Genomic DNA, 115,343 nt, shown 5'->3' with positions numbered 1-115,343 from the left:
ATCTGTAACGTGCTGCGCTGCTTCGTCATAGTGCTCTGAAGAAAACTGTGGAAGCGAGCCTGCTCGCGAATGCGGTGTGTCAGCCAACAATGCAGTTGCCTGACACACCGCATTCGCGAGCAGGCTCGCTTCCACAGGAATAACTGATGAGGTGGCAGGCATGTATCAATACGATGATTACGACCGGGCGCTGGTGTTCGAGCGCGTTGCGCAGTTTCGCGATCAGGTCGAGCGCTTCATGGCCGGGGAATTGAGTGAAGAGGAGTTCCTGCCGCTGCGCCTGCAAAACGGCCTGTACCTGCAGAAGCACGCCTACATGCTGCGCGTGGCGATTCCCTACGGCACGTTGAGCGCCGAGCAGATGCGCACGCTGGCGAGCATCGCCAGCGACTACGATCGCGGTTACGGCCACTTCACCACGCGGCAGAACATGCAGTTCAACTGGATCGAACTGAGCGACGTGCCGGATATTCTCGAACGTCTGGCGCAGGTCAACATGCATGCGATCCAGACGTCCGGCAACTGCGTGCGCAACATCACCACCGAGGCGTTCGCCGGGGTCGCGGCGGACGAGTTGATCGACCCGCGCCCGTTGGCCGAAATCCTGCGGCAGTGGTCGACGATCAACCCGGAATTCCTGTTTTTGCCGCGCAAATTCAAGATCGCCATCTGCTCGGCCAAACAGGATCGCGCCGCAATCATGATGCACGACATCGGTCTGTACCTTTACCCCGGTCGCGACGGGCAGATGCTCCTGCGAGTGATCGTCGGCGGTGGCCTGGGCCGCACGCCGATTCTCGGTTTGCAGATCCGCGAAGGCTTGCCGTGGCAGCATTTGCTGTCCTACGTCGAAGCTGTGCTGCGGGTGTACAACCGCCACGGCCGGCGCGACAACAAGTACAAGGCGCGGATCAAGATTCTGGTCAAGGCGCTGGGCATCGAGGCGTTCGCCAAGGAAGTCGAAGAGGAATGGCAACACCTCAAGGACGGCCCGGCGCAACTGACCGAGGCCGAATACCAACGGGTCGCCAGCGCCTTCGTGCCGCCGGTTTATCACACCTTGGCCGACACCGATCTGGACTTCGGCACGCGCCTGGCCGAAAGCCCGGCGTTCGCTCGTTGGGTCGCGCGCAATGTGCAGCCGCACAAAGTGCCGGGTTACACCAGCGTGGTGCTGTCGACCAAACCGGGCATGGCCTCGCCGCCGGGGGATGTCACCGGCGTGCAGATGCTCGCAGTCGCTGACTGGTCGCAGCGTTTCGGTTTCGGCGAGATTCGTATTGCCCACGAGCAGAACATCGTCCTGCCCGATGTACCGAAAACCGATCTCTATGCGCTTTGGCAACTGGCGTGCAAACACGATCTGGGCAGCGCCAACGTCGGCCTGCTGACCGACATTATTGCCTGCCCCGGCGGCGATTTCTGTGCCTTGGCCAACGCCAAATCGATCCCGATTGCCCAGGCGATTCAGGCACGCTTCGACAACCTCGATTACCTGCATGATCTGGGCGATATCAGCCTGAACATCTCCGGCTGCATGAACGCCTGCGGCCATCACCACATCGGCAATATCGGCATCCTCGGCGTCGATAAGAACGGCAGCGAGTGGTATCAGATCACCCTCGGCGGCGCGCAAGGCAAAAACAGCGCATTGGGCAAAGTCATCGGCCCGTCGTTCAGCGCCGCTGAAGTGCCGCAGGTGATCGAGCGGATCATTGGCACCTTTGTGCGCTATCGCGAGCACGAGGAATTGTTTGTCGACACCGTGGCAAGGATTGGCCTGGAGCCGTTCAAGGAGCGGGTCTATCCGAAAACGCTGGAGGCCGCGGTATGAACAATCTGTTGCGGCTGGAGCAGGGCGTGGCGCGAATAGTCACGGATGACCCATGGACGCTGGTGCGTGAGCCATCGACGCCAAGGCCGGCAGGTTTGCTGATGTTGCCGCTGGCGCACTGGCTGGAGTCGCCGTCGACTCACGCGGTGTGGCTCGGCCCGGACGATGAGGTCGAAAGCCTGGTGCCGTGGCTGGGTTCGTTGCCGCTGATCGCGCTGGATTTCCCGAGCTTTCGCGATGGGCGTGCTTACAGTCAGGCGTATCTGCTGCGCAGCCGGTTCGGTTGGGCAGGGGAGTTGCGCGCGATTGGCGATGTGTTGCGTGATCAGCTCAGCCATATGCGCCAGTGTGGTTTTGACAGTTTTGCGGTGCGTCAGGACAAATCGGCTGAGGATGCGCTGAAAGGATTGGTTGGCATGAGCGTGTTGTATGGGCGCTCAGTCATCGAACCGCGTCCGCTCTTTCGTCGGCGTTGACGGTTAAAAAAGATCGCAGCCTTCGGCAGCTCCTACATGAGGTCACTGTAGGAGCTGCCGAAGGCTGCGATCTTTTGATCTTGCTTCTGCCACCGGGGAAACCCCTACAACCCTCACTCGTTGGGCATTTTTCCTTGGGTCGATGGTGGCCTTTTGGTAGAGTCGCCGTCGCCAGCGGGTTTTCGGCTGGACGATGGAACCGAAGAAGGGAGTCTGATCAGTGAGTCCGGGCAAAAAAATCCTCGGCCTCACAGCGTTGCTTTTGATGGTGACGCTGTGGGCCAGTTACTTTTACGTATTCAAGGAAAACCGCAGCGGCCAGCTCGGCGGCGTCGGCGAAAGCACCGCGTGGTGCGGCACGCCACCGTCCACCGAAGCGGCGTTGCTGGGCAAGGACCAACTGACCTTGCGCGTCACCAACAACCTGCGCGGCGAGTTCATGCTCAGTGGCTCCCTTGTGGTTTCGGAACGCACCTTCAACCGTTACGACCTCAGCCGCAACGAACTGCGTTTGCGTCTGGAACCGTTGCAGTGGTCCTACGGCGTCACGCCGATCTTCCTTGAACAGGTCAAGGTGCAGCCGCTGAGCCGCAACCTGTCGGCCACCAACAAAAGCGCCTACGCCGAACTTGAACCACGGCCGATCGGTGTGCAGGGTCAGGTCACTGAATTCCCCTTCGACACTTATCGCTACGGCTACAAACCGGTGCTTTATTACCTCAAGGGCAGCGAACGCATCGACCTGCGCTTCAAGAACATCACCACGCTGATGGAGATGTCCAACACCTTCACACCGATTCAGAAATACAACCGCGTCGACTACATCAACGAGAACAACTCGATGATCCGCGACGACGATTACAAGGCGTACGGCCCGCACGAGTGTGCGTTCAGTGTCGAGCGCAAAGGTTCGTTCAAGGTTGTCGTGCTGTTGCTGCTGTTGGTGCTGTGCCTGCCGTTGCTGCTGGTGTTCTACCGTAACGAGCCGGGGATCGACTTCCTCGCCACGCTGTTGGGCGCTGCGATCGTGCGGGTGTTGCTGATCGGGCCGGTGCAGGACTTCCAGCTCTACAACATCGACTTCCTGTTGGGCGCGGCGATTTTGCTGGTGGGCACGGTGTCGTTGATCAAGGCGATGCACATCAACAGCCGGCGCGAGATGGCGTTGCGCAGTGGTGAGACTTCATCCTGGTAAATCGGTTGAACCTTGAAAAGCCCCTCACCCTAGCCCTCTCCCGGAGGGAGAGGGGACTGACCGAGTTGTCTGGCGAGCGACACCGACGTGACAGACCGAGTCGATTATGGATTCAAAGCGAATCGGTCACGTCGGTGCATCTCTTGAATCTCCCCCATTCGGTCCCCTTTCCCAGAGGGAGGGGGACTGACCGAGTCGATTATGGATTCAAAGCCAATCGCTCAAGTCGGCGGAATTCTTGAATCTCCCCCGGTCGGTCCCCTCTCCCTCAGGGAGAGGGCTAGGGTGAGGGAAGCCAATCTCCAGCCAATCACTTAAGCGCCGGATCCCCCATATTCATCTTCTTCCACCCCTGCAACAGCACCTGCGCCTTCGGCTCCTGCCCGCTGTCGAGATACCATTGAATCAGCGACAACCGCGCGTTGCGGTTCGCCGGTTGTACCTTGAGCAAACCTTCCAGCACCGCGCACGCCTCATCGACCTTGCCGCTTTCATGCAGCGCCACCGCCAGCACATAACCGTACTGAGCGTTCTGCGGCTCCAGTTGCGCAGCTTTTTTCAGTGGTGACATGGCTTCGGTGGTCTTGCCGGCGCGGATCAGCGACAAGCCACGGGTGTGCTGCAACAGTGCGGCGTCCGGATGCTGCTTGAGGCTGTCATCCAACAGCGTCTGCGCCTCCTGGCCACGACCATTGGCTTCCAGCCATTGCACCAGCGTCACCAGTGCCGGGTAGAAATCCGGATCGCGTTTGAGTGCCGAGCGCAGCAGACCTTCAACTTCCGAACCACGGCCATTGGCCTGATACAGCATCGCCAGATTCAGATTGGCCTCGGCACGTTCCAGCAGGCTTTTCTGCACCGCTTCGTACTCGGCAATCGCAGCCTCCCAATTGGCTTGCGCAGCACCAAGACCATTGTTGCGCGCAACACTCAACAGATCCCGCGCAGCCACAATGCGCACGGCTTTCACTGGATCACCCAGAAGCGGCGACAACAATGGCGCACGCTCCGGTGGCGGCAGGAATGCACTGATCGCTCGCGCAGCGCTTTCACGTACTTGCGGCGCCGGATTCTTCAAGTCCTGGGTGGCCAGTTTCAGTGCCTGTTCGCTCGGGTACAGCGGCAATTCAGCGAGCAACGTCGCCCGTTGAATCGCTGGCAAATTGCTGCGCTGCAACTGCTCATATAGCGCATCCGCGGCGCCCGGCTGGCCGTTGCGGATCAACCACAGGCTTTCGTCATAACGCGGTGCCAGCGGCGCGGTAGAGGCGCTCCACAACTTGAACTGCGCGGTGACCTTGTCGCCAGCCTTGCCTTGATGGCAGGTCAGGCAGGCGTCCGGGGTGCCGAGCTTCTGCGCCCGTTCCGGGTTGGGAATGCTGAAGCTGTGGTCATGCCTGAAGTCATTGCCCATGTAGAACTTGCCGGGCATGTGACAATCGACGCACTGCGAACCGGGCTGGCCCATGGTGTGGCGCGTATGCTCGATGGAATCGTAGTTCTTCGCTTGCAGGCCTTTGCCGTCGACACCTTCGATTGAAGTCTTGCCAGCGGTGTTATGGCATTGCAGGCACACCGCGTTGCCCGGTGCCTTCAGCTCGTTGCTGTGCGGGTTGTGGCAGTTGCTGCAACGCACACCCTTATCGAACATTTTGCTTTGCAGGAACGAGCCATGTTCGAACACCTCATCCTTGATCTTGCCGTCCAGCGCATACAGTTCGCGGGTGAGGGTGCTCGGCAGGTAGTCGTCCATCAGCCGCTTGCCGACGGTGTAGCCATCGCCCAACGGCGCTCGACGTGCATGGCAGCGGGCGCAGGTTTCGATCTCGACGGTGGCGTTCTTGTCCTTGAGGTCGACGTCAAACCCCTGATGAATCAGGTCGGTTTTTTTCTGCGTCCACTCCAGGTGATTCGAGGCCGGGCCGTGGCAAGCCTGGCAACCGACACCGAGGCTGTTCCACTGACTGTTGAAGGTGTTGCTGGCCGCATCAAAATTGCGCTTGAAACCGGTGGTGTGGCACTCGACGCACATGAAGTTGGCATTCTGGCTCGGCTTGCTCCAGTGCAGCGGATTCTTGAAGTTGACGCCTTGGCCGGGATAGAGGTGAAACCAGCGGTTTTTCTCGGTATCCCAGGCCACGCCGAGCGCCTGCAAACGACCTTCACCGACTTCGATCAGGTATTGCTGCAGCGGCGCGATGCCGAAGGTGTAGGCGACTTTGAAGTCGGCGTTCTTGCCGTCGATGCCGGGCGTATTGACCCAGAATTCATCGCCATTGCGCGAGAAACGCGTGGTCTCGTTTTCGCCTTTGAAGGTGACGTTGTTGAAGTCGCCGAGCAGGGTTTCAGCGTTCGCCGGCTGCATCGCCAATTGGTGATGCGAGCCTTGCCAGTCTTTGACCTGTTCGCTGTGGCAGCCCTGGCATTGTTGTTCATCGACCATCGTCGCCGGTTTGCTCGCCACAACTGGTTGTGGCTTGGCAGCCGGGGCGACGGGGGCGCTGATCGGCGCGGGTTTCAACGGCGCCGGAGCAGGGCTGAACAGAAACCAGCCGATGCCCGCGACGGCGGCGAGCAGCACACCGATGGTGATCGGGAACACGTATTTGGAAATTGCAGATCGAGGCGAATCAGGGTCAGGTTGTGCGGTTTTATTTTTATGCTTGGGCATTGCGACTTCCGTAGTCCAGGTGCATTTGCCGTCTGGCGTGCGTTCAAGCTCGATGCAGCTTTGCCGGATCATCGGCGTCTGTCAAATGACCCTTGTGATCCGTCGCGCAGGTTTGTGTGAGTTTTGTGCATTGCAATCGCAATTACTGAGGTTTTAGCTATACCTGTAACTCCCCCAGGCAAAGTTTTTGGCCTTCTGACAGGAGTTACAGCATGAAGCTAGCAGTGATGATGGGCACTCTGTGTTTTGCCACTCTCGCAGTGGTGGGTTGTTCCAGCAAAACCGTCGACCCGAAAGAGTACTCCGGCTTCCTCAAAGACTACAGCCAGCTCAAGGAGGCCAAATCGCCGTCCGGTGCCGAGGTCATGCGCTGGATCGATCCGAAGGTCGACATCAAGAAATTCACCAGTGTGTATATCGAGCCGACCCAGCTGTACCCGAAACCGCAACCGACCGCGAAGATCTCCCAGCAGACCCTCAATGGCATCACTTCCTACTACGATCAGGCGCTCAAGCGTGAGATCGGCAAAGACCTGCCGTTGGCCACCGGCCCAGGCCCGGGCGTGATTGTGGTGCGTGCGGCGATCACCGCCGTGAGCAGCAAGACTGAAGGCCTGCACGCCTATGAGGTGATTCCGATTGCTCTGGTCGCCGCTGCGGTCAGCACCGCCAGCGGTATTCGCGATCAGGAAACTACCCTGGCCACCGAAGCGGTGTTCCTCGATGGCGCGAATAACAAGGTCGTCGCGCAAGTGGTGCGCAAAGGCACCGGCAAGCCGTTGGAAAATGACTCGCAGGCGATGACGGCGAATGACGTCAAACCGGTGATCGATGGCTGGGCCGCGGACATGCGTCAGTCGTATCTGAAGCTCAAGGCTGTCAAATAAGTGCGCCCGGCCGGATTGTCCACGAGGACGGTCCGGCCGGTGCAACTCCTCAGAAGTTGGCGCGTGCCCGGCGGTTGTAGTGGCTGAGCAAGGCGTCGTAACCACGGGTGACGGCGTAGTAGTCGTCGCTCAAACGTTGCGGTTCGGCGTGGTTTTGCCAGTCCTTGTGCAGGGTGTTCAGTGCGTCGAGGTAATGCTGCGCGGGCTCGCTGATGTATTCCCACAGTTCCTTTGCGTCATCATCCTTGGTGCGGAATCCGCGCTCGCCGGTGCGCATGAAAGGCTCGCGGCGAGACCATGCCTGTTGCAGGCTGGCGGTGGTGTCCGCCACGGTTTGCGGTGTCAGCGTTTGGTGCTTCATCCCGTCTTCCAACTGCTCCAGCGTATTTCGGGCCTGAATCATGTAGGCCAGCAGCGACCAGTGGATCTCCTTGCCCATGCGCGCATCCAGCCGTTTCAGTTGTTCGCTGCGCTGGGCCATATCCAGCGCAACAAGGTCTTTTCTCAAGGCCGCCGACGTTTGGAGGTAATCAGCGATGGCGCTCAGGTACCGCTCCCGGTAGCCCCCTGACGGATTCGGGAACACGGAAACGAAGCTGGCACTTCTATCGAATCGTGAGGGCATCGATACTGTTGCCACGCCCTGCAGCGCTTTCGCATAGTCACGGGCGCGTTGCGAGAGTCCCGGCTGATAGCCCAGAAGATCGAGCTTCAGGTTCATGTTGGAAAGACAGACACCCTTCTGGATGTCCTGCACGATGCGCGCATCGCTGTCTTCGAAGTCTCGTGGCTCGGGCACCCAATTGGCGGCGGAATAATCCTTTGGCGGTTTCGGGTGTTTGTATTGCTCGTAGGCCACCTGCCAATGCACGTCGACACGGTTGACGCAGGTGATGATCGGGCTTAGCGCGTTGGCCTGAGCAGTGACGGGCGCGTCGCGATTGTCCAGCCACAGGTCGAGTTGCAGGAACGGCGTGGTTGCCCCCGACAACCCCATCACCAGCAGTGCGATCAGTAGACCACTGACAAACATCATTCTCGAACTCATGGTTTTGCCTCCGCGCCATACCATTGCTCACGGGTAGCGGGTGCACCGCAGCCAGTCGCCGTGGCGGGCAGACGACTGCACAAACGCTCGGCCCAGGGTTGCAGTCCCTGATTGCGGGTCACCGTGTCTTTGCTGGCGATCACATTGAGCACGCCGAGTAAGATCACCAGGGCGACAACGCCGAGTACCGCCAGGCAAATCTTCAGCAGTGGATTGCGTTGTTCCCAGGACACGTGCGGTTCGATCTGACGCCGCCGGACCAGGCCGACCACCGCCAGCGTCGTTGCATAGACCACCCCGCCGACAGGACCGAATAGCCAAGTGAGTCCGGCGACCATCAGCGCACAGGGAATCAGGTCGCGAAGTACCCCGAATGGCGCCACGATCCCCGGACACAGCCGCGCGCTGAGCCAGTCATCCAGCAGCCAATAACGGTGCGCCAGATCGTGGGCCAGCCAATTGAGGCCGGCGGCAATTACGCCAAACACCACGATCGACACCATGAAAATATTGAACAGTCCGGTGACGCGCAGCCCCAGCGGGATGAAATGGCTAAACGCACCGATCAGACAGGCCAGCACCACGCCTACGTAGGTCGGCCATTCACCGCGTTTCAGTTCCCAGTCGCGCCAGAAGAACGCGGTGCCACCGGGCAACGCTGCGCAGACCTTCGGATGATTGGCGTACAGCGCCGAACTCAAATGTCGGCAATGCTCCCAATCTTTCTCACGCAGGCGCCGGGCCAGTGCGCGCCGCTGGCTGAACGGGGCGCTGTCGAGCAACAGGCGGGCGGCGCGGTGTTCGGCGGTGGCGGGCGGCTCTTCGGCGAGTTGACGTTGCTGCGCGATAAACCGCGGTGCCTCGTAGCGAGCGGTCAGCCGCTTCCATTCATCTTTCGGGCAAAGGTTGGCCGGGCCGGAGTGCCAGCCCTGGCCAACGCACACCTGTTCGAAAATAGCGGAGGACCAGTATTCGCTGTCCAGCAGCAATCGACTCAGGTACAGGTTGAACCACTGCCGGTGCACTTCAGCGTCGAGCCAAAGGTATTGCGCGCACTGTGCGTAGGCCTGCAAAAAGGCTTCGCCGTCTTCGCGTTCGAGGGCATCACGCAGCGGTCGAGTCATGCGATCACGCTGCTGATCGAGCAACAGTTCGATCGACTCTTCATCCAGTTCCAGCCGTTGCCAGGCACTGAACCAGTGATAGGTCTGCACCGCCCAATCGACCATCGGCGCCGACGTGTCAGGGTGCTCGATGCAATGCTGCAGCAGGGTTTCTTCGAGAATATGCGCACAACCCTGTTCAACGGCGAGGGCATGGCGCTGTTGCAACTGCGCAAGGCTGGTGCCGTGCAGCGAGCGCGTCGCCTGTTGCAAGGCATCGACTTCGACCACGGTCAGGCCGGTCAAATCCCAGCTGTCGTCCGGCGCTTCGTTGTCTTCGTGGACCTGCGCCCATTCCTTGTAATTCAGGGCTTGTTCATAGGCGTCACGCAGGCGCTGAAAGCCCTCGGCGTCTTCGTCCGGGCGGGTCTGTTTGAGCAGGGCGGCGTATTGGCGTTTGATACTGCGCGTATCGGCGTCGGCGGTAAGGCCAAGGACGGTCCAGCAACTCATTGCGTGTACAACTCCATGAAAACCTTCGACGCGGTCCAGTGGTGGCACTTTGATTGTGCGCACCCTACCTGTTTCGCGTCGAAAAGTCCTCAGCCTCCATTCATTTGCCGACGAACCAGCGGAAATACGGGTTGCCGCCATCGCCGCGCATCACCTCGCCGATATCCCGTGCCCAGGCATCGCGGTCGCCGTCATAGGCATGCAGGCTGGCGCGATAGAACTGCATCAAGCGCTGGCGATGGCTTTCCATGCGTTCATTGAATCCGGCATCGGCATTCACCAGTGGCGGCGCCTGATACAGGTCCAACAGTGCCGGCAACACGCGCGTGATTTCTTTGCTGCGCACCCACGGCGCGTACTCGATGCGCGGTTGATCGTCGGTCACCGCAGGTGCATCGGCGGCAAAGCGTTCAAGCCCGGCGCGATCGGTGACCCAGGTCGAGAGCAGGGCAGCAGCCGAGCCGATACCGACATCCTGCAAGGTGCTACGCACGCTGTCCTGCTGGAAACGCGCGGTAATTTTTGCGACGTCCATTTCCATCGGCTGCAGCGAACCGACCAGCAGCATCTCGTGGAATTCGCTGGTCCAGAGCGAGGCATACGGGAACACATCAAGGAAGCTGCGCACCAGCGAACGCGAGTCGTCGATGTTCTGCGTCGGCAACGGCAGCCACTGCGCGACGATGCCTTTGTCCTCCAGGCGACTCGCCGCCAACTGATAGAAATCCCGCGAATACAGATTGACCACACCGGCCGCAGAGGGCGGTGGCGGTTCGAGGGTGATCAGGTCGTAGGTTTGTGCGCTGCGTAGCAGTTCCTGGCGCCCGTCGCGCAGACGCACATCGACGCCGGGATCGCTGGCGGCGTTGAAGTTGCCCTTGAACAACGGCGCGGCTTTGACCACTGACGGCAGCAACTCGGCAACCACCCGATGTTCCAGCCCCGGGTAGCGCAGCAGGGCGCCAGCGGTGATGCCGGTGCCGAAACCGATCACCAGTGTCGAGCGTGGCTCACCGTTGTGAATCAACAGCGGCAGCAAGGCTTGCACGCGCATGTAGCGCAGTGAAGGCATGGCGTCACCAGTGTTCGACACGCCTTGAATATACAAGCGATGGAAGGTGTTATCGCCGCGACCTTGAGCAACCACGGCAACGGTGCCACCGCGGCCTTCTTCGTAGAACGACAGAGTGCCATTGCGCGCACCGGGTAACAGGCTGGCGAGTTTGTCGACCGGGGTAAACACGGCAAACGCAACCGAGACCAGACCGAGGGCGACCACGGCCTGACGCCGGCCTTTCTTCACGTGATGACCTTTGCGCACAGCAAAGTAGCCGATGCCGGCGGCGATAATCGCCAGCAGGCCCAAGGTCCGCACCAGCCCCAGCAGCGGGATCAACAGGAAGCCGCAGAGCATCACCCCGACGATTCCGCCGAGGGTATTGAAAGCGACCACGGCACCCACATCCCGACCTACGCGTTCATGGCCGACACTCAAACGCAGTGCCAGCGGAAACGCCGCGCCAAGCAGCAGCGTCGGTACAAAGACAATGCTCAACGCTGCCACCGCGAAGCGTGCACTCATGCCGGCCAGCTCACTGGCACCCAGGCTCAACAACCACATTTCCGCCTGACTTTGCGCGATCACCAGCCAGCGCCCGAGCACGGCGATTTCCAGCAGCGCGACCAGCCCGGCGCCGGCAATCAGCAAACCGAACACGCCCCACGGATCACGGATCCGTTCGACCCGCCGGGCGAGCAGGGCGCTGCCGATAAACAGCCCGGTCAGATAGGTCGCCAGCACCACGGCAAACGCGTAGGTGCGAGTGCTCATGAACTGCACGATCGATTGCGACCAGACCACTTCATAACCGAGCGCCACGCCACCGGCGATGGAGTACAGCCACAGCGCGGTTCTATTCGGGGCTTTTTCCGCGTGGTGTTTGACGGTGGTGGTCAGGGGCGCCGGATGCTGCCGGGCCAGCCATAACGCACCGATGGCTGCCAGCAGATTGAGCATCGCCGCGAACAACGCGCTACCACGCACACCGAGGCTGGCGATCAACACGAACGCGGCGAGCAGGGTGCCGACAATCGCCCCCAAGGTATTCGCCGCATACAACTGACCGCCGGCCTTGCCCGGATCGGCGGCGAGCGAACGCACCAGCACCGGCAGGGTGCCGCCCATCAACACCGCCGGCAGGCCGACCAATGCGAACGGCAATATCCACGCGATCAGGCCGACATGCTCTTGCAGCCAGGCAAACGGACTGGCCGCCAGGCTCATGGCCACGGTCGCGCCGACGCCGAGAATCGCCACCAGCACTTCCAGCCCGGCATACAGCAACACCGGCTGCTGCAAGCGATCGGCCCAGCGCCCGAACAGCCAGCCACCGATAGCCAAGCCTGCAAAAAACGCACTGATACCGGTGGTGATCGCATACACCTCGACGCCGACCACCAGCGACAGTTGCTTGATCCACAGCACCTGATAGACCAGCGCCGCCGCGCCGGAGATGCACAGCAGCAGGGCGGGGAACAGCAGCGCGGGAGCGGCGGTATGCGAGGCGGGTATGGCCGACGGCTTGCTGGCGATACGTGAGGACATGCGGAGGCCTTAATTCAAAAGTGATTGTGACGGTGCCGGCCCCTTCGCGAGCAGGCTCCCACACTGGACCTGTGGCCACCACAAATCCCCTGTGGGAGCGAGCCTGCTCGCGAAGCAGCCGACACAGTCCCAAGTCAAAAAAAGGGCCGCCCGCCGGTGACGGCGAGCGGCAGTCGAGCGGTGTTACTGTGCAGCTTTCTGCTTCTCGGCGATCTTGGCATCAACTGCCTGCCGGATCTGGTCAATGCTGAAGCTTGCAGGGCGCTGACTTGGTGGATATTCGATGAAGGTCTGCAGGAACTCGGCTGCCTTCATCACGGCCACTTCGGTCAGGAAGACGTTTTTCGTCGCCCAGTCATAGTATTGATCGGAAACGATGTCCGCACGTTCGTAAGGGTCCATGCGCAGGTTGAAGATCTTCGGTACACGCAGGCACACGAAAGGTTCGCTCCAGACCTTGAACCCACCCGGCGCTCGCTGTTCGCAGAACACTGCCTTCAGGTTGTCGTAGCGCATGGAAACCAGCACGCCGTCATCGTTGAAGTAGTAGAACTCTTTACGCTCGCCCTTGGGTTGTTGGCCGGTGAGGTAGGGCAACTGGTTATAACCGTCCAGATGCACCTTGAAGCTGGTGCCGCCGGAAACCGGTGACCAGCCCTTGAGCAGCTTGTCTTTGACGCCCGTGTCGCCAGCAGCGGCCAGCAGGGTCGGGAACCAGTCCAGGCCGGAGAACATCTCGTTGGAGACCTCGCCTGCCTTGATCTTGCCCGGCCAACGGACGATTGCCGGAACCCGATACGCGCCTTCCCAGTTGGAGTTCTTCTCGTTACGGAACGGCGTCGTAGCCGCGTCCGGCCAGGAGAACTGGTTCGGGCCGTTGTCGGTGGTATAGACGACGATGGTGTTGTCGGTGATTTTCAGGTCATCGAGGGTTTTCAACAGTTTGCCGACGTCACCGTCATGTTCAATCATGCCGTCCGCATACTCATTGCCGGCCATGCCGCTTTGGCCGCGCATCGATTCACGCACGTGGGTGAACAAGTGCATGCGCGTGGTGTTCATCCAGACGAAGAACGGTTTGTCCGCCTTGGCCTGTTTCTCAATGAACGCTTGTGCAGCCGCCGTGGTTTCGTCGTCGATGGTTTCCATGCGCTTGGTCGTCAAGGCGCCGGTGTCTTCGATCTTGCCATCAGCGAAGCTGTGAATCACACCGCGCGGAGTGAAGGCCTTGGTGAACTCCTGATTGTCCTTGGGCCAGTTGGGACGCTCTGGCTCTTCCTCTGCGTTGAGGTGATACAGGTTGCCGAAAAACTCGTCGAAACCGTGGTTGGTCGGCAAGTATTCGTCGCGGTCACCGAGGTGGTTCTTGCCGAACTGGCCGGTGGCGTAACCCTGCGATTTCAGCGCCTGGGCGATGGTAATGTCGCGCTTTTGCAGGCCGACCGTGGCACCGGGAAGGCCGACTTTCGACAAGCCAGTACGCAGCGGTGTCTGCCCTGTGATGAACGAGGATCGACCGGCGGTGCAGCTGTTCTCCGCATAGTAGTCGGTGAACATCATGCCTTCTTTGGCGATGCGGTCGATGTTCGGGGTCTTGTAGCCCACCACCCCCATCGAGTAGGCGCTGATGTTGGTCTGGCCGATGTCATCGCCGAAGATTACGAGAATGTTGGGTTTCTCAGCCGCTGTGGCAGTTGCCGACAGCGCCATGACCGAAGTCGCCACCAGGGCGAGTTTCGGTAGCCACTTGCGTATGCGAGTCATATGACTAGCTCCTTTTCGCGGGGGTCGTTTATTGCGACTAACGTTTATTGCAGTCCTGCATCACGCTTTCTTATTGCACCTGCCCGGTGACCGCAGGCTCGAACGGGTAGATCCGGCGCCACTCCGACGCCATGTCAACCACGGTCCAGCCACGGGAATTCGCTTCATCGAGGGCTTTGTCGAGCCGGCCGATATCGGATTGACGGTCATAGGCCCATTCGCGCTTGGCGTCGGTGTGGTGCACCAGGCCCATGAAGCGTTTACCGGAACCGGCGGCCGTCCACTGCAGCATCTGCAGGTCGCCGTCGGAGTTGCCGAAGGCGAGGATCGGCCGTTTGCCGATCACCGCGTCGATGCTTTCCGGTTTGCCGGGGCCGTCGTCGTTGTGCGCCAGTTTCGCTGTGCGCACGATCGAGGCCTTGCCGTCCTTGTACTGAAATGACGTGATGAAGGTGGTGCCGATCACCTGTTCCGGCGGGATGCCGTAGACCTTCTCGGCGAAGGCGCGCATGAACCCGGTGTCGCCGCCGGAGACGATGTAGGTCTTGAAGTCCTGTTTGCGCAGGTAGTCGAGCATTTCCAGCATCGGCTGGAAGATCATCTCGGTGTACGGCTTGCCGGTTTTTGGATGGCGCGCCTGACTGAGCCAGGTTTTGGCGTAGTCATCGAAGGCTTCGGTGGTCATGCCGGTGTGGGTCGCCCCGACGATCTTCAGCAGGCCCTCCATGCCGGAAGCGGCCAGCGCCTTGTGATCGTTTTCCAGCACGGCTTTGAACGGCTGGGTAGTCTTCCACTCCGGATGCTGCGCGGCGTTGCGCTTGACCTCATCGAAGGCAAACAGCAATTCGAAATAGGCCGGTTGTTCGCTCCATAACGTACCGTCGTTGTCGAACACGGCGATGCGGTCGCCCGGTTTGACGAAGTCCTTGCTGGTCTGGTCGGTCACCGCCTGCACGAATTCGATAATGTTCTTCTTCGCCGGGCCGTCATTCCACGACGGCAGCGGCTCGCTGGCCTGAGCCAGCAATGGCAGGGCGAGGCCAAACAACAGGGCGAGTCCGAAACGTTGGCGTTGCCGTAGCGCAGTCGTCATGGGAAATCCTTCTCGTGAACGGGGTTGAGCGGGCGCAGGGCCGAGGCCGGTTTTGCCTGCTGCTGTTCGGCCTGACTGTGAAGCGTAGTCAATGATTCGCGCAGTTGAACGAGTGTTTGCTCGGTGCTTGGCTGACGACCATAAAGCCCGCGTAACAGCCCTTGCAGGCGCGGGCCCGCGTCGACCAGTTTCAGCCCCAGCCGACTGCGGCGCAGCCACAGGTACAGCGCGCTCAATTGCGCAGGTCGCGCTTGCAGTTGTGCGTTGACTTGCTGCCAGGCGAAGTCAGGGGATTGCTGCCATGCCCGTTGTTGCGCCTGGCGGCGTACTTGCCACTGTTGCCGGGCGCGGTTAAACGCTGGACGCAACAGATAAGCGGCACCGACGACCGCCACGATCAGGGTCAGCCACCACAGCCAGCGTGTAGAGAAGTGCAGGCGATTCTGGCCGAGTTGCTTGAGGTCTTCGCTGATCGAAAAGACCGCTTTGTAAGGCGTGCCGGCTGCTGCTTCGAACGTCACCGCCGGCACTTGCGCGGTGCGCGATTGGCGAGTGCCGGCGTCCCACCATTTCACCTCGATGGCCGGCAACGTGTGCGAGCCGGCCTTGTCGATGCGGTAGCTGACGCTGTCGATGCGCTGACCGCCGAGGATGTCACCGCGACCGTCGTCCAGAGCGGTGACTTGCGGGGTTTTCGCATAGCGGCTCAGACCGGGAACATCACCGAGCATTGGAATCGGCAGGGCCATGGCCAGTGCGCCGTCCGCTTGCAGGGTCAGTTGGCGGGTGATGCTGTCGCCGACTTTCAACGGCGTCGCCGAGTGGGTGATGCTCTGAGTGAAACGCAAACCGTTGGCCACCAGCGGTGTTTCCCCGGGTTTGAAGCCGGGCGGCTGGGCCGCGCTGAACTGCACCGGTTGGCTCTGCGCACTGATTTCTGTCGTGGCCTGACCGGGTGTGGCGCGCACGGTCAGCGCCGGAATGTCGAAGCTGCGCGCGACGTTCGGGGTAATCAGGTAGCTGTAGCGCAAACCGCTGAAGGCCTGACCGTCGATGGTTTGATTGAGATGCTGCGCCTGACCGTCCGGCGGCATGACCAGGGCGCCATCGAGCTTCAGGTCGGGCAGGGTGGCGGCGCTGGTGAACCAAGTGTCGGTGAGGACGTCGATTTGCAGCTCGACCAGACCGCCAACCATGGCGCCTTCGGCGGGTTGCAGGTGGGCCTGGACTTTGAGTTGGGGTTCGGCGGCGAAAGCATTGAGGCTGAGCAGACTGGCCAGGAACCAGAAGCTGATTCTTGCGATGATCAATCTGGCCCCATCGCTGGCAAGCCAGCTCCCACAGGGTTTTATGGTGTTCACAAAATCGGTGATAACACCGGAGTTCCCTGTGGGAGCTGGCTTGCCAGCGATGGCGGTAGTAGGGGTTAGGCGCTTCATGGCCTGGCTCCCTGCTGATCCTGCAAGCTGAACTTCTGCTTGAGAAACTTCGCCGGCGAGGTGGTCAGGTTCTGCAGCCACAAAGCATCGGACGCAGCCTGCTCGGTCTCGACCTTTTTGCTCTGACCCTTACCCGGCGCCTTGTCGAATTTCACCTCATCGGGCTTGGTCTCCGGGGCGTTTTTCTCGGCGCTTTCGGTGTCCTTGAGCAGCGCTTGCGCCAGCGCCAGATTGGCCGTGGCTTCGGGGAACTGCGGTTGCAGCTTCAAGGCCTGGGTATACGCGGCGATGGCCTCATCGAACTTGAAGCGGCGCACGTAAATATTGCCCAGATAGAAATACGCCTGCGGTGTGTCGAGTCGCGCGAAGGTCGCCAGCGCCAAGTCGTAGTCGGCCGCGTGATACGCCGCGACACCTTTCCAGTACGGGTCGACAAACAGCGCGGCAGCCTGCGGCAAATGCTCATGTTCGAACGCCCAGCGACCTTGCTGGTCGCGGGTGAAAAACGCATCGGTCAGGGCGTTGGCCTGCGCCGGTGCTGCTGGCCAGCTCAAGCCAATCGCCAGTGCCAGCGCGGGCATCCAGTTGACGCTCCAGCCCTTGCGCACATTGCACAGCGCCAACAGCAACAACGGCCAGCACAGCCAGTAACCGGCGTCTTTCCAGTGCAATTCGCGCTGCTCGGCGCTGGCACTCTGAAAATGCTGCTGCGCGTGCAACTCGATCCAGTCCAGATCATCGTCATTGACGCTCAGGCTGCCCAGTGGCGCATCGAGGGCGGAGGCCAGTTGCTTGATTGCTGCCGGATCGAAACGGCCCAGTGCCGGGCGCTCGTTGGCATCGGTGCGCGGCTGGCCGTTGGCATCATGGATGATGCCGCCGTCCTCACTGCCAACGGCCAATACCAGCACTTGCAATGGACTGTCGCCCACACGCTTGTCGAGGCCGTCGAGTTCTGCGGTGTCAGCGCCGTCAGTGATCAGCAGCAGGCTGCCGGGTGTTTTTTCGGCATTGAGCAAGCGTTTCGCCTGATCGATCACCGCGCCGACGTCTTTGCCCGGTTTGTCGATCAATCCGCTGCCCAAGGCTTGAATGAAGGTGTCGAGCAGCGCCGGATCATCGGTCGGCGGCAACACCAGATGGGCGCTGCCGGCGTAAGCGATCAGTGCGGTACGGGCGCCGGCGCGGCGCTGTATCAGATCGTGCAGTTTGTGTTTCGCCGCTTCCAGTCGGCTCGGCTGCACATCGCTGGCGTCCATCGATGGCGACAGATCCACGGCGACAATCAGCGGCGCACGATTTTCAAGGAAGTCCGGTCGATCCTGTTCCCAGGTCGGTCCGGCGGCGGCGACGGCGCCGAGGATCAACAGTGCGCACAGCAGGTGCACCGGGCGCAGGCGCTGATGGTCCTGCGGAGTCACCAGCAGATGCGGCAACAAGTGCTCGGCGATATTGCCGCGCAGCCGTCGTTGCAGGTCGCGACCACGCCGCCAGAGCAGCGGCAGCACGGCACCGAACAGTGCGAGCAGCAGCCATAGGGGGCGGAGGAAATGGAAGTCGCTGAGGTTGATCTCCATCTCAGGCCTCCTGCCGCTGACGGGCAAACGCCAGACGCACACGCAGCAGCGCGCCAAGGTGATACAGCCCCGACAGCGCAACCGCCGCGCCCAGCGGCCAGTAGAACAACTCGCGTTGTGGTTGATGGCTGAGGGTTTTCACCTGGTGTGGCGTGAGGCGATCGAGGGTGCTGTAGACCTGATCCAGCGCGTTGCGGTCTTCGGCGCGGAAGAACTGGCCGCCAGTGGTTTTGGCGATCTGTTCCAGCGCCGACAAGTTGACCTTGGCCTCACCGGACGCGCTCGGGTCACCGATGCCGATGGTGTGAATGATCACGCCTTTGTTGGCGGCCATTTCAGCGGCGTGATCCGGGGTGATCGCGCTGCTGGTGTCGTTGCCGTCGGTAAGCAGGATCAGCACTTTTTCCTGCTCGTGGGCCTTGTCCAGCAGCTTCAGGCTCAAACCGATCGCGTCACCGATCGCGGTGTTGGGGCCGGCCATGCCGATACCTGTGTCGGCCAGCAGCAGCGAGAGGCTGGCGTGATCGAGGGTCAGCGGCGCCTGCGGGTAGGCGCCGGTGCCAAACACGATCAGACCGAGGCGGTCGTCCTTGCGCTTGTCGATAAAGCCTTGCACCACCGCTTTGACGGCGGCGAGGCGATTGATCTTTTCACCGCTGGCGTTGGTGAAGTCTTCGGTTTCCATTGACTGCGAGAGGTCGATGGCGAGCATCAGGTCGCGTACCGGTTGTTGCCGTTCGATGGGCTTTTCCACGAAAACCGGGCGTGCGGCGGCCAACAAAATCAAGGTCCAGACCAGAACATTCAGCAGCAGTTGCCAGTGATTGCGGCGGTTGCCGACGATGCCCGGGGCCTCACCGACCGCGCGGCTCATGGCTGCGAAAAACGGCACACGCACGGCGCTGCGGGCCTCGTTGTAGGCGGACAGATAGCGGTAAGCCAGCCAAGGTAATGGCAGCAGAAGCAACAGCCAGGGGTAATCAAGCTGCCACATGGTGATGCTCCATCCAGTATTGGCAGGTGTCGAACAGCGCCAGGCGTTGCGGCGCGGGGAGGGCGCGCAAGGTGTCGTCGGGGGCGTAGGCGAGTTGCGCGAGTTGTTCGCTGAAATCGGCCGGTAGCGGCTTTTTGCAGTGGCGCTGCAAGAAAAATTGCCAATCCTCCCTCCCCAGCGCCGCAGGACCCTGTGGGAGCTGGCTTGCCAGCGATGGCGTTCTGTCAGTCGATACAGATGTTGGATGTGATGGCCCCATCGCTGGCAAGCCAGCTCCCACAGGGTTTGCATTCCAGCGAGTAGGCTTGTGCATCGGCATCGAGAGCGCCACACGTTTGAGCAGTTCCGGCAATTCGCGCAAGGCATTCAAGTCATCACTGCGGCTGCGCAACTGCGCCAGACGCGCCAGGCCTTCGCGCCGATAAGCGTCTCTGCGCCATTGCACATAGCGCCGAATGCCGATCAACAACGCGGCCAATATGAGCAGGGCGAGCAACACCCACCAACCCCACGTCTGCGGCGCATAACTGACCGGCTCGGGCAGGCCCAGCTCTTTAAGCTGTTCAATGCTCGGGATATTCGGGTTCATCGCCGTGCCCCGGCACTTTTGCCCAGCTCGGCGCGCAGTTGTGCGTGCGCCTCTTCGGCGGTGCTGAACATCATCAGCGGCACCTGACTGCGGCGCAGCAAAGTGGCGACGTCTTTCAGCCGGCCGCTGAGAAAATCCCCCAGCGGTTGGTGCACGTTGCGTTTTTCCACCGCCAGTTCCACTTGCAATTCGCCTTGGGTAACCAGCAGGCGACCATTGCTCGGCAGCTTCATCGCCAGCGGGTCGTAGACCTGCAGCGCAATCACATCGTTGTGCGCCGACAATTGCCGCATCAGTTGCAGGGTCCGATCGCCGGCCCCGGCGAAGTCGCTGACGATGCAGATCAAATGGTCGTGCCCGGCCAGGGCGAGGCAGCGTTGCAAGACCTTGTCCAACTGGTCTTCGTCTTCGGCGTCGGGATTAGCCGCGCTCAGTGCCTGATTCTGTTCGGCGATGCGACTGAGCAAGGCTTCCACACGTTTACGGCTGCGCAACGGTGCGATGCTGTCGATACGCTGATCGTTGAACACCAGTCCGCCAACCCGGTCGCCGGCGTTGAACACCATCCACGCCGCCAATGCCGCGAGTTCGGCGCCGAGGGCCGATTTGAAGCTGCGCTGCGAGCCGAAGAACATCGACATGCGCTGATCGACGACGATCAATGCCGGACGGTCGCGCTCTTCGGTGAAGGTACGCACCACCGGTTTGCCGGTGCGCAGCGAGGCGCGCCAGTCGAGGTGACGCAAATCATCGCCCGGCTGATAGCGACGCAGCTCATCGAAACTCAAGCCACGCCCGCGCAGGCGCGAAGCATGGTTGCCGGCGAGGATGCTGCCCCGCGGCTGTCGTGCGAGAAAACTCAGGTCACGGGCCTTGAACTCCAGCGCCATCAATTGCGCGAGAGAGACGTAGACCAGACCTTCGTCGTTCATGCCGGAATCGCCACTTTGTCGAGGATCCGGTCGAGCACCTGATCGGCACTCACGCCGTCGGCCACCGCGTCGTAGCTCAATTGCAGACGATGGCGCAGCACCGGATGCACCACGGCGCGCACGTTGTCCGGCGAGACAAAGTCCTGACCTTGCAGCCACGCATCGGCGCGGGCGCAACGGTCCAGGCCAATGCCACCGCGCGGACTGGCACCGATGGCAATCCAGCGCGCGAGGTCTTCGTCGTAATCGGCGGGGTGGCGGGTGGCGTTGATCAGGTCGATCAGGTAGCTATCAATGGCCGGGGACACGTGCACGGCGCTGACTTCCTTGCGCGCAGCGAAGATCACCTCCTGCGGCAGGCTGAAACCCTTGATCGGTGTGGTGCTGGCGCCTTGGGCGAACTCTTCGTTGCGCAGCAGACGCAGTACCTGACTTTCGTTTTCCGCGCTCGGGTAGTCGAGCAGGACTTTCATCAGAAACCGGTCCATCTGCGCTTCCGGCAGCGGATAGGTGCCTTCCTGTTCGATCGGGTTTTGCGTTGCCACCACAATAAACAGGTCGGGCAGGGCATGGCTGTTGCCGGCCACCGTAATCTGGCGCTCTTCCATAGCCTCAAGCAACGCCGCTTGCACTTTGGCGGGGGCGCGGTTGATCTCGTCGGCGAGGATCAGGTTGCCGAACAGCGGCCCCGGCTGAAAGCGGATTTCGTTTTTGCCTTCGACCTGATGCAGCACCTCGGCCCCGGTGATGTCCGAGGGCAGTAGATCCGGGGTGAACTGGATGCGGCTCATCTTCGCGTCGAGGTGTTTGGCCAGTGCTTTGACCGTGCGGGTCTTGGCCAGCCCCGGCAGACTTTCCAGCAGCAAGTGACCGTTGGCCAACAGGCCGAGGAGGATCTGGCGGATCACCTGATCCTGACCGAGTACGGCTTCGGCGATACTGGCTTGCAGGGCGTTGAGGTCGGTAAGCGCAGTCATGGGGGCAGTCCTTTGTGTCCGGTCTAGAAAAAGGCCAGGGTCAGGTTGACGCTGAAGCCGTTGCCTTCAGGGCGGTTCTTGGTGTCGAACTCCGGTACCCAGCGCGCACTGATATTGGCTTGGGCGTCGGCGAATTTACCGGTCCAGCCCACGACCGGGCCGGCGCCTACAGAGCGTCCGCGATAACCATTGAAGGTGTCGGCGGTCTGGCCTTTGTCATCGGTGAGTTGCTGGATGTAGCCGGCCGCAATACCCGCGCTCCAGCCATCGCCAAAACCATGGGTCCACAGTGCGTCGAGGGTGAAGATGTTGCCGTTGCGATAGTCGGTGGCGTCGTTCTCGGTATAGAACTCAAGACCGCTGGACAGCGTGAGTTCGCCGCCCTTGCCATCCAGATGCGTGAACGCCACCGTTGGCATGAAGGTGTAGTTGTTCTGTCCCGGGTTGGCCAGACGATCCTTGTTGTAGGCGCCGGTTGGCACGTAGATCGGCAGCGAAAACGAGATGTGGTTCAGCTCATCGAAGTGATAGCCGGCGGCAATCGGCGTGATCAAGGCGTCGGCGAATTGCGTACCTGAGTCACTGTCACCCAACGTCCGTCCGCGCGGGCCGGTGATGCTGGCTTTGATGTCGGTGTATTGCACCGGCACACCGATTGCCGAGGCGTAGTTCCATGGACCTTTGCCGGTGTCCCAGACGTGGGTGAAGTTGCCCATGGTGTAGGAGACTTTCATGTCGATCCCGCCGCTGACTGCGCCGGAAATCGGTGCACCGTTACTGCCCTTGAGCGAGCCGTCGTACCAGATGCTGGTGAGCGACATGACCCAACCCGGCTCGGGCGGGACGATCCCGGCGTTGGAGAACACCTGCTGGCCGGTGATCGGGCGGCCGACACCGCCCTCTGCTGCGTAAAGCAGAGGACTGCCGATCATGCACAGCGCCAACAGCGGGCGCACAACGTTGGGCTTGATCATTGATGACTCCGCTTATTGGTTTGAATTGATCGTATTGAGCAACGGCATTTTCCATTCACCACTGGCGACTTCCGGTTTCGGTATATCAAGGCGAACAATCCCCTGTGCCGAGCCGTTTGGTGTCGGCGGGCAGTTGGGCTGCTGGGCGCCGACGCCACAGCTGACAAACATGGTCATCAGGCCGTATCCGGTGGCTTTGAAAACAGCGTGCATGGCGTTTTCCTTATTTGCCGAATGTCACATTGATACCCGTGTACACAACGAACTGCGGCAGCCCGTCGCCCTTGCGGTTGACCGTCCACTGCGGCTCGACGAAAGCGTTGAGGATGTTGCTGCCGGACTTCCAGGCTTTGCCAACACCCAGACCGAGCGGGATGTAGTGGGTGTCGTTTTTCAGGTCGAAAGTCCAGGTGCCGGTGGAGCGCAGGTACCAGCCTTTTTCCAGGTTATGGATGATGAACGGCTGCATGGTTGCGCTCTCGACGTGAGGGCGATCGTTGTCACCGGCAAACGAACTCTGGTACTGCACCAGCGCGCCGAGCAGTCCGCGCGGCGAGGCGTCGATGGCCACGGCGGCGAGGCCACCTTGCCATTTGCCGGTACCGAGTTCGTCCTGTTCGGCGGTCGGCGCAGTGATCAACGGGCCAATGCCCAATTGCACGCCTTCGGTTTTCAGAATGAAGATATCGAACAGGTTCAGATCGCCGATGCCGGTGCTGTAACCGTTGTGCGGATCGGGGCGGGTGCTGATCGGTAGCGTGGCGCGGACCAGTTGCGGCACGCCGATGAAATCGTTGGGCGCAATCGGCAGGGTGCCGCGCAGCAACACGTCATTGCTGTGCGCATTGCTGTCGTAGAGTTTCGGAGTGTAGTAGTCCTGCAGATTGGCGCCGGGCGCCACGTTCAACGGGTTGTTGCTTTTGTTCGAGTCCTCGGCGTTATCCGCCTGCACGCCACACGCAGCCGCCAGCGCACTGGCCAGAAAAAGAGTCTTCCCCACTCGATTGAACATCATCCCCGATTCCCTGGTGGCTTCTGGATACTCGGCACTTCTCGGCCGTTACGGCGTAATCCCTTTCTTATCAAGCCTGTAGGACACGTCTGAATGACGCTAGCAGCTAATCGGGAGTTAGCCAGCCGAATGGATTAATTCTTTGGTTTTGTGTACGGGTTCACAGGTGATTGTGTACCAACTATTCCATTGCTTACGGTGTAGGAGCTGTCGAGTGAAACGAGGCTGCGATCTTTTGATCTTGGTTTTGTGGATCAAAATCAGAGAATCGTCCGGTCGCGGTTTGAGCTCTCGGCAACTCCTACCCATACGTATTTCAATTCGGGATGTTTAAAGGTTGTTTTGATTTTGCGGAACGTTCCCACAAGGTTTTCAGGTTGTCCGTCGGACGTCGGGTCTCTAGCCTGTGTTCGTCGCTGCCAAATCAGCGACCGGGACTGGAAACCCCGACGGGTATTAGTGGCGCGTACACGCCTTTCATAACGTATCCTTGCGCACTTCAAATGTGTGCACTCCGTTATGGCGGCTGTGCGCGGGAGACCTTCGGGTCGACCGGGTCGCCGCTGCCCGGGTTTCCAACCTGCGTACAGCTGCCACCTCTTCGTCCGGAAACCGAATGGGACAGCTCCAACTTTCAGCGGAGTTACACCATGAAAAAACCAACACCCAACCCCCCAGAAGCAGAAGCCGACACTACATCCCCCTACGCCTCGGTCGACAGTAAAAAGCTCCACGAAGCCGCCGACCGCGCCCTCGATTTCTACCTCAACCCCTCCGCCCACATCATGTCCAGCGCCAACGAGCCGGAACCCATGTACCTCGCCAATCCCAGGTACAACACCGAATCCCTGCTTGCCAACGCCAGCGAAACCCTCGGCTCGGCCAGCGAAATGCTGATCAACTTCGCCGCCTCGCTGGAAACCTCGCAGCGCAAGACCGCATTGGGCATCGCACAGGTCGTCATGCTGGGTGAACTGGCCGTCAACCAAGCCCTCGATCACGTCGAACTCAAAAACTGATCGCTCTTGAATGATCATTCCCACGCTCTGCGTGGGAATGCCGCCCTTGACGCTCTGCGTCAAATTCGCAAGCTGGAACGCAGAGCGTCCCTTGAGGCATTCCCACGCAGAGCGTGGGAACGATCAAATGAAATAACCAAGGATGATCTGGCCGAGATCATCCGCTCTATGCCCGACTGATCGATTGTGTAGCAGCCTCGTTTCGCTCGACAGCTCCTGTACGCGACTGGATGTATTTACACCCTGTCAGATTTGACAGTTGTCGGGACTAGAGGAAGGGCGTTTGATGGTTGAGTGACGCGCAGAAGTCTGGCATGCGCGAAGTAAATGAAAGGAAGATGAATATGGAGACGGGAACAGTGAGGTGGTTCAGCGATGAAAAGGGGTTCGGCTTTATTACATCAGATGGAGGGGGCGAGGATCTGTTTGCGCACTTCTCTGCGATTAGTTCCAGTGGAGTTAAAACGCTAAAAGAAGGTCAGAGGGTTTCGTTCGAGGTTACGCAGGGGCCCAAAGGTCCGCAAGCTGCAAATATCCAACCGATCTGAACAGCACTGCTTTTGCAGGCGCTGCCGAAGGTTGGGATCTTTTAATGTTGATCTGGAGAAACAAGATCAAAAGATCGCAGCCTTCGGCAGCTCCTACAGCTGCGAGTAGGTTCAGCCGTTTTTCTTGGCCTGTTCGCGGATGCGCTCTTCCTGTTCTCGCGCTTCGGGGGTGAATTCGGCGCCAAAGTCTTCGGCAGAAAATATCTGACGGATTTCAATATCGGACTCGCCCGGCATTGGGTTAGGGCAGCGCTTGACCCATTCGATGGCTTCTTCTTTCGATTTCACTTCCCAGATCCAGTAACCCGCCACCAATTCTTTGGTCTCGATGAACGGCCCGTCGATGACCGTGCGTTTGTCACCGGAGAAATGCACGCGAGCGCCTTTGCTGCTCGGATGCAGGCCATCGCAATCGATCAGGATGCCGGCCTTGACCAGTTCTTCGTTGAAGTTGCCCATGGCGGTGATCAGTTCTTCGCTGGGCATGATGCCGGCTTCCGAGTCGGCGTTGGCTTTTACAAGGATCATGAATCGCATGGCGTTTACTCCGTGGATTGTGGGGATTCGTTGTTTAGTCGAACGAGCCACACTTGAATCGACAGGGTCTCTGGTAAAAGTGCGGAGAAATTTTCACACCGCAGATCTCATTGTAGGAGTGAGCCTGCTCGCGATGGCGGTGGATCATATACGCAGATGTTGACTGACAGACCGCTATCGCGAGCAGGCTCACTCCTACAGGGGAATGGTTGTGGTTTTGTATACAATTTTTCGCGCAGGCACCCAACAATTTGAAAACAGGGCATAGGTCGTCGGACAATTTCGTGGTTAACTTCGGCCTCTTGCATGCTTTCCAATCAAAACATCAGAAGGACTCAAGTCATGGCTCAAGTCACCCTTAAAGGCAACCCGGTTCAAGTCAACGGCCAGTTGCCACAAGCCGGTTCCAAGGCGCCAGCCTTTTCTCTGGTTGCCGGCAATCTGTCCGACGTCACCCTGAAAGACTTTGCCGGCAAGCGCAAAGTGCTGAACATCTTCCCAAGCGTTGACACCCCGACCTGCGCCACCTCGGTGCGCAAGTTCAACGCTCAGGCCAACGACATCGCCAACACCGTGGTGCTGTGCATCTCCGCTGACCTGCCGTTCGCCCAGGCACGTTTCTGCGGCGCCGAAGGCCTGGAAAACGTACAGAACCTGTCGACCCTGCGCGGTGCCGAGTTCATCGAGAACTACGGCGTGGCCATTGCTGACGGCCCGCTGAAAGGCCTGACCGCTCGCGCCGTTGTGGTTCTGGACGAAAACGACAACGTCCTGCACAGCGAACTGGTCAAGGAAATCGCTGAAGAGCCTAACTACGAAGCGGCCCTGTCCGTTCTCAAGTAAGCGCTTTTACAATTGTTAACGGCCTGGCCCTGTCCAGGCCGTTTTCATTTGTGTATCAGTGTTTTGCCTCACACCTTGAAACGTAAGGTGTAAGTAAATTGCCGGTAAAGCTGCTTTGCTAATTCCCCATCAGTGCTTATCGTTCAGCCTCCCGTAAAAGAAGCCCACGCGCCCAATGGTTAATCACTCCATGCAATCGTCCCCCCGTAACTCCCGTCGCTGGCTGATCAGCCTGCTTGTCTTGTTGGTGATCGCCGTCCTGTGCTGGAAATTCTGGCCCGCCGGTTCAGCCCACAAGGAGGGCGCTGACAAGGCAGCCGCCGGGCACACCGGGCGTTCGGGGATGATGCGGCCTGGCTTCGGTGGTGGTAGCGGGCCAATCCCGGTACGCGTGGCGCCAGCAGTCACCGGCGACTTCCCGCTGTACTACAAGGCGCTGGGCACGGTGACCGCTCTCAACACCATCAATGTGCGTAGCCGGGTGGGCGGCGAATTGGTCAAGATCAATTTCGAAGAAGGGCAGATGGTCAAGGCTGGAGACCTGCTGGCCGAGATCGACCCGCGCCCGTACCAGAACGCCTTGCTGCAGGCCGAAGGCACCTTGCTGCAGAATCAGGCGCAACTGAAAAACGCTCAGGTCGATGTCGAGCGTTATCGCGGTCTGTACAAAGAGGACAGCATCGCCAAACAGACGCTGGACACCGCCGAAGCGCTGGTCGGTCAGTATCTGGGCACGGTCAAGACCAATCAGGCCGCGGTCAACGACGCCAAGCTCAATCTCGAATTCACCAAGATCCGCGCACCGATTGCCGGGCGTGTCGGTCTGCGTCAGGTTGACGTCGGTAACCTCGTCACCGCCAACGACACCACGTTCCTCGCCGTGATCACCCAGACCCAACCGATCAGCGTCGCCTTCACCTTGCCGGAAAACAGCCTCGAAACCGTGCTCGCCCGTTATCGCAGCGGCGCCAAGCTGCCGGCTGAAGCGTGGGATCGCGGCGACACCAAACTGCAAGCCACCGGCGTTCTGCAAAGCCTCGACAACCAGATCGACGTCGCCACCGGCACCCTGAAGTTCAAGGCCCGCTACGAAAACCGCGATCAGGCGTTGTTCCCCAACCAGTTCGTCAACGTTCACTTGCTGGCTGACACACTGAAAGGCGTGGTGCTGGCACCGTCAGCGGCTATCCAGTTCGGTACCAACGGCACGTTCGTCTATGCGCTGGACGGCGACAAGAAAGTCACCATCCGCCAATTGAAGATTGGCGCCAGTGATGGCGAAAACACCGTGGTCACCGAAGGCCTGGCTGCCGGTGATCGCGTGGTGCTGGAAGGCACCGACCGCCTCAAGGAAGGCAGCGAAGTGGAAGTGGTCAACGACAGCAATCAAGTGCCGACCACGCCGACCGAACACCTGCAAGGCAAATCTGCCGCCACCCCGACTGACGCTGCTGTTTCCGACAAGGCCAAGAAGGGCGCATGAACATTTCGCGGCTGTTCATCCTCCGACCGGTAGCCACCACCCTGAGCATGCTGGCCATTGTGCTGGCCGGCCTGATTGCTTATCGCTTGCTGCCAGTTTCTGCACTGCCACAAGTCGATTACCCGACGATCCGCGTCATGACCCTGTATCCCGGCGCCAGCCCGGATGTGATGACCAGCGCCGTGACGGCGCCGCTCGAACGCCAGTTCGGGCAGATGCCGGGCCTGACGCAAATGGCCTCGACCAGCTCCGGCGGTGCGTCGGTGCTGACGTTGCGTTTCAGCCTCGACATCAACATGGACGTTGCCGAGCAGCAGGTGCAAGCCGCGATCAACGCCGCGACCAATCTGCTGCCAACCGATTTGCCGGCGCCACCGGTGTACAACAAGGTCAACCCGGCGGACACCCCGGTGCTGACCTTGGCGATTACCTCGAAAACCATGCTGTTACCCAAGCTCAATGACCTGGTCGATACGCGCATGGCGCAGAAAATCGCCCAGATCAGCGGCGTCGGCATGGTCAGCATTGCCGGCGGTCAGCGTCAGGCCGTGCGCGTCAAGGTCAATCCCGAGGCTCTCGCGGCCAACAGCCTGAACCTGTCCGACGTGCGCACCTTGATCAGCGCTTCCAACGTCAACCAGCCGAAGGGCAACTTCGACGGCCCGACCCGCGTGTCAATGCTCGACGCCAACGACCAACTGACCTCGCCCGAGGACTACGCCAATCTGATTCTCGCCTACAAGAACGGCGCGCCGTTACGGCTCAAGGACGTGGCGGAAATTGTCGATGGCGCCGAGAACGAGCGTCTCGCGGCGTGGGCCAACAAGAATCAGGCCGTGCTGCTGAACATCCAGCGTCAGCCGGGTGCCAACGTCATTGAGGTGGTCGACCGCATCAAGGCGTTGCTGCCGAGCATCACCGACAACCTGCCGGCCGGCCTTGATGTCACCGTGCTGACCGACCGTACGCAAACCATTCGCGCCTCGGTCACTGATGTGCAACACGAATTGCTCATCGCCATCGCCCTGGTGGTGATGGTGACGTTCCTGTTCCTGCGCCGCGCCAGTGCGACGATCATTCCGTCGGTGGCCGTACCGCTGTCGCTGATCGGCACCTTTGGCGTGATGTATCTGGCCGGGTTCTCGGTGAACAACCTGACCCTGATGGCCCTGACCATTGCCACCGGTTTTGTGGTCGACGACGCCATCGTCATGCTCGAGAACATCGCGCGCTTCATCGAAGAGGGCGACAGCCCGATGCAGGCCGCACTGAAGGGCGCCAAGCAGATTGGCTTTACCCTGATTTCCCTGACCCTGTCGCTGATCGCGGTACTGATTCCGCTGCTGTTCATGGCCGACGTGGTGGGGCGCTTGTTCCGCGAATTCGCCATCACTCTGGCTGTGGCAATCCTGATTTCACTGGTGGTCTCGCTGACCCTGACGCCGATGATGTGCGCGCGCTTGCTCAAGCGTGAGCCAGAAGCACATGAGCAGGGCCGTTTCTACCGCGCCAGCGGTGCAGTCATCGATTGGATGATCGCCGAGTATGGTCGGATGCTGCGCTGGGTGCTCAAGCATCAGCCGCTGACCTTGCTGGTGGCTATCGGCACGCTGGCGTTGACCGTGTTTCTGTACATGGTGGTGCCGAAGGGCTTCTTTCCGGTGCAGGACACCGGGGTGATTCAGGGTATTTCCGAGGCCCCGCAGTCGATTTCCTTCGCGGCGATGGGCGAGCGTCAACAAGAGCTGGCGAAGATCATTCTCGAAGATCCGGCCGTACAGAGCCTGTCGTCCTACATCGGTGTCGACGGCGATAACGCCACGCTCAACAGCGGCCGCTTGCTGATCAACCTCAAGCCTCACAGTGAGCGCGATCTGAGCGCCACAGAAGTGATTGCGCGCCTGCAACCGCAGCTGGACAAACTGGTTGGCATCCGTCTGTTCATGCAGCCGGTGCAGGATCTGACCATCGAGGACCGCGTCAGCCGCACGCAATACCAGTTCAGCATGTCTTCGCCGGATTCCGAACTGCTCAGCCAGTGGAGCGGCCGCCTGGTCGAAGCGCTGGCCCAGCGTCCGGAACTGACGGACGTCGCCAGTGATTTGCAGGACAAGGGTTTGCAGGTCTATCTGGTGATCGACCGCGATGCCGCCTCACGCCTGGGCGTTTCGGTGGCGAACATCACCGATGCGCTGTACGACGCTTTCGGCCAACGCCAGATCTCGACGATTTACACCCAGGCCAGCCAGTACCGCGTGGTGCTGCAAGCCCAGGCCGGGGAGAAGATCGGCCCGCAGGCGCTGGACCAGATTCACGTCAAGACCACCGATGGCGCACAGGTGCGCCTGTCGAGTCTCGCCCACGTGGAAGAGCGTCAGGCGCAACTGGCGATCACCCATATCGGCCAGTTCCCGGCAGTGATGATGTCGTTCAACCTCGCACCCGGCGTGGCGTTGGGGCATGCGGTCGACATCATCGAGCAGGTACAGAAAGACATCGGCATGCCCGTCGGCGTGCAGACCCAGTTCCAGGGAGCGGCCGAAGCTTTCCAGGCGTCGTTGTCGAGCACTTTGCTGCTGATTCTGGCGGCAGTGGTGACCATGTACATCGTGCTGGGCGTGCTGTACGAGAGCTACATTCACCCGGTCACCATTCTTTCGACCTTGCCGTCGGCGGCGGTCGGTGCGTTGCTGGCGTTGCTGCTCAGCGGCAATGACCTGGGCATGATCGCGATCATCGGTATCATTCTGCTGATCGGTATCGTGAAAAAGAACGCGATCATGATGATCGACTTCGCCCTCGATGCTGAACGCACCCAAGGCATGGCGCCGGAACAGGCGATTTATCAGGCGGCGCTGCTGCGCTTCCGGCCAATCCTCATGACCACGCTGGCGGCGCTGTTCGGTGCGGTGCCGTTGATGCTCGCCACCGGCTCCGGGGCTGAATTGCGTCAGCCGTTGGGTCTGGTAATGGTTGGCGGTCTGCTGGTGAGCCAGGTGCTGACGCTGTTCACCACGCCGGTGATCTACCTGTACTTCGACCGCCTCGGTCGACGCTTTGGCAAGACTAATGCTGACACTGAAGAGGTGTCGGTATGACTGTCCGAACACATAACCCCTGTAGGCCTTCGCCTGCTCGCGATGAGGCCGGCACCTGCGACATCAATGTAAACAGACACACCGCTATCGCGAGCAGGCTCACTCCTACAGGGGATTGGTGTGACGTTGGGGATCGCGTTCGATGAACCTCTCCGGTCCTTTCATCAAGCGTCCGGTGGCGACGATGCTGCTCAGCCTGGCAATCATGCTGCTCGGCGGCGTCAGCTTCGGCCTGCTGCCAGTGGCGCCGCTGCCGCAAATGGACTTCCCGGTGATCGTCGTGCAGGCCAGCCTGCCCGGTGCCAGCCCGGAGGTCATGGCATCCACCGTGGCGACGCCGCTGGAGCGCTCATTCGGTGCGATTGCCGGCGTCAACACCATGAGCAGCCGTTCCAGTCAGGGTTCGACCCGGGTCATTCTGCAGTTTGACCTCGACCGCGACATCAACGGTGCCGCGCGGGAAGTGCAGGCGGCGATCAACGCCTCGCGTAACCTGTTGCCGAGCGGTATGCGCAGCATGCCGACCTACAAGAAGGTCAACCCGTCGCAGGCGCCGATCATGGTGCTGTCGCTGACCTCGGACGTGCTGGAAAAAGGCCAGCTCTACGACTTGGCTTCGACCATTTTGTCCCAGAGCCTTTCACAGGTGCAGGGCGTCGGCGAAGTACAGATCGGTGGCAGTTCGCTGCCAGCGGTACGCATCGAACTCGAACCGCAGGCACTGAACCAGTACGGTGTAGCGCTCGACGATGTGCGCAAGACCATCGCCGATGCCAACGTGCGCCGGCCGAAGGGTTCGGTCGAAGACGGCCAGCGCTTGTGGCAGATCCAGGCCAATGACCAACTGGAGAAAGCCAAGGATTACGAATCACTGATCATCCACTATGCCGACGGCGCCGCGTTGCGCCTCAAGGACGTGGCCAAGGTCAGTGATGGCGTCGAAGACCGCTACAACAGTGGTTTCTTCAACGATGACGCGGCCGTGCTGCTGGTGATCAACCGTCAGGCCGGCGCCAACATCATCGAGACGGTCAACGAGATCAAGGCACAGTTGCCGGCGCTGCAAGCGGTGTTGCCGGCCAGCGTGAAGCTGAATCTGGCCATGGACCGCTCGCCGGTGATCAAGGCAACGTTGCATGAAGCCGAAATGACGCTGCTGATTGCCGTGGCGCTGGTGATTCTGGTGGTGTTCCTGTTTCTCGGTAACTTCCGCGCCTCGCTGATTCCGACATTGGCCGTACCGGTGTCGCTGGTCGGCACCTTTGCGGTGATGTACCTCTACGGTTTCTCGCTGAACAACCTTTCGCTGATGGCGTTGATCCTCGCCACAGGATTGGTGGTGGATGACGCCATCGTGGTGCTGGAGAACATTTCCCGGCACATCGACGAGGGCGTCAAACCGATGCAGGCCGCGTACCTCGGGGCCAAGGAAGTCGGTTTTACCTTGCTGTCGATGAACGTCTCGCTGGTCGCGGTGTTCTTGTCGATTCTGTTCATGGGCGGGATTGTCGAGAGCCTGTTCCGCGAGTTTTCCATCACCCTGGCGGCGGCCATCGTCGTGTCGCTGGTGGTTTCGCTGACGCTGACACCGATGCTCTGCGCCCGTTGGCTGAAGCCGCACACACCCGGCCAGGAAAACCGCCTGCAACGCTGGAGCCGTCGCACCAACGACTGGATGGTCGGCAAATACGCCAGCAGCCTCGACTGGGTGCTGCGTCACCGGCGTCTGACCTTGCTCAGCTTGCTGATCACCGTCGGCGTCAACGTTGCGCTGTACGTGGTGGTGCCGAAAACCTTCATGCCGCAGCAGGACACCGGCCAGTTGATCGGTTTCGTGCGCGGTGACGACGGCCTGTCGTTCAGCGTGATGCAGCCGAAAATGGAAATTTTCCGCCGCGCCGTGCTCAAGGACGAAGCGGTGGAAAGTGTCGCCGGGTTCATTGGCGGCAGCAACGGCACCAATAACGCCTTCATGCTGGTGCGTCTGAAGCCAATCAAGGAGCGTCAGCTCAACGCGCAGAAAGTCATCGAGCGCCTGCGCAAGGAAATGCCCAAGGTCCCCGGTGCGCAACTGATGCTGATGGCGGATCAGGATCTGCAATTTGGCGGCGGCCGCGAACAGACCACGTCGCAGTACAGCTACATCCTGCAAAGTGGTGATCTGGGCGAGTTGCGCAAGTGGTATCCAAAAGTGGTTACCGCGTTAAGGGCCTTGCCGGAACTGACGGCGATTGACGCCCGAGAGGGAGCGGGTGCCCAGCAAGTGACGTTGATCGTCGACCGCGATCAGGCCAAGCGCCTGGGGATCGACATGGACATGGTTACCTCGGTATTGAACAACGCCTACAGCCAGCGGCAGATTTCGACGATCTACGACAGCCTCAATCAGTATCAGGTGGTCATGGAGGTCAATCCGAAATACGCCCAGGACCCGGTGACGCTCAAGCAGGTGCAGGTGATCACCGCTGACGGTGCGCGGGTGCCGCTGTCGACGTTCGCTCATTACGAAAACAGCCTGGAAGATGACCGCGTCAGCCACGAAGGCCAGTTCGCCTCCGAAGACATTTCCTTCGACATGGCCGAAGGCGTGACGGTGGAGCAGGGCAGTGCAGCGATCGAGCGGGCGATTGCCAAACTGGGCCTGCCGGAAGACGTCATCGCAAAAATGGCCGGCACCGCCGACGCCTTCGCCGCGACGCAAAAGAGCCAGCCGTTCATGATTCTCGGGGCGTTGCTGGCGGTGTATCTGGTGTTGGGTGTGCTGTATGAAAGCTACATTCATCCGCTGACGATTCTGTCGACCCTGCCGTCGGCCGGTGTCGGCGCGTTGCTGTCGATCTATGCGCTGGGCGGCGAGTTCAGCCTGATTTCGTTGCTCGGGTTGTTCCTGCTGATTGGTGTGGTGAAGAAAAACGCCATTCTGATGATCGACCTCGCGCTGCAACTGGAACGGCATCAGGGCCTGTCGCCGCTGGAATCGATCCGCAGTGCTTGCCTGCAACGTCTGCGCCCGATTCTGATGACCACCCTGGCGGCGATTCTCGGTGCCTTGCCGTTGCTGCTCGGCCGGGCCGAAGGCGCGGAAATGCGCCAGCCGCTGGGCCTGACCATCATCGGCGGGCTGATTTTCAGCCAGGTGCTGACGCTTTACACCACCCCGGTGGTTTACCTCTATCTTGACAAGCTGCGCCATCGTTTCAACAAATGGCGTGGCGTGCGCACTGACGCCGCTCTGGAAACTCCGCTATGACTGACCGTTCGCTTTTCAATCTGGCCACTGTTCGCGGCTCGCGTTTGCTGAGCCTGTCGCTGTGCGTGGCGATGCTCAGTGCCTGCGCCGTAGGCCCGGACTACCAACGGCCGCAAACTGCGGAAATCGCCCAGTACAAGGAGGCCGAGGGCTGGACCCAGGCCAACCCGAGCGATTCGCTAGCCCGTGGTGCCTGGTGGGAGTTGTATGGCGATCAGCAGCTCAACGGCTTGATCGAGAAACTCAACAATTCCAACCAGACCGTCGCGCAGTCGGAAGCCCAGTACCGTCAGGCTCAGGCGTTGGTGCGCAGTGCCCGTGGCGCGTTTTATCCGAAAGTAGACTTGAGCCTCGGCAAGACCCGCTCCAGTCAGGGCACTGGCAGCAGCAGTTCGAGTCTGAGCAGTTCTTCCAGCGGTATCCGCGACACCTATAACGCCGAACTTGGCGTCAGTTGGGAAGCGGACGTGTGGGGCAAGCTGCGCCGTGGACTGGAAGCCGATGAGGCCAGCGCCCAGGCCAGTTTTGCCGATCTGGCGGCGATGCGCCTGAGCCAGCAATCAGAGCTGGTGCAGAACTACCTGCAACTGCGCGTGATCGATCAGCAGAAACGCCTGCTCGAAGCCACGGTCGCCGCCTACGAACGCTCGTTGAAGATGACCCAGAACCAGTACCGCGCCGGGGTTTCCGGGCGCGATGCGGTGGCGCAGGCACAGACACAACTGAAAAGCACCCAGGCCGATCTGGTTGACCTGATCTGGCAGCGCGCGCAATTCGAAAATGCGATTGCTGTGCTGACCGGACAGGCCCCGGCGGATTTCAACATTGCCGAAGTGCAGACCATTCCAAAGCTGCCGCAAGTGCCGTTGAGCCTGCCCTCGCAGTTGCTGGAGCGGCGCCCGGACATCGCTTCGGCGGAGCGTTCGGTGATCGCTGCCAACGCCAACATCGGCGTGGCCAAAGCGGCGTATTACCCGGATCTGAGCTTGAGTCTGAGCGGCGGCTACAGCAGCAGTACTTCGCAGAACCTGGTCAGCCTGCCCAACCGTTTCTGGTCGGTGGGGCCGAAACTGGCGCTGCCGCTGTTTGACGGTGGCATTCGTTCGGCGGAAGTCGACCGCACCGAGGCGGTGTATGACCAGACCGTGGCCAAGTACCGTCAGACCGTGCTCGACGGTTTCCGCGAAGTGGAAAACTATCTGGTGCAGCTCAAGGTGTATGAAGACGAAGCGGCGGTGCGCCAGGAGGCGCTCGATGCGGCGCGCGACTCCCTGCGCCTGACGGAAAACCAGTACAAGGCCGGGCTGATTGCTTACATCGACGTCGTGGTGGTGCAAGCCACGGCGCTGAGCAATGAGCGCAGCGTGCTGAACATTCTGCAAAGCCGCTTGATTGCTAGCGTGCAATTGATTGCGGCGCTGGGCGGTGGTTGGGACGGGCAGCTGGATGTGAGCGATAACACCCGCTGAAGGTTGGCTTCACTGATCGTTCCCACGCTCCGCGTGGGAATGCCTCAACGGACGCTCCGCGTTCGACTTTGAAGGGACGCGGAGCGTCCCAGGCTGCATTCCCACGCGGAGCGTGGGAACGATCAAAAGCTGTGACGCCGCGCCAGAGCCTTGTCGGACGATCGAACAAGCGTTTCATCGGCTTGATGGCCAATTGCTCACTTTGTCAGTGCGTTCTTCTGTGCAATCAGTACAATCGCCGCCTTTGCCCGACCGAGAACGGACGCAATCCGCGTTGGGTGGCCACGAGAATTCCCATGCTCATCGGTAGTTATTCCTCCACGCTGGTTTTCATTTCGTTGTGTGTGGCGATTCTCGCTTCCTACACCGCGCTCGACCTTACCGGTCGCATTGCCACGGCCAAGGGCCGGGCGGTGCATTTCTGGACCGCCGGCGGTGCGTTTGCCATGGGCATCGGCGTCTGGTCGATGCATTTCATTGGCATGCTGGCCTTCAAACTGCCGATCGACCTGGGCTATGACATCGCCCTGACCGCGCTGTCGCTGCTCATCGCCGTGTTGTCCTGTGGATTCGCCTTATGGTTGGTCAGTCAGCCGAAACTGCCGATTCTGCAACTGGCGTTCGGCGCGCTGATCATGGGCAGCGGGATCAGTGCCATGCACTACACCGGCATGGCGGCGATGCGCATGACGCCGGGGATCGATTACGATCCGACGTTGTTTGGCGCTTCGCTGCTGATTGCCGTCGGCGCCTCGGCGGCGGCACTGTGGATCGCTTTCCGCCTGCGTCAGCATTCGCCTTATGTGCGACTGATTCGGGGCGGGGCGGCGATCATCATGGGCATCGCCATTGTCGGCATGCATTACACCGGCATGGCCGCCGCGCAGTTTCCTGATGGCAGTTTCTGTGGTGCCACCGTCAATGGCTTGAAGGGCAACGGCCTCGACAGTCTGGTGTTGATCACCACGTTGGCAGTGCTGTCGATTGCCTTGCTCACATCGATTCTCGACGCACGCCTGGAAGCGCGCACCGCTGATCTGGCGCACTCATTGACCGTGGCCAACCGCGAACTCACACAACTGGCCCTGCACGACACCCTGACCGGCCTGCCGAACCGCATGCTGCTGGATGACCGGATCAATCAGGCGATGAAAAAGGTCCATGAGCAGGGCGGCTGTTTTGCTTTGATGTTCATCGATCTGGACGGCTTCAAACCGGTCAACGATGCGTTCGGTCACCATATGGGCGACCAGTTATTGCGGGAAGTGGGCTTGCGTCTGCGTGAAGACTTGCGCGGTCCGGACACACTGGCGCGAATCGGCGGCGATGAATTCGTGCTGCTGGTGCGTCTGACCGAACCCGATGACGCACTGGGACTGGCGGCACGTCAGGTCGGCCTGATCGCGCAATCATTCCGCGTCGCCGAACATGATTTGCAGATATCCGCCAGCGTCGGCATCGCCCTGTACCCGGGGAATGGCCAGACCGCGCAGGAACTGCTGATGAACGCCGACGCGGCGATGTACCACGCCAAGGGCGGCGGCAAGAACGGTTACAGCTTTTTCGACGCGTCGATGAACAACAACGCGCGCAAGCAGTTGCAGTTGTTGCAGGACCTGCGCGCAGCGCTGGAGCACAGCCAGTTCAGTTTGCATTACCAGCCGAAGTTCGACGCCGCCAACGGCCGTCCGGTCGGGGCTGAGGCGTTGCTGCGTTGGCAGCATCCGATTCACGGCATGCTGATGCCGGACAAGTTCATCGAACTGGCGGAGAAATCCGGGCTGATCATTCCGATCGGTGAATGGGTGCTCAATGAAGCCTGTCGGCAAATGCGCGAGTGGTACGTGCTCGGTTACACCGATTGGCGTATCGCGGTGAACCTGTCGGCGCTGCAGTTCTGCCACGCCGGACTGGTGCGCAGCGTGGCCAAGGCGTTGGCCACGCATCACTTGCCGGCGAACAGCCTGACGCTGGAAATCACCGAGACCACGGCCATGAGCGATGCCGATGCGAGCATGACGGTGTTGCAGGAGTTGTCGGACATGGGCGTCGATCTGTCGATCGATGACTTCGGCACGGGTTATTCCAGCCTGATGTACCTCAAGCGTTTGCCGGCCAACGAGCTGAAGATCGATCGTGGCTTTGTGCGCGATCTGGAGCATGACAGTGACGATGCCGCGATTGTTTCGGCGATTGTCGCATTGGGCCAGGCGCTCGGTTTGCGCATTGTCGCTGAAGGTGTTGAAACCGGTGTGCAGCAGGCGTTTCTGACTGAGCTGGGATGTGATTCGTTGCAGGGTTATCTGTTGGGGCATCCGATGCCGGCGGACAGATTCATGCAGGATATTGCGCGCGGCAAGCCGGTGGCGGCGGTCTGATCGACCGCGCTATCGTTCTTCGCGAGCAGGCTCGCTCCCACAGGGACGGCGTGGTGCACGAATGCAGTCTGGGAGCGAGCCTGCTCGCGAAGGCGTCCGGCCAGACACAACAGACCTCATGCAAAACCCGCCAATGGCGGTTATTCTTCCCCCCGACTGTTACGTGTGCATTGGGGGAGAAAGGCCAGCATGGATAAAGTCATTGTGATCACCGGTGGCGGGCGCGGGATTGGCGCCGCCACGGCGCTGTTGGCTGCCGAGCAAGGCTATCGGATCTGCATCAACTATGAGCAAGACGAGCAGGCTGCGCAAAGCGTGCTGGAGCAAGTCCGTGCATTGGGCGCACACGCCATCGCCGTGCGCGCTGACGTCAGCATCGAAGACGAAGTGATCGCGCTGTTCCAACGGGTCGACAGCGAATTGGGCCGTGTCACTGCGCTGGTGAACAACGCCGGCACCGTCGGACACAAATCGCGGGTCGATGAAATGTCCGAATTCCGCATTCTGAAAATCATGAAAACCAACGTTCTGGCGCCGATCCTCTGCGCCAAGCACGCGATTCTGCGCATGTCGCCCAAGCACGGCGGGCAGGGCGGCAGTATCGTCAACGTGTCGTCAGTGGCTTCACGCCTTGGTTCGCCCAACGAGTACGTCGATTACGCGGCCTCAAAAGGTGCGCTCGACACCTTCACCATCGGCTTGTCCAAGGAAGTCGCGGGCGAGGGGATTCGGGTCAACGCGGTGCGCCCGGGTTACATCTACACCGATTTCCACGCGCTTAGCGGCGACCCGGATCGGGTCAGCAAGCTGGAGTCGGCGATTCCGATGGCCCGTGGCGGACGGCCGGATGAGGTGGCGGAGGCGATTGTCTGGTTGTTGTCGGATAAGGCTTCGTATGCGACCGGGACGTTTGTTGATTTGGGTGGCGGGCGCTGATCGTTGGGATTTGTGTTGCCTGATCCGGCCCCATCGCTGGCAAGCCAGCTCCCACAGGTTTCTGTGTCGTACACAACATACGCGGTGACATAGAACACTGTGGGAGCTGGCTTGCCAGCGATGGGGCCAGTGCAGTCAGCAACAATCTGTCAGAACGACCGCACAATCCGCCCCAACGTCTCCATGGCCTTTTCCGAATCCTCGGTCCACGGGCTGCCATAGTTCAACCGAATACAATTCCTGAACCGCTGCGTCGGCGAGAAAATCGGCCCCGGCGCAATGCTGATGCCTTGCGCCAGTGCCATCTGAAACAACTTCAACGAATCCATCTGCGGCGGCAATTCCAGCCACAAAAAGTAGCCGCCCGCCGGTTGGCTGACCCGCGTCTGCGCCGGGAAATAGCGGGCGATCGCCGCAAGCATCGCGCTCTGCTGTTCTTCCAGCGCATAACGCAATTTGCGCAAATGCCGGTCGTAGCCGCCGTGTTGCAGATAGTCGGCAATCGCCGCTTGCGCGGGCATTGAGGCGCACAGTGAAGTCATCAGTTTCAACCGTTCGATTTTCTGCGCGTAGCGCCCGGCGGCGACCCAGCCGATGCGGTAACCCGGGGCCAGGCTTTTGGCGAACGAACCGCAGTGCATCACCAGGCCCTCAGTATCGAAGGCCTTGGCTGGTTTCGGTGCCTGCTGGCCGTAATAGAGTTCGGCGTAGACATCATCTTCGATCAGCGGCACCTGATGGCGGCGCAGCAGTTCGACCAATTCCTGTTTCTTCGCCTCGGGCATGGTCGCGCCCATCGGGTTCTGGAAGCTGGTCATGCACCAGCAGGCCTTGATCGGGTGGCGTTCCAGGGTTTGCGCGAGCACGCCGAGGTCGATGCCATCGCGCGGGTGCACGGGGATTTCCACAGCTTTGAGTTTCAACCGCTCGAGGACTTGCAGGCTGGCGTAGAACGCCGGCGCTTCGATGGCGACCAGATCGCCCGGTTCGGTGACGGCTTGCAGGCACAGGTTCAGCGCTTCGAGCGCGCCGTTGGTGATCAGCAACTCTTCCATCGGCAGCATCAGGCCGCCGACCATGTAGCGCAGGGCGATCTGCCGGCGCAGTTGCGGGTTGCCCGGCGACATGTCGGTGACGACCATGCGCGGGTCCATCTCGCGGGCGGCACTGGCCAGCGAGCGCGACAGGCGTTGCAGCGGGAACAGCGTCGGGCTGGGGAACGCTGAGCCGAAGGGCACGGTGCTCGGGTCCTTGATCGAATCGAGTACCGAGAACACCAGTTCACTGACGTCGACTTCGGTGGAGTCGTTGACGTGGCTACTGATCACCGGCTCTGAGAACGGGCTCGGCGCGTGAGTGTTGACGAAGTAGCCGGAGCGCGGTCGGGCGCGGATCAAGCCACGGCGTTCAAGCAGGTAATAGGCCTGGAATACCGTGGACGGGCTGACGCCGTAGGTCTGGCTGGCGTAACGCACCGAAGGCACGCGCTGGCCGGGGCCGAGGACGCCGGAGCGGATCAGTTCAGCGATGTCGTCGGCGAATTTTTCGTAGCGTTTCATCGAGGAGCCTTGGTGCTGGTTGATGATGAGGTGTGTCAGGGGAACTGCCCCTCACCCTAGCCCTCTCCCAGAGGGAGAGGGGACTGATCGGGGGATGCTTGTGAACTACACCGACCTGAAAGTGCTTCGCTGAATCCATAATCGACTCGACCTGAAAGTGCTTCGCTGAATCCATAATCGACTCGGCCTGAAAGTGCTTTGCTGAATCCCAATCGACTCGGTCTGAAAGCGTTTTGCTGAATCCCAATCGACTCGGTCTGAAAGCGTTTTGCTGAATCCATAATCGACTCGGTCTGTCAGGTCGATGTATAGCGACAGACACCTCGGTCGGCCCCCTCTCCCCCTGGGAGAGGGCTGGGGTGAGGGAGCGGATTCTAACGGCTCAGCGATTCATCGGCGCAACAAACCTGCTCTTCGCCACGCTATAAACCTCAGGCTCATCACTGTCGGCAATCTTGAAACTCAAGGTCTGCGAGCTGCTGGCCGGGCGCTCCGTGGTCATCGCCACCGACACCGGCACATCGACAATTTCCCCCGGTGCCAGGCTCAGTTGAGTCTTGCCTTGCAACTGGAAGCCGTCGCCGTCGACCAGGCTGAGGTTGTAGTCCTGACGTTGCTGGGTCTTGTTGATGACTTTGAGGCTATAGATGTTTTCGATCTGGCCCTGACCGTTTTCACGGAACAAGCCGCGATCCTTGGTCACGTCCAGCGAGACCATCGGCCGTTCGACCAGCGCCAATGCCAATGCGCCGATCATCGCCACCAGCACCACGGTGTAACCGATCAAACGCGGACGCAGCAGGTGAGTCTTGCCACCTTGCAATTCGCGCTCGGAACTGTAGCGGATCAAACCACGCGGGTAGTTCATCTTGTCCATGATCGAGTCACAGGCGTCTATGCACGCCGCGCAACCGATGCATTCCATCTGCAGGCCATCGCGGATGTCGATGCCGGTCGGGCAGACCTGCACGCACAATTGGCAGTCGATGCAATCACCCAGGCCGGCTTCAAGCGGTTTCACGTCGCGTTTACGCGGGCCACGGTTTTCGCCACGGGCCACGTCGTAGGAAATCGCCAGGGTGTCTTTGTCGAACATCACGCTCTGGAACCGCGCATACGGACACATGTGCATGCACACCGCCTCGCGCAGCCAACCGGCGTTGATGTAGGTGGCAGCGGTGAAGAACAGCACCCAGAACAGGCTGACGCCGCCGATTTGCAGGGTCAGCAACTCTTCGGCCAGTGGCCGGATCGGCGTGAAGTAACCGACGAAGGTCAGTCCGGTGAGCACGCTGATCGCCAGCCACAAGGTGTGTTTGGCGGCGCGCCGCGCCAGTTTGTTCAGGCTCCACGGCGCAGCTTGCAGTTTGATCCGCTGGTTGCGCTCGCCTTCGGTGATCTTCTCGCACCACATGAAGATCCATGTCCACGAACTCTGCGGGCAGGTGTAGCCGCACCAGACCCGGCCGGCAAACACGGTAATGGCGAACAAACCGAAGGCGGCGATGATCAACAGCGCCGAGAGCAGGATGAAATCCTGCGGCCAGAACGTCGCGCCGAAGATGTGGAATTTGCTTTCGGAAAGATCCCAGAGCACCGCCTGACGTCCGCCCCAGTTCAGCCACACAGTGCCGAAAAACAGCACGAACAGAAATCCCGCGCCGCTCATGCGCAGGGTGCGGAACAGGCCGGTGAAGCTACGGGTGTGGATCTGGTTGTCGCTGGACTTGGCCGTCGCCTTCATTGGGCGTGCGGGCACCTTCTTTATAGTCGGGGATGCTTCTACGGTTCGGACGGGGATTTGTTCGCTCATGATTATTCGCTCATCAGCCTCCATCAGGCCAGCGCACTATGAGCGTCGATCTGTTTGCATAACAGACTCAGGTATTTCAATAAAAAGCGGATCAGATGAGATTTTGGGTAGCGTCTGCGACAACTTGAAGCAGCGCGCAGGCAAAGGCGCAAACGCCTATCGCAGACGTTTGCGCGGGGTGTTGATCGAAGTCAGTCAAATCACCGAATCACTCTCGTCGGCTTTCAGGTGTTTGCGGCCGTCTTTGGCGCCTGCGACGGTCAAGGCGTCAGCCTCTGCTTCTGTGATGTAAACGCGCCGGCCTTCTATTTCCACGAATGACATGGATTTTTCGCTATCTGTCATGACTTCCAGGGTGTCGCAAATGCGAATTTCCTCGCCGTGTTCGACGGCGAAAAAACACACTTTTTGTTCGGGGTTGGATTCATCGACTCGAAGAGGCATGGGAGCAGTCCTTTTTTCAGGGAGGTCTGCAAGGTTAGGGCGCGCGCGTTACCGATCGTTCTGCGCAACTGATTAATGGTCGCCGCTGTCCATCGTTTACCGACTAATAACAAGGACTACACGATGAACGCGTGGTGGCATGAAGTGTGGGAAACCCTGCAAGCGGAATTCGCCGACGTTGGTGATGCTTCGCAATTGACGCGGATTACCGTTCGCCTGCTGATGGCGGCGGTGCTGGGCGGGATTCTGGGGTTTGAGCGCGAGCACAAGGGCAAGGCTGCCGGGGTGCGCACGCATATGCTGGTAGCGCTTGGGGCCGCGCTGTTTGTGCTGGTGCCGCAAACGTCAGGGGCGGAGTCGGATGCGATGAGCCGAGTGGTGCAGGGGGTGATCGCCGGGATCGGCTTTCTCGGTGCCGGGACTATCCTGAAAAACAAGGAAGGCGATGAAGGCCATGTCAAAGGCCTGACCACGGCTGCCGGGCTGTGGATGACCGCGGCCATTGGTGTCGCGGCCGGGTTGGGCAGGGAGGCAACGGCGCTGCTCAGTACCTTTCTGGCGCTGGGGATTTTCAGCGTGATGCCGCGCATCGTGAAGCTCTTCGAAAAGGACGAGGAAAAAACTGATGACCACTGATCATTCCTGCGCCGGATGATCGTTGCCACGCTCTGCGTGGAAACGCCTCAATGGACGCTATGCGTCCGCTTTGGGACTTGGAGCGTCCGGGGCTTCATTCCCACGCGGAGCGTGGGAACGATCAGTTAACGATCAATCAGACGATGACGGGTGGCATCGTCGTCGGTGGTTCTTCTTTGGGCGGCGGTGTGGTTCCCGGTGGTTCCTGCTCGGGAATCGGCTGCGGCTCGGTCTCGGGAAGAGTGGGTTTGTCGATGTTCGGATCAGGCGTTTCGGCCGGGATCGGGATGTTCATCTGATGACCTCCGTGTGGCACATGGCGTGAGAAGTGCTTAAGTGGATTGACCACCTCGTGGCGAATTCGATCCGCTTTTCTGACACGGCAATTTCATCTGAACTTTTCCCGGCGCCGGTCGCTCGGAACCTAAGTGAGTTCATTGCGGGGCAGGCGCAGCGTTGCGAACACTGACCCGGCACAAGAGCGTCCTTGGGGCGTTAAGGAGAGATGCTCAATGACGGCTGAAAAACCTTCTGAATTAAGCTACAACCCGCACATGCCGCTGTCGCAGGCCTTGCTGCTGCCGCGAATTGCCATTGAAAACACCATGCCGACCCTCGATGGCGGGCAGTTCGCCGTGAAGTCGATTGCCGGCCGTGAAATTGTGGTCACCAGCAAAGTGTTTGCCGACGGTCACGACAAACTCGCCGTGCGCATTCGCTGGCGCGAGGAAGGCGAGGAGACCTGGCAGACCGAGGTCATGGCTGATCAGGGCAACAATGGCTGGCAAGGCCAGTTCCGCCCTGAGCACCAAGGGCGTTTCCTCTACTGTATCGAAGCGTGGATCGACCATTTCGCCAGTTTCCAATATGAACTGGAGAAGAAACACAACGCCGCCGTACCCGTTTCGCTCGAGTTGCAAGAAGGCCGCACGATGGTGCAACAGGCCGCTGAACGCAGCGAAGGCCAACTGAGCGAACAGCTTGCCGCGTTGCACCACGAGTTGTCCGGGCTGCTCGAAACCGAGCAGGTCGCGTTGTTCCTGCACTCGCGCAGTGCGCAATTGATGGCTGAGGCCGATCATCGCGCCTATCTGAGCGTCAGTCCGGAATTCCCGGTGGACGTCGAACGCGAACTGGCCGAATTTGCCAGTTGGTATGAACTGTTTCCGCGCTCGATCACCGACGATCCCCACCGTCACGGCACCTTCAATGACGTGCACGCGCGTTTGCCGATGATTCAGGACATGGGTTTCGACGTGCTGTATTTCACGCCGATCCATCCGATTGGCCGCGCCCATCGCAAGGGCCGCAACAACGCCCTGAGCGCCGGCCCCGATGATCCCGGCAGTCCTTATGCCATCGGCAGTGAGGAGGGCGGCCACGAGGCCATTCACTCGCAACTCGGCACCCGCGAAGACTTCCGCCGACTGGTGGCCGCTGCTGCCGATCATGGTCTGGAAATCGCCCTCGATTTTGCCATTCAGTGTTCCCAGGATCACCCGTGGCTCAAACAGCATCCGGGCTGGTTCAACTGGCGTCCCGACGGCACGATCAAATACGCGGAAAACCCGCCGAAGAAATATCAGGACATCGTCAACGTCGACTTCTATGCGCCGGACGCGATTCCGAGCCTGTGGGTCGAGTTGCGCGATATCGTCATCGGTTGGGTCGAGGAGGGCGTGAAGATCTTTCGCGTCGACAATCCGCACACCAAACCGCTGCCGTTCTGGCAATGGCTGATCGCTGATGTGCGGGCGCTGTACCCGGAAGTGATCTTCCTCGCCGAAGCCTTCACCACGCCAGCGATGATGGCGCGGCTGGGCAAGGTCGGTTACACCCAGAGCTACACCTACTTCACTTGGCGCAACAGCAAGGCTGAGCTGGCGACCTATTTCACTGAGCTGAATGAATCGCCGTGGCGCGAATGCTACCGGCCGAACTTCTTCGTCAACACGCCAGACATCAACCCGGCGTTCCTCCACGAATCCGGGCGTCCGGGATTTTTGATTCGTGCGGCGCTGGCAACCATGGGCTCGGGCTTGTGGGGGATGTATTCGGGGTTCGAACTGTGCGAATCGGCTCCGGTGCCGGGCAAAGAAGAATACCTCGACTCGGAGAAGTACGAGATCCGCGTCCGCGACTTCACAGCGCCCGGCAACATCATTGCCGAGATCGCCCAACTCAACCGTATCCGCCGGCAGAACCCGGCGCTGCACACGCATCTGGGCCTGAAGGTCTACAACGCCTGGAACGACAACATTCTGTATTTCGGCAAGCGCAGCTTCGACGGCAGCAATTTCATTCTGGTCGCGGTCAGCCTCGATCCGCACAACGTGCAGGAGGCGAATTTCGAACTGCCGCTGTGGGAAATGGGCTTGCCCGATGACGCAACGACACACGGCGAAGACTTGATGAACGGGCATCGCTGGGACTGGCATGGCAAATACCAGTTCATGCGGATTGACCCGGCGTATCAGCCGTTTGGCATCTGGCGAATCACCGCTACGTAATGATCGTTCCCACGTCGAGGCGTCGAACCGTCTGCGTGGGAACGCATCCCGGGACGCTCCGCGTCCCAGAAACTGACGCAGAGCGTCCATGGCGGCATTCCCACGCGGAGCGGGGGAACGATCATCGTGGGACGCTTTTAAAGCATTCAGCAGGAGTTTCACATGGCGAAGAAACCCAAGGCAGCCACCTTTATCAAAGACCCGCTCTGGTACAAGGACGCGGTGATCTATCAAGTTCACGTCAAATCGTTTTTCGACTCCAACAATGACGGGATCGGCGACTTTCCCGGCCTGATCGCCAAACTCGATTACATCGCCGACCTCGGCGTCAACACTATCTGGCTATTGCCGTTCTACCCGTCACCACGTCGCGACGACGGCTACGACATCGCCGAATACCGCGGCGTGCACAGCGATTACGGGACCATGGCCGATGCCAAGCGTTTTATCGCCGAAGCGCACAAGCGCGGCTTGCGGGTGATTACCGAGCTGGTCATCAACCACACCTCGGACCAGCACCCGTGGTTCCAGCGTGCGCGCAAGGCCAAGCCCGGCTCGGCGGCGCGGGATTTCTATGTGTGGTCGGATGACGATCAGAAATACGACGGCACGCGGATCATTTTCCTCGACACGGAAAAATCCAACTGGACCTGGGACCCGGTTGCCGGCCAGTACTTCTGGCACCGTTTCTATTCGCACCAGCCGGATCTGAATTTCGACAACCCGCAAGTGATGAAAGCCGTGCTCTCGGTGATGCGTTACTGGCTGGACATGGGCATCGACGGCCTGCGCCTCGACGCGATCCCGTACCTGATCGAGCGCGACGGCACCAACAACGAAAACCTGCCCGAAACCCACGACGTCCTCAAGCAGATCCGCGCCGAGATCGACGCCAATTACCCCGACCGCATGTTGCTCGCCGAGGCCAATCAATGGCCGGAAGACACGCAGCTGTACTTCGGCGACACCGATGCCGCAGGCCTCAACGGTGACGAATGCCACATGGCGTTTCACTTCCCGTTGATGCCGCGCATGTACATGGCGCTGGCCCAGGAAGATCGCTTCCCGATCACCGATATTCTGCGCCAGACCCCGGAAATTCCCGCCAATTGCCAATGGGCGATCTTCCTGCGCAACCACGATGAACTGACGCTGGAAATGGTCACCGATAAAGAACGCGACTATCTGTGGAATTACTACGCGGCTGACCGTCGCGCGCGGATCAACCTCGGCATCCGCCGTCGTTTGGCACCATTGATGGAGCGTGATCGCCGCCGCATCGAATTGCTCAACAGCCTGCTGCTGTCGATGCCGGGCACGCCGACCCTGTATTACGGTGACGAGATCGGCATGGGCGACAACATCTACCTCGGCGACCGCGACGGTGTGCGTACGCCGATGCAGTGGTCGATCGACCGCAATGGCGGTTTCTCCCGCGCCGACCCAGCGAGTCTGGTGCTGCCGCCGATCATGGACCCGCAATATGGCTATCTGTCGGTCAACGTCGAAACCCAGTCTGGCGATCCGCATTCGCTGCTGAACTGGACCCGCCGTCTGCTCGCGGTGCGCAAGCAGTCCAAGGCGTTCGGCCGTGGCTCGTTGAAAATGCTCTCACCGAACAACCGCCGTGTACTGGCCTACACCCGCGAATTCACCGATGCCGATGGCAAGCACGAAATTATTCTGTGCGTGGCCAACGTTTCGCGCAGTGCGCAAGCGGTGGAGCTGGACCTGTCGGCCTACGTCGGCATGGTGCCGGTGGAGATGCTCGGCGGTAACGCGTTCCCGCCGATTGGCCAGTTGAATTTCCTCCTGACCCTGGCGCCGTACGGTTTCTACTGGTTCGCCCTGGCGGCAGAAAACCAGATGCCGAGTTGGCACGTGGAACCGGCGCAAAGCCTGCCGGACTTCACCACGCTGGTGTTGAAAAAACGCATGGAAGAACTGCTCGAAGCGCCGTCGCGTACGACGCTGGAGCAAAGCATTCTGCCGAGCTGGCTGCAGAACCGCCGCTGGTTCGCCGGCAAGGACGCCGCCATCGAAAAAGTACATCTGGCTTATGGCGTGCGTTTCGGCGATGCGCAGCATCCGGTGCTGCTCAGCGAAATTGAAGTCACCAGCGGTGGGCAGACCAGTCGTTATCAACTGCCGTTCGGTTTCATTTCCGAGGATCAGGTCGGCCCGGCGTTGCCGCAGCAATTGGCCTTGTCCCGTGTACGCCGTGTACGACAGGTTGGTCTGATCACCGACGCGTTCAGCCTTGAAGCATTTGTTCGTGCAGTGCTGCAAGGTATGCAGAACAACACTGTGCTGGAGTCGAGCGAGGGCGAAATCCGCTTTGCGCCGACGCCGCATCTGGAAAAACTCGGCCTCGGTGCCGAATCGGAAGTGCGTTATCTGTCCGCCGAGCAATCGAACAGTTCGGTGGTGATCGGCAACAGCCTGGTGCTCAAGCTGATACGTAAAGTCGCTTCTGGCGTACACCCCGAACTGGAAATGAGCGCTTACCTGACCGAGGCCGGATTTGCCAATATCTCTCCGCTGCTCGGCTCGGTGATTCGCCGCGACGCCCAGGGCGAAGACAACCTGTTGATGATCGCCCAAGGCTACCTGAGCAATCAGGGCGATGCCTGGGAGTGGACGCAGAACAACCTCGAACGGGCGCTGCGTGATGAGCTGGCCGATGCCATGTCCGAGCAGGAACAGCATTACAACGCCCTCGGCGAGTTGAAGGATTTTGCCGGCATGCTCGGTCAGCGTCTGGGCGAAATGCATCAAATGCTTGCCGCGCCTACCGACAATCCCGACTTCGCCCCGCAGGTGTCGACGGTCAAGGATATGCAGGCGACGGGCAAGGATGTCGTGGCGCAGGTCGAGCACGCCTTGAAGCTGCTCAAGCAGCATCAGGGCGAACTCAATGCGGCGGATCAGAAACTGGTCAAACGTCTCATCGACGAGAAGAAAACCATCCTCGCGCATGTGCAGGATCTGGCGAAAAAAGCCGTCGGCGGTTTACGCATTCGCGTCCACGGTGATCTGCATTTGGGCCAGGTGCTGGTGATCAAGGGCGATGCCTACCTGATCGACTTCGAGGGTGAACCGGCGCGGCCATTGAGCGAGCGTCGTGGCAAACACAGTCCGTACAAGGATGTCAGCGGCGTGCTGCGCTCGTTCGATTATGCGGCGGCGATGACCATCAACGTGCACAACGTTGACCACAGCGCTGAGTCTGAAACCGCGCGGCGTCTGGTCGCCGAGCGTTATCTGCATGAGGCCCGTGAGGCATTTGTTCAGGCATATCGCCGTGCGGCAGCTAGTCTTGATCATGCTTGGCAAGATCCTGAAGGTGCCGACGCCGCGCTGGCGTTGTTCGGCCTGGAGAAGGCGGCCTATGAAGTGGCCTATGAAGCCGAAAATCGCCCCACGTGGCTGCCCGTGCCGTTGCACGGTTTGTATGGGTTATTGACGGGGCTTAAACCCTTTTCCGATCTTGGTGGAGAGTAGTCATGAGTTTCTCGAACAAGGAACAGGGTGCGGTCAAAGAAACATTGCTGCCCTCGGCGAAAGATATCGACGCCTTGGTGCGCGCTGAACATCACGACCCTTTTTCCATTCTTGGCCCGCACGGCGATGGCGCTGGCGGGCAGTTCATTCGCGCTTATCTACCGGGTGCGTTGAGTGTCGTGGTGCTGGACAAGGACAGCGGTGAAGAACGCGGTCCGTTGGAACAGACCGAAACGCCGGGGTTGTTTGTCGGCCATTTCGATCAGGCGCGGCCGTATCAGCTGCGCACACGTTGGGCGGGCGGCGAGCAGGTCGCCGAGGATCCGTACAGCTTCGGCCAGTTACTCGGTGAAATGGATTTGTACCTGTTTGCCGAGGGTAATCACCGTGACCTCAGTGCGTGCCTCGGCGCGCAACTGAAAACCGTTGATGGCGTCGACGGTGTGCGTTTCGCCGTGTGGGCGCCGAATGCCCGACGCGTGTCGGTGGTTGGCGATTTCAACGTCTGGGACGGCCGTCGGCATCCAATGCGCCTGCGTCATCCGTCCGGAGTCTGGGAGTTGTTCATCCCGCGCCTGCAAGCGGGCGAGTTGTACAAATACGAGATTCTCGGTGCCCACGGCATTCTGCCGCTCAAGGCCGACCCGATGGCGCTGGCCACCAGCCTGCCGCCGGACACCGCTTCGAAAGTCGCCGAGCCGCTGCAAATCGACTGGCAGGATCAGGACTGGATGAGCAGCCGTCGTGACCGCCAGAAACACTCGGCGCCGCTGTCGATCTATGAACTGCACGCCGGTTCCTGGCAATGTGAGCTGGATGATTTGGGCGAAGTGGCCCGTCAGTACACCTGGCCGGAACTGGCCGAACGGCTGATTCCGTATGTCAAAGAACTGGGTTTCACTCATATCGAGCTGATGCCAATCATGGAGCACCCGTTTGGTGGTTCCTGGGGTTATCAGTTGCTCTCGCAATTTGCACCGAGCGCGCGTTATGGCACGCCGGCGCAGTTTGCCGAATTCGTCGACGCCTGCCACCGGGCCGAGATCGGTGTGATTCTCGACTGGGTACCGGCGCATTTCCCTACCGATACCCACGGTCTGGCGCAGTTCGACGGCACCGCACTGTACGAGTACGGCAACCCGCTGGAAGGCTTCCATCAGGACTGGGACACGCTGATCTACAACCTCGGGCGCACCGAGGTGCACGGCTACATGCTGGCCTCGGGGCTGCACTGGTTGAAGCATTTCCATATCGACGGCTTGCGTGTCGATGCGGTGGCGTCGATGTTGTACCGCGACTATTCGCGCAAGGCGGGCGAATGGGTACCCAACCGCCATGGCGGCCGGGAAAATCTGGAGGCCATCGACTTCCTCCGGCATTTGAACGATGTGGTCGAACTGGAAGCGCCGGGCGCGCTGGTGATCGCCGAAGAGTCCACCGCGTGGCCCGGTGTCAGTCAAAGCACGCAGCAGGGCGGTTTGGGTTTCGCCTACAAATGGAACATGGGCTGGATGCACGATTCGCTGCATTACATTCAGCAGGATCCGGTCTACCGCGCCCATCATCACAACGAGTTGAGTTTTGGTCTGGTCTACGCCTGGTCCGAGCGTTTCATCCTGCCGATCTCCCACGACGAAGTGGTGCACGGCAAGCATTCGCTGATCGACAAGATGCCCGGTGACCGCTGGCAGAAATTCGCCAACCTGCGTGCCTATCTGAGCTTCATGTGGACCCACCCGGGCAAGAAGCTGTTGTTCATGGGCTGCGAGTTTGGCCAGTGGCGCGAGTGGAATCACGATCAGCAACTGGACTGGTATCTGCTGCAGTACTCCGAACACAAAGGCGTGCAGAAACTGGTTGGCGATCTCAATCGACTGTATCGCGAAGAACCGGCACTGCACGATCAGGACGACGCGCCGCAGGGCTTTCAGTGGTTGATCGGTGATGATGCGATCAACAGCGTGTATGCGTGGTTGCGCTGGAGCAAGGACGGTAAACCGGTGCTGGTGGTGGCCAACTTCACGCCGGTGCCACGTCAGGCTTATCGCGTCGGCGTGCCGTTTGCCGGGCGCTGGGCAGAATTGCTCAATAGCGATGCCGACACCTATGCCGGTTCCAATTACGGCAATGGCGGCGGGGCGTTTACCGAGGAAGTGCCGAGCCATGGCCAGTCGTTGTCGCTGGAACTGAATCTGCCGCCGCTGGCGGTGTTGATCCTCAAGCCAGAGGGCTGATCCGAGACCGCGTCGCTGCCTTCGCGAGCAGGCTCACTCCTACACTTGGAATGCGTTCCCTTGTAGGAGTGAGCCTGCTCGCGATGGCGTCAGCACAAACACTATCGCCGCCAGGCCAAACGCTACCAACGCATCCGCACCCCAAGGCTGCCAATGATCCCGTTCAAATCATTGTCATCGACATCACTGCTGTAATCCGCACTCACGTACAGACTCACCGCCGGCGTCACCCGTGCCACCAGACCTAATCCCAGTTCGACGGTGGATGACTTGCGGCTGCTGCTGATCTTGTCGACCTGATCCAGCGTCACCGTGCTGCCGGTGTAGACGGTGTGCCACAGGTTGGTGCGCACGTAAGGTTCGACCGGCAAGCCATTCAAATCGTAACTGCCTTTCAAACGTGCACCGACGCGACCGCTCCATGCTGTCAGATCGGTGGAAGAAGCATTGCCCGAGCCTGCGTACGGCGTGTCGAGGGTGATGCGTTGATTGATCAATTGCGCCTGCGGTTCGACCACCCAGTTGTCACTCAGCCCTATCGGAAAACCGCCTTCCACCGAGAAGGTCATTGCGCTGCCTTCGGTAGCTTGCCTGGCGCCTTGGCCGTTGCGACTGAAACCACTGACCCGGCCACCGCTGGCCGACAGATCAACGTGCCAGCCTTGCGCACCGGTGAGGCTGTAATAAGCACCGAGGCTCTGGCCTTGCAGATTGAGGGTGTCACTGTTCGGATCGGCCAACGCGCGACTGGTGAGCACGCCGTTGCCATTGGCTTGAATCTGGTTGACGCCGCCGATCAGGCCGATGGTCTGGGTATGGCTGCTCCCTTTCACGGTCAATACGGCTGGCCCTTTGAAGTCGCCGCTGCCGGGCATCGCGTAGCCTGATGACAGCACATCGGTTTGCGCCTGCCGGGCGCTTCTGCCGTACAACTCATCCCAGGCGGACGGTGCGAGGTCTTCGGTAATCAAGCGTGTGCCCTGCAGATCGGGCCGTGGGCTGAAGCGTTGCGGTCCGGGGGTGATGACGGTGGCAGGCAAGGTCATTACGGGCACATCCGCGCGATACCACGGGGTGGTTTCATCCGCCGCAGGACCGGCCTGCGCCTCCATGGATGAGCACAGCAAGATAGAACTCGACACTGTGCAGAAAGTGATTTTGATCTCGTGTGGGCTGATTGAAGTTCTCATGGAGGTCTACCTTGCAGGCGCATGCATTCTCTCTGTGTGGCGTCTCTCCTACCCCGAACGAGGGGCGACCGAATGGAGCGGGGCGAGCCCTGACCGCTCGATTTTGCGAGTGTCCGAAGGCTCGTCCCGGGTAGTGATTCCGGGGGTAGTAAGGTAGAGATAAGAAGAGTCGAGCGCGCCCGTCAAGAAATTGAACGATGAGCGGTAGTGGTAAAACGGGCTTTGCAAGCGTTTGTTTTTCTGCACATAACTAAGTGGTTGTTTGCATGGATAAACGCAGTATAAGCCTCGCGTCAGGGGCATTCAGTTACCGACAGAAGGTCTGTCGGTAACTTTCAACCAACGAACGAGCTGCCTTATTGTGTCCTGCATTACTGTCACTATTGCGGCTACAGGTGCACTTCGACGGCCAGCGGCAGATGATCGGACAGATGCGTCCACGGCTTGTTACCGAGGATCTGTGGGTCATGACTGCTGGCATTGCGCAGGTAGATCCGGTCCAGCCGCAACAGCGGAAAGCGTGCCGGATAGGTCTTGGCCGGGCGCCCGTGATGGCGCTCGAACGCTTCGTGCAGATAGTCGCGACGGGCGAGGGCGACATTGCCCTGAAGCTGCCAGTCGTTGAAATCGCCGGCAATGATCACCGGAGCGTCATCGGGCAGGGATTCGAGCAACTGGCAGAGCAGTTGCAACTGCAATTGCCGATGGCTTTCGAGCAGACTCAAATGCACGCAGATCGCGTGGACCTCAGCGTGCCCCGGTACGTCGAGCACACAATGCAGCAGGCCACGGCGTTCGGGCCCGGTGATCGACACATCAAGGTTGCGGTACTCACGGATCGGGTATTTCGACAGCAGCGCATTACCATGATGGCCGTCGGGGTAGACGGCGTTGCGCCCGTAGGCGAAATCGCTCCACATGCTGTCGGCGAGAAACTCGTATTGCGAAGTTTGCGGCCATTCGTTGTAACGGCTCGAATGCCGCTCGTGCTCACCCACCACTTCCTGCAGAAACACCAGGTCGGCCGAGGTGCTACGCACCGCTTCGCGCAGTTCCGGCAGGATGAAGCGCCGGTTGAGCGCCGTGAAGCCCTTGTGCGTGTTGACCGTCAGCACTCTGAGACGATGGATGACGGGCGCGTCGACTACATGACGCTCGGGATCGCTGGACACGGTGACTCCTGTGAATGCTGAGTGCCTGTTCATGCGACTGACAGCTGGGGCCGGCAGTTCCTTGCGAATCAATAATCTTGCCTGCGTTCTCTAGGCTGCGGGAGTCGCAGAAACGCCGTCCCTTCAAAATCAAAAGAGTGCTGCTTTTGGTCGTTCGATCTCGGTATCAAGGTTCAGATCGCTCCCCGGAGTTGTACTGCAAGGGATACCTTACGAGCGGTCAAATACTCGGCACAAGATGAAACCTGATAAGCGCCGCGTCCCTTTGGTTCGCGGCATTTATCTTGATGGTCAGGGCTTACCGGACCCGTTCAGATGTCAGTGTTTGAATCATTCCCGTTAGCTTGGCGAGAATGGTCGGTTGTGTGACTCAAATGAGCACGATTTCAATGTCATCAATCTCATAGTCGTTGCCAATACCTGTTGCGACGTTGCTGTAGACGTCAACCGTGATGGAGCTGGTTGTTGGGGTAAAAGTGCCTGAGAGGGTGATCCAGTTGGTTAGAGAACTGATTTGGGTAGGGCCGGCAACGAGGCTGCCAGCGGCTCGGATCGAGAGTGATGGCGTCGCGGATGCGCCTTCATACCGGATAGCCTTAATACTGAAACGATACTGGTAACGCGGCTGCAGATTGGAGAGTGTCTTTTGAATAATCACCCCGTTCGACTTACCTGTGTAGGTGTAGTTATGGAATCTCCAGTTGCCACCCACATTTCGTAACTGCAAGTCCCGCGGATCTACACCAGGTCCACCGACCCAGCCGTTCCAGTTCTGATTGGCAAAATCGGTGAAATCTCTTTTCAAACCTGAGGTGGCGGTAAAGGCCCGCACCGCCGATTCCGGTTGTGCACCGTAGAGTGCTTTGGCCTTGATAGGGTGAGCGACCGGGCTTAGTCCACTGATCACTCTGCTCCAGTTGCCATCGGCGTCGACCGGCACGTCCGGCGTCAGCGCGGTGTTGCCGTCGTAAAGCCTGACAGTCTGACGTGGACTCGCCGTGCCGGTGACGGTGACGCTGGTATCAAAGGTAATCCCGCCGGGCGCGATTGTGCCTTTGGAGTCGGTGATGTTGCTGATGGCGGGGGTCACGGTTTGCGCGACGGTAAAGCTGCGCACTGCTGACTCCGGTTGTGCACCGTAGAGTGCTTTGGCCTTGATAGGGTGCGCGACTGGACTCAGTCCGCTGATCACTCTGCTCCAGTTGCCATCGGCGTCGACCGGCACGTCCGGCGTCAGCGCGGTGTTGCCGTCGTAAAGCCTGACAGTCTGACGTGGACTGGCCGTGCCGGTGACGGTGACGCTGGTATCAAAGGTAATCCCGCCGGGCGCGATTGTGCCTTTGGAGTCGGTGATGTTGCTGATGGCGGGGGTCACGGTTTGCGCGACGGTAAAGCTGCGCACCGCCGACTCCGGTTGTGCACCGTAGAGTGCTTTGGCCTTGATAGGGTGCGCGACTGGACTCAGTCCGCTGATCAATCTGCTCCAGTTGCCATCGGCGTCGACCGGCACGTCCGGCGTCAGCGCGGTGTTGCCGTCGTAAAGCCTGACAGGCTGACGTGGACTGGCCTTGCCGGTGACGGTGACGCTGGTATCAAAGGTAATCCCGCCGGGCGCGATTGTGCCTTTGGAGTCGGTGATGTTGCTGATGGCGGGGGTTACGGTTTGCGCGACGGTAAAGCTGCGCACTGCTGACTCCGGTTGTGCACCGTAGAGCGCTTTGGCCTTGATAGGGTGCGCGACCGGGCTCAATCCGCTGATCACTCTGCTCCAGTTGCCATCGGCGTCGACCGGCACGTCCGGCGTCAGCGCGGTGTTGCCGTCGTAGAGCTGCACGGTCTGGCCTTGACTGGCCGTGCCGGTGACGGTGACGCTGGTATCAAAGGTAATCCCGCCGGGCGCGATTGTGCCTTTGGAGTCGGTGATGTTGCTGATGACGGGGGTCACGGTTTGCGCGACGGTAAAGCTGCGCACCGCCGACTCCGGTTGTGCACCGTAGAGTGCTTTGGCCTTGATAGGGTGCGCGACCGGGCTTAGTCCACTGATCACTCTGCTCCAGTTGCCATCGGCGTCGACCGGCACGTCCGGTGTCAGCGCGGTGTTGCCGTCGTAGAGCTGCACGGTCTGGCCTTGACTGGCGGTGCCGGTGACGGTGACGCTGGTATCAAAGGTAATCCCGCCGGGCGCGATTGTGCCTTTGGAGTCGGTGATGTCGGTGAGGGTGGGCGATATCCACCCAGCCACCCGTAAATCTAATGCTGCAGAGTATTCATTCCGCTGCGTGGCGGCCCGCCACAATGTATAGAGCACCCTAACGCTATTTCCGATGTTGGCCGTCACGAATTTTACGTCCACCGGAAAACGCACAGGTTGACCTTCCGTCACGGTGGTAATGGGCAACCAGTCACTGGTGCTGGCGAATGGGTTGGGACTGCGCCAGTAAAAGGTAAGAACATCCCCCTTCAGGGTCTTCGCCTCGCTGATCCACACATGCACTCTCTCGAACACCTTGGACGGATCCAGCACATCCCCCGGCGGATCGGCCTCTTCCACTTCGGGGGCCGGCAGTGTCGCGCGGATCTTCCCGACCTTGGCCAGCAACCGCTCGGACTCTCTGATGTCGAGGAGGCCAGGTGCATCGTTCGCGACCACGTAAGAAAGGTCGAGCGTGCCGTTATCAAGCACACTGATGTGCTCGGCGTTGATGTCGAACGTGACCAGGCCTTCCTTGGCTTCGTTGTCGCTGACTATATGGGAAACCTCATGCAGATAGGCGTCGCCGTTGGACTTGATGCCGGTCCATCTCAGGCAGATCAGGTCGCCATTTTTCATCGCGTAGCGCACGTCGACCGTGGCGTAAGGCTGGTCCGGTTCGAGGGTATCGCCGAGCAGTTCGCGGATGCTCGGCTCGGGGAGCATGTTGACGTCGCCTTCTACCCTGGCAAGAGCGCGCCGGGAAGAGATCGGGTCGCCCCCGTCCTTTTTGTAGAGAATATAAGACGCATCGGCACGCCCTTGGGCGATGGCCCTGATCAACTCATAGGGCACTTCGATTTCCAGCACTGAAGGGACGTTATCGATGTCGCGGGTTTCGCTGCAGATGAGCGGTTCCGCGTTATACGGCGGCGTGCCGATAAAGGTCATTTTCACGCTGTCGCCCACGCCGAAGTACTGGCTGCTGACATGGATCTGAATCGTCACCGGCTGCTTGTTCAAATCCCTGATAGTAATCACGCCGTTGAGGGCTTCCCTGATGATCGGTGCCTCCAGTCGCCAGCCGCCCGCGTCCACGTCGATGTAGGTGCGTTGAGAGTGGCGGTCGGCCCAATTCCCGACTTCGTCAATGATGTCGTATTTGACTACCAGTCTGAGACCGTCGCCGGCGCCGAGAATGGCGTCCTGATCAATCAGGATTTCGATCGGCTGCTGGCCTTCGGCTTGCTCCGGCGTGATGCGGTGCGCAGGAATCAGGTATTCGCCCAGCTGTAAACGGACCTTGTCGTTGCGTGTGCAATACACATAATGAGGGATGGTGGCCAGTACCCCTTTTTTGGCCCATTCGGCGTCTATCACGCCTTGTTCGACCAGTTCGGGTGGCAGTTGCACGATGTTCAGTTCTGAATGGCCGTCCTCGTCATTCGGATGCCTGTCAAAGTTACCCGGCTTGTATAGCTTGACCCATATCCGCAAGGCCACCGAGGGCGGATCGGCTTCGGTCTCGCCTTTGCGTGTCAGCACATAGTGGCAGTTTTCAAGCCACCCCGACTCGACAGGCGTCGGCAGATAAAAGAACACCCGCTGGTTGACTTCGTCGGCCTCCACGAATCGTTCGCGCACTCTCGTGCCGTTGCAATAAATCTCGAGTTTGTCACCCTCGCTCATGGGAGGCAGATAAGGATTGATGACGCACAGCACGCCGTCGGGGTCATCGGTGGCGATCTGGATGTTGATCCCGCCATCGCCATCTTGCACCGGCTCGACCATCCCCGGAATCAGCAGGGGACGCAGCACCGTCAGTGGATTGTTGCCTTCCGTCAGGGGAGGGAAGCGGAAACGCTTGTGAGAAGGCATCAGGCAAGTCCTCTTGAAGAGCATTCAGGCGCTTTTTGATGACGACCGGTGCGGACAAACTCAGTGCGAGTCGAGGTGGATTCAGGCTTGGGGTCGTTGACAAACACGGCAATGCACTCCGGTCGGGTGATGGAGTGATTGAACCTGTATTGATGGGTTAGCGCACCTGTCAGATCTGACAGGTGCGCACTGAAAATCGACGAACGGCTTAAGAGGGGTGGCACGAATTTCTGGCGGTGAATTGCGAGAAAATGCACCCGCGCCAGCAGGATGTCAGTCGGCCTTCACGCTGAAGGTTCTGGCGCTTTCATCAACAAGCCCATAGGTATTGCGAGATGTACTCCGTGAACTCGTTGAGTTCAGACAAACACGATTTCATACGGCAAGCGCATCCGCTCCAGGATCACCGGCGGCAGCATCGGCGCAATGCCGATCGCCGGTTCGCCGTTGAGCTGGCTGGCGTAGGCGTGGGTGGCGTGGCTCTTGCGCGCGACGGTCCAGGTGTCGAGGCGCAGTTTGCGCGCGCGCTCCCAAGGGATCAGTTGCTGGTCGCGTTCGGGCCAGTGCCAGGCCCAGACCGGTACATCATGGAAGATCGCACCGGCCTGTTCAGCCGCTTGCGCACTGGCCCGGCCCACCGCTTCGTGGTCGTCGTTGCCATCGCCGCGCCAGGTGCTGAACACCACGTCGCCGGGGCGCAGGTAGCGGCCGATGAACTCGGTCACTTGCGCCTGCTGGTCGCACAGGGCGTTATCGGTGAAGCCGCCACGCACCCATTTCAGGCTGTGCATTGGCAGGCCGAGGCGGCGCAGGGCTTCGACGCTTTCCTGTGGGCGAAATACGCTCAGGCGTTTTTCCGACCACTGCCGCGAGCCGGGGTGGCTGGCACTGCCGTCAGTGATCGAGAGCAGTTGCAGCGGATGACCGAGGCTGGACAGTAATTGCAGCAGTCCGCCGCAGGTGACCACTTCATCGCCGGGATGCGGCGCGATGACCACGGCGCGGGCACCATCGGGCACCAGGCTGCGAGTATTGATGACGGGAATGTTGTCCAGTTGTGCGGCGCTGTTCCATATTTGCGCCGGCAGGCTGCTGTCGCTGAGGGATAACGTTTTCATGGTCTGACGTCCTTGTGTTGTCTCGCCCTCAGTCGTTTGCGTGGCAGTGATTGCCAGACGCCACCGACCCGTGAAGGCTGGTTGAATGCCGTGCGACGCTCCGAACCCTGGATTGCCGCGCAGCAGAGTATTGCTCATGAAGCCAGATCCGTCGCGTCACAGATCAATCTGATCCGCTTTTTTTTGCTCCATCTGTGCCAGATTTCGCAGATAGTCACCAAAGCCACCACGAGCACGGCTGTCGAACCGCGCGCTGGTGAGCACTTGCGGGCGATGACTCCAGGCGATGTTGGCACCGTCCCGTTCCAGCTCCCGTACCAACTGCACATCTTCATCGCAGGCCAACGGTTTAAAGCCTCCGGCCCAGCGATAGGCGTCGGCGCTGATGCCCAGATTGGCACCGTGGATATGCCGGTGACCATCGCAGGCCCGGTAATGCCGGTGGTAGCGGATTTGCGCCGCGGCATCGAACGACTCGTGCCAGCGTTCGACGGTGACGGTACCGCATACCGCGTCGGCCCCCAACCCCAGCTGGGCGACCAGCCAGTCGTCGGCGACCCGACTGTCGGCGTCCGAGCAGGAGATCCAGCGAGCGCCGCGTTCCAGCAACAGCTGTGCGCCGGCCGCCCGGGCCTGGCCGACATTGCGTGCATCGATGTGCAGGCTCAGCACCGGATAGCGGCTGACAATCTGCGCCGAGCGGTCAGTGCAGCTGTCGAGCACCACCAACACTTCAACCTTTTCGCCAGCCAATAAACCGTGGCGGCTGGCGCGCATCGCCGCGCCCAGGCATTCGTCGAGCAAGTCTTCCTCGTTGTGCGCCGGGATCAGAATGCCGATCATCGCAATCCCTCCAGTGCCGCCACCGAGCGCGGCTCGCGGCTCCACACCTCAAGGAGGAAATCCGCTTCCTGATGCAGCGCCACTCGCGGCAGATGCAATTTTTCGTGGATCAGGTCATGAACCTGCCGCGCGTTCAGCGGGCAGCCATCGATGGGCGGACGCCAGTGACAGGCGAGGAACTGGCCGTCGGCAGTCAGGCAATCACTGGCCCGACGGATCACTTCTGTCAGATCTTCGCCATCGAGGTAGTAGCCGATCTCGCTAAATACGATCAGGTCGAATTTTTCCTCCGGCCAGTCGCCGGGAAGACGGTTTTGCCGCACTTCGGCATGATCGAACAGACTCAAACGCGTGCGCGCCAAGGTCACCGCCGCACTGGCGGTGTCGCAGCACAGCAGGCGATCACAGCGGCTGGCCAGTTCGGCACTCAACTCGCCGTTGGCGCAGCCCGGTTCGAAGATTGCCCGGTAGTGCGGACGCGGCAGGGCAGCGAGAGTGATCGCGCGTTTGCGCTGCTCGTACCAGCGCTCACGGAACGCCCACGGGTCGTCGTTGCCGGCAAACAGGCCATCGAAGTAGCGATCTTCGACACTCATAGAAACACCACTTCGAAGGGCTGTAGGAGGCGATCGAGCACATACGGCGCGAGCACCGGACCGAGTCCGGCGTCAGGATCGCCCTCCAGTTGACTGGCGAAGGCATGTACCGCGTGGCGCTTGCGCGCAACTTGCGCCGGCGTCAGGAGAATCTTGCGTGCGCGTTGCCACGGGACAAAGGCGTCTTCCGGGGTTGCCCAGTGCCAGGTCCACACCGGCAATTCATGGCAACTCGCACCGACGCGGCGGGCAGCTTCGGCACTGGCGCGGCCGACGGCTTCGTGGTCGCAATGACCGTCTTCACTCCACGTGGTGAACAGCACGTCATCGGGGCGCAGATGACGCTCGATGAAATTGACCAACTCTGCTTCCTGAGCGGCCACCTGGGTGTCGCTGAAGCCACCGCGCAGCCACTTCACGCGATGCATCGGCAAACCGAGGCGGCGTAACGCTTCGGCAGACTCCTGCGGGCGCACCACGCTCAGACGTTCGACCGGCCAACGACTGGAACCGGGGTGACTGGCGCTGCCGTCGGTGACTGAAATCAACTGCAGAGGCCGGCCGGCTTCGGCGAGCAATTGCAGCAAACCGCCACAACCCAGCACTTCGTCGTCCGGGTGCGGCGCGATAATCACCGCCCGTGCGCCGGGTGGCACCAGACTAAGGATGTCGATGCTGTCCAGTTCCGCCAGATGCCGCGAAGCCTGCCATTGATGCAGGCTCGTACCCTGACCGACAATCGGATTGGTTTTCATAGCGCCCATGCCTCCGCGGATTGCCCGGCAACCATTTTCCCGAGCGCAGCCAGATCACGTTCGGCGTGACTCTGACGCAGGAACACCGGCAGGTCGGCGCTGAGCCGGGCAAAGTGCCGATCCTTGCAAAACGGCCCGGCGCCGAGGGCGCGACCGACCTCTCGCTGCACCTGTTCCGCCGACTGCTCGACCACCGCGCGGGCACGACGGGCGAGCAGTTCGGCGTTGTCCTCGGGGTGTGCATCGATGTGCAGGGCGCTGAAACGCAGGACATCGGCGGCCGCCTGCAAGGCACTGTCGACCGCGCCGAGATGGGCGAGGGCGTGCGGCTCCGGGCGTTGCTCACACTGTGCGCGCAACGCTTCGGCAATTTGCCTTGCGGCGCCGTACCAGCACGCCGCAATACCGATCCCGCCTTGCCAGAAACCCGGTCGTTGCAGATAGTCGCCGGGATTGCCGATGGCCTGTGCTTCGGCGCCGTCGAACAGCACCTCCACGCTGCCAGTGGCGGCCATGCCCACGGCTTGCCAGCCTTGCTCGGTGACGGTCACGCCCGGTTGGTCGAGGGCGACGGCGACCAGTTGTTGCTGATCATCGGCATCCCACGCGGTGAGCAAGGCGTGGCTGAGCACGGCGGCCCCGGAGCACCACGCCTTGCGCCCGTGCAGCGCGACCATGTGCCCGGCCGGGCTGACCTTGACCCGCGCCTGCGGCGGTTCCGCCGCCCACATGCCCCACGTACTGCCCGGTGTCGGCGAACCGCCCAATTGCTCGATGATCGCCAGTGCGTCGGTATGGCCTTCGAACAGTTTGCACAAACCGAGGTCATGCCCAGCGACCTCCGCCAGACACTGAAAACGTTCCAGCGTGCGGCCACTGCCCGGCAACGGCAAACGATCCAGCCCGGCCTCGACCAGCGCCCGCAGACAATTGCCGAGCGCTACGGTGTGCGGATAATCCGCCGGACGCCGGGCGAGATAACGGTGCAGGTCCATATCAGTCTTCTTCATCACGTTGCAGTTCGAACAGCAGCAGCGAGCGACCGGTGACCGAGTATTCGTGGCCGAAATCGAAGCGTTCCTGACCACGAATCGACGGCTGATTGGTGTCGATCATGCAAGTCCAGAAGCTGCCTTCCGGCACTTCCGGCAAGGTGAAATTGACGATGTCGTGGTGGGCGTTGACCACCAGCAGCAGCGTCGCATCCGCACCCTTGCGGCGAATCCCGGTTTCCTGCGCGCGGCCGTCGAGCAACATGCCCAGGCAGCGGTTGTGCGCATCGTGCCAATGCTCGGTGGTCATCTCGGTGGCGTCGGGTGCCAGCCAGGTGACGTCCTTGACGCCGATGTCCTCGTTGTACTCGCCAACCAGGAAGCGGCCGCGACGCAGGATCGGATAAGCCAGACGCAACTTGATCAGGCGCTTGACGAATTTCAGCAACGCCTTGCCGTCCTCGCTCAGGTCCCAGTTGACCCAACCGATCTCGCTGTCCTGGCAATAAGCGTTGTTGTTGCCATCCTGGGTACGGGCGAATTCATCACCGGCGACGATCATCGGCGTGCCTTGGGCGAGCAGCAGGGTAGCGAAGAAATTGCGCATCTGCCGATGGCGCAGGGCATTGATTTCGGGATCGTCGGTCGGGCCTTCGACACCGTGGTTCCACGACAGGTTGTTGTTGCTGCCGTCCTGATTGTTTTCGTCGTTGGCTTCGTTGTGCTTGTCGTTGTACGACACCAGATCGTTGAGGGTGAAGCCGTCGTGGGCGGTGATGAAATTCACCGACGAGTACGGCCGCCGTCCGCGCTGGTTGAACATCTCGCCGGAGGCGGTCATGCGACTGGCGAAGTCGGCAACCTGGCCGTCGTCACCTTTCCAGAACGCGCGCACGGTGTCGCGGAACTTGTCGTTCCATTCGACCCAGCCCGGCGGGAAGTTGCCCACCTGATAGCCGCCGGGGCCGCAGTCCCACGGCTCGGCGATCATTTTCACCTGACGCAGCACCGGGTCCTGACGGCAAGCGACGAGGAAGCTGTGACGCTCGTCGAAACCATCGTGATAGCGGCCGAGAATAGTCGCCAGGTCGAAACGGAAACCGTCGACGTGCATCTCGCTGGCCCAGTAACGCAGCGAGTCGGTGACCATTTGCAGCACGCACGGATGGCTCAGGTCCAGCGTGTTGCCGGTGCCGGAATCGTTGATATAGAAGCGCTTGTCGTCCGGCATCAAACGGTAGTACGAGGCGTTGTCGATGCCGCGCATCGACAGGGTCGGACCTTGCTCGTTGCCCTCGGCGGTGTGGTTGTAGACCACGTCGAGAATCACTTCGAGATTGGCTTCGTGCAGGTGCGCAACCATCTCCTTGAACTCGGCGATCTTGCCGCTGGCCAGATAACGCGGGTCCGGAGCGAAGAAGGCGATGCTGTTGTAGCCCCAGTAGTTGGTCATGCCTTTGTGCAGTAGATGCTGGTCATTGACGAAGGCGTGAATCGGCAGCAACTCGACGGTGGACACGCCGAGCTTGCGAATATGTTCGAGCACATCGTCGACCATCAGCCCGGCGAAGGTGCCGCGTACGTTCTCCGGCACCGAAGGGTGACGCATGCTGATGCCGCGCACGTGGGTTTCGTAAATGATGGTTTTGTCCCACGGCACGCTGACGCGATGGTCGTTGCCCCAGGTGTGCGCCGGGTCGATGACTTTGCACTTGGGCACGAACGGCGCGCTGTCGCGCTCATCGAAACTGAGGTCGGCGTCAGGGTGGCCGATGGTGTAGCCGAACAGCGCTTCCGACCATTTCAGTTCGCCGACCAATTGCTTGGCGTACGGGTCGATGAGCAGTTTGTTGTGGTTGAAACGATGACCGTTGGCCGGGTCGTAAGGGCCGTAGACACGGTAGCCGTAGATCAGTCCCGGGTGCGCATCGGGCAGGTAACCGTGATAGATCTCGTCGGTGTATTCCGGCAGTTCGATGCGTTCGAGTTCGACTTCGCCGGCATCGTCGAAGATGCACAGTTCGACCTTGGTGGCGTTGGCGGAAAACAGAGCAAAGTTCACCCCCAGACCATCCCAGGTCGCACCGAGCGGGAAGGGCAGGCCTTCACGGATTCTCGACGGCTCGGCGTGCGCGGTGGGTTCGGCATTCTTTGGACGGGTCATGATTGCTCCTGCAAAACGGGTAATTTCTGGGCTTACACATCCCCCTGTAGGAGTGAGCCTGCTCGCCATAGCGGTCTATCAGGCGACATCGATGTTGAATGTCAGATCGCTATCGCGAGCAGGCTCACTCCTACAGGGGATTGGTGGGTTTCTTGAGGACGAGCGCGTCCTCGGTGGCGAGCGAACCCGCCACACGGTCATTCAGTTCAATCGTCGTTAAAGCGTCAGATCGCCGAAGGCTTCTTCGGCGCCCGAGGCTTTTTCTCAGCGGGCTTTTCACCCGGGGGAATCACTTTTGCAGCGCTGGCTGGTTTGGCTTTGGCCGCAGGTTTTGGCTTGGCGGCTGGGGCCTTGGCCTCACTAGTCTTGCCCGCGGCTTTGCTGCCAGCGGCTTTTGGCGGTTTCTTCGGCGCCAGCGCTTCGGCTTCAGCGAGTTTGCGCGCCATTTCCCAATGGCGCTCCTCGTGCCCTTCAGGCTTGCCTTCCGATTCCCAGATTTGATAGGCGAATTCGCGAATGCGTTTATCGTCGGTACTCATCGCAATGCTCCTGAACTGAACTCATGCTTGTGTTAAGTGTTGGATAAAGAGATTGACCGGGACATCCCCCAGCGCGTCGCTGATATTCAGCTCCCTGTTTTTTGTGACTGCGCTGCTTGAAAAAAGTCCCTTCAGGTTTGTTTCAGAGGCGGCGAACGGTAGAACCACCCGCGTGTCGCCCCAGCGCAGCGCATCGACTTGAGGTACAGCACCGTTTTCCAGCAGCTTTGCGCAACGGATCGGCACGATCACGATGGCCTGCTTGCCCTCGTACTCACGGGCAAACGCGAGCACGTTGTGCGCCTGACTGCCGAGCACTTCCAGGGCCTGGTAGCGGCCACGGCGGAACAGCTCGGCATGCTCGACACGCAGGTTCAACACCTGGGCGATCAAGGCTTGCTTGATGCGCCCGTCACGCCAGTTCGCCAACAACTCCACAGGTGGCAATGGCTCCTGCAAGGCGTGTTCACGAGCGGCATAATCCACCGGCCGGCGATTGTCCGGATCGACCAGGCTGAAGTCCCAGAACTCATTACCCTGATACAAATCCGGCACCCCCGGCACGGTCATGCGCAGCAAGGTTTGCGCCAAGCCATTGAGGGCGCCGGCAGCGGCGATGCTGTTGACGGTCTTGCTTAGTGCGGCGCGCAGCAGCTCGCCTTCTTCACCGGTGAGGAGTTTTTCGGTGAATGCCTGCGCGGCGTTTTCATAGGCTTCGTTAGGCGCACTCCAACTGCTTTGCAACTTGGCTTCACGCAGGGCTTTCTGTTGCCATTGCCAGATGCGTTTGGCGTAATCGGCGAACCCGGCCTGATCGTCATCGCGCAGTTGCAGCGGCCAACTGCCCAGTAACGCTTGATAGAGGATCAGTTCATCACCGCTCGACGGCATCTGCTCGTCAACCCGGACGGGCCGGGCGAGGGCGCGCCACAGTTCGATCTGCTCGGCGTACCAGTGGCTGCGCTCACTGAGCACGGCCAGACGCGCGCGGGTGTCTTCGCCGCGTTTGTGATCGTGGGTCGCGGTGGCCAGCAAGTTGTCGGGGAACTCGTCCAGCCGTTGCTGATTGACCGCATGAAAGTCGCTGACCGGGGCACTGAACTGCTCGGTGTTGTAGCCGACGTCATTGCGTGACAGCAGCACCGCCGAGCGATACAGCGCGGTGTCCTCAACGGCTTTGGCCGCCGCCGGTGAGGTCAGTTGCTGAAAACGCACACAGGCATGTTTGAGGATCTTGCGTGAACGCCCGCGCGGTTTGCGCCGCCATGGCGTGCCACCTAGCCAAGCGGCAACGCAGTCGAGCACCGGCCAATCGGCTTCGCTCAGCGTTTGCCGGGCCCCGTCCATGGCCTGCTGGAAAAACACCTCGTCCTGCTCGGAGCGACCCATCGCACTGATGTAAGTGCGATAGACCGGGAAGTGCACGATCAGCGCTTGCAACACCCGGCGGATCGCACCGAGGGTCAAGTCGCGAGTCATCAGGTCATCGCGGGCGACCTGCAGCAGGGCCTGGGCGACGCTTTCGCAATCACTGGCCAGCGAGCCGTTGAGTATCTGCTGACGCGCCAGTTGTGCCTCTTCGATGAACGCGGCGGGGCGCTCGGTGCGCCGTTGCCAGAGGTCACCGAGCACGTGTTCGCCGTCCGGGTCATGTTGCAGCAATGACAGCTGATTCATGAACTCGTAACCGGTGGTGCCGTCCACCGCCCAGTCGCGGTGCAGGGTTTCGCCGGCGCCAAGGATCTTCTCGACGTAGATCGGCAAATGCCTGCCCGGTGCCAGCAGATCAACCCGGCGGCGCAGTTTGCGACAGTAACCACGCGGATCGGCGAGGCCGTCGATGTGGTCGATGCGCAAACCGTCGACCAAGCCTTCGGCGATCAACTGAAAGATTTTACCGTGGGTGGCTTCGAATACCGCCGGACGTTCGACGCGCAAACCGCCGAGTTCGTTGATATCGAAAAAGCGCCGCCAGTTGATGTCATCCGCCGCCGTGCGCCAGCTCGCCAAGCGATAGCTTTGGCGTTCCAGCAACTGATGCAGTTTGTCGAAGCCTTCTTCGCTGCTCGAATCGTAATGCTTCAGGTTGTTCTGGATCGCTTCGAGGATCTGCGGATCAATCGCCAACTGGCGCAATTCTTCTTTCAGCGGAATCGCCAGCGAATGGGCATCGGTCTGATAGCTGAGGGAACTGAAGCGATCGGCCAGCGCCTTCAACGTTTCCTCGGACCTGAGCAATTCACCGTAATCGTTCGGGCAGATCGGGAAGTGATGGTCGTAATGCTCGACATGGAAACTGCCTGTCTGCGCATTGAACTGCAGTTTCAGCGTGCCTTCCTGCAAGGCCACACCGTAATCGCTGCCAAGAAACGGTAGCAGCAATTGGCCTTCCATCAACGGGTCCGGCGAGTGCCATTGAATGTCGAAGAACTCGCCGTAAGGGCTCAGTCGCCCCCATTCCAGCAAGTCGAGCCACCACGGGTTGTCGTTGCCACCGACGGCCATGTGATTGGAGACGATGTCGAGGATCAGGCCCATGTTGTGTTCACGCAGGGCGCTGACCAAGCGCCGTAACGCCGCTTCGCCACCGAGTTCCGGGTTGACCTGGGTCGGGTCGACCACGTCGTAGCCGTGCATGGAACCGGCCCGCGCCGCGAGCAACGGTGAGGCGTAAATATGGCTGATGCCGAGCCGGGCGAAGTACGGCACCAGTGGCACGGCTTGTTCAAGGGTAAAACCCTTATGAAATTGCAGGCGCAGTGTTGCGCGCAGGGGCTGGATAAGCGCTTGATTCATTGGTCACGCTCGGCAGCCTGAAGACGCGCGCACGCGAGTAGTTCCAGACGTCGCGCCGCATCCGCGCCATCGAGCAGCGCCTCACTGGTGCCGGGCAAGCGCCGTGACCAGTTTGGATGGGTGTCGATGGTGCCCGGCAGATTCGCTTGTTCGTTGATGCCTAGCGCATCTTCCAGCGGCAACAGCACCAGAGGGGCACGGGTGTGTCCGAGGAAACGCACCGCGGCATCGACCACTTGATCGGCCTCGTGGGATTCCTCGCGAAAATTCTGCGGGTCCTGACTCAAGGCGCTGCGCAAACCTTCGCGTTCGCGCTGGCGGTGCTGGCGCCATTCGATTTCACCGTTGGCATCGACAAACCCCAAGCGCGCATTCCAGTCGATATCGCGGCCATGCCACCAGCCGTTGAGCGTCGGCAGGTCGTGGGTGCTGGTGGTCGCCAGTGCGTTGTCCGGCCAGTCGAGAATTGGCTTGAAATAAGTGTTGTCCTGTTCGAACAGCAACACGCGCATGCCGAGCATCGAGCGGGCGATAAGCTTTTCACGCAGGCCATCGGGCACGGTGCCGAGGTCTTCACCCAGGACAATCGCTTGATGGCGATGGGATTCAAGGGTCAGTAATCGCAGCAAGTCGTCGACCGGGTAATACAGATAGGCGCCATCGGCAGGTACTGCGCCGTTGGGAATCACCCACAAGCGTTGCAGGCCCATGACATGGTCAATGCGCAGGCCGCCGGCGTGGGCGAAGTTGGCGCGCAGCATGTCGATGAAGGCGCGAAAGCCGTTGCGGATCAGACCTTCCGGCGAGAACGCGGAAATGCCCCAACCCTGGCCCGAGCGATTGAGAATGTCCGGCGGTGCGCCCACCGTCAGCGAGGCGAGCAGTTCATCCTGAAAACTCCAGGCCTGACTGCCAGCACCGTCGGCGCCCACCGCCAGATCGGCGATCAGGCCAATGCCCATGCCGGCGCTGCGGGCGGCGGTTTGCGCACGTTCCAGGCAACGGTGGATCAGCCATTGGCAAAAAGCGAAATAGCCAATGCGTTCGGCGTATTCTTCGGCAAACGCTTCGAGCGCTGCACCGCGTGGGTCGTGCCAGTGTTCTGGCCATTGCCGCCAGTCGAGGTTTTCGCCACGGGCGGCGCGCATTTCCTGAATAGCTTCGAAACGGCAGTGATTTTCCAGTGCTTCGCCACCGGCGTGGCGGAAACTGGCGAAGTCCGGGTGCAGCGGATGCTCACCGGCGATGAAACCTTCGTACAACGCTTGCAAGAGTTTTTGCTTGGCGTCGGCGGCGCTCGGCCAGTCGATCAGTGTCAGGTCTTCCAGTTGCGCGAACTGCTCGGCCAGGCCGGCCGCGTCGATCGCATCACGCAAGGCGCGCTCACCAAGAATGGCCCCGGGTGCCGCGTACAGAGAATTGAGGAACAACCGACTGGATGGCGAATAAGGGCTGTAGCGCCCGGTATCGGCGCTGAACATGGCGTGCAGCGGGCTGATCGCCAGGGCATCGGCGCCGCGCTCACCGGCCACGCGGACCAGATCTTCCAGTGCTTGGGTATCGCCGAAACCGCCGTCGCCGGCGCGGCGCAAGGCATACAACTGCGCACTCAGGCCCCAGACGCGGGGAATCGGATTATCCACCGCATCGCCGACGCTGAAGCAGCGCTCCGGGGCCACGGCCAGGGTGAAATACTGATCGCTGATGTGCACCTGTTGATAGCCGACCGGGATCAGTCCCGGCAGTATCGCTTCAGAGTCGAGTTTCAGGTTCAGCCGCGAGCCGTCTTCAAGGTGGATTTCACACGGCGTCTCCGGCGCGAAGTACCGCGCCAGATCCACGCCGACCCCGACATCGGCGGTCAACAGCGGCGGCAGGTGGCGGTCTTGTTGAACGGCTTGCAGTTCCAACAGGCTGGCGTCGATTTCCTGCGCCGTGCTGGCGGGGTGGCCGAGGCCGATCAGGACATTGCGCAGCACCGCCGGAGCGACTTTTTGCGGGCGGCCGTTGGCGTCGATCCAGTCGACGGCAAGGCCGGCTCGGCTGGCAAGAATTTCCAGTTGCGCATCGCTCATAGGCGCTCTCCATCCAGAGGTTGCAAAGGGGTTGCGGCCGTGAGGCTGACAAGCGCGCAATACGCGGGCAGTTCGCCCGATTCCGACAGATCGGCGGTGGATGGCTGCTGAAACAACCACACGGCCTCGGTCTGTGGAGGGTTGACCACTGGCGTGTCGCTGAGGTTCAGGTCAATTCGCAGCTCGCTGCCATTGCCCAGACGCCAGCGCGCACTGACCGCGCCATAACCGAGCATATGGGCGCCGAGGGCCTGAGTGCCGGACAGATGGGGAATGATGTATTGATGGCGAAATTGCAGGAGCTTTTGGTACAGCTCCAGGGTTTCCTGCTGTTTTGCGCTGCCATGGCCGACCAACCTCGGCTGTGAGGCGTGGAAGGTTTTTTCGGCATTCGGGTCGGGAATCTGCTCGCGCTTATGCGGATCGGTGAAGGCACTGAATGCGGCAAATTCATTGCGCCGGCCCTCACGCACCAACTCGGCCAGTTCGCCGTGGTGACTGGTGAAAAACAGGAATGGCTGCTCGGCGGCAAACTCATCGCCCATGAACATCAGCGGAATCATCGGCGACAGCAGCAACAACACGGTCGCTGCCTGTACGGCGCGCGGATCGGCCAGATGATGCAGGCGTTCGCCGAACGCGCGGTTGCCGATCTGGTCGTGGTTTTGCAGGAACAGCACAAACGCCGTGGACGGCAGGTGTTCGCTGGGCTCGCCACGCGGTTCGCCATGGCGGGTGATGTGTCCCTGGAAGACAAACCCCTGACTCAGGCAGCGCACCAATTGTTCGGTGGGTTGCGCGGCGTAATCGGCGTAATAGGCGTCGGTTTCGCCGGTGAGCAGAACGTGCAATGCGTTATGACCGTCGTCATTCCACTGCGCGTCGTAGTCGTATTCGAGCAGGCTCGACTGGTTGAGTTCGTTTTCCACGGTCAGCCAGACATGCCGGCTCGGGTCGATCTGCGCGCGGATACGCTGGGCCATCTCGGTGAGGAAATTCGGATCTTCGATGGCATGCACCGCGTCCAGGCGCAGACCGTCGAAGCGGTATTCGAGCAACCACATCAAGGCGTTTTCGATGAAAAACTCGCGCACTTCGTCGCGGCGAAAATCGATCGCTGCACCCCATGGCGTGTGTTTGTCTTCGCGGAAAAAGCCTTTGGCGTAACGATGCAGGTAATTGCCGTCAGGGCCGAAGTGGTTGTAGACCACATCGAGAATCACCGCCAGACCATGACCGTGGGCGCTGTCGATCAGGTGTTTGAGTTGTTCCGGCGTGCCGTAGGAGGCTTGCGGGGCGTAGGGCAAAACACCGTCGTAGCCCCAATTGCGTTCGCCGGGGAATTGCGCCAGCGGCATCAGTTCGATGGCGGTGATGCCCAGGCCGGCGAGGCGCGCCAGATGTTGTTCGACTTCAGCGAAACCCCCGAGCGCACCGACGTGCAACTCGTAGATCACCGCTTCGCTCCATGGCCGACCGTGCCAGGCCGTGTGTCGCCATTGATAGGCCAGCGGATCGACCACCACACTGTGGCGGTCAAGGTCGCCGTCCTGTGCCCTGGAAGCCGGGTCGGGCACCTCCAGTTCGCCGTCGATGTTATAGCGGTAGCGGGTGCCCGCCGGACAGCGGGCCTTGATCACAAACCAGCCGTCTACCTGAGGCAGCATCGGCAGCGACTGGCCGCTTTCAAGTTCGACACTCACGTAAAACGCATCCGGCGCCCATAGCGCAAATTGCGTGTGTTCGGCGTCCAGCATGATCGCGCCGTGGGGCCAGGTTTCAGTAGACCGTAACGGCATCGTGGTGAACCTCCCTGGTTATTTGTGGTGAGCTTTACCCAGCGCCTTGGCGACCAGTTGTTCGTAGAGTTCGGCGTACGGTTCGACCGCTTTGCACCAGTTGAACGGCGCAGCCATCGCCCGGCAACGCATGGCATTGAGCAGTTCGGGGAAGGCGAACACCTTGAACGCGCGGCTCAGGGCTTCCTGATAGCTTTCAGCGGTGGATTCGTCGAAGAGAAAACCGGTGACGCCGTTTTCAATGGTGTCGGCCAACCCGCCGGTATTGCGTGCGACCGGCAGCGAGCCGAAACGCTGGGCGTACATCTGGCTCAAGCCGCAAGGCTCGTAACGCGAAGGCATCAGCAGGAAATCGCTGCCGGCAAACATGCGTCGGGCGTCGGTTTCGTTGAAGCCGATGCGCACACCAATCTGGCCTGGGAAGCGCAGGGCCAGTTCGCGCATGGCTTGTTCTTCTTCAGGTTCGCCGCGACCGATAATGGCGATCTGGCCACCGTTTTTTACGATGTACTCGGATACCGCGATCGTCAGGTCCAGACCTTTTTGATAGACCAGTCGCGACACCACGGCGAACAGCGGGCCTTCTGAGTCATTCAATTCAAATAATTCACGCACATGCGCAGCGTTGACCGCTTTACCTTCCCAGTCACCAATGGCAAACGGCGCGAACAGGTGCGGATCGGTGGCGGCGTCCCAGCTCTCGTCGATGCCGTTGGGGATGCCGCTGAGTAAACCTTGCTGGGTCTTGGCGGCGAGAAAGCCGTCGAGGCCGCAGCCGAAATCCGGGGTGGTGATTTCCTGCGCGTAAGTGGCGCTGACCGTGGTGATATGGCTCGAATACGCCATGCCGGCCTTGAGGAACGACATCTTGCCGTAGAATTCCATGCCTTCCTGTTGCAGGGCATGGGTGGGAATACCCAGCTCGGGGCAGGAGCCGAGGCTGGTCACGCCTTGATAGGCGAGGTTGTGAATGGTGAACAGGGTCGGCGTGCGCTGCCCGCGCCAGTGCATATAGGCCGGGGCGAGACCGGCCGGCCAGTCATGGGCATGCACCAGATCCGGGCACCAGTGAATTTGTGCAAGGTTGGCGGCGATGTCGGCAGCAGCCAGACCCAAACGGGCGAAACGAATGTGGTTGTCTGGCCAGTCGCGGCCGTTGTTGGCGCCGTAGGGCGAGCCTTCGCGCTCGTACAATTCGGGGCAGATCAACACGTAGATCACCAGACCGTCCGGCATGTCCATGCGGCCGATCTTGCACGGTGGTAGCGCGGCATGGCCGCCAAGTTCGCCGATGATGTGGATCGGGTTCTCGCTGTGCATCACTTGCGGGTAGCCGGGGATCAACACCCGCACATCGTGCAGATGAGCCATGGCCCGGGGCAGGGCGGCAGACACGTCACCCAGGCCGCCGGTCTTGACCAGATCGGCAATTTCCGAGGTAACAAACAACACTTTTTTCTTGTTGGGGTTCTGGCTCGCTACTGGAGTCAGCGTTTTGGTGCCGGGGACGTTGATCTGTCGGCTGCCGGGAACACTGACGGTGCTCGATTCACCAACCGCCTGCTGAGCACGCTCTCCCTGAATATCCAATGCCGCACTGATCATATGAATCTCCCGTCTCGTTGATCTGATTCTTGTCTTGAACAAGCGATGTCCATGGCCAAGTCCTGTGGCCGGGCGCAAACGCGCCACGCATCGGTGAGCAAACGCTACCCAACACGCGCAAGCAGAATGGGTGATTGGGCCGTTGCAAGGATTGCACCAGTCGCTTTGGCCCTGTCTTTCTGATGACCTGTCGCCGCGCGCAAAAGTTTCGACTTTTTTTCGGCAATGTGACTGGTCGGTTTTACCCCGCGAAAGTCAGTCTAGGCCAGATCCTAGAGCGGGCCAGAGCAAATGGGTAAATTGTTCGACAATCGGTTGGCTGTCAGCACCAACCTTGCTTTTGAGGAGCAAACGCACCGACGAAGTGCAGGTTTTTCTGCGAGGGAGGGCCAAAACGGTGACTGGACGGTCACGATTTTGTGCTAGCGGGAAGGGCGGTTGCACTGTTGTGGTGCGGGCAGTTTGTTGATCGGCTGACACAGACAACACCTGTAGGAGCTGCCGAAGGCTGCGATCTTTTGATTTTGCGTTTAAAAGCGAAGATCAAAAGATCGCAGCCTTCGGCAGCTCCTACAGTGGGGGTTAATTTAACGCGCGAATTGGATTACCAGCCGCCCATCCCTGAATATCCTCGATCATCTGCGAAAAGAACTGTTCATAGTTCTGCCGACTGACATACCCCACATGCGGAGTCGCCAAGACATTGTCGAGTGTGCGAAACGGGTGCATGTCCGGCAACGGCTCGTGTTCGAACACATCCAGCGCTGCCCCGGCGATGTGCTGTTTCTGCAAGGCCTTGATCAGCGCCGCTTCATCGACAATCGGCCCGCGCGCGGTGTTGACCAGCAGCGCCGTCGGCTTCATCCAGCCCAGCGCCTGCGCATCGACCAGCCCGCGACTGCGCTCGCTGAGCACCAGATGCACCGACAACACATCGGCCTGCTCGAACAGTTCCTGCTTGTTCACGTAGGTCACGCCAACCTGCTGCGCCCGTTCGGCTGTGAGGTTTTCGCTCCAGGCGATGACCCGCATGCCGAACACCTGACCGAACTGCGCAACGCGCTGGCCAATACTGCCGAGACCGAGAATGCCGAGGGTCTTGCCATGCAGATCGCCGCCCAGTCCTTGCTGCCAATGACCGGCGCGCAGGGCATTCGCCTCATTCACCAGATTGCGCGTGGCCGCCATGATCAGCGCCCAGGTCAACTCCGGGGCGGCGTGCTTGTAACTGTCGGTGCCGCAGACCTTGATCCCCAGCCTGGCGGCCGCTTGCATATCCAGCGCTGCGTTGCGCATGCCGCCGGTGACCAGCAACTTGAGATTGGGCAAACGCTTGAGCAAGTCTTCGTCGAACCGCGTGCGCTCGCGCATCACGCAAATTACTTGGTAGCGGCCCAGCCGTTCGGCCAGTGTGGCGTTGTCGGCCGGGTAATCGTGTTCAAAGGTCACTTCACCGAGGCTATCGAGCACTGACCAGTCGACCACGTCGCGGGCCACGTCCTGCCAGTCATCGATCACTGCAATCTGCACCGCCATCAGCCTTACCTCATCAACGCACGGGATTGGATGTATTCAGCCAGTCGAGCAGGGCCTTGTGGAACTGCGCCGGTTCTTCCATTTGTGGCGCGTGGCCCATGCCGGGAAACTCCACCAGCGTCGACTGCGGGATCAGCTTGGCAACCTGTTTGCCAAGCACCTCATAGTGGCCGATTTTCGCCTTCACCTCAGGCGGTGCGAGGTCCTTGCCGATGGCTGTGGTGTCTGAGGTGCCGATCAGCAGCAGGGTCGGCATCTTCAAGTCCTTGAACTCGTAGTACACCGGCTGGGTGAAAATCATGTCGTAAATCAGCGCCGAGTTCCACGCCACTTGCGTCTTGCCCGGGCCTTTGCTCAGGCCGGCGAGCATGTCCACCCAGCGGTCGAATTCCGGTTTCCAGCGGCCGTCGTAATAGGTGGTGCGCTCATAGTCGCGAATGCCCTGGGCGCTGACTTTCAGCTCGCGCTGATACCACTGATCCACGGTGCGATAGGGCACGCCGAGGGCCTTCCAGTCTTCCAGACCGATCGGGTTGACCAGTGCCAGTTGCTCGACCTGCTCGGGAAACAGCAAGGCGTAACGGGTGGCGAGCATGCCGCCGGTGGAGTGGCCGAGCAGGGTGGCTTTTTGAATGCCCAGCGCTTTGAGCAACTGCTGAGTGTTGGTCGCCAGTTGCTGGAAGCTGTACTGATAATTGTCGGGTTTGCTCGAGGTGCAGAAGCCGATCTGATCCGGCGCGATCACCCGGTAACCGGACTCGCTCAAGGCCTTGATCGAACTGTCCCAGGTGGCTGCGCAAAAATTCTTGCCATGCATCAGCACCACGGTGCGGCCATTGGCCTTGCCGTGAGCGGCGACGTCCATGTAACCCATCTGCAGGGATTTACCCTGGGACTGAAAGGCAAAGTGTTTAAGCGTGTAAGGGTATTCGAAGCCTTGCAGCTCCGGGCCATAGGCCGGGCCTTCCGGCGCGGCTTCGCTTGGCGTTGCGGCCTGTGCCGACAGGGGCAGGGCGGCGCAAAGAAACAGGCCGGGTAGCCAACGGGAAAACATGACAGACATAAGGTCAAACTCCGTTTGAAATCGGCCGATGCTGGAATGACTGGATTATGCCGACGTTAAACACAGGCAATCACCGCGCCTGATCGTTCAACCCAGCCAGCCCAGCGTCAGCAAGGCCAGCACACCATAGCGTGCAGCTTTGGCCAGGGTAACGATCAATAAAAACCGCCCGAGCGGTTCACGCATGACGCCGGCAATCAGTGTCAGCGGATCGCCAACGATCGGCAACCAGCTCAGCAGCAACGACCAGTGGCCGTAACGCTCATAGTGTTTGCGCGCCCGGGCCATGTGCGCGGGGCTGACCGGAAACCAGCGCCGATCCTGAAAGCGCTCGATGCCACGGCCCAGCCACCAGTTGACCAGCGAACCGAGTACGTTGCCCAGCGTCGCCACGGCGAGCAGACCCCACAGCCAGTAGCGTTCGCTGACGATCAAACCGACCAGCAATGCCTCGGACTGCAGCGGCAACAGGGTCGCTGCACCGAACGCGGCAAAGAACAGCCCGAAGTAGGCGGCGCCGATCAATGGGCCGGGTAGTCCGCCACGACGACGTCAGCGCCATTCTTCTTCAGGCCGATAACCTGATAAGCATCGCTCATGCCGTCCATTTCCATGCCCGGCGAACCCATCGGCATACCCGGTGCGGCGACGCCGAGCAGGTCGTCACGCTTGCTCAGGGCCAGCACTTGTTCTGCCGGCACATGACCCTCGACGAATTTGCCGTTGATGATTGCGGTGTGGCACGACGCCAGGCGCGGCGGTACGCCATGTTGTTGCTTGAAGCTGCTCATGTCGCTTTCGACGTGGTCTTCGACCTTGAAACCGTTGGCTTCGAGGTGGCTGATCCATTTTTTGCAGCAGCCGCAATTGGCGTCACGATGGACTTCGATGGGGATCAGATCGGCGGCTTGCGCCAGGGAGGAAATGAACAGGGCGCTCAGGGCGACCAGACGCAGGTGGGTACGCATAGCGGATTCTCGGCTCGGGTGACGATCAGAAAAGAACGCATTTTGACCGGTTTTTGCCGCCAGGCATCAACGCAATGTTTCCAGTTGTTGCGAGACGGGCTGGCAGGATGATCGTAGATCAAGGCTGACAGGTTGCTGAGCGCGAGATGACAAAGTTGTCAGGTGGCAATTGTGTGAACACCGTCGAACCTTGTGGGAGCGAGCCTGCTCACGAAGGCAGTGTGTCAGGCACTGGATGCAGTGACTGAAAGGACGCTTTCGCGAGCAGGCTCGCTCCCACAGGGGTTATCTGGTTTGCAGAAATTCCTGCATGAATCAGCGGACTTTGAAGCGCCCCATGATCGCGCTCACCCGGCTGTTGGCTTCGAGTAACTGATGGGTATTCAGTTCGCTGGCTTTGCCGCTCTGCACCAGCTCATCGACCATGTGACGGATCTGCACCATGCTGCGGTTGATCTCTTCGGTCACGGCGCTTTGCTGCTCGGCGGCAGTGGCGATCTGCGTGCTGAGGCTGTTGATGTGGCTGACCGAACCGGCCATTTCATCCAAACCGGAATTGACCCTTGCAGTGGCGTCGGCAGCCGACTGGCAACTGGCCTGGGTGTTTTCCATGGCACTGACCGACGAGCTCACGCCTTGCGTCAGGCGCGTCAACATCTCGTTGATTTCCGAGGTGCTGGCCTGCGTGCGCGCGGCGAGGGCGCGGACTTCATCGGCAACCACGGCAAACCCGCGGCCCTGTTCACCGGCGCGCGCTGCTTCGATTGCGGCGTTGAGCGCCAACAGGTTGGTCTGCCCGGCAATCGCACCGATCACCCCGAGGATTTCAGTGATGCGCTGAGCGTCCTGCTGCATGTTTTCAACTTTGTGTGTGGCACTGGCCACTTCATCGATCAGCGCCACCACGCTGTTGGTCGCTTCGCCCACGACCACGCGGGAACGGTCGGCGTTTTCGTTGGCGCGCTGGGTGAACGCGGCAGTTTCGGCGGCATTCTGCGCAACGCTTTCTGCTGTCGAACTCATCTCGGTGATGGCGGTAACGGTCTGATCGGTTTCCGAGGCATGACGCAGCAGGATCTGGCTGGTGCGCGCCGAGGTGCGTTGCAGGTTGTCGAGGCTCGATGCCATGGCGCCGGTGGCTTGGGTAACTTCGCCGATCATGTTTTGCAGGTAGGCAATAAAGGTGTTGACCGAGTGACCGATGGCGCCGAGTTCATCTTCAGCGCGAATGGTAATGCGCCGGGTCAGGTCGGCATCGCCGCTGGAGAGCAAATCGATGTTGGCTTTCAACGCTTTCATGCGCTGCACCAATTGGCGAATCGCGTAGACCTGCAGCAGCACCAGCAGAATCACCAGCGGAATCTGCAACAGGCTCAGGGTGCTGAGGACGTCATCACGCTGGGCCGTGAGCATTTTCGTTGGCAGGGCGGTGGCGAGGAACCACGGCGTGCCTTCAATCGGGCGCATGAAGAAGGTGCTGGCTTCGCCGTTGTTATCGAACTCGATGCGCTGCGCTTGATCGCGGTTCTGCAACGCGGCTTTGACCTGGCTGGCGAAGGTCGACGTGCCGGCCAGTTCGCTGATGTTCTTCAGCACGATCTGGCCACTGATGCGCGAGCTGTTACTGATGATCTTGCCGTCGGCTTCGATGATCAGCATTTCGGCGTTGAGGTCTTTTTCCTTGCGCGCCACTAGATCGTTGAAGAAGCCGAGGGTGACGTCAATGGTCGACACGCCCCACGCGCTACCGTTTTTCTGGATGGCCATGGCGCAGTTGGTGCGCGGCTCGGCGCTGGCATCATCCTTGTAAGCCGCCGCCCAGGCGCATTGGCCACGCGGTGTGGCCATGCCGCCCTTGTACCAGCTCTGGTCGTAATAGTTGGGGGCTGCGTCACTGTTCCAGAATGTATTCACCGCCAGTTTGCCCGAGGCATCGCGGTGCCAGAACGTGCTGAATTTGTTGCGCCCGGCTTCACGTTGCCCCGGCAAAGGCCAGATCCCGCCGCCGAATACTTTCAGCTCTGCGTACTGATCGACCAGACCTGGCAGCACTGTGTCGATGGCGGCGCTGTCGAGCAGCGGGATGGTCTGGGTGATGCTGCGCTGTTGCGCCTGCACTTTGTTCAACTCGCCCTGAATCTGCTCGGCGACTTCGGCAATGCGGTTGAGGACGACTTGTTCTTCTGTATGACGCAGCTTGGGGGCGACGAGTTGGCTGATGCCGACCACGGTCAACACCGACAACAGCAGGATGAACAGAACCAGAAACAGCGTGTAGCGAGCCTGAATAGTGCGGAATGCGGGCATGGAGACCGGTCCTTGAGCAGCGTTTCTTATTAGGGGCAGGGATAAAACAGTGCGGGTATTCACAGCGTATCGTCGTTGCGACGGGAAGCTTTAGGTACTTGCGTCCTAAAAAAACTGGGCGCCGATGACTGGTCGGTATCGGGTTCGATACACAAGCGCTGGTCATCGCCTGCGACTGGTTGAAAAAGCCATTTTCATTTCATTGTGATGACAGCTCTGGGTCAGGGTTTGCGGGGCGTTGCGCTTTTGTATCGAGAATGTACGAGAATTGTAAAAAAGTGCAGAAAGAGGTTGGTGCCATCAGTTCGCCCGCCGATACTCGCGCCCATTAATGCCGTTCAACACGGATATTTTTCATGTTCATTTCACAGGGAGTCTTCTCATGACGATCGGTATTGTCGGCGGCTGGGAGAGCAAAGCAGGCGTTATGGTTCGTAACACCGGCGCGAAAAAACAAGTGGCCCAGAGCATCAAAGTGCAGCAGATGCTGACCAAGGTCGGCACCAATCCCACCGCGCTGAATACCGCTGAAATGGACAAGCAGGGCATGCGCAAGGCCATCAAGGGCTTTGATCCTGCGAATGTTTCGGTAAAACAATTGGGAAATCTGAGCGAGATGCTGCGCAGCCGCGGGCTGATCTCAGAGATCACTTCGTTTACCTTGAAGAACGCCGGTGACAAGTTCGACCGTTTTGGCGTGACCAAAGATATCGATGCCAAATTCAACGCCCTGGAGTATTTCGCGACCCAGCTCGACGCCATTCAGAACAATGGCCTCAATGGCAACGCTTACGGCCAGAGTCTGATTCCAGAGTTCAAGAAAGCGATCTATGTTCTGCAGAACCTCAAGACCTACGGTGAAGGCAACGCCGCGAAACCGGTCGATGAAGGTGTCAAAGCCAAAGCTTGAGGCTGACCGTTTAGCCCGCTCAGCGCTTGAACGGGCTGGTTGATGTGCAAGAACCCGGCAACGCCTCGCTTCAGCGTGCTGCGACGTGTTGTTGAGCCTGATTATGCAGTCGTTGCAGGTGTGGGCAGCGCAGCTCCAGCGATCGGGCGCAATAGCCCCGATGAAACAACGCCAACCATCCAGCGCCCCGTTCATTCGGGGCAATCCCGGTAAAGACGAAGCCCATTGCCGAGAGGCTGTCCACGGCGCTGGCGAAACCGGTTGCCAGCCTGAGTCTGATCGAGACCATCCAGTGTTCAGGCAGTCGTCGTAGCTGTTGAAGCAAGCCGGCGTCGAGTTTCTTCAGCACCACGTCATAACGCCCGAAAGCGTGTTCGATCTGCATCGGCGGCCCCACCCAGGGTGCTTCTTTTTCCTGCACCCCGTGTACCTCGCACAAATGCTCCATGAATTCGCGACAGCTTTGTGGCCACGGCAATGCCGGGAGCGGGCGGCGGTAGCCATCGATAGGGGTGTAGCCGATGACAATCGACTCCGGCAGTGCTTCGCCAAACGGCGAGGGCACATAGTCGAGCAATAACCCACTGCTGCAAAAGCCGAGCCGGTCAGCCATGCGTTGGGTATAGGCGTGCTGCGTCACCTGTTTGATGGTTACACCATGGCAACCCAGCGCCTGCGCATGGATCAACAATCGAATGCCCAACTGGGTGGCGATGTTCTGCCCGCGGGTCGACGGATGGACCACGCTCAACGCCAGTTCTGCCGTATGCGATCCCGCGTTTCTGCACAACGTGGCGTGGCCGAGGATTTTTTTTCCGGATTCCGCCACCAGTGAATGCCATCTCCCATCGCCATGGTTCTGGTTGATCATCAACGGCAAATACACGTGTGGCTGTACGTAATGGTCGCCATAGATTTCCCGGAACAAACGGCTGACGGCTCCGGCATCGGAGCGGCGATAGCTGCGCAGCGTCACGTTGTCCATGGGCGTTGCTCCGGACGTGGGGCGGCGTAGTCGCGAAGGTCGACGACGCGTTGGCGTTTGCCGGAGCGCGGATGACGAGCGAGCTCATCGGCTGTGCAATAGGCGACCTGCAGCTCAAGCTGGCCATCAGCGCAGAGTTGTGCGATCAGCGGATAACGCTCGATCAAGGCGTTGTGCAAGGCTGTGCTGGCCTGAGTCGTTTCGGGTTTCAACATCTCGGGCACCCATTTCAGACACACGATATCGACGTTTGCCGATTGGCTGATCACCAGTTGCCAGTCGTCGCTGACCGTGTTGCGCTGAATGATTGTGTCGATGTCGTCGATCAGCAGGGTCAGGCTGCTGACCCGTACGCGCTGACTGCTCATGCTGCGACCCATCAAGGCAAACTTGCGCATGCTCGCCGTGGCCGGCTCTCGCCAGCAGGCGAGATCACCCACGGGATAGCGGATCAATGGCATAAGCCGGCGGGTGAGGTTGGTGATCAGCAGGCGTCCGGTGCGATCGCATTCTTCAATCACTTCACCGGTGTGTTCATCGATAATTTCCAGCACGCTGTGGCTGGCGAGCATGCGGTGTTCGCCCAAGGCACAATCGCGGCTTGTGGCGCCGATGAACCCCGCGTCGACACTGGCGTAGCCGATGGAAGCGATCCGTGCGTTGGGGAACACTCTGTGCAACATCTGCAATTGCCCGGCGAACAGGCTCTCGCCGCCGTAAAGCACGCTTTCGACCTCGGCCAGAGTTTGCCCCTGGCGCTCCAGCACGCTGGCGAACGTCAGTAATTGCGCAGGCACGCCGGCCAGCACATTGATTCGGTGCTGGCGGATAGAGTCAGTCAGCAGTGTAAAGTCGACGTCGCCGGTGAAGGGGTATTCGGTAATACCTGACGTTTCGTGTGCCAACGCGTCGTGGATAAAGATGAAACTGGCATACAGCTCGCCGACAAAAAACAGATTTGCAACCCGGTCTCCCGGATTGAGTTGGCTCGCCAGATGGCGACCGAAGTCGCGCACAAGTGTCTGCCACTCCTCACGGGTGAATACCGAAAGTTTACCCGCGCTGGTGGTTCCACCGGTCTTGAACACGAGTGCGCGTTCAACCGCTGAAGTCAGTACTGGCCATTGATCGAGGTTATTGCTGCTGGCCCAGTATTGTTGCGGATCAATCGGCGGAAGTTGATCCAGTGTGCTGATCTGCGGCGCAAGGTCTTGCCAATGTCTGGCGTAATACGTTGAGTGTTCGCGGGCGAAGGCGAGCAACTTGCTCAGTTCAAGTGTTGTGTTCATGGGGGGCTCTTTAATTGTTCTGGTCATGGACGAAGTTGGACTTTCAGCGGCGAGCGTCGACCACTGCCGGTATCTTTCCGCTATGCCTGTTTCTGTCGAACTGTTGCGTCTCGCAGGTTTGCGTTTGCACCGTGAGCAGCCCGGCTCGCACAAGGTTCGTCAGCGTCGCGTAGCCTTCCAGTCGGAGGAGGATGTCGGCGGGGGCAGCGGGGCTGCGAACCAGCAGGCGTTCGAGGCCGTCAGGGGCGTGATCGAGGTGCAACTGAAACGGTGCTTGCAGGTGTCTGCCGAGTTCGTTCAGGCAGATGAAATCGCTACCGATACGCAGCAGCCTGCCGTGCCGTTGCAGCAGCTCGAACCGCGGGGAACTCAGCCCGCACGCGCAATCGCCGGGCAACCAGCGCCCTGTGTCGCCGACCTCATAACGCTGTACCTGCTGACCTTCGCGGGCTTTGGAAGTGAACAGTAAACGGCCGATTTCATTGCCAACGACAGGCACGTCCTCCTCCAGCGCGACGATTTCCAGATGCTGGATCGCGTCCATCAGATGAAACACGCCATCACCGGTCGCGGCGCAGGCATGTCCGCAGGGGCCGGCATCGACACTGCCGTACACCGCCGAGCGGATGCTGGCAACGCCACAGCGCTGCAACAGTTCGCGGCACTGCTCACTGATGTGTTCACCGCCGAGAAAGACTTTTTCGATGGCGCCATAACGGCTCAGACGCTGCTGTTCGTTGAGGAACAAGCGATGCAGGGAGCTGGGCATGCCGATCAGTACGGTGACCTGTTGTTCGATGATGACTTGTGCAATATCGCCGTAGTCATCGTCGGCGGGAGCACCCATTGGCAGGTGGCTGGCCCCCAATGTTTCCAGCACTTTGGCAAAACTGAAGAAGCCGCCGTACAAACCGCCACTGAAGAACAGGTTCATCACCTTGTCGCGGCTCGGATCGAGACCCGCCGCAAACAACCCGTCGGCCGTTGCGCGTATTTGCCGTTGAAAATCGCGGTAGCTGTATCCCGCCAGCGCCGGTGTGCCGCTGCTGCCGCCAGAGCGGAAAAACAGTTGCGCCGCTGCTGTCGTCGGCCGCGCGATAAACGCTGCTTTGTCGGTGATCGCCAGGCCCGCCAGCGTCGGCTTGCAAGCTGGACGGTCGAGGGTCATGTGGGTGGGCAACTGCGTCGGTGCGACGCTGACCGACACCCGCCGGCTCAGACGTTGCAGTGCATAGACGCCGTCATGGGGTTCGCCATCGTAGCCATCATGGATTGCATCAATGGGCGCAATTCGGCTGACGCCGGCGGCAATCAATGTTCGCGACAATGCACCGATCTGCGCTTCGTCGCACATCAGTGCGCAGCTCTGTAAAACGTTGCGCCAAGGCAGCAGGTTTTGCGTCAGTCGCGCACGCGGCAGGGGTTTGAGCAGCACCGTGCGAAACAGCGGCGAGGGCGCAAGCAACTGATCATGGCTCCAGATCACTCGCCATCCCGGTGTGCTCCAGACCTGCGCCGTCACTGCGGAAAAACTCTGGCTCAGACGTGTCATCAGGGTGCGGGTGGTGATTTCGCTGGCTTCTTGAACCGTCGGGATCAGTGCCGGCCATTGTCCGGCGCGGCGCTCGAACGCCTTGGCCAATTCGTTGCCGATTGCTTGTAGAACAGCGGGGTCATCGCTATCGACCAACAACCATTGCGGGCTGGAGCAGGCTTGCTGATCCAGACGGCAGACCTCATCGACCAGCGCGTCCAGTGCCTGTGGCGAGGCCGCTTGCGGCGTCAGGTAGGCAAAACTGATGCGGTGCCCCCAGTCGATCCAGCGACATCCGGGCGGCAACTGTTGGCGGATCGCCTGCAGCGCCGCTTCGCCACCCCACGCCGAAACGCCGTTGGCCATTTTGCACAAACGGCCGATCTGCAGGGTCGCCACCGGTAACACCGCGACGTAATGGCGCAACTCACCGCTGGGGTCGCATTGCACCAGCGTGTGCAACAGGCGCGCCGTCAGGCCTTGGTCACTGCTGCTGGGCCGTAGCCAGTTGATGTTGCCGGCCAAGAGACTTTCAATCAGCGCGCAGCACGCCAGCAGCGGCGCGTTGGCTGGCGTGACGTGGACCACCAGTCCCAGCGGACTCCAGCGCTCAAAGCGCGAATGCTGATAATCGACACGTCGCAGCGATTCAGCCTGATCGCCCAGTTCACGTTCAAGCTTGTGTTGCAGGGCGTGCGGCTGACAGAAGTCGATCAGCACCTGGCGTTGTTCATCGTCCAGCGGCAGATCGGGGTTGTGCAATTGCCCTGCAAAATGTGCGGCGGCAGTCAGTACGGTGGCGCTGTCCAGCGGCGTACTCAGGTGTTGCGGCAAGGTCTGCTGCAGCAGCGCCAGTGCGTTATCGAGGTCGACATCTGCGTGCAGTTCTCCGTTGATCAGGTACATGTCAGTGCCCCCCCAGCAATTCGGACGCGGCCATCGCACAGCTTCTACCGGCCGTGGTGCCTGCGCGACCCTGCAGTTCGAACCAGTCACTGGCGAGGCCGCAATCACAACTCGACCCGGGATGCAGCGTCGCCAGATCGCTCATCACCACCGCGTGCGCCGGGCTGGACGAGATGTAGGGCGAGACGAATCCCAGCAAGCCCTGCTGACCGTAAGGCTGGATGGAAAAGTCCTGCGGATTGCGCACGTAAGCTTTGGCGTAAACGGGGACATGAAAATGATGCCGGGCACATTCGATATACGGCACCGCATGTTCGACCGCGCCGTAACCGTCGCGGCACTGCGAAACTTCGATGCCCAGTTGCCGGGCGATGCGCCCATACAGTTGTTGTTTTGGAACTTCCTCGCTGGATCGGGTTTTCCAGCCACCGCCGAAAAACACCAGTGAAGTACTCGGCAGTTTCAGCGCAGGCACGCCGGTGGCCTGCATCTGCTGCAAGGTCTGCCAAAGAAACGCCGGGAAGCCGAAAATGCGCACGGGCAGGCCTTCTTCGGCGAACGCTTGCAGGGCCGCGATGACCCCGAACACATCGAACTGATGGCCATCGCCGTTGCAGCGCAAGGCGTAGACAACGCGGTTGACGGGCGCAAAGCGGCAGAGGAATTGGTCGGTGTAGGACGTCCCCAGGGTGATCGCGCCCCGCGGTTCGTAGCTCAGCAGCAGGTAATTGCACGGCGTATCCGCTGAATGCCAACCGTAATGACTAAAGATTCGTTCAACCATGAACTGCGCGGCCGACAGACTGCGCGGGTCATAGCGCATGCGGCTTTTTTGGCCGCTGGTGCCGGACGATGTCAGTTCCAGGGCATCCTCCCCGGTGGGGCTGAGTAACAGTTGCTGCTTGAAAAAATTGGCCAGAATCGGCGGTAGCCGGGACCAGTCATCGAGGCTGTCCAGATCCTTCACATCGAGGCCGTTGGCGTTCAGCCAATGTTCGTAGCCGGGTGTGTGCTGGCAATGAAAATGACTGATCTCGGTCATGGCCCGATCAAACAGGCCTGCTGGCACGGAATCCGGGCAATAGGGGTGTGGCAATGCGCAAAGCGCATCGCTGGCGGGGAAGTGATTCATTCAATAGTCCGTTATTGAGCAGTGGAGGAGTCGGGAGGTGTGCGTTGCAACAAACCGTGCAACAGGGGCAGGCACATCAGGCCGCTGAGGGCGGCGCAGAGTGCGAAGAGGTCGAGGCGGGCGCCACCGCCGATGCCGGCAATCAGTGAGCCGCCGAGCCCCATCACAGCAATCGAAATCATGCCGGCCAGCGCCGAAACCAACCCCTTGCTGTCGTCGCTGGCAAACAGCGCCAGCCGATACAGCGCAGCGTTGCTCATTCCCAGCCCGACCGCGTACAGCGCCAGACTGGCAACCACTGCGCCCAGTCCGGCACCTGACAGCGCGCAGGCAATCAACGCCACAAGGCCCAGACAAAAAGGCCAGAGCGCCAACCGGATCAACCGGGATAAAGAATGCGTAACCAGCAAGCGGTCGAGGATCAGATTGCCAGTGATGACGGCGGAAAAAACCGGAATCTGCCACAAGGCATATTCCAGCGGCATCAGCTCGAGCAGCTGCATCAGCAGCAATGGTGCCAGGCCGATCCAGGCGATCAGCGGCAGGCTCATGAGCCCCAGTGCGAGACTGGCAGCGAGGAAGCGACGATTACTCAAGAGAGCTCGGTAGCGTTGACCGGTCTGGCGCCAGGAAAAAGGCACGGCGGCTTGTACTTGCCCATCGCCGCGAGTGACCCCGACCGTTTCCGGCATGCAGACGAAAAGCCCCAGCCAGACCATTGATGCGGCAAAACCCAGGCCCAGAAACAGCTCGCGCCAGGATAGCCATTGCAGCAAGACAATACCCAGTAGCGGCCCCAGCAGCGGTGAAAGCAGGGCGATATTGCCGAGCAGCGCCATCAAACGCACCGCATCGGCCTCGCAGAATACTTCCTGAAGGGCGGGATAACTGACCGCGACCACGAAACCCAGGCCCATGCCTTGCAACAGTCGCAGCAGATTGAAGGTTTCAATGCGCTGGGTGGCAAATGCACTTGCGCAGGCGATTGCAAACAATGCGCAGCCGATCAACAGTACCCGCCGCCGACCCCATTGATCGGACAGCGGCCCAATCAGCCATTGCAGGCAGACTCCGCCGATCAGATACAGATTGAACGCATGGGGAACATGTCTGACGTCGGCCTGAAGTTCTGTTGTCACGGCCAACATGGCTGGCATGATCAAGTCACTTGCCATATACGTCAGAAGTTCAAAAGCGCTCAGCGCCAAACAAAACCCTAGTACTTGTCGCGGCCCGATTCTTATAAGTGTTCTCTGCATAAACGTCCCTGTTAGAGAGTAGAAGAAAGTTGCCAGAGACTAGTTGCAGAGGCGGGTGTGACCTATTCTTTTGCTGCGACATTAGATTTCAAATGCTTGCAACTTGTTTAGCCAGTCCGCTTTGCGTATCAGGTGAGTTTCAACTGCGCGGCAGCCGGCGTCGGCAAAAACAGAAGAGCCCGCAACAGGGCGGGCTTTGTTTGAAGTTGATCGGGCTTGTTGAGTTCCTGCCTCAATCTGTTCATGGGCAAGCGGGCAGGGCGAACAATCCTGTTCTAGCGATGTTGGTAATAACCAGGGCCACCCTGGTAATAACGGTGGTGATCGTCATGCCAGCCGCCGTGGGGGAAGATGATGCAGCCACTCAGGGTCAGCAGTGCAAGAACGGGAATCAGCCAGGTGATTCGACGCAGCATTTTGAAAATTCCTCATGGTTACGCCGTCATGAAGCCAAAACTCTTCATCGGCTGTAACATGAGACCCCGATTGCAGCGGCGCATCCCCGTAGAACGGTATGTGCATGGCATGCAAGCGGATACAAACCGGATACATTTCACCGTTTCAGGAAGCCGCAATGACCCACAAGCAACGCTTGATTTATTCGATTCTGATCGCCGTGTCGGTCCTGGCGATCATGCTCGGCCTGTCCTGGCTGCAAAACCAAGGAATGATTTCGGAAAAGACGTTCCAGTTCGTCGCCATCGGTGTGGCAGTGATCGTGGTGGTGATCAACGGCGTCATGCGCCGCAAGGTCAAGCCTTGACGGCGTTTGCCGCACGCATCAATCGTTGTTGAGGACTGCCGCAGCCTGTGGATGCAGGCTGTAGCTCTTGTCTTCATTGAAGGTGATCACCCCTTCGGCGCATAGACGCTTGAGCACTTCGCGCACACTGAGAAAGGACAGCGGGATATCCAGATCCAGCAATTGGCTGTGGACGCCGCGCACACCCAGACGCCGCTCGCTTTGTGCGGCGACCAGCAGGGCATCAATGACTTTCAGACGAATCAGGCTGGTGCGCAGCCCGAAACTTTTCAGCAGCAAACGGATGCGTTCGTTGCCGTGACGCTCGACGCGTTGCCCGAAATCGCTCGCGTGTGGGCTCATGGAAGCTCCTTTGGGGGCCTGGCTACCGTCCGTTGGTAGTTGCGAGTTGTACATGCGATTACTCCTTTTCAGAGCCTGATCGGGAAAGGTTTTTTTGCGCTCTTTAAACAAGACGTATCAGCACGACAAATCATGAAAGAAAAGATGTAGAAAATTTGTCGGGGGTTTGTCTTTTTCTTGTGATTCTGGCTTGAGATCGCTTTGGGCTTGGCGGCCTTTGGGCCGACCAGGCTCTTGGGGTTTTGGGTGAATATCCGTTGTTTTGGGTGTTGCGGCTGGCGGTTTCGCTCTTACAGCGAGTCCCTTTGGCAAACGCCCCAAAGGAACCAAAGGTCTGGGCCCCGGCGTTCGGCCCTCGCCGTGGCTCGGGTGCCTTCGTTGCGGGATCTATCCGGGGGCATCGCCTACGGTTTGCTTCGCTGCACCTCCTCTCGATGTGTTCGACTTCGTCGAACGGTCTGCAGTGGTCTAATTTCCCCGGACACCCCGATAGGTGGAAAATACATCTATCGAGGAGTTATTCATGACTAAAAAACGCAGGGCATTCGACGACAGCTTCAAGCTGCAAGTCGTGAAGATGATCAAGGATCAGGGACTCACCGTTGTACAGGTTTGCCAGGATCTGAACATTGGTGAGACAGCCGTTCGACGCTGGGTTCAGCAATACGAGGCAGAGCAACTGGGGCAGGCCGGAATCGGCAAGCCATTAACGGCAGAGCAACAGCGCATCCGGCAATTGGAACAGGAAAATCGTCAGCTCAAGGTGGACAACGACATCTTAAAAAAGGCTACCGCCTTCTTTGCCCGCGAGCTGAAGTAAGGTATCGACTGGTTCGGCAGCTGCAACAGAAGGCTTACTCAGTGGCACATGTCTGTCGGTTGCTGAGCATCAGTCGTTCAGGCTTCTATGAGTCTCAGAAGCGTGCTGATGCGCCTGTTCGGCAGAGTTGTCCTGTTCTTGTGCAACTCAAGGCGTCTTTCGCCGAGAGTGGAGGCTGCTACGGCAGCCGCCCTTTGCGCGACGCTTTGCGCGGTAAAGGCATGCTTGTCGGGCTGTATAAAATCCGTCGATTGATGCGGGCTAACGGACTGCGTTCAGCCTGGAAGCGCAAGTTTGTACACACAACCGATAGTAATCATGACCTGCCGATTGCAGAGAATGTACTGAGCAGAAATTTTGACCAAGTGGCGCCAAACAAGGCTTGGGTAGCCGACATCACCTATATCCGCACCCGCAGTGGCTGGTTGTATCTGGCCGTGGTATTGGACTTGTTTTCACGCAAGATAGTGGGCTGGTCGATGGCTCCGAACATGCCGGCAGAGCTGGTGTGCACTGCGATGCAACTGGCTATCGCGCAACGTCAACCGCCACCAGGCTTGATTGCCCACTCAGATCGGGGTAGCCAATATGCGAGTGCAGCTTACAGAGAATTACTGGCAAGAAACGACATGCAGCAGAGCATGAGCCGTAAAGGTAATTGCTGGGACAACGCAGTGATGGAGCGCTTCTTTTTGAGTTTGAAAATGGAGCGGGTATGGCGACGTGACTACGCGAACCACGCTGAAGCGATCCGCGACATCACCGAATACATCGTTGGGTTTTACAACAACGAACGGCTGCACTCGAAACTGGGATATCTGCCACCGACCGTTTATGAGCGAGCGATGGCGTCAAAACCACCTATCGAGGTGTCCGGAATTAGTTGACCACTGCAGTCGCTGCGCTCCCACCCCCGGATAAATCCCTCCACTCAGCCTGCCGAAGGGGCCAGCACGGCAAGATCAAGAGCTGCAGCCGAGCTAACGCTCATCCTGTTGAGTGGTGAGAAGCGGGGTGGGTGGGGCTTTTGATTTGCTTGCGAATTTGAGTGCGGCTCGGTATTTCATGTCGGCATACCTCTACCAATCACCTCGGTCAGTTCCCTCTCCCTCTGGGAGATAGCTAGGGTGAGGAGTTTTTGATCTGCTTCTGGGTTCGAGTCCGGCTCGGTATTTCATGTCGGCGTACCTCTACCAATCACCTCGGTCAGTTCCCTCTCCCTCTGGGCGGTCCGACGTTTCGGGAGGGCTAGGATGAGGGGCTTTTGATTGTGCTTTCGGGGATTACGCGGCGAGCCTAAATTTTTTTCTTCGGCTTCGTTTCTTCGACAGGCTCATTGCGCGTGGACGCGTGGGTGTTTCCAGGGCGGGTCCGCGTCAGCGTCAGATCCGCTCTTTGGCATGTCGATCAGGAGCGAGCGTGATAATTTCCAGACAGTTAACCGGACTGACTTTGGCCGGCGTGGTTTTTGGCTTGAGTGGTTCGGCCCATGCGTTCAGCCCGGCCACGGACGTCAGCGCCGATATTCGCCGCACTGCTTTTGGCGTGCCGCATATCCGCGCGCAAGACGAGCGCGGGCTGGGTTTTGGCATTGGCTATGCCTATGCCCAGGACAATCTGTGCCTGCTGGCCAACGAGATCGTGACGGTCAATGGCCAGCGTTCCCGTTACTTCGGTCCGGATCAGTTCACCGTCGAGCAACGCGAAAACCGCGTCAGCGACGTGTTTTTTACCTGGCTCAATACGCCTGAAGCAGTCAAGGCTTTCTGGCAGGCGCAACCTGCGCAGGTGCGTGATCTGGTTGAGGGCTACGCCGCCGGCTACAACCGTTATCTGGCCGAGCGCCGTCCGCAAGGCTTGCCGCAACAGTGTCAGGGTGAGTGGGTGCGAGAGATTGCACCGGAAGATCTGGTGAAGCTGACCCGCCGTCTGTTGGTCGAGGGCGGTGTCGGCCAGTTCGCCGAGGCCCTGGTCGGTGCTACACCGCCGCATGCGAGCGCCGCAATCGAACAAAACGTGCAGGCCTATCAGTTGGCTGACGCACGTCAGCAGCGCTTCGCCCTGGACCGTGGCAGTAACGCTGTCGCAGTGGGCAGTGAACGCTCGGTCAATGGCCGCGGGATGTTGCTGGCTAACCCGCACTTTCCTTGGGTCGGCGGCATGCGCTTCTATCAGATGCACCTGACCATTCCCGGCAAACTCGACGTCATGGGCGCAGCATTGCCGGGCCTGCCGATGATCAATATCGGTTTCAATCAGCACCTGGCCTGGACGCACACGGTCGATTCGTCGAAACACTTCACCTTGTATCGTTTGCAACTCGATCCGAAGGATTCCACACGCTATCTGCTCGATGGCAAATCCCTGCCGTTGAACAAGCAGACCGTCACCGTGCAGGTGAAACAGGCCGACGGGCAGGTGGTTCCGGTCTCGCGTGATGTCTACAGCTCGCAATTCGGGCCGATTGTGCAATGGCCGGGCAAGCTCGACTGGGACAATCAGTTCGCTTATAGCCTGCGCGACGCCAACCTCGACAATGATCGGGTGTTGAACCAGTGGTACACGATGAATCAGGCGAAGACGCTGCAAGAACTGCAGGATTCGGTGCACAAGATTCAGGGGATTCCGTGGGTCAACACCCTGGCCGTCGATGACAAAGGCCAGACGCTGTACATGAACCTGTCGGTGGTGCCGAACGTCAACGCCGAGAAACTGGCCAAGTGCAGCGACCCGCGTATCGGCACACAAATGATCGTGCTGGACGGCTCCAACAGTGCCTGCGCGTGGGACATCGACCCGCAAGCGGCGCAGAAAGGCATTTATGCCTCCAGCCAACTGCCGCAACTGCTGCGCAAGGACTTTGTCCAGCACTCCAATGACTCGGCATGGCTGGCCAACCCGGCGCAGCCGCTCACCGGTTTCTCGCCGTTGATCAGTCAGGATGGCCAGCCGCTGGGCTTGCGCGCCCGGTTTGCTCTGGAGCGTTTGAGCACACTGAGCAAGAAAGGGCCGTTGGCGGTGAAGGATCTGCAGCAAATGGTGATGGACGACCAGGTGTATCTGGCAACGCAGGTGGTGCCGGATCTGTTGAAGTTCTGTGCCGCTGACCTCGGCGCCGACGCTCAGGCTCTCAAACCGGTTTGCGTCAGCCTCAAGGCCTGGGATGGCCGCGCCAATCTTGATTCGGGCGTGGGCCTGGTGCACTTCCAGAACATCATGCAGGCATTGCAGGCTTCGCCGGATGTCTGGCGCGTGGCGTTCGATCCCAAGGATGCGCAACACACTCCGCGTGGCCTGGCAGTCGAGCAGCCAGCGGTGGCCAAGGCGTTGCGTGCGGCCATGTTGGCGTCGGTCGAATCGAGTACAAAAATGGGCCTCACGCCGCAAACCCGCTGGGGTGATATCCAGGTGGTCAGCAGTGGCGGGCAACAGACGCCGATTCACGGCGGGCCGGCTGTTCTCGGGATCTACAACGCCATCCAGAGCGTGTCCCGTGAGGACGGCAAACTCGAAGTGGTCAGTGGCACCAGCTACCTGCAAGTCGTGACCTTTGACGACAAAGGCCCGCACGCCCAAGGGCTACTGGCGTTCTCGCTGTCCAGCGATCCGGCATCGAAGTATTCGCGGGATCAGACCGAGGCATTCTCGAAGAAGCAGTGGAGTGTGCTGCCGTTCACCGAGCAGCAGATTCAGGCTGATCCGCAGTATCAGCTGCAGACTGTTCGCGCGACGTTGGACAAGGTGGGGAAAGTCGCCGCTCAATAAGTACAAGCGTTCATTGCATCGAGCCTGAAGGCCGCATCCTGCAAGGGGTGCGGCCTTCAGCTTTTTGGCGGCTGTTGCGGTATCGAGTTGATCACCGGGTTACCTTCCTTGTTACGGCTCAGGTAGACCGGCAGCACCTTGGGCAGGCTGTTGGCGAGGTTGTTCAGCTCTTTGATGTTGTAGATGCCACCCACGCGAATCGAACCGGTGCTGTTATCAGCCAGTTCGAGTGGATTGCTCAGATAACGGTTGATCAGTGGCAGTGCTTCGCTCAACGCCAGGTTATCCAGCACCAGTTTGCCATTGCGCCACGCCAGTGACGTGTCGCTGGCGTAGGTCTGGCTGATCTGTGGCATGTAGTCGCCTTGTTTGTAACGTGCCTGCATCGACGGGCCAAGGCGCAAGCCATCGCCCGGTAATGAACGATTGCTGGTGACCAGCACCGAACCTTCGATCAGGTTCACGCGCACTTGATCCTGATACATCCAGACGTTGAACCGTGTTCCCGTGACTCGAATCTTGCCTTCGCCTGCGCGGACGACAAACGGGTGGGACATGTCGTGACTGACCGTAAAGAACGCTTCACCTTTTTTCAGGGTGACCCGGCGTTCGTCCTTGTAATTGCTGAAGGTCAGGTCGGTGTTCAGGTTCAGTTCGATCTGGCTGCCATCACTCAGCGTGACCTGCCGGACATTATCGCTGGCGGCGAAATGTTCATAGCTGTCGGGCAGCCAGCCCAGGTTCCAGCCAGTGTAAGCGGCCAGTGGTAGAGCGAGTGCACAGACACCGGCGGCAACAGCGAATTGACGCCATGCGCGCGAAGGTCGAGGCGCTGGCACGAATGACGCCGATTCCGGGCGAGGCAAGTGTTCAGCCACTTCCCAGATTTCCAGCATGGCTTCATATTCGAAGGCATGCAGTGGATGTGCGTCGTGCCATTGCTTGAATGCGAGACGTTCTCCGTCTGTGCAGTCGGCGGCGTGCACACGCATGCACCAATGCGCGGCGGCATCAGTGATCGCATCGTATTCGGCTTCCGAGAGGGTGTCTTGGGTCATTGACTCGTCCTGATTTCGCACATTCTAACCTTGTCGGCAAGTTGCCGAGAACATCCGTCATGGCATTTACCCATCAAAGTGGAACTTATTTTTCGCTCCGGCACCCAAAAAGCAGGACGCTAATGAACACTATTCACAAATGGAGTGAAAAAATGATCAAAAAGACAATCGCAGCGTTGATTGCCACCGCCAGTTTGCTCAGCGCTGGCGCAGCGTTGGCCGATCGGCCGGGCGCTGGCTGGATCACCATCGAAAAAGCCATCGAGATCGTCAAGACCAAGGCCGGTTATGTCGAGGTCTATGAGATCGAGGCCGACAACAACGGCTACTGGAAAGGCGAGGGGCGCAAAGCTGATGGCGTTGTCTACGAGTTCCGTATCGACGGGGCGTCGGGCAATGTGTTGCGTGATCAGAAGGATTAACCAACCCGAATGCAACGTGTGAAGATGCGCCGGCTTCTAGCCGGCGTATTTTTTTGTTCCAGTCGTCAAGGCGAAGCAGATGAGGATCCTGTCTGACTTGAAGTTGGCGCCGGTAAAGGTATGGGGACCGGAAGCGGGTCCAGTTCCCGGCCCATTTCGCTGATGAGCAACGCGATCGAGTCGGCGTTGGCCAGCATCACATCAACGCGTGCTTCATCAGAAACCGCACTGCGAAAGGCTTTACGTGCATCTGCGAGGTTTTGGGTTTTTGTCAGACTGAGAATTTTTTTGTACTCATTGGCGCGCTCCGGCAACTGATCCAGACCCACCCACACACCCTTCGTACTCTTCTCTGCGAACAACTGCGAAAATGGGGTGGAGCGGGAAAAGGACTTACGCAGCCGATCAATATCAGCTTTGAGACGTAGTCCGTTTGCGGTTGATGTATCGATAAGTTGGGGAAATGGCCCCATCGCCTCTACGGATTCGAAATCGTCGCTGTCGCAGACTAAATGCGAAAGTTCATGGATCAGCGTGATCGCGCGAGCATGAGAGTCAATATTGAACCTGGGCGGCAGAAAAGCGGTGTAGGCATGCAGCCCCGGATTAAAAAAGAGTTCGGTGAAGTGGACGACCTTTCGTTTGTCTTCCTTGAAAACAAATGCAACCGTATCGTCGCCATACCGCGCATTCAGGCCCGCGAAAAAGCGTTCCGTATAGAGCAAGTCATCTTTTGGATCAGTTAACTCACGGCAAAGGGGAATGATCACCTGTTCGATTTTTCTGAGTAGCCTGGGTGTGATTTGCGAAACTTCGAAAAAGTGTTTGAGTAATGTTTCAACTCGAGTGCCACCCAGGTTGTCGCGATTTATGACGAAGTTGTGCAGGCAATTCAGCGCATAGTCTCTCGCCCGACCGACAGCTTGCTGAATCACGAAGGCTCTGGCGGGATAGCGGCGGTTGATTTGTGCCATCCCTTTGGCCTGGATGTGCATCATTATTGAGCGGCTGCGCTCGATGTCGGTTTGCACGCTGTTGCGTTGTTTTGACCGGCAACGACGAGCCGACTTGTCGGCGCCGGCAATTACAAGTCTCGAGTTCTTCTGTTCAAGCGCCGGCCCTTGCCCGCCGTCCTTTACCTGCAAATACCAGGTTTTTTCAGACTGGATCACCGGATAGACCTTGCCGGCAATCGCCGCATATTTTTGTGCCGTCGACGAATCCCTATAAACAAGTTTATTGTCCTCAAGCTTCAGCTTCTCGAGAGCGGTGGTGGTTTCAAAGCGTTGCAGATTAATGCGAGAGGCCGTAACGGGTGCGACTTTTGCCCAGCGAGAGGCGGCTTTTACCGTTGTCGTCGCGCCGCTTGCGACAGCCGTCGATCCAGGCGCCTGCGTTTCAGTGGCAAATTCGGCTGTTTCCTCTTCCACTTCTGTTTCCCAGGATAAACGACCCAGACTGAACAGGGAGATCGCTCCTGCAATGAAGCTTTTCAGGGCGTTCGCCCAATGGTGCTCCTGCAGGTCTTCGGCAGACTCTTTGAAGTCCTTGTAACTCTTCCAGAGAAAAAACAAAGAAGCGAGTTTCCCCGGCAACAGATGGGGGACCAGACGGACACCGTGGCTGAATAGAAACTTCGCCGCTTCCCAGTCGGATTGCGCATTGATCTGCGGCTGGCAACTGAGCAACTGCGGCAACAGGCTGAGCGTGTCCTTGTGCAATCGCTCCAGTAGATTGCCGTTAATGGCAGTGCTTTGCAGCTTGATTTCAGTCGGTTTGCCGATCGTTGTTTTCAATAGATTCCTGAAGCCTGCCTGTTGCCCTGAGGGCAAACGTCGAATGATCAGATCCTGGAAGTGCCCCGGTGTATTCAACGCATCAATCAACTGCGCTTCATTATCGAATTCGCGAAAAACGTATTTGGAGTAAGGCGCGTAGAGCACCCGTGGACCTGTTTGTCCTGCACCCGGCCCGATCACATAAAGTCCGAGGGCCTCGACAAAAGCGGCGCCCGTGGTTTTGTTCAATAACAGCGGGCAGACAATGGCGTGGGCGTCCTTGACTGTGGCACGCGCCACCCCGTCCGGCATGTCCAGAACCTGGCAAATGTAGTCGTAGCCGCTTTCTGACAGCTGTTGCTGCAACTTCAGCGAGTGCGCGTGCTGCATCAACTGCCAGGGCAATTGACGTAAAAAGCGCGCTTTGCTGGTGCGTGCCGAGGCACTGTCAGCTGACAGCGCTTGCGTCACTTTCTGCGTGTAGGTGGTGGTGATATCGAGGGATTGCAGCAGTTGCTGCACGGCAGTCTGATTGAGGTGCTTCGGTAACGCGGTGGCTGTGTTCGAGGCAACCTTGAACCCGGTGCCCTGCACGATGTTGTAGTGATGCAAGGCAAAATCGAGAAGATTGCACGCAGGGCCGGCCAGCGTCAGATTCGGTGTGATCTGGATCTCCTGGGGTTTGAGTCCATTGTTCGGGAATCTGGCGTCGAGCAGGGTCTTCAGCGTCTGCTCGACATAGGTAGCTAAGGCAGGGACGCCTTCGAGAAAATCCTTGCCATCGATAAAGCTGCGCCGCAGTTCATCCAGCAGGGCGAGTTGCGTGTGTTGTTCGGTGACCGGGGCCATGCGTAACCAGTCTGGATAGTCGAGCCGGCGGACGATGGCCCGCGCGAGTTCAATGGCCCGGCGCAAGTTGCTATCGATGACGGTGTTTTTCATCTGACTCAGGAAGTTAGCGAGTGTGTCCTTGTCCTTGATGCAAACGCGTAATAGCTCGCAATGGTCGAGGAAATGTTCAATGGCCGACTGCATGCGATCGTTCAACACATCGCCTTCAATCAGCTGGAAGGTACCCAGAGTGTATGGCTGATCGAGTTGGCGTTGCTTCGGTGGCAGGTTTTCCAGCAGCGTCTGATTCTGGTTGTTGTCGTCGAGCCGTCGTTGCATTTGCTTTTGCGCAATGGCGATGTCGTCGAACGATTCCAGGCCCATGGCTGGGGTCCACAGGATGGCCCGCCCGGAATGCTTGACATCCATGCCTCCGCGTTCGGTCAGGAGTACGCAGTGGGCGAGCGACATCACTTCACTTTGGCCCGTGCGGGTGAGGGTGAGCGACCATGCATCCGGCCGGAAGCCATTGAGGGACTGGCGATCCATGCGTGTTGCGTGTTTTGCGTTGAACACGGTTTCGACTAGTGTTCGCTCGGCCGTCAGCCAGGACCCGCTGAGGTTTCTCATCTGTGCCTCTCCACGCACGCCGTCCTCGAAAGCCTGCGCCAGTTTCCATCGAATATCTTCGAGAAAGGCGCGTTGTTCAGTGCTGCTCGTGGTCGGCTGATTTTTAAAGTGGCTGGTGAGATTATCCAGGGTGCGTTCCAGCTTTGTCGCCAATTGCCCAGCCTTGTCGGCCTGCACGAGTGAGGAGGGTGGTGCGCTGGAAAACAGCGGGCGGGTGCTCCAGCGTTCGTTGACGTCAAGCTTGAGCAGACGCTCGTGAATCAGTGCGCGGACATCCAGCGCCTTGTCGAAAAGCGCATGGATGTCAGTCGTGCGCTCGCTTTGGCGAAAGAGTTGCAAGACGTATTCAACGTTCTGGCGCTGTTTGGTGAGGATTGCCTCAAACAGCGTCGCAATGATCTCGCCGCCGATGTTTTCACCGGACACCTGGGCGTTGGTGAAACCAAGATAGCGATTGCGCTCCTCCATACTCATGAGGCCGTACAGCTCGTCCTCATGTCCGGCGGTATTGAGTTTGGCGGTCAACGTCTGTTTCAGATCGGCGTAGTCGGTGAGAACCTGAAAGCCTTGCGTGGGGGTGTAGAGATAGGCCTTGTCATGGTTGATCATCAGCGAGCCGGCCAACTCGACATAGGTGCTCTCCTCGCGCAAGCACACGGTTTCGAAGGTGGGTCGCTGGAAAGCGACATTCGGTTCCCGAATCAAGCAGTGCAATGCGTCGAACTCAGCGGCAGAGAGGATTTCCGTTTCGCGCTTGATCATCAAATCCGCACGCACCTGATCCTGCAGTGTCTGGCTGAAGAATGCGCGTCTGGGCGAGCCCTCGAATGAGGCGGCATTCCAGTAGGCCTCGAGTTGCCGAAACAACAGCATGGTCAGTTTTCCCGCCGCGGATTTGATCGCTTCTGCCCACGCGATCTGGTCAGCAGGCCGGGTTGCGCGGGCGGGATGGGAAAATTCAGCTGTCTGACCACGCGGCCAGCCATGACGGCGGAAGTACAGCAGTAGCGCTTCACTCAGCGATAGCGAATCGACCCATTGCCTGACATCCCCGGAGAGTGGGGCGGTGTCAGCGAAAAAACTGACCCGGGTGCGCGACTGCTGCAAACCGGCAAAGTGAGGTTCGAGCAGTTCATCGAGAATCTTTTCCAGCAGGGTGGTCAGCGAAGGCAGGCGTTTGAGTTCATCCAGCTGGTCGCGCCCGCAGGTTTCCTGAGATTGGCTGATCGCGGCTTGTTGATCGTCAAATACATCGCCTTCGATCGTTTCACGGGTCAGGGTAAAACTGCGTTTCTCCACCAATTCCTTGCGCAGCGACACGGTGAGAAAGGCAAGCAGATCATCCTTTTCGTCAGCGTTGTCGAGGCGCGCTTGCAAGGCTTCGGTCAGCACCTTGTGATCGCTGTATTTTTTCAGGCCATCGTAGGGGGTATAGAGAAACACGCCCTTGTCATCCGGCCCGGCGCTGAGAATAAAACTGCCGGCCAGCGGCACAGCCAATTGCTTGTCGGCGTTTAACAGAATGCGTTCGGCCAGCATCGGCGGGGTTTGTTCGCTGCGCAGCGCATGGGTTGCCAGTTGCACATGAGCGAGCCAAGAGAAATCTTTGCTGTTCAGACCGTGGGCCAGACGAAAGCCCTCATGCAGGCCTGGGGATTTAAGAATGTCGGGGAACAATAAAGGTGCAGTGGGGCTAGACATCGCTGAGCTCTGAATGCAGGCGCCTTGGGCGGGGGCTCAAGAATAGGTACGCAGTTCAGCGCGCAGGCGGTACATAGTTACCGCACGCGCCGAGCTGAAATGTGCGGAAGGGCGTCAATCACTCCCGAATGATCGAAGGGTTGACAGCCGACAGCTCCGCCGTGGTTAATCGACGAGCAAGTCGTCCGTACGCTGTTGTTCCCTCCAATAATCATTCTGGAGCTTCAGATGTCTGCGCCACACGATCATGTGTCCTCTGCTGTCGCGTCCTCGTTATCTCTCGAAGCGCTGACGCAACTGCTTGAAACGATTTTCCTGCGCCACGGCACCTCCGCCGACGTCGCGCAAGTGCTGGCCGCCAACTGCGCCGGGGCCGAGCGCGACGGCGCTCACAGCCATGGCGTGTTTCGCATTCCCGGTTATGTCTCGACGTTGGCCAGCGGCTGGGTCAACGGGCACGCGGTGCCGCACGTCGAAGATGTCGCCTCGGGATTTGTCCGTGTCGATGCCGGCAACGGTTTCGCCCAACCGGCACTGGCTGCCGCCCGGCCGCTGCTGGTGGAGAAGGCGCGAAACGCCGGGATTGCCGTGTTGGCGATTCGCAACTCTCACCACTTCGCCGCACTGTGGCCGGATGTCGAACCTTTCGCCGATGAAGGTCTGGTGGCGCTCAGTGTGGTCAACAGCATGACCTGCGTGGTGCCCCATGGCGCCGACCGGCCACTGTTCGGCACCAACCCGATTGCGTTCGCCGCGCCACGGGCCGGCGCCGCGCCGATTGTCTTCGACCTGGCCACCAGCGCGATCGCCCATGGCGACGTGCAGATCGCTGCGCGCAAAGGTGAGCGGCTGCCGGCCGGGATGGGCGTGGACAGCCTCGGTCAGCCGACTCAGGATCCCAAGGCGATTCTTGAGGGCGGGGCGTTGTTGCCGTTCGGTGGTCATAAGGGTTCGGCGCTGTCGATGATGGTCGAGTTGCTGGCCGCAGCGTTGACCGGGGGGAATTTTTCCTTCGAGTTCGACTGGTCCAATCATCCCGGGGCGAAAACGCCGTGGACCGGGCAGTTGCTGATTGTCATCGACCCGAGCAAAGCCGCCGGGCAGGGTTTTGCCGAACGCAGTGGCGAACTGGTGCGCCAGATGCACAGTGTCGGGCTCAAGCGTTTGCCGGGGGATCGTCGGCATTGGCAACGCAGTAAGTCGTTGGCTGAGGGCATTGTGCTGGACGCGCAGACGCTGGCGCAGTTGCGCGAACTGGCGGGGGTGTGAGCAAAGAGCAAAGGCCCCTCACCCTAGCCCTCTCCCGGGGGGAGAGGGGACTGAACGAGGTGAATGGGCGAGGTACGCCGACGTGGAATACCGAGCTGAATTCAGGATCTGAACAGAAAAAAACCGGCAGGCATAAAAAAGGCGAACCCAGTGGGTTCGCCTTTTTCGTGCGCGTTTGACTCAGCGACGGCCGAGCAGCAAGCCGACCACCAGGCCGAAACCGGCGGAGATCGCCACGGTCTGCCACGGGTGGCCGCCGATGTAGCTTTCGGTGGCATCGACCGCTGGTTTGGTGCGATCACGCACGCTCGACACGGAATCCAGCGCCTGTTGCAGTTTCAGGGCGATTTGTCCGCGCAGCGTTTCCGCTTCTTCGCCGACCAGTGAGGCGCTGCTCTTGAGCAGTTTGTCGGACTCTTGAATCAGAGCCTGAAGTTCGCTGAAGGCCTGATCCTTGATTTGGTCTTCGGCGGCTTGCACGGCGGATTTGCGGGCCATTGGGTGACTCCTTGCAGTTGAATGGACAGTGATCAATGGAGTGTGGCGCTTGCTGAAAAGTTGCACTGAATTTAGGTCAGAAATAAAAACCTGCGCGGGAGATTTCCGTCGAGCGTGTAAGATGTCGCCATTTTACGCAGCAGGATAATTCCCCATGAGTTTCAATCTGGCCGACAAATCCCTTGCAGAGCGCGCTGCGCTGGAAGACGAGAAATCCCGTCTGTTCGAACTCTGGCAGAACAATCTGGGCAAAGCCAAAGGCGAAGCCGCGCGTTTGTTCGGCGAGCGCGGCAAGCGCAAAGGCAAATGGGCCGAGTGGGTCCGCGCGGAACTGGACGGCATGTCGCCGCCGGAGTTCGCCAACATGGTACGCAGTGAAGTCAATCGCCTGATGGCCGCCAACAAGTAACGCTTCAACTGAACGTCGTGGCAATCGCTTCACGCACTTTGACCACCACCGGATCGATCTGCGTGCTGGTGCGCCAGCCCAGTTCGATCGGATAACGCGGCAACTTCAGCGGGCAGGGCAGCAGCGCCAGACCGCTGAGTGCGGCGATGCTCTCGGCGGCATGCGTCGGAATCGTCGCCACCGCCCGGCTGCCCTTGAGCAGATACGGCAGCGCGGCGAAATGTGTGGTCGAGGCGCACACTCGCCGGCTCAGTCCCAGCGCCGCCAACCCCTCATCGGTAATCCCGATAAACCCGCCGGACGACACCAGAATGTGCTCGCGGGCAACGAACGCCTCAAGATCAATCTGTTGCTGACCAGGCGCAAGGCTCGCCGGATCGACCAGACAGGCATATCCACCTTCGCCCAACACCTGACGGCTGAGCAAGCGCTCGGCAAAGCCACCGGCAGTAATCGCCAGATCGATGCTGCGTTCCATCAGCGCGCGGGCGACGATCTGACTATGAGTCTGTCGAAAGATCACCCGCAGCTTCGGTGCGATGCGGGCGATTTCTTCGATCAGGCGGCGACCGTAGGCGATCTCGAAGTCATCCGACAGCCCTACGGTAACCGAGCGACCCTCGTATTGATTGGCCGCCGGGTCGACCATCGCCAGACTTTGTCGGCATTTGTTCAGCGCGTCGCTGACCACCGGTTTCAATTGATTGGCTTTGAGCGTCGGGGCCAGCCCACGCCCGGTGCGCACGAACAATTGATCGCCGTAAACCTCACGCAACCGGCGCAACGCCGCGCTGACGGCCGATTGCGTGACGCCCAGACGCAACGCCGCGCGGCTGGCGCTGGATTCTTCATGCAAGGCTTCAAAGACTTTCAGCAGATTGAGGTCGACCGTGGCGATATTCATTTGGCTCATATCATTAAGCAGCAATTGGGGCTTTATTCATGATCGCGTGGCGCCGCAGAATCGGCAACCACTGAACCTGAAGGAGTCCCCGTAATGGCCAAATCGATTGTTGCCGCGCTGCAAATCGGCGCATTGCCCGACGGCAAAGCTGCCACTCTGGAACAGATTTTGAGTTGGGAAGGCGCGATCAGCGAATCCGGCGCGGCGCTGGTAGTGATGCCGGAAGCGCTGCTGGGCGGTTATCCGAAAGGCGAGGGTTTCGGCACACAATTGGGTTATCGCCTGCCTGAGGGGCGTGAAGCCTACGCCCGTTATTTTGCCAATGCGATCGATGTGCCGGGGGCCGAGACGCAAGCGCTGGCCGGTCTGTCGGCGCGGACCGGGGCCAATCTGGTGATCGGCGTGATTGAACGCTCTGGCAGCACGCTGTATTGCACCGCGCTGTATTTCGACCCGCAGGACGGCCTCGTCGGCAAACACCGCAAACTGATGCCAACCGGCACCGAACGGTTGATCTGGGGCAAGGGCGACGGCTCGACTTTGCCGGTGTTCGACACCCAGGTGGGCAAGCTCGGCGCCGTGGTGTGCTGGGAAAACATGATGCCGCTGCTGCGCACGGCGATGTACGCCAAAGGCATTGACGTGTGGTGTGCACCGACCGTGGACGAGCGTGAAATGTGGCAGGTCAGCATGCGTCACATCGCCCATGAAGGCCGCTGCTTTGTGGTCAGTGCGTGCCAGGTGCAGGCATCGCCTCAGGCGTTGGGTGTCGACATTGCCAACTGGCCGGCGGATCGACCGTTGATTGCCGGCGGCAGCGTGATTGTCGGACCGATGGGCGACGTGCTGGCGGGGCCGTTGCGCGGTGAGGCGGGCTTGCTCACGGCTGAAATCGACACCGATGAACTGGTGCGTGCGCGCTATGACTACGATGTGGTCGGCCACTATGCGCGGCCGGATGTGTTTGAGCTGTCAGTAGATGAACGCGCCAAACCCGGGGTGCGCTTCCACACCTAACCCACTGCCTTGGTAACCCCTGTAGGAGCTGCCGAAGGCTGCGATCTTTTGATCTTGATCTTGATCTTGATCTTAAAAAACAAAAGCAAAAGATCGCAGCCTTCGGCAGCTCCTACAATGGATCGGTGGTGTGTCTTGGAAATCAGTGGCGTTGCTGCCATTCTTCGCGGGTGATCTCCCAGAGCTCCCGAGGGAAACGCCCAGCGACGAAATCGTCTTCATCGGTCCGAATCAAACGCATTCCCGCGCGCTCCGAGATTCTGCGTGAGCCGATGTTCGGCGCCGCTTTCGGCACGCGCATCAGCGGGCGTTGCAGAGCGTTGAACCAGTAATCGGTCACCACCGCACAGGCTTCAGTCATCAAGCCCTGACCTTGCCACGCCGGCGCCAGCCAGAAGCCGCGATGGTTGTCCGCCTGATCCATCAGGCTGATATTGCCGATCAACTGTTCGGGTGCGGCCTTGAGGCGAATCGTCCAATGCCACTCCTTGCCTGCCGCCACCGCTGGCAAGGCAATGTCGCGCAGATAGGCGAGGGCACCGTCCTCCGGATACGGCCATGGCACGGCCGCGTTCAGATAACGCACCACGTCCCAATGCGGAAATTCGCGCTGCACGGCTTCGGCATCGGCCAGTTGCAATGGGCGCAGGATCAGTCGTTCGGTGTACAGCGTCGGTATGTCTTCCATAAAGCTGCAGCCTCCATGCGTGTCTTTCAGGAACGAAGCAGGCTAGCGCATTTTTACCAGGTAGCGGCAGTGGCCTTGGGCAGGCTGAGCTTGCCGCTGTCGACAAAGCGCATGGTGCCAAACAGACCGCCGGCAAGCTTGCCGCGCAGCACATAGGGCAGGTTATCGAGGGATTGCGTCTGGCTCAGGCCAAGAGTCTGGCGCAGCACCGAGAACGCCGAGATGCTGACGGGGACTGTGACGATGGTTTCGGAAAAACGCGGGATCGAACCGCTCTGATCGCTCACGCCGGAGGCCAGCGAATGGCCGTTGACCTCCAGATCCAGCGCAATGCCGTTGTAGTCGATGGCCGTCTCATTGGGGTTCTGTACGCGAATCTTGATGGCGAAACGCACTTCCAGATCCTGGCTCGGCAACGGTTCGAGGCCGACCACGTTGATGTTCACCGGATCACGGTTGGGGAAAAGCGCACAGGCGCTGATGGACAGCAGAAGCAGTGACAGCATGACGGCTTGGAAACGGCGCATAAACGGTCTCTCAACAAAAAAGGGCTGAACCGTCACCGGCTCAGCCCTTTCTCTCAAAGGCCAGACGTTAGCGGTTCAACTGTGCGACAGCCGCCGCCGGGGCAGGTTCACCTTTGGCCGGCATGTCCGGGTTTTCCATGACTTGAAGGATAGAAGCTTCCGGGTCGAAATCGTCTTCTTCCAGCTCGATGAATTCTTCCGGCAGAAAGATGTTCAGCACGATAGCGCACAACGCACCGACGGTGATCGGCGATTCGAAGATGTTGCGCAGCGCTTGCGGCAGCTCACGCAGGACTTCTGGCACGGCAGCGATACCCAGACCCATGCCCAGCGAAATCGCCACGATCAACATGTTGCGTCGATGCAGGCCAGCCTCGGCGAGGATCTTGATGCCGGCCACCGCGACGGTGCCGAACATCACCAATTCGGCGCCACCCAGTACCGGTTTCGGCATCAGTTGCAGCACCGCGCCGATCATCGGGAACAGCCCCAGCAGCACCAGCAAACCGGCAATGAAGAAGGCGACGTAGCGGCTGGCCACGCCGGTGAGCTGAATCACGCCGTTGTTCTGCGCGAAGGTCACCATCGGCATGCTGTTGAACACCGCCGCCATGGCCGAGTTGAGGCCGTCGGCGAGCAGGCCGGACTTGATTCGGCGGATGTACAGCGGGCCTTTGACCGGTTGTCGCGAGATCATCGAGTTGGCGGTCAGATCACCGGCAGCTTCCAGCGGCGACACGAGGAAAATCACCGCCACCGGCACGAACGCCACCCAGTCGAAGTTGAAACCGTACTTGAACGGCACCGGCACGCTGACCAGCGGCACCTCGGGCATGGAGGCGAAATCCACGGTGCCCATCAGCCACGCAACCACATAGCCCAGCGTCAGGCCGATAACGATCGCGCCCAGGCGCAGAAACGGCACGTCGACGCGGTTCAGCACGACGATGGTGCCGATCACCAGCGCTGCCAGAAAGATATGGCTGGCCGCGCCCAGATCCGGCGCGCCGAAACCGCCGGCAATGTCGGTCATGGCCACTTTGATCAGCGACAGGCCCATCAGCGTGATGATGGTGCCGGTGACCACCGGGGTGATCAGCATGCGCAGTTTGCCGATGAACTGGCTCAGCACCACTTCGATGAAGGCTGCGAAAAAGCACACGCCGAAGATCGTCGAGAGAATTTCATCGGTGCCACCACCGCGCGCCTTGACCATGAACCCGGCACTGAGAATCACGCTGATAAAGGAAAAACTGGTGCCTTGCAGGCACAACAATCCCGAACCGACCGGGCCGAAGCGCTTGGCCTGGACGAAGGTGCCGAGGCCGGAAACGAACAGCGCCATGCTGATCAGGTAGGGGATTTCACTGTGCAGACCGAGGGCGCCGCCCATGATCAGGGTCGGGGTGATAATGCCGACGAAGCTCGCCAACACGTGTTGCAGTGCGGCAAACACGGTGGCAGTGAGGTGCGGGCGGTCGTTGAGACCATAGATCAGGTCGTTGTTGCGCGGGGCTTTTTCAGAGGCGGTCATGGTGTTTTGCGCGCCGCGAGGCGGGGCCGGGTCAGAAAATGGAGGCGCAGGATGCCGGAAGAGGGCGGCGAGGGCAACGAGCAATAACTGCCTGAAAGGTCAGGTTTTATTGGCCGCTAGCGGTAGACAGCTATGTAGGAGGTGTCGAGTGAAACGAGGCTGCGATCTTTTAAGATCAAAAGATCGCAGCCTGCGGCAGCTCCTACAGCGAGATGTATCAGGAGAAGGCTGCGAGCAGATCTTCTTCAAACGCCTTTTGCGCATCCCCCGGCACCTGTGCCCGATGCCGGGCCAGATGAAACGCCACCTCGAAACTCAACTCGCCCTCGCGGATTGGCCGCAGCAGGCCCTTGGCTTGCCAACTGCGCGCATAGTGATCCGGCAGATAGCCGACATGTTTACCCGACAGAATAAAGGTCAGCGTACCTTCAACCTGCTCCGACCGCGCCGAGCAGACCTTGCCCTGAAACGGTTCGTCACTGCGCAAAAACCGATAGGGATGATCGACTCGGTCACAGGCCTGCAAGGCTGCATCACTCGGCGCTGCATCGGTAAACAACGGATGGCCGGCAGCACAGTACAAATGCTGGGTTTCGCTAAACAACTGGCGATAGTCGAAGGCACTTTGCACTTGCGAAAAATAACCGATCGCCAGATCCAGTCGCTGTTGCAACAGCAGGCGTTCCATTTCGCCGGGCATGGCACTGATCAATTCGATGCGTACAGATTCATCACGCTCGCGAAAGCGGCGGATTGCCACCGCCACCCGCTGCAACACCGACTGATCGACCGACTCGGAGATCCCCAAGCGCACTTCGCCGATCAAACGCCCGGCGACGCCGTTGGATTGATGGCGGAAGGTTTCAATCGATTCAAACAACGTGCGCACAGCAATCAGCAACTGCTCGCCCTTGGGCGTGACGCTGAAACCGCCCTTGCCGCGACTGCACAGACGATAGCCGAGACGGGTTTCCAGTTTGGCCATTTGCTGACTGATGCTTGACTGGCTCAGGCCCAGATCACCTTGAGCCGCGCTGAAACCACCGCACTCGACCACCCGCACAAACAGGCGCAACAGTTGCAAATCGACGTCGTGCAGTTGACCCAACATCACATTACTCCGGAATAAAGTCAGGATAATTATTCGGCTATTTTTCTAATGTATCGGACCGCGCATTCTGCAACCACTTCCTCCGGTCAGGTGTTCGTCATGGCTCCCGTGTTCAAGCTGTGTTTCTCCGCGCTGCTGTTGTCCGTGGCTCTTCAGGCGCAGGCCGAGGACAAAACGCTAAATCTGTACAGCTGGGCCGATTACGTGCCACCGCAAACCCTGCAACGGTTCGAGCAGGAAACCGGTATCCATGTGCGTTACGACACCTTCGACACCTCCGAGGTGCTGGAGACCAAGTTGCTCACCGGTGGTAGCGGCTATGACGTGGTGGTGCCGTCGTCCAGCGTTCTGGCGCGAGGACTTGCGGCGGGTGCGCTGAAAGAAATCCCCCACGACGGCCTCAAGGGCTACGCCAATCTTGATCCGGACCTGCTGGAAAAAATGTCCGCCGTCGACCCCGGCAATCGCTACGGCGTGCCGTACACCTGGGGCACCTTGGGTCTGGGGATGAACGTCGAGGCAGTGAAGCAGCGCTTGCCCGATGTGCCGCTCAACAGCCTCGATCTGCTGTTCAAACCCGAGAACGCCAGCAAGCTGAAAGACTGCGGCATCGCGATCCTCGATTCGCCGCAGGAGGTCATTGGTCTGGCCCTGCATTACCTGGGTAAAGATCCCTACAGCACGGACAAAAGCGATCTGGCCGCCGCCGAGGCTTTATTGCAGAAACTTCAGCCGTCGGTGCTCTACGTCGCCACTGGCCGGCAGATCAATGACCTGGCCAGTGGCAACGTGTGCCTTGCGCTGACGTACAACGGCGACGCGAGCATGGCCGCTGATCAGGCACACAAGGCCAATAAACCCTTCGAAGTGGCGTATCGCATTCCCAAAGAAGGCACGCTGGTGTGGCAAGACAATCTGGCCATCCCCAAAGATGCGCCGCACCCCGAAGCCGCGCGGGCGTTCATCGAATTCATGCTGCGGCCGGACTCGGTGGCCGAGTTGACCAACACGCTGTTTTTTGCCACTGCCAACCAGGCTGCCACGCCATTGGTGGATGAAGCCGTGCGCAACGATCCCGACATCTACCCACCCAGCGAGGTGCGCGCGCGGCTGTATGCCGATCGCAGCATGAGCCTCAAGGACATGCGTCAGCGCACGCGTCTGTGGACCACTTTCCGTAGCCATCAATAACAACAGGAGCACCACGATGGATGTGCCCATGCAAAACGATCAGGCCCTGACCCGTGACAGCCTTTATGGCACCGCCGCCGAAAGCACCTACGCCGGCATCACCAGTTTCATGCGCCGGCGTTACAGCCGTGATCTGCGCGGCGTCGATGTCGCGGTCAGCGGCGTGCCGTTCGACACGGCCACCAGCAACCGCCCCGGCGCACGTTTCGGGCCACGGGGGATTCGCGCGGCTTCCACCGGGATTGCCTGGGAGCGCCACTGGCCGTGGACGTTTGACCCGTTCGATCATCTGGCGGTGATTGATTACGGCGACTGCAATTTCGATTACGGCTCGCCACACACCGTCCCGGAACGCATCGAGGCCCACGCCGAACAGATTCTCAACGCCGGCAGCGCCATGCTCACATTTGGTGGTGATCACTTCATCAGCTATCCGCTGCTCAAGGCCCATGCGCGCAAGCACGGCGCGCTGTCGCTGATTCATTTCGATGCGCACAGCGACACCTGGCCGGATGAAGAGGGTAAACGCGTCGATCACGGCACCATGTTCTGGCACGCGGCGCGCGAAGGTCTGGTCGATCCGGCACGTTCGGTGCAGATCGGTTTGCGCACGACCAATGACGATCACATGGGTTTTCAGGTGCTGGACGCCCGGCAGGTGCATCGCCGTGGCTGCGAAGCGATTGTCGAAGCGATCCGCGCCCGGGTTGGCGATAACCCGGTGTACCTGACGTTCGACATTGATTGCCTGGATCCGGCGTTTGCACCCGGAACCGGAACGCCTGTCTGCGGCGGTTTGAGCACCGTGCAAGCGCTGGAAATTCTCGGTGGTTTGCGCGGGATCAATCTGGTCGGCATGGACGTGGTGGAAGTTGCCCCGGCTTACGATCACGCCGACGTCACCTCACTGGCCGCCGCCACACTGGCGATGGAAATGCTCTGCCTCTACGCCGCTCGACACAAGGTCGATATTTGACGCAACACTGCGTACCCCCTGTGGGAGCCAGCCTGCTCGCGAAGGCGTCATTTTTCAGCCAACATCTTTATCGACTGATCCGCCGCTTTCGCGAGCAAGCTCGCTCCCACATTTTCAGCAAAGGCTCCTGCCATTTTCTGACACCAGCCTCTGCTAAGCTGCGACCACTTTTCCAGTAGAGCCTGACCATCGTGTCGCGTACCACTCGTCTTTTGACTTTGCTGCAAGTGCTGCGCGGCAAAAAGCGCCCGGTGACGGCGGCAACGCTGGCCGCCGAGCTGGAAGTGTCCGAGCGCACGCTCTATCGCGATATTGCTGAGCTGACCGCCCTCGGCGCGCCGATCCATGGTGAAGCCGGGATCGGTTATGTGCTGCGCAGCGGCCTGTTTTTGCCGCCGCTGATGCTCAACGCCGATGAGACCGAAGCCATCGTCCTCGGCTTGCGTTATGTCGATCAGCGCGGTGATGAAGTCCTCGGCAAAGCAGCGGCGGATGCGCTGGCGAAAATTGCCGCAGTGCTCGATCCACAAGCGCAGGAAGCGCTGCGTAATCCAACCGTGATGCCGGGCCCGCCGGGTTATGGTTTTCCACAAAACGCCGTGCCATTGAACGTGTTCCGCCACGCTATCCGCGACCAGGCCAAACTGCACATCGATTACGCCGACGCGCAACAGGTGCCCAGTCAGCGGCTGATCTGGCCCTTGGCGCTGGGCTTCCTCAATGAGGTGCGGATCATCGTCGCGTGGTGCGAATTGCGCAGCGCCTACCGCACTTTTCGAACCGACCGCATCAGCGCCGCTAGCCGCCAGGGCGACAGTTATCCGGGGCGGCGCAGCGACCTGTTACGCACTTGGCGCGAGCAGATGCAGCTGGACGAAAGTGGGCGCTTCACTCCTGACAAAAACTGACGCAGCGCTGATTTAGGATGGTCGCAGAACCAAACAAAAAAAGGAGCTGCAACCATGTCACATCCTGTCTCTACACTGGCCCCGGCGATCGCTGCGTATATCGATGCGGCCAACGCACGCGATACCTCGCGGGTCGGCAGTTTTTTTGCCGAGGATGCCAACGTGTTCGACGAGGGCCAGCATCAGGTCGGCCCGCAAGCCATCGCGCAATGGATGCAAGACACCGGGCAACGCTATCAGCCACGGGTCGAAGTGCTCGACGTCCAGCAGCGCACCGGCAAGGTGCTGGTACACGGGCTGATTTCCGGGACATTCCCCGGCAGCCCGGCCCAGTTGCGCTATACGTTTCGCTTGAACGAACAGGGCAAAATCGCCCGCCTGGATATTTCCCTGTAAGCATCGTGGCATACTGCCGCGCATGACTTTCGACACTCCCCTCAGCGCCTGGCAACACGCCGTTCAACACAAGGGCTTTGTCCAGGACGAAGCCCAGGAACACGCGGTCTGGGCGCTGCAAAAATGCCATGAAGCCCTGCACGCCGGTGCCCGTTCGGTCACCGGCGTTTACCTGTGGGGGCCGGTCGGGCGCGGCAAGACCTGGCTGATGGATCAGTTCTATCAGAGTCTGCGGGTGCCGGCGCGACGCCAACACTTTCATCACTTCATGGGCTGGGTGCATCAGCGCTCGTTCCAGTTGACCGGGATTGCCGATCCGTTGCGCGCGCTGGCCAAAGAGCTGGCGGCGGAGGTGCGGGTGCTGTGCTTCGATGAGCTGTTCGTCAACGACATCGGCGACGCGATCATTCTCGGTCGGCTGTTTCAGGTGATGTTCGACGAAGGCGTGGTCATCGTTTGCACCTCCAATCTGCCGCCGGATGATCTGTACGCCGATGGCTTCAACCGCGATCGCTTCGTACCGGCAATTGCCGCGATCAAGGCGCATATGCAGGTGGTGGCGGTGAATGGCGCCGAGGATCACCGCTTGCATCCAGGGGCCGGCCTGCAACGCTACTTTGTGATCACGTCGCCGGTCAGCGCGCTGGACGAAGTCTTTCAGGCGTTGACCGCCGGGCAGCCAGCCAGCACCGAACCCGTGTCGGTCGGTCATCGTCAGTTGAACGTCGTGCAGGCCAGCGAGTCGGTGTTGTGGTGTCGCTATGCGGATCTTTGCGAGCAGCCGTTCGCCGCCATGGATTTCATCGCGCTGTGCGATCGCTACACGGCTATTCTGTTGAGCGAGGTGCCGAACCTCAGCGCACAGAAACGTGAAGGGCGCATCGCGCGCGGCACCGAAGATGGCGCGCAGCGGGTGGTGGCCGGTGATCGCGAGCTGCCGCAATTGTCGGTTCACGATGACGGTGTGCGGCGTTTCATCGCGCTGGTCGACGAGTGCTATGACCGTAAAGTGCCGCTGTACATCGAGGCGCAAGTGCCAATGGACGCGCTGTACACCGAGGGTTATCTGGAATTCCCGTTCCGCCGCACCCTCAGTCGCCTGCAGGAGATGCAACTGCAGCGCTTTGCCGAAACGTGAGTGAAGAGGGCGCCGACATGAGCCAACCGCTTTCCCATCATTTGCTGACCATGGCCTACCAGAATGCCTGGGCCAATCATCGTTTGGCCAAGGCCTGGCGCCAGCTCGGTGCGGCAGATCTGGCCGCCCCCCGGGCGAGTTTCTTCCCGAGCATTCGTCTGACCCTTAATCACATCCTCACCTGCGACTGGTTCTACGTCGATGCACTGGAACGCGAGTTGCGCGGGGCTGAGCCGCATCCCGACTGCTACGTGTTTTTCAATGCGGATGAGCCGTTTACCGAGGGCGCGCAGTTGCGTGAAGAGCAGGCTCACGTTGATCGACGGCTGATTGCCTATTGCGAGCAACTGCGCGATGGCGATCTGGCCCGGATTGTCACCATTGCCCGCGACACGCCGCAGCACGACAGCCGTTTGCGCATGCTGTCGCACCTGTTTGAACACCAGATTCATCACCGAGGCCAGGTGCATGCGATGCTCAGTGACACAGAGGTCAAGCCGCCGCAACTGGATGAGTTTTTCTGTGCCGGCGAGAGCGGCCTGCGCGCCGAAGACTTCGCCGAACTGGGCTGGACTGAAGAGTTGATCTGGGGCCGCGATCGGACGATCTTTTGATCTTTTGATCTTTTGATCTTTTGATCTTTTGATCTTTTGCATTTGCGGGTTGCCCGCTCGATCACCCCCGCGCTAAGGTCAGACAGCCTTTCAGTGCGCACTTTGCGCGCCGGGGCTTTTGTGTGTTCGGGGATGGAAATGGATTCCGCAGAGATTCTTGTGCTTCAAGCCAGCTACAGCAATCCAACGCACGCCGAGGCCATCGGTATCGTGCTCAATCATTACGCAGAAGACCCGATGGGCGGCGGTCATTCGCTCGACCCTGACCTGTTGCGTCGGCTCCCCGAAGAGCTGGCCCGACGCCCGCATGCGTTCAGCGTGCTGGCCTTTGTCGGGGGCGAGCCGGCGGGGCTGGTGAACTGCTTTGAAGGGTTCTCCACGTTCGCCTGCAAACCGTTGGTCAACGTCCATGACGTGGCGGTGGTGGGCAAATTCCGCGGCCTCGGTCTGAGTCAGAAAATGCTGCAGAAAGTCGAGGAGATCTCTCGCCAGCGCGGTTGCTGCAAAATCACCCTTGAAGTGCTGGAAGGCAACGCTGTGGCTCAGGGTTCTTACCGCAAGTTCGGCTTCGCGCCGGGCATGTTCGACCCGGATCATGGGCAGATGCTGTTCTGGATCAAAAACCTCCAAGCCTAGAAGCCCCTCACCCTAACCCTCCCGAAACGTCGGACCGCCCAGAGGGAGAGGGGACTGACCGAGGTGTTTGGGCAAGGTACGCCGACCTGAAACATCGAGCCGAACGTAGGTTTGAAAAGCATGAAAATCGGCTCCCTTTCCCCCTCGTCCCTTTGGGGAGAGGGCTGGGGTGAGGGGGGCGGATCTTGCTGACCCAACCCAATCTGCGAACTCGCGACAGCATAAGGTCGAACACCCCACTCAATGCCCATAAAAAAAGGCGCCCGAATCAGGGCGCCAAACTGTCTTCTCCCGGGCCAGAGCGGAGCCACGGAAGGTCCATCGGTTGCTCGGTCAATCTCAGTCGCGATAGGACTCGGTCACTTGCGCAGTCTGGTCGGCGGGAACGCGAATTTCTTTCGCGTTGGCGTCGCTCTGCTGCGCGCTCTGGGCGTGGTGAACCGGGAAGTTGTCGTAGTAATAACGCATACGCTCAGCGCCGCCTTCGGCAAAGACGCTGGCAGAAGCCAGGGCAAACAGCCCGGCAAGGATTACGGTGGTGATTTTCATGGTGCCTCCTACTGAAAAAGTGGGAGCCGTTCGTCCATGAAGCAGATCTCGGAAGAGAGTCTGGGTGGCATGAATTAACACCGGGTTAACGCCCGTTCAGTGTAGGTTTTGCAGCATGTTGCGGGGCGGTATCAGACAGACGCGGCGCCCGTCAGGCGAAGGCACGCCGCGTCGAAGGGAAAGGCTTAGAGCTTCCAGTCGAGACTCACCGTTACCGTGCGCGGGTCGCCCCAATACACGCCGTTATAGAAGCCGACATTGTCGTAATACTTCTTGTCGAACAGGTTGTTGACGTTCAGCGACGCCGACAGGTGGCGATCGAACGCGTAGCGCGACATCAGGTTGACCACGGTGTACGCGCTCTGGTTGATGCGTGCCTCCTGAGTGTCGCCGCCGACCGGTCGGCTCGACGTGCCATACACATCGCTCTGCCAGTTCACCGCACCGCCTACGGTCAGCGCCTGCCATTCGCCCGGTAAACGGTACGCGGTGGAGACGCGCAGCAGATTCATCGGCTCACTGGTGTTGGTGCGCTCGCTGTCGCCGTCGACCGAGTGGGTATAGGTGTAACCGGCGGTCATGTTCCAGCCCTGCAGGATTTCGCCGGATACTTCAGCCTCAAAGCCGTTGACCTTGTTGCCTTTGCCGCCGGATTTGTAGAACTGCTCACGGGTAACCGGATCCGCCGGTACCGAGTTATCGAGTTCGGCGACGTTGTCCTGCTTGCTCCAGAACACCGCCGTGGACAGGTTCAGGCGTTCCTCGAGCAAACTGCCCTTGACGCCCACTTCATAGTTTTTGCCGACAACGGGGTCGATGTATTTGCGGTTCTTGTCGCGGTTGCCTTGGGGTTTGAAGATGTCGGTGTAACTCACGTATGCCGTGTACTCCGGGGTCAAGTCGTACAGCAGGCCGGCGTAAGGCGTCCAGACGTCGTTCTGTTTCTGGCTGGTGTAATCGACCTTGGTCAGTTGCCGGCTGGCGTCGTAACGGTTGCTGGTGCTGGACGCTTCCCAGCTGCCGTATCGGCTGCCGAGCACGGCGTGCAGATCATCAGCCAGGCTCAGGCGTGTGGCGATGTAGCCGGCTTTCTGTCGGGTATTGTCCTTGGAGCCGGTGAGGTCGGTGACGGTGTCGCTGAATTTGGCGATATCGCCCATGTACTTCCAGTCGCGGATTTTTCCGTAATCGCTGGGTTGTGCGCCGGCAATGGTGTACGGCGAGTTCGAGCGGCGTTCGGCCTCGCCATAGCCGAACATCATTTCGTGCTCACGGCCGAGCAGCGAGTAGGGGCCGGAGACATTGAAGTCATACGCCTGCAT

The 115,343-nt window shown here is 59.9% G+C and carries 87 protein-coding genes and 2 pseudogenes (1 of these 89 running past the window's edge); 32 read left to right on the top strand and 57 right to left on the bottom strand.

All coding sequences use genetic code 11. The annotated features are described in order from the left end of the window. Positions 1 to 160: 160 nt before the first annotated feature. The 3 genes from AC3IUF_RS16265 to AC3IUF_RS16255 all read left to right on the top strand — a co-directional run bounded on the left by AC3IUF_RS16265 (position 161) and on the right by AC3IUF_RS16255 (position 3,505). The gene (locus tag AC3IUF_RS16265; protein ID WP_489278610.1) at positions 161 to 1,834 is read left to right on the top strand and encodes a nitrite/sulfite reductase; all 1,674 of its coding nucleotides are present in this window, start codon (positions 161 to 163) and stop codon (positions 1,832 to 1,834) included. Further along, positions 1,831 to 2,310 (top strand): DUF934 domain-containing protein, encoded by a 480-nt coding sequence (locus AC3IUF_RS16260; protein ID WP_463543150.1) that lies wholly within the window; start codon positions 1,831 to 1,833, stop codon positions 2,308 to 2,310. The genes AC3IUF_RS16265 and AC3IUF_RS16260 overlap by 4 nt, the downstream gene beginning before the upstream one ends. Positions 2,311 to 2,530: 220 nt before the next feature. Beyond that, positions 2,531 to 3,505 carry a hypothetical protein gene (locus tag AC3IUF_RS16255; RefSeq protein WP_123375399.1) on the top strand — a complete coding sequence of 325 codons (975 nt, stop codon included), beginning with the start codon at positions 2,531 to 2,533 and terminating at the stop codon, positions 3,503 to 3,505. A gap of 310 nt (positions 3,506 to 3,815) precedes the next feature. On the opposite strand, the gene AC3IUF_RS16250 is transcribed toward AC3IUF_RS16255, so the two are convergent. Further along, a complete protein-coding gene (locus tag AC3IUF_RS16250; protein ID WP_489278608.1) occupies positions 3,816 to 6,176 on the bottom strand; it encodes a tetratricopeptide repeat protein in 2,361 nt (786 codons plus the stop codon). A gap of 212 nt (positions 6,177 to 6,388) precedes the next feature. Here AC3IUF_RS16250 and AC3IUF_RS16245 point away from each other — a divergent pair, with 212 nt between their 5' ends. Continuing rightward, entirely contained in the window at positions 6,389 to 7,063 is a 675-nt protein-coding gene (locus AC3IUF_RS16245) for a DUF3313 domain-containing protein (protein ID WP_414916072.1), read from the top strand. A 49-nt stretch (positions 7,064 to 7,112) separates the two neighbouring features. On the opposite strand, the gene AC3IUF_RS16240 is transcribed toward AC3IUF_RS16245, so the two are convergent. The 14 genes from AC3IUF_RS16240 to AC3IUF_RS16175 all read right to left on the bottom strand — a co-directional run bounded on the left by AC3IUF_RS16240 (position 7,113) and on the right by AC3IUF_RS16175 (position 23,683). Continuing rightward, positions 7,113 to 8,111 (bottom strand): DUF3829 domain-containing protein, encoded by a 999-nt coding sequence (locus AC3IUF_RS16240; RefSeq protein WP_489278607.1) that lies wholly within the window; start codon positions 8,109 to 8,111, stop codon positions 7,113 to 7,115. Next, on the bottom strand, positions 8,108 to 9,727 hold the full coding sequence (locus AC3IUF_RS16235; RefSeq protein WP_489278606.1) for a J domain-containing protein: 1,620 nt from the start codon (positions 9,725 to 9,727) through the stop codon (positions 8,108 to 8,110). Before AC3IUF_RS16235 ends, AC3IUF_RS16240 begins: the two co-directional genes overlap by 4 nt. A 100-nt stretch (positions 9,728 to 9,827) precedes the next feature. Continuing rightward, positions 9,828 to 12,332, bottom strand: coding sequence for a fused MFS/spermidine synthase (locus tag AC3IUF_RS16230; RefSeq protein WP_489278605.1), 2,505 nt, complete (start codon positions 12,330 to 12,332; stop codon positions 9,828 to 9,830). A gap of 183 nt (positions 12,333 to 12,515) precedes the next feature. Then, on the bottom strand, positions 12,516 to 14,096 hold the full coding sequence (locus AC3IUF_RS16225) for an arylsulfatase (RefSeq protein WP_007914401.1): 1,581 nt from the start codon (positions 14,094 to 14,096) through the stop codon (positions 12,516 to 12,518). A gap of 70 nt (positions 14,097 to 14,166) precedes the next feature. Continuing rightward, positions 14,167 to 15,189 carry an HAD family hydrolase gene (locus AC3IUF_RS16220; protein ID WP_273915467.1) on the bottom strand — a complete coding sequence of 341 codons (1,023 nt, stop codon included), beginning with the start codon at positions 15,187 to 15,189 and terminating at the stop codon, positions 14,167 to 14,169. Continuing rightward, the gene (locus AC3IUF_RS16215) at positions 15,186 to 16,628 is read right to left on the bottom strand and encodes a BatD family protein (RefSeq protein ID WP_489278603.1); all 1,443 of its coding nucleotides are present in this window, start codon (positions 16,626 to 16,628) and stop codon (positions 15,186 to 15,188) included. The genes AC3IUF_RS16220 and AC3IUF_RS16215 overlap by 4 nt, the downstream gene beginning before the upstream one ends. Next, positions 16,625 to 18,205, bottom strand: a complete 1,581-nt coding sequence (locus AC3IUF_RS16210; RefSeq protein ID WP_489278601.1) for a VWA domain-containing protein — start codon at positions 18,203 to 18,205, stop codon at positions 16,625 to 16,627. The genes AC3IUF_RS16215 and AC3IUF_RS16210 overlap by 4 nt, the downstream gene beginning before the upstream one ends. 1 nt (position 18,206) lies before the next feature. Next, complete coding sequence (locus tag AC3IUF_RS16205; RefSeq protein WP_489278600.1) at positions 18,207 to 19,199, bottom strand: vWA domain-containing protein; 993 nt, start codon at positions 19,197 to 19,199, stop codon at positions 18,207 to 18,209. Next, on the bottom strand, positions 19,186 to 19,788 hold the full coding sequence (locus AC3IUF_RS16200; RefSeq protein WP_489278598.1) for a DUF4381 domain-containing protein: 603 nt from the start codon (positions 19,786 to 19,788) through the stop codon (positions 19,186 to 19,188). Before AC3IUF_RS16200 ends, AC3IUF_RS16205 begins: the two co-directional genes overlap by 14 nt. Beyond that, on the bottom strand, positions 19,785 to 20,720 hold the full coding sequence (locus AC3IUF_RS16195) for a DUF58 domain-containing protein (RefSeq protein WP_489278596.1): 936 nt from the start codon (positions 20,718 to 20,720) through the stop codon (positions 19,785 to 19,787). The genes AC3IUF_RS16200 and AC3IUF_RS16195 overlap by 4 nt, the downstream gene beginning before the upstream one ends. Then, positions 20,717 to 21,697, bottom strand: coding sequence for an AAA family ATPase (locus AC3IUF_RS16190; RefSeq protein WP_489278595.1), 981 nt, complete (start codon positions 21,695 to 21,697; stop codon positions 20,717 to 20,719). Before AC3IUF_RS16190 ends, AC3IUF_RS16195 begins: the two co-directional genes overlap by 4 nt. Before the next feature lie 23 nt (positions 21,698 to 21,720). Further along, entirely contained in the window at positions 21,721 to 22,671 is a 951-nt protein-coding gene (locus AC3IUF_RS16185) for a SphA family protein (protein WP_489278594.1), read from the bottom strand. A gap of 12 nt (positions 22,672 to 22,683) precedes the next feature. Then, positions 22,684 to 22,884: a hypothetical protein gene (locus AC3IUF_RS16180; RefSeq protein ID WP_414916083.1), complete on the bottom strand. Its 201-nt coding sequence runs from the start codon at positions 22,882 to 22,884 to the stop codon at positions 22,684 to 22,686. A gap of 10 nt (positions 22,885 to 22,894) precedes the next feature. Next, positions 22,895 to 23,683, bottom strand: coding sequence for a hypothetical protein (locus tag AC3IUF_RS16175; RefSeq protein WP_489281662.1), 789 nt, complete (start codon positions 23,681 to 23,683; stop codon positions 22,895 to 22,897). 650 nt (positions 23,684 to 24,333) lie between these two features. Between AC3IUF_RS16175 and AC3IUF_RS16170 the strand changes: the two genes are divergently transcribed. Beyond that, positions 24,334 to 24,702, top strand: coding sequence for a DUF6124 family protein (locus AC3IUF_RS16170; protein WP_414894324.1), 369 nt, complete (start codon positions 24,334 to 24,336; stop codon positions 24,700 to 24,702). 338 nt (positions 24,703 to 25,040) lie between these two features. Beyond that, on the top strand, positions 25,041 to 25,250 hold the full coding sequence (locus AC3IUF_RS16165) for a cold-shock protein (RefSeq protein ID WP_489281660.1): 210 nt from the start codon (positions 25,041 to 25,043) through the stop codon (positions 25,248 to 25,250). A gap of 111 nt (positions 25,251 to 25,361) precedes the next feature. On the opposite strand, the gene AC3IUF_RS16160 is transcribed toward AC3IUF_RS16165, so the two are convergent. Beyond that, complete coding sequence (locus tag AC3IUF_RS16160; RefSeq protein ID WP_007914374.1) at positions 25,362 to 25,787, bottom strand: YciI family protein; 426 nt, start codon at positions 25,785 to 25,787, stop codon at positions 25,362 to 25,364. 342 nt (positions 25,788 to 26,129) lie between these two features. Here AC3IUF_RS16160 and tpx point away from each other — a divergent pair, with 342 nt between their 5' ends. From tpx to AC3IUF_RS16125, 7 genes are all read left to right on the top strand, one after another. Beyond that, positions 26,130 to 26,630, top strand: coding sequence for a thiol peroxidase (tpx, locus tag AC3IUF_RS16155; RefSeq protein ID WP_007914372.1), 501 nt, complete (start codon positions 26,130 to 26,132; stop codon positions 26,628 to 26,630). A gap of 175 nt (positions 26,631 to 26,805) precedes the next feature. After that, entirely contained in the window at positions 26,806 to 28,113 is a 1,308-nt protein-coding gene (locus AC3IUF_RS16150) for an MdtA/MuxA family multidrug efflux RND transporter periplasmic adaptor subunit (RefSeq protein ID WP_007914370.1), read from the top strand. Continuing rightward, the gene (locus AC3IUF_RS16145; protein ID WP_489278592.1) at positions 28,110 to 31,211 is read left to right on the top strand and encodes an MdtB/MuxB family multidrug efflux RND transporter permease subunit; all 3,102 of its coding nucleotides are present in this window, start codon (positions 28,110 to 28,112) and stop codon (positions 31,209 to 31,211) included. The genes AC3IUF_RS16150 and AC3IUF_RS16145 overlap by 4 nt, the downstream gene beginning before the upstream one ends. A 142-nt stretch (positions 31,212 to 31,353) precedes the next feature. Beyond that, complete coding sequence (locus tag AC3IUF_RS16140; protein WP_007914366.1) at positions 31,354 to 34,461, top strand: efflux RND transporter permease subunit; 3,108 nt, start codon at positions 31,354 to 31,356, stop codon at positions 34,459 to 34,461. After that, complete coding sequence (locus AC3IUF_RS16135) at positions 34,458 to 35,930, top strand: efflux transporter outer membrane subunit (RefSeq protein WP_123375383.1); 1,473 nt, start codon at positions 34,458 to 34,460, stop codon at positions 35,928 to 35,930. The genes AC3IUF_RS16140 and AC3IUF_RS16135 overlap by 4 nt, the downstream gene beginning before the upstream one ends. A gap of 296 nt (positions 35,931 to 36,226) precedes the next feature. Next, complete coding sequence (locus AC3IUF_RS16130; protein WP_095112067.1) at positions 36,227 to 38,308, top strand: putative bifunctional diguanylate cyclase/phosphodiesterase; 2,082 nt, start codon at positions 36,227 to 36,229, stop codon at positions 38,306 to 38,308. Positions 38,309 to 38,497: 189 nt separating this feature from the next. Further along, positions 38,498 to 39,244, top strand: coding sequence for an SDR family oxidoreductase (locus AC3IUF_RS16125; protein ID WP_007914361.1), 747 nt, complete (start codon positions 38,498 to 38,500; stop codon positions 39,242 to 39,244). Positions 39,245 to 39,393: 149 nt separating this feature from the next. Here the strand turns inward: AC3IUF_RS16125 and mapR are convergent, their stop codons facing one another. From mapR to AC3IUF_RS16110, 3 genes are all read right to left on the bottom strand, one after another. After that, the gene (mapR, locus tag AC3IUF_RS16120; protein WP_007919188.1) at positions 39,394 to 40,803 is read right to left on the bottom strand and encodes a GntR family transcriptional regulator MpaR; all 1,410 of its coding nucleotides are present in this window, start codon (positions 40,801 to 40,803) and stop codon (positions 39,394 to 39,396) included. 382 nt (positions 40,804 to 41,185) lie between these two features. Continuing rightward, positions 41,186 to 42,616, bottom strand: coding sequence for a cytochrome c oxidase accessory protein CcoG (gene ccoG, locus AC3IUF_RS16115; RefSeq protein ID WP_489278590.1), 1,431 nt, complete (start codon positions 42,614 to 42,616; stop codon positions 41,186 to 41,188). Positions 42,617 to 42,811: 195 nt separating this feature from the next. Beyond that, positions 42,812 to 43,060 carry a DUF3203 family protein gene (locus tag AC3IUF_RS16110; RefSeq protein WP_007919185.1) on the bottom strand — a complete coding sequence of 83 codons (249 nt, stop codon included), beginning with the start codon at positions 43,058 to 43,060 and terminating at the stop codon, positions 42,812 to 42,814. A 123-nt stretch (positions 43,061 to 43,183) separates the two neighbouring features. On the opposite strand from AC3IUF_RS16110, the gene AC3IUF_RS16105 reads away from it, so the two are divergent. Continuing rightward, on the top strand, positions 43,184 to 43,696 hold the full coding sequence (locus tag AC3IUF_RS16105) for an MgtC/SapB family protein (protein WP_007919183.1): 513 nt from the start codon (positions 43,184 to 43,186) through the stop codon (positions 43,694 to 43,696). A gap of 136 nt (positions 43,697 to 43,832) precedes the next feature. Here the strand turns inward: AC3IUF_RS16105 and AC3IUF_RS16100 are convergent, their stop codons facing one another. Next, the gene (locus tag AC3IUF_RS16100; RefSeq protein WP_003224520.1) at positions 43,833 to 43,991 is read right to left on the bottom strand and encodes a hypothetical protein; all 159 of its coding nucleotides are present in this window, start codon (positions 43,989 to 43,991) and stop codon (positions 43,833 to 43,835) included. A 217-nt stretch (positions 43,992 to 44,208) separates the two neighbouring features. Between AC3IUF_RS16100 and AC3IUF_RS16095 the strand changes: the two genes are divergently transcribed. The 3 genes from AC3IUF_RS16095 to glgB all read left to right on the top strand — a co-directional run bounded on the left by AC3IUF_RS16095 (position 44,209) and on the right by glgB (position 51,944). Further along, positions 44,209 to 46,206 (top strand): alpha-1,4-glucan--maltose-1-phosphate maltosyltransferase, encoded by a 1,998-nt coding sequence (locus tag AC3IUF_RS16095; protein WP_489278588.1) that lies wholly within the window; start codon positions 44,209 to 44,211, stop codon positions 46,204 to 46,206. Positions 46,207 to 46,368: 162 nt separating this feature from the next. Continuing rightward, positions 46,369 to 49,710 carry a maltose alpha-D-glucosyltransferase gene (gene treS / locus AC3IUF_RS16090; protein WP_463543134.1) on the top strand — a complete coding sequence of 1,114 codons (3,342 nt, stop codon included), beginning with the start codon at positions 46,369 to 46,371 and terminating at the stop codon, positions 49,708 to 49,710. Between the two features lie 2 nt (positions 49,711 to 49,712). Continuing rightward, positions 49,713 to 51,944, top strand: a complete 2,232-nt coding sequence (gene glgB, locus AC3IUF_RS16085) for a 1,4-alpha-glucan branching protein GlgB (protein ID WP_007919177.1) — start codon at positions 49,713 to 49,715, stop codon at positions 51,942 to 51,944. A 122-nt stretch (positions 51,945 to 52,066) separates the two neighbouring features. Here glgB and AC3IUF_RS16080 read toward each other — a convergent pair whose 3' ends face one another. From AC3IUF_RS16080 to AC3IUF_RS15985, 20 genes and pseudogenes are all read right to left on the bottom strand, one after another. Further along, positions 52,067 to 53,134, bottom strand: coding sequence for an autotransporter domain-containing protein (locus AC3IUF_RS16080; RefSeq protein WP_489278586.1), 1,068 nt, complete (start codon positions 53,132 to 53,134; stop codon positions 52,067 to 52,069). A gap of 389 nt (positions 53,135 to 53,523) precedes the next feature. Continuing rightward, positions 53,524 to 54,306: an endonuclease/exonuclease/phosphatase family protein gene (locus tag AC3IUF_RS16075; RefSeq protein WP_122661320.1), complete on the bottom strand. Its 783-nt coding sequence runs from the start codon at positions 54,304 to 54,306 to the stop codon at positions 53,524 to 53,526. Between the two features lie 370 nt (positions 54,307 to 54,676). After that, complete coding sequence (locus tag AC3IUF_RS16070) at positions 54,677 to 58,375, bottom strand: carbohydrate binding domain-containing protein (protein WP_489278585.1); 3,699 nt, start codon at positions 58,373 to 58,375, stop codon at positions 54,677 to 54,679. A 359-nt stretch (positions 58,376 to 58,734) separates the two neighbouring features. Beyond that, entirely contained in the window at positions 58,735 to 59,493 is a 759-nt protein-coding gene (locus AC3IUF_RS16065) for a PIG-L deacetylase family protein (protein ID WP_007918172.1), read from the bottom strand. Between the two features lie 156 nt (positions 59,494 to 59,649). Then, positions 59,650 to 60,336 (bottom strand): glycosyltransferase family 2 protein, encoded by a 687-nt coding sequence (locus AC3IUF_RS16060; protein WP_489278584.1) that lies wholly within the window; start codon positions 60,334 to 60,336, stop codon positions 59,650 to 59,652. Then, positions 60,333 to 60,932 (bottom strand): SAM-dependent methyltransferase, encoded by a 600-nt coding sequence (locus AC3IUF_RS16055; RefSeq protein ID WP_463543132.1) that lies wholly within the window; start codon positions 60,930 to 60,932, stop codon positions 60,333 to 60,335. The genes AC3IUF_RS16060 and AC3IUF_RS16055 overlap by 4 nt, the downstream gene beginning before the upstream one ends. Next, positions 60,929 to 61,687, bottom strand: coding sequence for a PIG-L deacetylase family protein (locus AC3IUF_RS16050; protein WP_489278583.1), 759 nt, complete (start codon positions 61,685 to 61,687; stop codon positions 60,929 to 60,931). Before AC3IUF_RS16050 ends, AC3IUF_RS16055 begins: the two co-directional genes overlap by 4 nt. Further along, positions 61,684 to 62,682, bottom strand: a complete 999-nt coding sequence (locus tag AC3IUF_RS16045; protein WP_007918164.1) for an acyl-CoA dehydrogenase family protein — start codon at positions 62,680 to 62,682, stop codon at positions 61,684 to 61,686. The genes AC3IUF_RS16050 and AC3IUF_RS16045 overlap by 4 nt, the downstream gene beginning before the upstream one ends. A 1-nt stretch (position 62,683) precedes the next feature. Continuing rightward, entirely contained in the window at positions 62,684 to 64,843 is a 2,160-nt protein-coding gene (gene glgX, locus AC3IUF_RS16040) for a glycogen debranching protein GlgX (RefSeq protein WP_007918157.1), read from the bottom strand. A gap of 224 nt (positions 64,844 to 65,067) precedes the next feature. Beyond that, positions 65,068 to 65,382 (bottom strand): DUF2934 domain-containing protein, encoded by a 315-nt coding sequence (locus AC3IUF_RS16035; protein ID WP_123375375.1) that lies wholly within the window; start codon positions 65,380 to 65,382, stop codon positions 65,068 to 65,070. A 21-nt stretch (positions 65,383 to 65,403) separates the two neighbouring features. Continuing rightward, positions 65,404 to 68,178 (bottom strand): malto-oligosyltrehalose synthase, encoded by a 2,775-nt coding sequence (locus AC3IUF_RS16030; RefSeq protein ID WP_489278581.1) that lies wholly within the window; start codon positions 68,176 to 68,178, stop codon positions 65,404 to 65,406. Beyond that, positions 68,175 to 70,253 carry a 4-alpha-glucanotransferase gene (malQ, locus tag AC3IUF_RS16025; RefSeq protein ID WP_489278580.1) on the bottom strand — a complete coding sequence of 693 codons (2,079 nt, stop codon included), beginning with the start codon at positions 70,251 to 70,253 and terminating at the stop codon, positions 68,175 to 68,177. Before malQ ends, AC3IUF_RS16030 begins: the two co-directional genes overlap by 4 nt. After that, complete coding sequence (gene treZ / locus AC3IUF_RS16020) at positions 70,250 to 72,052, bottom strand: malto-oligosyltrehalose trehalohydrolase (RefSeq protein WP_489278579.1); 1,803 nt, start codon at positions 72,050 to 72,052, stop codon at positions 70,250 to 70,252. Before treZ ends, malQ begins: the two co-directional genes overlap by 4 nt. Positions 72,053 to 72,070: 18 nt before the next feature. Continuing rightward, positions 72,071 to 73,657 (bottom strand): glycogen synthase GlgA, encoded by a 1,587-nt coding sequence (gene glgA, locus AC3IUF_RS16015; RefSeq protein ID WP_007918141.1) that lies wholly within the window; start codon positions 73,655 to 73,657, stop codon positions 72,071 to 72,073. A gap of 582 nt (positions 73,658 to 74,239) precedes the next feature. Further along, on the bottom strand, positions 74,240 to 75,193 hold the full coding sequence (locus AC3IUF_RS16010) for a D-2-hydroxyacid dehydrogenase family protein (protein ID WP_007918139.1): 954 nt from the start codon (positions 75,191 to 75,193) through the stop codon (positions 74,240 to 74,242). Between the two features lie 13 nt (positions 75,194 to 75,206). Continuing rightward, positions 75,207 to 76,256, bottom strand: coding sequence for an alpha/beta fold hydrolase (locus AC3IUF_RS16005; protein WP_007918137.1), 1,050 nt, complete (start codon positions 76,254 to 76,256; stop codon positions 75,207 to 75,209). Positions 76,257 to 76,343: 87 nt separating this feature from the next. Further along, entirely contained in the window at positions 76,344 to 76,778 is a 435-nt protein-coding gene (locus AC3IUF_RS16000; protein ID WP_042704985.1) for a YqaA family protein, read from the bottom strand. After that, a complete protein-coding gene (locus AC3IUF_RS15995) occupies positions 76,778 to 77,224 on the bottom strand; it encodes a DUF411 domain-containing protein (RefSeq protein ID WP_007918132.1) in 447 nt (148 codons plus the stop codon). The genes AC3IUF_RS16000 and AC3IUF_RS15995 overlap by 1 nt, the downstream gene beginning before the upstream one ends. A gap of 315 nt (positions 77,225 to 77,539) precedes the next feature. Continuing rightward, a pseudogene (locus AC3IUF_RS15990) lies at positions 77,540 to 78,067 on the bottom strand (methyl-accepting chemotaxis protein); the annotation flags it as partial. Positions 78,068 to 78,400: 333 nt separating this feature from the next. Continuing rightward, positions 78,401 to 79,531 (bottom strand): annotated as a pseudogene (locus tag AC3IUF_RS15985) (HAMP domain-containing protein); the annotation flags it as partial. Between the two features lie 382 nt (positions 79,532 to 79,913). On the opposite strand from AC3IUF_RS15985, the gene AC3IUF_RS15980 reads away from it, so the two are divergent. Then, the gene (locus AC3IUF_RS15980; RefSeq protein WP_007918129.1) at positions 79,914 to 80,441 is read left to right on the top strand and encodes a hypothetical protein; all 528 of its coding nucleotides are present in this window, start codon (positions 79,914 to 79,916) and stop codon (positions 80,439 to 80,441) included. Positions 80,442 to 80,511: 70 nt separating this feature from the next. Here AC3IUF_RS15980 and AC3IUF_RS15975 read toward each other — a convergent pair whose 3' ends face one another. The 6 genes from AC3IUF_RS15975 to AC3IUF_RS15950 form a co-directional block, all read right to left on the bottom strand. Continuing rightward, on the bottom strand, positions 80,512 to 81,426 hold the full coding sequence (locus tag AC3IUF_RS15975; protein WP_007918120.1) for a GNAT family N-acetyltransferase: 915 nt from the start codon (positions 81,424 to 81,426) through the stop codon (positions 80,512 to 80,514). Next, positions 81,414 to 82,715, bottom strand: a complete 1,302-nt coding sequence (locus tag AC3IUF_RS15970) for a phenylacetate--CoA ligase family protein (protein ID WP_489278578.1) — start codon at positions 82,713 to 82,715, stop codon at positions 81,414 to 81,416. Before AC3IUF_RS15970 ends, AC3IUF_RS15975 begins: the two co-directional genes overlap by 13 nt. Before the next feature lie 43 nt (positions 82,716 to 82,758). Further along, positions 82,759 to 85,155 (bottom strand): acyl-CoA reductase, encoded by a 2,397-nt coding sequence (locus AC3IUF_RS15965; protein WP_489278576.1) that lies wholly within the window; start codon positions 85,153 to 85,155, stop codon positions 82,759 to 82,761. 1 nt (position 85,156) lies between these two features. Next, positions 85,157 to 86,287, bottom strand: coding sequence for a LuxE/PaaK family acyltransferase (locus AC3IUF_RS15960; RefSeq protein ID WP_489278575.1), 1,131 nt, complete (start codon positions 86,285 to 86,287; stop codon positions 85,157 to 85,159). Positions 86,288 to 86,298: 11 nt separating this feature from the next. After that, the gene (locus tag AC3IUF_RS15955) at positions 86,299 to 87,546 is read right to left on the bottom strand and encodes an MFS transporter (RefSeq protein ID WP_489278573.1); all 1,248 of its coding nucleotides are present in this window, start codon (positions 87,544 to 87,546) and stop codon (positions 86,299 to 86,301) included. A gap of 275 nt (positions 87,547 to 87,821) precedes the next feature. Beyond that, a complete protein-coding gene (locus AC3IUF_RS15950; RefSeq protein ID WP_007918111.1) occupies positions 87,822 to 87,962 on the bottom strand; it encodes a hypothetical protein in 141 nt (46 codons plus the stop codon). Between the two features lie 158 nt (positions 87,963 to 88,120). Here AC3IUF_RS15950 and AC3IUF_RS15945 point away from each other — a divergent pair, with 158 nt between their 5' ends. After that, entirely contained in the window at positions 88,121 to 88,309 is a 189-nt protein-coding gene (locus AC3IUF_RS15945; protein WP_007918108.1) for a hypothetical protein, read from the top strand. An 18-nt stretch (positions 88,310 to 88,327) separates the two neighbouring features. Here the strand turns inward: AC3IUF_RS15945 and AC3IUF_RS15940 are convergent, their stop codons facing one another. After that, complete coding sequence (locus AC3IUF_RS15940; RefSeq protein ID WP_007918105.1) at positions 88,328 to 88,705, bottom strand: hypothetical protein; 378 nt, start codon at positions 88,703 to 88,705, stop codon at positions 88,328 to 88,330. A gap of 469 nt (positions 88,706 to 89,174) precedes the next feature. Here AC3IUF_RS15940 and AC3IUF_RS15935 point away from each other — a divergent pair. Beyond that, positions 89,175 to 90,358 (top strand): IS3 family transposase gene (locus AC3IUF_RS15935; protein WP_463543596.1). Its coding sequence is split into 2 segments (ribosomal slippage): positions 89,175 to 89,439 and positions 89,439 to 90,358, totalling 1,185 coding nucleotides; the frame shifts between segments, so codons are not numbered across the junction. Positions 90,359 to 90,890: 532 nt separating this feature from the next. Continuing rightward, a complete protein-coding gene (pvdQ, locus tag AC3IUF_RS15930) occupies positions 90,891 to 93,236 on the top strand; it encodes a bifunctional acylase PvdQ (RefSeq protein WP_489278570.1) in 2,346 nt (781 codons plus the stop codon). Positions 93,237 to 93,292: 56 nt separating this feature from the next. On the opposite strand, the gene AC3IUF_RS15925 is transcribed toward pvdQ, so the two are convergent. Beyond that, positions 93,293 to 94,294 (bottom strand): FecR family protein, encoded by a 1,002-nt coding sequence (locus AC3IUF_RS15925; RefSeq protein ID WP_489278568.1) that lies wholly within the window; start codon positions 94,292 to 94,294, stop codon positions 93,293 to 93,295. A 152-nt stretch (positions 94,295 to 94,446) separates the two neighbouring features. On the opposite strand from AC3IUF_RS15925, the gene AC3IUF_RS15920 reads away from it, so the two are divergent. Beyond that, a complete protein-coding gene (locus AC3IUF_RS15920; RefSeq protein ID WP_042705002.1) occupies positions 94,447 to 94,716 on the top strand; it encodes a PepSY domain-containing protein in 270 nt (89 codons plus the stop codon). A 65-nt stretch (positions 94,717 to 94,781) separates the two neighbouring features. Here AC3IUF_RS15920 and AC3IUF_RS15915 read toward each other — a convergent pair whose 3' ends face one another. Further along, positions 94,782 to 99,656, bottom strand: coding sequence for a dermonecrotic toxin domain-containing protein (locus tag AC3IUF_RS15915; RefSeq protein WP_489278567.1), 4,875 nt, complete (start codon positions 99,654 to 99,656; stop codon positions 94,782 to 94,784). A gap of 228 nt (positions 99,657 to 99,884) precedes the next feature. On the opposite strand from AC3IUF_RS15915, the gene AC3IUF_RS15910 reads away from it, so the two are divergent. Next, on the top strand, positions 99,885 to 100,925 hold the full coding sequence (locus AC3IUF_RS15910; protein ID WP_123375364.1) for an Ldh family oxidoreductase: 1,041 nt from the start codon (positions 99,885 to 99,887) through the stop codon (positions 100,923 to 100,925). Between the two features lie 180 nt (positions 100,926 to 101,105). Here the strand turns inward: AC3IUF_RS15910 and AC3IUF_RS15905 are convergent, their stop codons facing one another. Next, on the bottom strand, positions 101,106 to 101,423 hold the full coding sequence (locus tag AC3IUF_RS15905; RefSeq protein ID WP_007917413.1) for an ElaB/YgaM/YqjD family protein: 318 nt from the start codon (positions 101,421 to 101,423) through the stop codon (positions 101,106 to 101,108). 154 nt (positions 101,424 to 101,577) lie between these two features. Between AC3IUF_RS15905 and AC3IUF_RS15900 the strand changes: the two genes are divergently transcribed. Further along, positions 101,578 to 101,832: a hypothetical protein gene (locus AC3IUF_RS15900; protein WP_007917411.1), complete on the top strand. Its 255-nt coding sequence runs from the start codon at positions 101,578 to 101,580 to the stop codon at positions 101,830 to 101,832. Positions 101,833 to 101,836: 4 nt separating this feature from the next. Here the strand turns inward: AC3IUF_RS15900 and AC3IUF_RS15895 are convergent, their stop codons facing one another. Continuing rightward, positions 101,837 to 102,745 (bottom strand): LysR family transcriptional regulator, encoded by a 909-nt coding sequence (locus AC3IUF_RS15895; RefSeq protein ID WP_007917410.1) that lies wholly within the window; start codon positions 102,743 to 102,745, stop codon positions 101,837 to 101,839. Between the two features lie 84 nt (positions 102,746 to 102,829). Between AC3IUF_RS15895 and AC3IUF_RS15890 the strand changes: the two genes are divergently transcribed. Beyond that, entirely contained in the window at positions 102,830 to 103,753 is a 924-nt protein-coding gene (locus AC3IUF_RS15890; RefSeq protein WP_489278565.1) for a carbon-nitrogen hydrolase family protein, read from the top strand. A 142-nt stretch (positions 103,754 to 103,895) separates the two neighbouring features. On the opposite strand, the gene AC3IUF_RS15885 is transcribed toward AC3IUF_RS15890, so the two are convergent. The 4 genes from AC3IUF_RS15885 to AC3IUF_RS15870 form a co-directional block, all read right to left on the bottom strand. Continuing rightward, positions 103,896 to 104,441: a GNAT family N-acetyltransferase gene (locus tag AC3IUF_RS15885; protein WP_447785582.1), complete on the bottom strand. Its 546-nt coding sequence runs from the start codon at positions 104,439 to 104,441 to the stop codon at positions 103,896 to 103,898. Positions 104,442 to 104,494: 53 nt separating this feature from the next. Further along, positions 104,495 to 104,968 carry an LEA/WHy family protein gene (locus AC3IUF_RS15880; RefSeq protein ID WP_489278562.1) on the bottom strand — a complete coding sequence of 158 codons (474 nt, stop codon included), beginning with the start codon at positions 104,966 to 104,968 and terminating at the stop codon, positions 104,495 to 104,497. 67 nt (positions 104,969 to 105,035) lie between these two features. Then, a complete protein-coding gene (locus tag AC3IUF_RS15875) occupies positions 105,036 to 106,502 on the bottom strand; it encodes a nucleobase:cation symporter-2 family protein (protein WP_077572736.1) in 1,467 nt (488 codons plus the stop codon). A 217-nt stretch (positions 106,503 to 106,719) separates the two neighbouring features. Next, positions 106,720 to 107,613, bottom strand: a complete 894-nt coding sequence (locus AC3IUF_RS15870; RefSeq protein WP_007917400.1) for a LysR family transcriptional regulator — start codon at positions 107,611 to 107,613, stop codon at positions 106,720 to 106,722. 99 nt (positions 107,614 to 107,712) lie between these two features. On the opposite strand from AC3IUF_RS15870, the gene AC3IUF_RS15865 reads away from it, so the two are divergent. The 7 genes from AC3IUF_RS15865 (at position 107,713) to AC3IUF_RS15835 (ending at position 113,472) form a co-directional block, all read left to right on the top strand. Next, a complete protein-coding gene (locus AC3IUF_RS15865) occupies positions 107,713 to 108,804 on the top strand; it encodes a polyamine ABC transporter substrate-binding protein (protein WP_489278561.1) in 1,092 nt (363 codons plus the stop codon). Positions 108,805 to 108,820: 16 nt separating this feature from the next. After that, positions 108,821 to 109,780 carry an agmatinase gene (gene speB, locus AC3IUF_RS15860; protein WP_489278559.1) on the top strand — a complete coding sequence of 320 codons (960 nt, stop codon included), beginning with the start codon at positions 108,821 to 108,823 and terminating at the stop codon, positions 109,778 to 109,780. Positions 109,781 to 109,971: 191 nt separating this feature from the next. Next, positions 109,972 to 110,688, top strand: coding sequence for a helix-turn-helix transcriptional regulator (locus AC3IUF_RS15855; protein ID WP_007917394.1), 717 nt, complete (start codon positions 109,972 to 109,974; stop codon positions 110,686 to 110,688). Between the two features lie 54 nt (positions 110,689 to 110,742). After that, complete coding sequence (locus AC3IUF_RS15850) at positions 110,743 to 111,084, top strand: nuclear transport factor 2 family protein (RefSeq protein WP_007917392.1); 342 nt, start codon at positions 110,743 to 110,745, stop codon at positions 111,082 to 111,084. 22 nt (positions 111,085 to 111,106) lie between these two features. Continuing rightward, complete coding sequence (gene zapE, locus AC3IUF_RS15845) at positions 111,107 to 112,222, top strand: cell division protein ZapE (protein WP_007917390.1); 1,116 nt, start codon at positions 111,107 to 111,109, stop codon at positions 112,220 to 112,222. Between the two features lie 17 nt (positions 112,223 to 112,239). After that, positions 112,240 to 112,836, top strand: coding sequence for a DinB family protein (locus AC3IUF_RS15840; RefSeq protein WP_489278557.1), 597 nt, complete (start codon positions 112,240 to 112,242; stop codon positions 112,834 to 112,836). A gap of 138 nt (positions 112,837 to 112,974) precedes the next feature. Next, positions 112,975 to 113,472: a GNAT family N-acetyltransferase gene (locus AC3IUF_RS15835; RefSeq protein WP_007913340.1), complete on the top strand. Its 498-nt coding sequence runs from the start codon at positions 112,975 to 112,977 to the stop codon at positions 113,470 to 113,472. Positions 113,473 to 113,811: 339 nt separating this feature from the next. Here AC3IUF_RS15835 and AC3IUF_RS15830 read toward each other — a convergent pair whose 3' ends face one another. Together AC3IUF_RS15830 and AC3IUF_RS15825 are read right to left on the bottom strand one after the other, a co-directional pair. Continuing rightward, entirely contained in the window at positions 113,812 to 114,021 is a 210-nt protein-coding gene (locus tag AC3IUF_RS15830) for a hypothetical protein (protein WP_489278556.1), read from the bottom strand. A gap of 185 nt (positions 114,022 to 114,206) precedes the next feature. Then, on the bottom strand, positions 114,207 to 115,343 hold the 3' portion of the coding sequence (locus tag AC3IUF_RS15825) for a TonB-dependent siderophore receptor (RefSeq protein ID WP_489278554.1). The gene runs 1,092 nt beyond the window's last position; 1,137 of the gene's 2,229 nt are visible here — the last part of the coding sequence; its start codon lies beyond the right edge, outside the window; its stop codon occupies positions 114,207 to 114,209.

The organism is Pseudomonas sp. KH_040 (assembly GCF_057839305.1).
The sequence above is the reverse complement of the archived record's forward strand: the minus strand, read 5'-3'. Positions and strand labels throughout refer to the sequence as shown.

What these genes read in the sequence shown, in the direction of transcription:
- AC3IUF_RS16035 (WP_123375375.1), bottom strand. Translation starts at nt 65,382, where the DNA reads ATGAGTACCGACGATAAACGCATTCGCGAATTCGCCTATCAAATCTGG.
- AC3IUF_RS16220 (WP_273915467.1), bottom strand. Translation starts at nt 15,189, where the DNA reads ATGACGACTGCGCTACGGCAACGCCAACGTTTCGGACTCGCCCTGTTG.
- treZ (WP_489278579.1), bottom strand. Translation starts at nt 72,052, where the DNA reads ATGCCGTTACGGTCTACTGAAACCTGGCCCCACGGCGCGATCATGCTG.
- AC3IUF_RS15980 (WP_007918129.1), top strand. Translation starts at nt 79,914, where the DNA reads ATGACGATCGGTATTGTCGGCGGCTGGGAGAGCAAAGCAGGCGTTATG.
- AC3IUF_RS15975 (WP_007918120.1), bottom strand. Translation starts at nt 81,426, where the DNA reads ATGGACAACGTGACGCTGCGCAGCTATCGCCGCTCCGATGCCGGAGCC.
- AC3IUF_RS16245 (WP_414916072.1), top strand. Translation starts at nt 6,389, where the DNA reads ATGAAGCTAGCAGTGATGATGGGCACTCTGTGTTTTGCCACTCTCGCA.
- AC3IUF_RS16165 (WP_489281660.1), top strand. Translation starts at nt 25,041, where the DNA reads ATGAATATGGAGACGGGAACAGTGAGGTGGTTCAGCGATGAAAAGGGG.
- AC3IUF_RS15835 (WP_007913340.1), top strand. Translation starts at nt 112,975, where the DNA reads ATGGATTCCGCAGAGATTCTTGTGCTTCAAGCCAGCTACAGCAATCCA.
- AC3IUF_RS16260 (WP_463543150.1), top strand. Translation starts at nt 1,831, where the DNA reads ATGAACAATCTGTTGCGGCTGGAGCAGGGCGTGGCGCGAATAGTCACG.
- AC3IUF_RS16180 (WP_414916083.1), bottom strand. Translation starts at nt 22,884, where the DNA reads ATGCACGCTGTTTTCAAAGCCACCGGATACGGCCTGATGACCATGTTT.
- AC3IUF_RS16140 (WP_007914366.1), top strand. Translation starts at nt 31,354, where the DNA reads ATGAACCTCTCCGGTCCTTTCATCAAGCGTCCGGTGGCGACGATGCTG.
- AC3IUF_RS15940 (WP_007918105.1), bottom strand. Translation starts at nt 88,705, where the DNA reads ATGTACAACTCGCAACTACCAACGGACGGTAGCCAGGCCCCCAAAGGA.
- AC3IUF_RS16265 (WP_489278610.1), top strand. Translation starts at nt 161, where the DNA reads ATGTATCAATACGATGATTACGACCGGGCGCTGGTGTTCGAGCGCGTT.
- AC3IUF_RS16225 (WP_007914401.1), bottom strand. Translation starts at nt 14,096, where the DNA reads ATGACTCGCATACGCAAGTGGCTACCGAAACTCGCCCTGGTGGCGACT.
- speB (WP_489278559.1), top strand. Translation starts at nt 108,821, where the DNA reads ATGGATGTGCCCATGCAAAACGATCAGGCCCTGACCCGTGACAGCCTT.
- AC3IUF_RS16100 (WP_003224520.1), bottom strand. Translation starts at nt 43,991, where the DNA reads ATGAACATCCCGATCCCGGCCGAAACGCCTGATCCGAACATCGACAAA.
- AC3IUF_RS16080 (WP_489278586.1), bottom strand. Translation starts at nt 53,134, where the DNA reads ATGAGAACTTCAATCAGCCCACACGAGATCAAAATCACTTTCTGCACA.
- zapE (WP_007917390.1), top strand. Translation starts at nt 111,107, where the DNA reads ATGACTTTCGACACTCCCCTCAGCGCCTGGCAACACGCCGTTCAACAC.
- AC3IUF_RS16200 (WP_489278598.1), bottom strand. Translation starts at nt 19,788, where the DNA reads ATGAACCCGAATATCCCGAGCATTGAACAGCTTAAAGAGCTGGGCCTG.
- AC3IUF_RS16210 (WP_489278601.1), bottom strand. Translation starts at nt 18,205, where the DNA reads ATGGAGATCAACCTCAGCGACTTCCATTTCCTCCGCCCCCTATGGCTG.
- AC3IUF_RS15880 (WP_489278562.1), bottom strand. Translation starts at nt 104,968, where the DNA reads ATGCGCCGTTTCCAAGCCGTCATGCTGTCACTGCTTCTGCTGTCCATC.
- AC3IUF_RS16095 (WP_489278588.1), top strand. Translation starts at nt 44,209, where the DNA reads ATGACGGCTGAAAAACCTTCTGAATTAAGCTACAACCCGCACATGCCG.
- AC3IUF_RS16215 (WP_489278603.1), bottom strand. Translation starts at nt 16,628, where the DNA reads ATGAAGCGCCTAACCCCTACTACCGCCATCGCTGGCAAGCCAGCTCCC.
- AC3IUF_RS16230 (WP_489278605.1), bottom strand. Translation starts at nt 12,332, where the DNA reads ATGTCCTCACGTATCGCCAGCAAGCCGTCGGCCATACCCGCCTCGCAT.
- AC3IUF_RS16195 (WP_489278596.1), bottom strand. Translation starts at nt 20,720, where the DNA reads ATGAACGACGAAGGTCTGGTCTACGTCTCTCTCGCGCAATTGATGGCG.
- AC3IUF_RS16005 (WP_007918137.1), bottom strand. Translation starts at nt 76,256, where the DNA reads ATGTCTGTCATGTTTTCCCGTTGGCTACCCGGCCTGTTTCTTTGCGCC.
- AC3IUF_RS15890 (WP_489278565.1), top strand. Translation starts at nt 102,830, where the DNA reads ATGGCCAAATCGATTGTTGCCGCGCTGCAAATCGGCGCATTGCCCGAC.
- AC3IUF_RS16125 (WP_007914361.1), top strand. Translation starts at nt 38,498, where the DNA reads ATGGATAAAGTCATTGTGATCACCGGTGGCGGGCGCGGGATTGGCGCC.
- AC3IUF_RS16235 (WP_489278606.1), bottom strand. Translation starts at nt 9,727, where the DNA reads ATGAGTTGCTGGACCGTCCTTGGCCTTACCGCCGACGCCGATACGCGC.
- AC3IUF_RS16070 (WP_489278585.1), bottom strand. Translation starts at nt 58,375, where the DNA reads ATGCCTTCTCACAAGCGTTTCCGCTTCCCTCCCCTGACGGAAGGCAAC.
- AC3IUF_RS15875 (WP_077572736.1), bottom strand. Translation starts at nt 106,502, where the DNA reads ATGACCGCCTCTGAAAAAGCCCCGCGCAACAACGACCTGATCTATGGT.
- malQ (WP_489278580.1), bottom strand. Translation starts at nt 70,253, where the DNA reads ATGAGCGATGCGCAACTGGAAATTCTTGCCAGCCGAGCCGGCCTTGCC.
- AC3IUF_RS15895 (WP_007917410.1), bottom strand. Translation starts at nt 102,745, where the DNA reads ATGAGCCAAATGAATATCGCCACGGTCGACCTCAATCTGCTGAAAGTC.
- AC3IUF_RS15925 (WP_489278568.1), bottom strand. Translation starts at nt 94,294, where the DNA reads ATGACCCAAGACACCCTCTCGGAAGCCGAATACGATGCGATCACTGAT.
- AC3IUF_RS16030 (WP_489278581.1), bottom strand. Translation starts at nt 68,178, where the DNA reads ATGAATCAAGCGCTTATCCAGCCCCTGCGCGCAACACTGCGCCTGCAA.
- AC3IUF_RS16150 (WP_007914370.1), top strand. Translation starts at nt 26,806, where the DNA reads ATGGTTAATCACTCCATGCAATCGTCCCCCCGTAACTCCCGTCGCTGG.
- AC3IUF_RS16050 (WP_489278583.1), bottom strand. Translation starts at nt 61,687, where the DNA reads ATGAAAACCAATCCGATTGTCGGTCAGGGTACGAGCCTGCATCAATGG.
- glgB (WP_007919177.1), top strand. Translation starts at nt 49,713, where the DNA reads ATGAGTTTCTCGAACAAGGAACAGGGTGCGGTCAAAGAAACATTGCTG.
- AC3IUF_RS15915 (WP_489278567.1), bottom strand. Translation starts at nt 99,656, where the DNA reads ATGTCTAGCCCCACTGCACCTTTATTGTTCCCCGACATTCTTAAATCC.
- AC3IUF_RS15920 (WP_042705002.1), top strand. Translation starts at nt 94,447, where the DNA reads ATGATCAAAAAGACAATCGCAGCGTTGATTGCCACCGCCAGTTTGCTC.
- AC3IUF_RS15885 (WP_447785582.1), bottom strand. Translation starts at nt 104,441, where the DNA reads ATGGAAGACATACCGACGCTGTACACCGAACGACTGATCCTGCGCCCA.
- AC3IUF_RS15910 (WP_123375364.1), top strand. Translation starts at nt 99,885, where the DNA reads ATGTCTGCGCCACACGATCATGTGTCCTCTGCTGTCGCGTCCTCGTTA.
- tpx (WP_007914372.1), top strand. Translation starts at nt 26,130, where the DNA reads ATGGCTCAAGTCACCCTTAAAGGCAACCCGGTTCAAGTCAACGGCCAG.
- AC3IUF_RS15870 (WP_007917400.1), bottom strand. Translation starts at nt 107,613, where the DNA reads ATGTTGGGTCAACTGCACGACGTCGATTTGCAACTGTTGCGCCTGTTT.
- glgX (WP_007918157.1), bottom strand. Translation starts at nt 64,843, where the DNA reads ATGACCCGTCCAAAGAATGCCGAACCCACCGCGCACGCCGAGCCGTCG.
- AC3IUF_RS15900 (WP_007917411.1), top strand. Translation starts at nt 101,578, where the DNA reads ATGAGTTTCAATCTGGCCGACAAATCCCTTGCAGAGCGCGCTGCGCTG.
- AC3IUF_RS16160 (WP_007914374.1), bottom strand. Translation starts at nt 25,787, where the DNA reads ATGCGATTCATGATCCTTGTAAAAGCCAACGCCGACTCGGAAGCCGGC.
- AC3IUF_RS15965 (WP_489278576.1), bottom strand. Translation starts at nt 85,155, where the DNA reads ATGTACCTGATCAACGGAGAACTGCACGCAGATGTCGACCTCGATAAC.
- AC3IUF_RS16045 (WP_007918164.1), bottom strand. Translation starts at nt 62,682, where the DNA reads ATGGACCTGCACCGTTATCTCGCCCGGCGTCCGGCGGATTATCCGCAC.
- AC3IUF_RS15850 (WP_007917392.1), top strand. Translation starts at nt 110,743, where the DNA reads ATGTCACATCCTGTCTCTACACTGGCCCCGGCGATCGCTGCGTATATC.
- AC3IUF_RS16135 (WP_123375383.1), top strand. Translation starts at nt 34,458, where the DNA reads ATGACTGACCGTTCGCTTTTCAATCTGGCCACTGTTCGCGGCTCGCGT.
- AC3IUF_RS15960 (WP_489278575.1), bottom strand. Translation starts at nt 86,287, where the DNA reads ATGAATCACTTCCCCGCCAGCGATGCGCTTTGCGCATTGCCACACCCC.
- glgA (WP_007918141.1), bottom strand. Translation starts at nt 73,657, where the DNA reads ATGATCAGTGCGGCATTGGATATTCAGGGAGAGCGTGCTCAGCAGGCG.
- AC3IUF_RS15995 (WP_007918132.1), bottom strand. Translation starts at nt 77,224, where the DNA reads ATGCGTACCCACCTGCGTCTGGTCGCCCTGAGCGCCCTGTTCATTTCC.
- mapR (WP_007919188.1), bottom strand. Translation starts at nt 40,803, where the DNA reads ATGAAACGCTACGAAAAATTCGCCGACGACATCGCTGAACTGATCCGC.
- ccoG (WP_489278590.1), bottom strand. Translation starts at nt 42,616, where the DNA reads ATGAGCGAACAAATCCCCGTCCGAACCGTAGAAGCATCCCCGACTATA.
- AC3IUF_RS16060 (WP_489278584.1), bottom strand. Translation starts at nt 60,336, where the DNA reads ATGATCGGCATTCTGATCCCGGCGCACAACGAGGAAGACTTGCTCGAC.
- AC3IUF_RS15830 (WP_489278556.1), bottom strand. Translation starts at nt 114,021, where the DNA reads ATGAAAATCACCACCGTAATCCTTGCCGGGCTGTTTGCCCTGGCTTCT.
- AC3IUF_RS15840 (WP_489278557.1), top strand. Translation starts at nt 112,240, where the DNA reads ATGAGCCAACCGCTTTCCCATCATTTGCTGACCATGGCCTACCAGAAT.
- AC3IUF_RS16145 (WP_489278592.1), top strand. Translation starts at nt 28,110, where the DNA reads ATGAACATTTCGCGGCTGTTCATCCTCCGACCGGTAGCCACCACCCTG.
- AC3IUF_RS15865 (WP_489278561.1), top strand. Translation starts at nt 107,713, where the DNA reads ATGGCTCCCGTGTTCAAGCTGTGTTTCTCCGCGCTGCTGTTGTCCGTG.
- AC3IUF_RS16175 (WP_489281662.1), bottom strand. Translation starts at nt 23,683, where the DNA reads ATGTTCAATCGAGTGGGGAAGACTCTTTTTCTGGCCAGTGCGCTGGCG.
- AC3IUF_RS16065 (WP_007918172.1), bottom strand. Translation starts at nt 59,493, where the DNA reads ATGAAAACGTTATCCCTCAGCGACAGCAGCCTGCCGGCGCAAATATGG.
- AC3IUF_RS16185 (WP_489278594.1), bottom strand. Translation starts at nt 22,671, where the DNA reads ATGATCAAGCCCAACGTTGTGCGCCCGCTGTTGGCGCTGTGCATGATC.
- AC3IUF_RS16250 (WP_489278608.1), bottom strand. Translation starts at nt 6,176, where the DNA reads ATGCCCAAGCATAAAAATAAAACCGCACAACCTGACCCTGATTCGCCT.
- AC3IUF_RS16205 (WP_489278600.1), bottom strand. Translation starts at nt 19,199, where the DNA reads ATGTGGCAGCTTGATTACCCCTGGCTGTTGCTTCTGCTGCCATTACCT.
- AC3IUF_RS15950 (WP_007918111.1), bottom strand. Translation starts at nt 87,962, where the DNA reads ATGCTGCGTCGAATCACCTGGCTGATTCCCGTTCTTGCACTGCTGACC.
- treS (WP_463543134.1), top strand. Translation starts at nt 46,369, where the DNA reads ATGGCGAAGAAACCCAAGGCAGCCACCTTTATCAAAGACCCGCTCTGG.
- AC3IUF_RS15970 (WP_489278578.1), bottom strand. Translation starts at nt 82,715, where the DNA reads ATGAACACAACACTTGAACTGAGCAAGTTGCTCGCCTTCGCCCGCGAA.
- AC3IUF_RS16105 (WP_007919183.1), top strand. Translation starts at nt 43,184, where the DNA reads ATGAACGCGTGGTGGCATGAAGTGTGGGAAACCCTGCAAGCGGAATTC.
- AC3IUF_RS16240 (WP_489278607.1), bottom strand. Translation starts at nt 8,111, where the DNA reads ATGAGTTCGAGAATGATGTTTGTCAGTGGTCTACTGATCGCACTGCTG.
- AC3IUF_RS15945 (WP_007918108.1), top strand. Translation starts at nt 88,121, where the DNA reads ATGACCCACAAGCAACGCTTGATTTATTCGATTCTGATCGCCGTGTCG.
- AC3IUF_RS16010 (WP_007918139.1), bottom strand. Translation starts at nt 75,193, where the DNA reads ATGGCGGTGCAGATTGCAGTGATCGATGACTGGCAGGACGTGGCCCGC.
- AC3IUF_RS15905 (WP_007917413.1), bottom strand. Translation starts at nt 101,423, where the DNA reads ATGGCCCGCAAATCCGCCGTGCAAGCCGCCGAAGACCAAATCAAGGAT.
- AC3IUF_RS16110 (WP_007919185.1), bottom strand. Translation starts at nt 43,060, where the DNA reads ATGCCTCTTCGAGTCGATGAATCCAACCCCGAACAAAAAGTGTGTTTT.
- AC3IUF_RS16170 (WP_414894324.1), top strand. Translation starts at nt 24,334, where the DNA reads ATGAAAAAACCAACACCCAACCCCCCAGAAGCAGAAGCCGACACTACA.
- AC3IUF_RS16190 (WP_489278595.1), bottom strand. Translation starts at nt 21,697, where the DNA reads ATGACTGCGCTTACCGACCTCAACGCCCTGCAAGCCAGTATCGCCGAA.
- AC3IUF_RS16130 (WP_095112067.1), top strand. Translation starts at nt 36,227, where the DNA reads ATGCTCATCGGTAGTTATTCCTCCACGCTGGTTTTCATTTCGTTGTGT.
- AC3IUF_RS15955 (WP_489278573.1), bottom strand. Translation starts at nt 87,546, where the DNA reads ATGCAGAGAACACTTATAAGAATCGGGCCGCGACAAGTACTAGGGTTT.
- AC3IUF_RS16055 (WP_463543132.1), bottom strand. Translation starts at nt 60,932, where the DNA reads ATGAGTGTCGAAGATCGCTACTTCGATGGCCTGTTTGCCGGCAACGAC.